Source organism: Candidatus Bathyarchaeia archaeon (assembly GCA_041447175.1).
In the GTDB taxonomy this organism is placed as follows: Archaea; Thermoproteota; Bathyarchaeia; order Bathyarchaeales; family Bathycorpusculaceae; genus JADGNF01.
Map to the genome: position 1 here is coordinate 554,324 of CP166960.1, position 115,033 is coordinate 669,356.

The window sequence follows — 115,033 nt, forward strand, 5'->3', positions numbered from 1 at the left end:
AGCAGCAGTCTGCGTTTCATGCCTTTGCTGTAGGTTTTGGCTTTGTCGTTTAAGCGGTCGCCTAAGCCGCTGATTTGTTTGGCTTCCTGTAGGGCTTCTTTAGTGTCTGAGCCGCTGAATTTAGCCATAAACTCAAGATATTCATAGCCGCTTAGATTGCGGTAGGCGCCTGATTCTTCAGGCAGGTAACTGAGGATGCGGCGGACTTTGTCAGGTTGACTGACAACATCAAACCCAAAAACCGTCACCGAACCACCCGTTGGAACAATAAGCGTGCTGATTATACGCAGTGTGGTGGTTTTGCCCGCGCCGTTGGGTCCAATGAGCCCAAAAACTTCCCTTCCTTTATGCTAAAGGAGACATCATTTAAGGCTTGGATGACGCCGAATTTTTTGCTGAGTCCTTGAACTTTAACTGCTATGCTCAAACTTTGCCCCTCTCTGCTGCTTTGTTTTCTCTTAAACGCTATAACGCCTTACTGGTGCAAGCCTTTACCGATGCCTGACGCCTGAAGTGGATTTCTTATTTGCTGTTTGCATCTGTAGGAGCGTTGGTATGTGTCTTTTCTGATTCCTGTATGAACCCTTGATTTTTCTTGTTACGCAAGCTCAACGGAATCTCTACAAGTCGTAGCGGAATTTCTAAAATCTTAGAGAATAAGCCTAAACCCGAAAACATGCCTCGCAGGTTATCCACATCTCCTTGGTTTATGGCTCCAATGAGCGGGGCGCTTCCCAGGTATAACAAGAAGAACAAAAAGAAACCCGCCACAAGCCCCACTATGGGAGATAGGTTGGAGACACCCAGAAAAAGGTATGTAACGACCGCTGCAAAGATTGACGCAGCAAAAATTTTCGCGGAAGACCCAAAATCGGCTTTTGCTCCGTAGCGTTTCCAAATCCAACTTAACCCCCAAATCATTCCCGGCAAGTTGGAAAACAGAATTCCCCCGATGCCAATTAACGCTCCCGTCAGTGGGTTTATTGTCTCCGAGAAAATCAGCAAATACGCAACTATTGGCAAGCTCAAGGCCAAAGACAGCAAACTCTGAATCATTAACCACCGTGTCTCACCTAACCCAATCATCAAAGTTCCTAAACTGATTTGTCCCGCCGCCGCATACAGGTTCAGTATGACGGAAAGCGACAAAAACAACGGGGCAAACGGAAACTTTCCGGGCCAAAGCGTGTTGACTAGGGGGTTTGCCAGTGTCATCAGAATCATGGTTGCGGGAACAATGATTATGGCAGTGTATTTTACGGAGGAGGCAAAAACCGTTTTGAGTAGTTGGGGCTCCTTTTGGGGGTCAACCTTGGCGAAGGTGGGAAACAACGCCGTTGAAATTGGCACGGTGATGAAGGTTAAAACTACGCTAAAGTATGTTGCTGCGTAATAGTCACCCATTAACGCTGCCCCCGCGATGGGTGCCATCAGAAACGCAAAAACCAGCGGCAGAAGACCCACCACCATGTTGGAAACCATTAAGGGCGTGCCGTAAGATAACATGCCTTTGAGGGTCTTTTTAATTTCGGTTTTGCCCACTTTGAATTTTTGGATGGGTCTGAATAATATGAAGTACACGAGTGCCATGCTGATGGCTGCCCCTGCGGCATAAGATATAACGGTGCCCATTATGGCGCCAAACACGCTGAACCCCAAAATCACAAGGACAGGACCCAAAGCTGTCTTGACCACTGCTTGGAGTATAGTTGATAGACTGTTTAGGTTCATTCTTTCGAACCCAACAAATATTGAGCCCGTTGCGGCGATGACTGCGCTGGCAAAAATCGACAAGGACATAACCGCAATTAATGGTCCGGTTTCAGGCATCTTTAGGAAGGCTGCTAAGAAGTTGGCAAGCCCAAAACAAATCAGGGATAACACGGTGCCGCTGATTAACTCAAAAAGCACGCCCGAGACAAGGACATCGTGTATTTCGGCTTCTCTTCCTGCGGCTCGGAGGCTGGCTATTTGTTTGGTCATGGCGGAGTTGACGCCCCAGTCGCGGAAGTAATTAATCATGGAGACGGGAATTAAGGCGACGCTGTATATGCCTAGCTCGTCACGGGTCAAAAGCGTGTTTAAAATGAGGGTTCCTAAAGCCAAAATAACGGTGGAGCCGACCACTCCGATGAGCAGCTGAAAACTTCCAGTAGCGGAAGATTTGCCCATGTCCCGAGCTTTATCCATGCCTACTTCAAATGATGGCTGGTTATTTAACTATTTAATAAATCGCTGTTTCATATGTCAGCTTTTTTAGGCTACAGTTCAGCAGCCAAACAAGTCCGCCCTGAAAATGGTGCACCCTCAAACCTACCTACTGCTTGCTTGGCGCTTACGGTATTGTCAACATCAAGTTCACTGAACGCTTGTGATTTTCAAAGTCGCCCAAGGTTGTGTTGTAGAGCCAAAGTTCAAAAACCAAATAGCTTACATTGCTGACTTTTTCGGGTTCCCACGCAAACGGGTTGGTTTCCAACTTGCTTGAGAAACCGTTGAAGCTGACTTGGCTAAGGTTCACTTGGGAGAGGGTTTGGTTATAACTGTAATCGATGCTGAAGGTGAGGGGGATGTCGGTGGTTTGTTGATTAGCGACAAACACCGTGGTGTTATACAGGGAATCAGTTGGCGTGTTGGTGTCAAACTGGGTTTTATTTTGAAGCTTGACTTGAATCATGTAGTACGCTGCGTATCCCAATTGGTTTCCCACTTCCAAAAACACCGAGTAGTCCTGGTTTGCTGTGACGGCTGAAGGATAGTCAGCGGCGATATGTTGCGGACCCAAAAGCCCAAGTTCACTAAACGAATCCCTCGAAGGGAAAACAGTCAACTGCTCAATTGCAGGAGACGCAACAAACAACGCCACCACAAACGTGGCGACACAAAGAACCGTTTTATACTGAACTACGTTCATGATTCTGCTCCTCTAACCCTCTGTTTTTTCTGTCAATGTACATCCATCCCGCCGCTCCAAGACCTAAAACAGTCAAGGAACCAATCAGAGATATCAAAAAAAGCTGAAAGCTTTGGCTTTTTTCTGAATTAGACGCCTCTACGGCAGAGTTCACTTGAGCTTTAAAGCCACTCAAAAGCGTTTGGCTTTCGATAACCAAATCGTAAGCGGCATCGGTGTTGTTTCGGGACTGCGCCAACTCCGCTTCTTCCAACAACTCGCTGGCTCCATTGAGTGTGGTTAGAAGCGAAGTAACGTTGGCGCCTGCCTGCTCTGCGTTCTGTGTTTGAATAAAGCATTCGTTAAGGCTTTTTTTCACTTCGGCAATAGCTGTGCTGGATATGGTTGAATTTGCCCAAGCAACTGGAAAAGTTGCGAATGCCACAAAAAAAATCGCAATCTCTGCGCAGGTGACTACCTTTAAAATGTTCATTTTTAGTTCCTCTTGCAGTTATCTGAAACCTAATTTGAACCCACAGGGGTCTTGCATAGCTCTTCCAGCTCGTCTTTCTTTTTTCGGACTTCTTCAAGGCGTTTTTCGGCGTATTTGCTGCTTTTAGCGTAGTTTTTGTAGGCTGTTAAGAATTCTTTGCCTTTCTCGGTGAGCACGTAGTGTTGTTGGTCTTGGTTAAACGAAATCAGCGAAGACGCCACAACTTCATCTAAGTATTTTATCAAAACGCGATAACTCAGGTTAGCTTGATACATAATTTGGGTTCGTTTGGCGTTTTTGCTGGCTGCGGTTAGAATATCCGCGATGATGTCCAGCTTATCCCTATAATTCACTTTGGTCAACACCTCCTGAAAAAGGAAAAACTGCTGGTTAAGCTAAAAACGTTATTTGTGGAGCCAGCCCCGTCCGCCTTTTTTGGGTTGCTGAATTTCTTTCTTTTCGGGGCGGTACGATTCAGCACGTTTTATTTTCTTAGGTTTCTGATTTATGATTTCTTTTTTGATAAATTTGTTCCATCCACCAACCTGAGGGTCAGGCTGAACGTAACGTTCAGCGTTTTCGATTTGGTGGCGTTCTAAAATCTCTTTAAAGTTTAAAACCTTGAAATCTCTGGTCGCGTGGATTATTGTGCCTTGGTCAACAAACAATGATGAATAGTCAGCGACGGCTATGCCTTCGGCGCGTACGCGGTCGTCAAAGCGTTCTTTCCAGAGTTTTTTCCATTCGGTTTTTAACTCTTCAACTGCCTCTTTAGGAGCGTCCGCCATGTCACATGAACTCCTTTTGTTGGGCAGAAGTTTTGTTTCCGTGATTTGGCATTTTTTTGTTTTTTCTCCCTTTAACCTTAATACTATGGTTTGCTGACGCCCTTACAATCCACGCGGGACCTAAGTGAGGTGTTCTGGAACAAAGATATGTTTTTCTGTATTCCGAATCAGCGTATTATAGAAGCAAGAGTGTAGCTTATAGGTGATTTTCCTTTTCAGGAATATAATGCTTTATTGTTACATCCTGAAACAACAAGTTCCCCAGTAACAGAAAAGCTTGGAATGTTTAAATTCTACTTTTTCCAAATACGGAGATGGAGCATTAAGTTATGATGAGTCCAGTTTCTGTGGAAGACGTCTATTCAACAACGTTTTACACCGTTAATGAAAACGAAACGTTGTCGACTTGTTTGGAGATGTTTAAAAAGAAAACTCCACCCGTTTTAGCCGTACTTGACGACAAAGACAAATATGTTGGTGTTATCTCACGGAGATGGATTGTCCGCGCAAGACTTGACCCTGCCACAACCAAAGTTAAGTCCCTGATGCGTCCTGCACCTAAAGTGGAGCTTAATCAATCCTTGAGTAAGGTAGCTCGGCTTATGATACAAAGCGGCGTGCGGCAGCTTCCTGTTTTTGAAAAGGACAGGCTTTTGGGTTTTGTCACTGACGAAGATATTATTCATGGAGCCGTAACTCAAGAGTGGGGCACCACGCCTGTTGAGCAGATTATGACCAAAGCGCCCTTTTCTATTGATACTGTCCGCTCGGTGGGGGCAGTTCTGAGCCTATTTCGGGAGCATGACATCAGTCACGTGCCTGTAGTAGAAGAGGGCAAAGTTGTTGGTTTAATCAGCACTCAGGACATCATTGAAAATGTCTTCCAGCCTAATCAACGCCAAACTTTGGGGGATATTAAAGGTGAAAAGATTCAGGTTCTTAGTATTCCTGCGAAAGGTGTCATGACAAGCCCCGTTGTAACCGTGACCCCTGAAACGTCGCTGAAAGATGCGGAAAGTAAAATGCATAACTTTAACGTTCATTGCCTTGTTACTTTAGCTAAAGAGCGGCTGGTAGGTATAGTGACTAAACTGGACTTTTTGGAGCCCATCAGCCAGATGGAAGACCTTGACCGACGCCTCACCATACAGTTCGCATCCAAAGGCGCCATAATTGGCGAAAACGCGCAGGGTTTCATGATGGGCGAATTTGACAGTTTTGCCCGCAAATACAAGGAACTTTTGGAGTCAGGCACCTTGTTTGTTTACATGAAACTGCACGGAACCAACCACAAAGGACAGCCGTTAATCCACTGCCGCCTACAACTGCGTACCGTGAAGGGCATCCGCGGCTTCTTCACCGCTTCCGCTGAAGGCTTTGGCGTGGAGCCCACCTTCCGTGTTGCGTTGGATCGGCTGGATAAGCGGATTCTGAGAAGCAAGGAACTCTCCTTTGACCCCACCTACGCAAGGGAGTACCTTAGAGGTTACGGGTTCCCCTCCGAGGAATTCTAACCTTCCATCCCCCTTTCTTATCCTCTTAAGATACAGCACGTGTGGCTTGCTGTCCGTCTGGCATTTTAGACTTCGATGCGGCTGCCATCAAACCCCAATCTTGATATGCCCAGCTCGTTTTTCATCTCTCTCAGCTGTGCCAGCGTGAAAACGGGTCCGTCGCGGCAGACGCGGTATTTGCCAATCATGCAGCTTCCACACAATCCGATGCCGCACCGCATAACCCTCTCTAAGCTGGCTTCCAGGGCAACCTTGCGTTTTTCGGCTATGTCCACAATTTTACGCATCATTTTTTCGGGTCCACAGGTGTAAATCATGCTGAATTTTTGGCTGTCCACCAGCTTCTCGATGGGGTCGGTGGCGAGGCATTGAAGCCCGTAGCTGCCGTCTTCGGTGGTGGAGATAGCGCTTTCATCGGTGCATAACGCGTCCAGTTCGTTGAGGAATACGAGTTCGTTTTTGGTTTTAGCGCCCACAATAAAGCTTAGCCGCTCCGCTTTTGCTGCTAAGCGTTTTGCCAAAAACAGCAAGGGCGCGGTGCCTGTGCCTCCTCCGACTAAGAGGGCTCTGCCGCGGGTTTCGGTAAAGCAGGTGCCAAAGGGTCCCCGCACGCCTAGTCGATCGCCAGTTTTCATGGTGTGCAGGTGTCGTGTGGCGTCGCCCACTGCACGGACGCTAACCTGCACTTCTCCGTTGCCTGCGTTAAGAATGCTGAGGGGGATTTCGTCGATGCCCGGTATCCAGAGCATCAGGAACTGGCCTGGTTTGGCTTTGGCGCACAGTTCGTCTTGTAAGGTGTAGGTTTTGACGGTTTCGGTTTCGTCTTTAACGTTTATGATGGGGGTGGTTCTTACGGTGTTAAGCTTGGTGGCATAAGCCGACAATTTCTTTCACACTCCGATATCCTTTACGTTTAAGGTAACTGGTTACTCCACGGTTAATGGCTTGAAACACGCTTGGCTCCTCTGAGGCTACGGCGGTGCCGACCTGCACAGCTGAGGCGCCTGCAAGGAAAAACTCCACTGCATCCTTCCAGTTGGTGATGCCGCCGCATCCGAAAATGGGCAATTTTACGGCTTCGAACACGTCGTAGACGCACCGCAGGGCGATGGGTTTGACGGCTGGTCCTGACATGCCGCCCCGCACGTTGCTTAGAATGGGGGTTTGGGTTTCTATGTCTATGACTACGGCGCGGACGGTGTTGACCACGGTTAGGGCGTCGGCTCCTGCTTTTTCGGCGGCTTTTGCCAGTTCAGTGATGTCGGTAACGTTAGGGGAGAGCTTCACGATGACGGGTTTTTGTGTAGCGGCTTTGACTTTGCAGATGACTTCAGTGAGCAGTTTGGGGTTTTGTCCGATTTCGGAGCCTGTGTATTTGACGTGGGGGCAGGAAACGTTGAGTTCCACGGCGTCGGCTCCGGCGTCGGCTGCTTTTTGGGAAACCAGTGCGTATTCTTCGGCGGTGTAGCCGAAAACGCTTACGATAAGGGGGACTTTGAGGAGGGTTTTGGAGTAGGTGATTTCTTCGGTGTATTGGTTTATGCCGGGGTTTGGGAGTCCGACGGCGTTTATGAGGGCGTTTTTGGCTTGGACGACGGTGGGGTTGGGGTAGCCTGGGCGGGGGTTGACGCCGACGGATTTGGTGACGACGGTTCCTGCGCCGCCTTTTGCGGCTAGCTGGAGGGATTCGGCGGTGTATCCCAGTATGCCTGAGGCTAGGGCGGTTGGGGTTTTGAGCTGTAACTGGGCTATGTTTGTGGATAATAAGTTGCTCAAGGGTGTTTTGCACCTGAAACGTTCTTGTGTATGTGTGTATGTGAACAGAGATAAACCTTATTTATTGGCTTTCTAAGTTAAGGCTATGGAAGTAGTCACTTGTTCATTTGTTTTATGTTGGGATTGCGTTGTACGTTCAACCATAATTATTAATAAGCCCGTGCGACAACCAAGGTAATTCACTCGAAGATGTGAAACATGGATGGCGAACAATACACTAGGAACAAAAATAGTGTTAACTGCGTCCGCCACAGAGATGAGTGAATACGGCAACAGCCAATTCACTGCTTTTGTAGGTGGATTCGCAAGCGGGCCCGTCCCCCGATGGGTATGCCAAAAGTTTTTGTATCCTCCAATTGAACGCAACGGCGACGGCAAGGCAAAAGTTGCCCCCTACGGGTTGCGTAAGGTGGAGGCGCTGCTTTTAGCAAACGGCTTTTCTCCATCCGAAGTTGCAGTGGTGCACCCAAACGATTTATCCCAATTCATTGGATCTAAAACCAAAGCCGTGGGCATATCGTCCATGGACCCGTTAGGCATGGGGTATGTCAGCAAAACTTACTCGTCGCTTATCGGCGGCGGAGAACCCATGAACGCCGTTGAGTTCAAAAATCTTGCCAAACACCCCGCCATACTGCGTTACAAACCCAAAGTTATCGTGGGCGGTTTTGGTAGCTGGCAGTTGGAGCGGAAACATTTGACGCGCGATTATGGCGTGGACTGCCTTGTGATGGGTCCCGGGCAGGAGGGCGTTTTGGAGGCTTTTCAAAAAGCGGTTGCGGGCGAGGCTTTGCCGCAGCGGATTCGTTCACCCAGCAAGGTTGACGAGGAGTACCCTGAGATTAGGCATGCGGCGATTCATGGGGCGGTGGAAATCAGCAAAGGCTGTGGCAGAAACTGTCAATTTTGCACGCCTACAGTGCTAAAAAAGGTGGATACGCCGCTGGAGAAGATAGTTTCAGAAGTAGAGGTTACGGCGCGCGAACAAGGAGAGAAGGGCGCCCACATAACGTTGGTGACTGAGGATTTGTTCCTTTACGGCGCCAAAGACAAAACGTTTGTGCCCAACGAGGAAGCCGTTATCAAACTCGTGCGCAGTGTTGCAGCGGTTCCCAACGTGCACGCGATTCAGCCCAGCCACATGTCTCTTGCGCCTGTGGTTTGCAAGCCAGACATGATACGGCAAATCGCTGAAGTCCTAATCGAGCACAGCTGGTATAACCATACCGGCAACCCCATCGTGACTGGCGAGCCGGGCAGCGAAACGGGTAGCGGGCGGCTTATGAAGAAATACATGGGCGGCAAAATGTTGCCCTACAAGCCTGACCAATGGCAAGAAATCGTCACGCAGGCTTTCGGCATCCTTAACGATAATGACTGGTATCCGTTGGCGACTTTGATTGTGGGGTTGCCTGACGAAACCGAAGCCGACGTAGCCGACACCATGGATTTGATGGATGATTTGCGGGGATTCAATGCGTTCTATGTGCCGTTGTTTTTTGTTCCGTTAGAGGACTGTTTGCTGATGAACCGGCAGGGCACCGAAGTGGACTCGCTGACCAAAATGCGCTGGGAGTTTCTCACCCGCTGCTGGGAGTACAACGTGCGGATTTGGCGCAAAACCTTCTTAGGCAACAGGATAACTAATCCGACACTTTTGAGCGTCTTTGACCACGGCGCCATCATGGTTGCCGCCAAAGTTGCCCAAAAATACTACAAATGGAGTGGCGACCAAGAGTTTGCTGACGCCCTCTGGAAACTTGCAAACTGCAACTGACCAGTTTTTTCTTTTTTGCTTTATTTTTGCCTTTTAATTCGCAACCAATACGCATGAAATGAATTCCGTTTTGTTTCATAAACGCTTAAGTAACATGCGGCTCGCTTCAGGGGGCATGCTTCGGGAAGCCAAGGGCTTTGCCCAGTTCATCAGCGTCGAGCGCGGCTTGATGCTTTTCATGATATCCGTCGGCACCGTGTTCCTCACCGCCGGAACCCTTGACTGGAGCGCAGCATTATACCTTGGCGTGACGGTTTTTTGCATTTGGAGTGCGGTTGATGCTATAAACAATGTCTGTGACGTGGATTTGGATGTGCTCTCCGATCCCCACCGTGCACAATTCACCAAGCGACTGGGCAAAATGGGCTTGCTCATCGTGGGCGCCTTCACCGCAATCTCCCTCGCACTGGGCGCAGTAACCATGATTCCCTACGTGGTACTCTTTGTCGCGTTAGGGCTGCTCTTTGGCGTACTCTACTCGGTTCCGCCTTTCCGCCTCCGCAAAACCGCCTACAAACCCCTCGTCAACTTCACCGTTGGCGCCGTCCCCGTCCTCATTGTGGCGTCGTTTTTTGAAGTGTTTTCGGCGCGCGTGGTTTCGCTGGCTATGCTTATCGGCGCAACAACAGCCATAAACAGCCTCTGGGAAGACCTTGCCGACTTCGCCTCCGACTTCAACAGCGGCTCGCGAACGGTGCCGATTATCTTTGGCTTCCGCAAAGGGCTCCTCATAACCATCGTTATGGGGTACGCGATGCTTCCGATGATGGTTTTCGTGGGCATCCTCTTCCAGCTCGCCTGGGTCTACTACGCCTCACTGCTGGGGCTGGCAATGTTCATCACGCTACGACTGGTACAAAAACGCGTCACACTGTTCCAAGACCAAAAAACCGACACCAAAAAACTTCACAAACTTGGCGAAGTACTGGCAAAAGACTTTGTAATAATCGCTATAGTGTTTACGCTGAGTTTAATGATAAGCAGCCTAATAAAAATCAACCCAACATTTTTCTAAAGACGTTCTTAGTTGAAAAAGATGGATACACAATACACTTTAAGTGAAAGGGTTGAAGTGTTAGAAATAAACTTCTGCTTAACTTTGCTTGTTTACGTATACCCAAGTTTGCAATTTTCTTCTTATTCTTCTGCAAAGTAGTCTAAATCAATTTTTTTAACTTCATAACTTGTTACTTCTGAGACACCGATATTAAACTCAATCATTAATTCTGCCAGTTTTTGTCCGTCTATTAAGACTATTTTTGGTGAGTCTATTTTTTCTGTATAAGTAATTGCTTCTTTCGAATAATTGGATGTGGTTATAAAAATGCCTTTGTTTGCACCTTGCCCTTTTAATGCTCCGACAAATCTGTGTATTTCTGGGCTTCCCACGGTTGCAGTCCATCTTTTGGCTTGAAGGAAGATTTTGTCAAGTCCTAACCGGTCTTCCTTTATTATTCCATCGATGCCTTGATCGCCGCTTTGACCTATTGCCCTTCCCGCATCTTTTCTTGAACCGCCATACCCCATTTTTAATAAAAGTTCAACAATTATATTTTCAAAAAAACGCGGAGACACTTTAACGATTTCTTTAAGCAGTTCTTCAATTAACTCAGTTTTTATTCTCTGATGGGCTTCTTCAAGTTTTTCAATTGGGTTCAATGGTTCGTTTTTATCTTTTCGTTTGTTCTCCTTTTGTGTCTCCTCTTTTGTTTCTTTTGGTTTTACGAACTTCACGAATTCAGGAAATCGTTTAAGATAATTAACGTTTATTCTGGAGGGTTTGGTTCTTAATGCTTTGTTTCCCCTTTCTGTTATTTTATAAAACCCTCTTCTGGTTGTTTCTATAAGTTCTGCTTTTTCTAAGTATAATCTTGCCCATCTTATCCTATTGTTTATGATCGGCTCAAACTCGCTTGGCAAAAGTTCTTTTTGCTCCTTTTCAGTCAAGTTAAAAGCACTGTAAATTTGTTCTCTGACTTCATTCAACGAGTGCTCTTTGTTATCCTTCAGAGACTTTAAAAATGGGAGCATGACAGTTTCGTAGTCAGGGATGGGCATACAATTGTGTAAGTATGTTTTGTATAAAGATTTTTCGTGATTAACTACAAGCTGGTTTATGAATCAATCCTTGTTTTTCTATGGGTGCCACGAAGCGGAAGGTTAATTTGGGTGTTTGTTACATTAGGCTAACTGTTTGCCGGCCATTGGGCGCGGGTTCCACCTGATCCCGTTCCGAACTCAGAAGTTAAGCCGTGTTCCGTTCCCTGCTGTATTGCGGTCTTCGGCCGCGAGAACCCGGGAAAGCTGGCAACACTTCTACCCTTTTAATTTTCAGCTTTCACCTCAGCCTTTTTCGTTGGGGCCGTCTCAGGTCATTAGTCTGCATACTTTTGTGAACCCCAAAGCTGCTGTCCCACACCGCGTCTGCCGCCATGGACCTATTTGGATGCTAATAACATATCTATGCAGAACCTATAGAGGGGTCTATCGGGAAATTTTGAGCCATACACTTGAAAGCAGAAAGACGTAGAATATAGGGGTGGGCTTGAACGGTGTGGTGCCCTGCTGGCAGAGACTTTAGCACACGCAACCGCGGGCGTTAGCAAAAAAGGCGCAAATTCGCATCTGATTACGCTAATTGGTGCCCTTTCAAACTTCTCTCTTGACGCCAATGTACTTAAAGTATGCAACTGTGCGCTTGTGAATCAGCGAAAAACTACACAAAACAGCAAAAGAAACAACTCACAATCCACAACCCGCGATTAAGCAACATTTATTTCTTCGCCTAACAAAATGTTTATATGTGCTGAATGTGCATCATGGTAAAGTCAGCTAAATCAGCTGCCCCGCAATATCAACATATGGCGGCGGCTCAACCCCAACCGAACCGGCGAATACGCCTTGCAGGGATGCGGGAGTTGGCCTCCAATTGCGGGGACACACATGTAGACCTGACTAATTGCTCAGTTAGGTCTGAATTGGGCTTTGACGTTTGTGGAGTAGATCTCCCTCCAAATCCAGTAAAAAGTTAAAGGCAATTAGCGAAAAACGTACACATAATAAACCATAGCAACCGACAGTTCAGCGGAGTCGCATTGAGGTGCGTAACTCCGGTTGATCCTGCCGGACCCCACTGCTATCGGGATGAGACTAAGACATGCTAGTCGAGCGCCTCCCAGCCATGTGGGAGGAGCGGCGTACAGCTCAGTAACACGTGGCTAACCTGCCCTTGGGATAGGAACACCCCCGGGAAACTGGGGCTAATTCCCAATAGGTGGAAAACTCTGGAATGAGTTTCCACCCGAAAAGACATCTGGAGCATGCTTCTAGGTGCCGCCCAAGGATGGGGCCGCGTCCGATCAGGTTGTTGGTGAGGTAATGGCCCACCAAGCCTATTACCGGTGCGGGCCGTGAGAGCGGGAGCCCGGAGATGGGTACTGAGACAAGGGCCCAGGTCCTACGGGGCGCAGCAGTCGCGAAACCTTTGCAATACACGCAAGTGTGACAGGGTCATCCCGAGTGCCGACCGCTGAGGTTGGCTTTTACCCAGTCTAGACAGCTGGGGGAATAAGGAGAGGGCAAGTCTGGTGTCAGCCGCCGCGGTAATACCAGCTCTCCGAGTGGTGTGGACGTTTATTGGGCCTAAAGCATCCGTAGCTGGCTGAACAAGTCCCCTGTTAAATCCACCGATTTAATCGTTGGCGTGCGGGGGATACTGTTCGGCTAGGGGACGAGAGAGGCAGACGGTATTCTCGGGGTAGGGGTGAAATCCTATAATCCCGGGAAGACCACCAGTGGCGAAGGCTGTCTGCTAGAACGCGCCCGACGGTGAGGGATGAAAGCTGGGGGAGCGAACCGGATTAGATACCCGGGTAGTCCCAGCTGTAAACGATGCAGACTAGGTGTTTGGACGGCCACGTGCCGTTCTAGTGCCGCAGGGAAGCTGTTAAGTCTGCCGCCTGGGGAGTACGATCGCAAGATTGAAACTTAAAGGAATTGGCGGGGGAGCACCACAAGGGGTGAAGCTTGCGGTTTAATTGGAGTCAACGCCGGAAATCTCACCGGGAGCGACAGCAGAGTGAAGGCCAGATTAAAGGTCTTGCTAGACGAGCTGAGAGGAGGTGCATGGCCGTCGCCAGTTCGTGCCGTGAGGTGTCCTGTTAAGTCAGGCAACGATCGAGACCCGCGTCCTCTGTTGCTACCAGTTTTGCGCTGGGCACACTGAGGAGACCGCCACTGATAAAGTGGAGGAGGGAGCGGGCCACGGCAGGTCAGTATGCCCCGAATCTCCCGGGCCACACGCGAGCTGCAATGGCAGGTACAATGGGTTCCAACCTCGAAAGGGGGAGGCAATCTCGAAAACCTGCCGTAGTTGGGATCGAGGGCTGTAACTCGCCCTCGTGAACATGGAATCCCTAGTAATCGCGTGTCATCAGCGCGCGGTGAATACGTCCCTGCTCCTTGCACACACCGCCCGTCGTTCCACCCGAGCGACTTTTGGGTGAGGCGTCGTCTTCTTGGCGGCGTCGAATCTGAGTTTCGTGAGGGGGGAAAAGTCGTAACAAGGTGGCCGTAGGGGAACCTGCGGCCGGATCACCTCCTAAGAAAGCACTTTGCTTTTTACTGGAGGAGCAAGGAGAACGCCACAATCCTGAAATTCAGGGAAACGTCAAAGCCCATTCATTCACATGTGAAAAAAGAGCAAAACTTTTGTCTGTCAATACCCTAACATAACAGTTTGTTCCAATTTTTTACAAGGCTTTACTGATTTCAACTTAGAATTAAACTTTTAAAACATTAAGCTTCCTTTTAAACTGCGTGTTTCAACAAAAATATGGGGCGTTACCTTCAGTTTAAAGGCCTAACACGCCCTTTGCTTAGTTTTCTTTGCTTTCTTGTTCTGTGCTTGCTTCTTCCTGTCTGTCTTCTTCTCCTGGAAGTACCTCGTCTGTTTCGGTTGCCCGCGTATTTAGATTCTCCCTTTCATTCTTCACAAAACTAACTTTACCCCTAATAGCTTTGAGCCGCTCCACCTCTTTTTGCGATTATGCTCATTCTTCTGAGTGCGCTTTGAATTGAGAATTCAGGGTAACTCAACAGCACCTGTAAGGTTAACTCGTGGGGTGTATCTGTTACGATTTCTGTGCTGACGAGCATGCGGCGGGCGAAAACTTTTGATGTTTTGCCGTTGTTTGGTGGATAAGGTGTGTTACCCACTTTTTTGGGAGCGAAATAGTGTAGGTGGAGTTACCTGTGAACTGCACTTTCCTTGTCTCCTCATCCTGCCTTCGTAACACCTTGGAAAAGCCCCTGCTGTGTACTGTGAAAAATAGTGTTGGAATAAATTGGTTTTCTATATAATCTGTGGATCACTAATTAGTCTATAACAACTATTGTCGAAACCGATATAGCGATTACTGCTTGCAAAACGACAACAAAACATGTGTGTGACCGAAAAAGCCCTACACAGCCAAATCAAGTTGCTGGCAAGGCCTTATTTGGAAGTTCATGTTGAAGGGAGGAATACCTGTGGGAAAGGTCCAAACCAAAGGATTCAACTTATGGTTTAGCAACAATCATGTGCTTAAAGACATCAACATCGAAATCACTGAAAACGCTGTAACCGCCGTTATGGGTCCTTCAGGATGCGGTAAATCAACGCTTATTCGGTCAATCAACCGCATGAACGACCTCATAAACGGATGTAAAACATCAGGCGATATATTTGTTGACGGACAAAACATCTACGGCGCCAACAGCGGAAACGTTTACGACCTCCGCCGCAGGATTGGCATGGTATTCCAAAAACCCAACCCCTTCCCAAAATCCATCTTTGAAAACGTAGCGTTTGGGCCAAAAATTCACAAAACCGCCAAAGGCGAAAAACTACGAGAAATCGTCGAGCAAAGCCTTCGCGGATCTGCCCTTTGGGATGAAGTTAAAGACCGCCTAAACGACAGCGCTTTAAGCCTTTCTGGAGGGCAACAGCAGCGACTTTGCATCGCTCGCGCGTTGGCGGCTGAACCTGAATTGATTCTTTGGATGAACCTTGCAGTGCCCTTGACCCCGCCGCGACTGCTCGCATTGAATCGCTTGTGGTTGAGCTAAAAAGAAATATACTGTCATAATTGTCACTCACAATTTGCAGCAAGCAACTCGCGTTTCTGGCTTCACAGCATTCATGTATGTTGGTAAGCTTGTGGAGTTTGGGGAAACAAAACAGGTTTTTGAGCATCCTCAGACTGTGTTGACAGAAAGATACATCGGAGGAAAATTCGGATAGCACCTTTGCTTTTTTGTGTTCCACGAAATGGGCAGCAATGTCTAAAACCTTTCTTTCTTTGGGTTGTGGTTATATGTTAGTGTGTGATGGTTGTATGGACAGAGGTTTGATGAGTCATTAGTCCCAAGAAACGCTCGCCCAGAAACGCCAAAAACAAGCGTTCCCTAAGCATAAGCGATTTGCCCGTGCAGGTAGATCAGGAATACGAGTTTGACATAATTCAAATGAGCCCCAATGGAGAAGGAATAGCCAAAGTCAAAGGTTACTCAGTTTTCATTAACGGCGCCAAAACCGGTGAGCATGTACGTGCACGAGTCAAACGTGTGGACCTCCTTTGTGCAGACGCTGAACTCACCCGATAGAAGCGATTAGTATGCCGCTTTTTCAGTGTTTCAAGTGTAACCGAAAAGTGCGCACCCAATACGAGTTAAGCTGCACTGGTGATGTCAAACGGAACGTGGAGAAGGCACCTTGGTGCTGTGGTGAACCCATGACTGAAATCATGGATGACTAACCTAAAAGTAAGCCCACAAGAAAACTTAGCAGAGGCGCGGCAACCCACCCCAACAGTATAATCAAAAAGGGCTTAAGTGAAACAAACCTTGTTTTGTAGGCAAATCCCGTTCCAAAAACTGCTGCGGTGGTTGTTTGTGTATTGGATAGGGGAATATTGAAAATTGTAGCTGCCTCCACTAAAATGGTGGATGCTATCAAGGTTGCTTCTGCGTTTGCGTACCGCATTGAAAAGAATTCCTCCGAGATTCTACTTATCGCGCCTTCGCCCAAAAGAAACGAACCTGCAAATATCCCTCCAACCGCCGCCAAAACCGTGAATGCATCAAAGCCTCCTGTGGCAACAATTAATCCAAGTGTGTTGGCGCCCAAGACGTAAGCCGAAGTAAACGACAGCACAATTAGCAGTACTTTGTATGCTTGTAGTCGACGCCAGAAATTTCTTGGCCAGCTGCGGGTCAGGCTTCGGATCAAGAAGTAGGCAAAAACGAATGCGGCTACTGGGGCAAAAACCCAAGTGAAAGACACCAGAAGCATATAGTTGCCGCTTAAGCCTGCATTGCCCGCGACTGAGAATCCAGCAAGCAGACCAACCAATGACATATTCAACGACATCGGCACGCGCATTACTGATGCTACAACAAAAACTAAAATCGAAACAAGCAAAGCCTCCAGCCGCAAGACTGCCGAAGCTTCAGGAAACAACACCCCCACTGATTGCGCCATAGCTGAACCTTGCGCCAAAAGCCCAACTGCAAACCCTGCTGCCCCCAGAAACATACCAAAGCGTTTGGTTATGATTCGGGAACCTACTGCTGGTCCTACGCATGCCGACAGGTTATTGCCTGAAACCAGCATAACCGCCAGAAAGGTTAATGCCACAAGGGCAATTGAGAGCAACATTTGAGTTCTCACTTAAAGATTGAAGTAACAACTGAAATGATAAGGTCCGAGAGGTCTTCGCAGCAATCCAAGATATCATCTGTTTTATGCAGCAGTCCGCTGTAGTGGTAAAACTGCAGAAAATGCATCTTCGGAGCCGCCGCGTACAGTTCGTCAAAACTTGCGTCTTTGATGTCGTCGCCTTCCTCTTCTATTGCTTCAACTTCTTTACCCAGACGCAAAATTTCTTCAATGTTATCCGTGGAGAGTGCCTGTTTGAGTTTGTTTAGCGATTGGTCGGCAAGTTCAAACAGTTTTTGGTAAACTGACGCCCACTCTGCTTGTGGCGACGTTTTATTGTCTTCCATTTTTGCTTTGGACATTCGTCCTAATTCTCGGCTTAGATAATAGTATAGGTCTACTATGTCGTCGGCTACGTGGACGCTGCGTAGGAGGTTATCAATGAGGTTTGGGCTGATGGCTCCGCCTGTGATTTGCTCGCTTAGTTGAAAGGCGATTTCGTCAGCTTGCCTCTCCAAGTTCCGTACCGCCTGCATGTCAGCGTTAAGTTCTGGGTTGTTGTAGCCGGACTTGAACATTTTTTTGACAATGATGTTGGCTTTAGCTGCTGTGTCAACGATTTGGAAAAGTTTGTCAAAAATGCTTCTTTCGCCGATAACCAAGATTCTTTTAAGGTTTTTCAAAAGCAGAGTTCCCCTACAATAGGTATTGCAAAGTTGTCTATTAAACTTCGAGGTTACCTACCTTCTTTGGGTGAGGGCGAAAACTAATTGCCCCCTTCTTGTTTTCTCCATGTTTATTATGAAAAAGGGGTTGGGTTGTTTTGTACTTGGTCGAGAGGTGATTTTGACTTAATTTTTAGCAAGAAAAAGTGTAGATTTGTGTTTATCTGGTTAGCCATTTGTTCTTTTTGAGGCTCAATACGGCTGGAAACAGTACCCATGGGAGTATAAGCGCGGAAATGAGGTTCATGACTGGCTTATATACCCAATGTTTTGCGGTGGGGTCTCTGAATTTGTAGTCCACTCCGTTGAATAAGCCGATAAGTAGTTGTGAGGCAACGAAGATGAAGGGGTACCAGTAAGAATGCAGAACCAACGGGCCGTAAATGAAGATTGATACGATAATCGCTGGGGCAATGAACGTGGACATAAATTCCAAGTAGAACAACATTGCCATTATAGGATTTTTACGCCAGAAGAATGCGCTAACAAAGAATGTTGAACGTAAGTAACCCTTCTTCCATCTTATCTGCTGCCTAATGTATTGACGAGGTTTTTCGGGTACATCCGTATGCACTACAGCGGTGGGAACATACGCGGTTCTCCATGTCATCATCGCATGTGACGTTAATCCGCGGTCTTCAGCGTCATCATAACTAGCCATTGATATGAGCAGCTTCTTTCTAACGGGTGCCAACTGCCCTTTTGCCCACGGCGGTGCAATAGCATAGGTTGTTAAGTTTCTGTCATCACCGTATTGGGCTGAGTCGTTAGCCCAGAACGTTATGAATTGACTGATCGCTTCTCGTCTGTACGCAGCCAAACATCCGGAAAGGCAGAGAACAGTGCCAAAAACGCTTTCGCATGTTTTGCCGATATTGAATGAGTAGTCATACCATACGTCTTGGCATTTGGTAAGCAGGTTTTTGCTGGCATTTAAGACTTTGCCGTTGCCGACTAATCCTCCGACTTTGGGGTTTGCCTGGAAGGTTTTCATGAATTCTTCGATTGCATACTTGTCCACTATGCTGTCTGAATCGATGAGAACTATGAAGTCTGCTTTAGACGCGTGAAATCCTGCTGCCACAGCGGTTCGTTTGCCCCCGTTCGGTTTATGGATAACTCTTAGGGAAGGGTTTTTTGCTGCCAGATTATCTAAGACTTCTGCGGTGTTGTCTTTGCTGCCATCGTTGACTGCTATTACCTCTAAATTTGTGTACGTGGAACCGTATATTGCGTTGATTACCTTCTCGATTAGGTTTTCTTGATTATAGATTGGAATTATTACCGAAACTAAATCATCGGGCGGTTCTTTTGATGGTTTATGCTTGTAAAACACCCAACCTATTACGAGCAGCAGTATCGCATGTATCGGCATAAGCGTCGAATACACAATGAGGGGGTCACCAATCGACAAAGCTATGTCCACATTGTAAATCATGAAGCCAACAAGACCCACAAGCATCAAACTGCGGATAACCCATGCTCGGTTGCTAACCTGTATTCGCCCTGTTTTTGAGATACGTTGCTTGCTGTGACTAAACAAATCATCTTGCTCAACGTTTAACTCAAGTTCTACCTGAGGCACTTCTTCGGTACATGTCATGCCTAAATGCCTCGTACAGTAAGAGCCAGTCCCGTCAGTTCAGAAGCATTCACAAATTCAAAATCGCCCGTAACCAACGATTCGATATAGACAGCTATGTAGGTGGATGGGCAAGTGTCATCAAACTGGATTATTAGCGGCTGATTTGTTGAGGCTCGATTCAGAATTGTTTCTGGCTGAGAAGATTGGGCTTGAACGGTTGTGGCTTCAAATTTTATGAATTGGTCGTTTTGGTAGACGTTGTACTGGCTGTTATAGGAAAAGTCAGCGAGTATGCCACTGCGGCTAAGCAGCGAGTAGATGTCTTCGTCGGTTGCTTGAGCTGGAGCTTGGAATGACTTCGAGTCAAGGTTGCCTGCTTGGTCAACTGCCTCTTTGCCCTTGGCAACTTCTTGCAGTTTAAGGGAGTAGTCATAGATGTTGGTTAGGTTGACGTTGCTGTATGTGAGGCTGCCAATGTCGACTTTGTCACCAAAGACTGCGACAGTCTGTGGGTTCTCTTCAGCTACCTGGCCAACAATGAACACTGTTGCCGACAGATTGTATTGGTCTAATATGGATGAGAGGTTTTTGCACCATTCCACACTGTTATCTGGGTGGGTTACGCTGAAGCTGAGCATAATCTCCTGTTTCCCATTGAAGCCTGCGGGGTGAAAATAGAGTGGGCTTATTAGTACAAAGCCCACCGCGATGACTATGGTTGTAACTAAAGTAGCTGCAAGTTTAATGTTCAAAAGATTCCCCTTCTAAACAATCAAGCGGTTGTGCGAGCCTCTATCCCAAGTGGCTCGTCGACTGCTACTGTAACCTGTTGGGTTTTTTTGCAGTGCTGTTCGTATGTTGAGTTTGATTGAATGGCGGCGTTGACTATGGAAGCGGGAAAAACCTGCCGTGAAAGCTCATAATACATGCGGGTGTCCTTCGGTAGGCAGTGTCCACCAATTCCTTGTTTTGCTTCCAAAATGTTTTCGTTCCACTTCGAGTTTACCGCAGCTCGGAGCTCCTCAAAAGCCAGTCCCTGCGAGTCACAGAACATTTTTAGCTCTTCCGCGAAGGCTATCTCGACAAATCGGTGGGTGTTTTCAATGACTTTTGTGAGCTCTGCAATTTCTGTAGACGATACCGTGTGGGTGGGTATGCCTAAGAATTCGTTGTAAAAAATTTGTGCTTCTCTGGTGCAGCAAAGGTTACATCCCGCCAAAACACGCAGCTGATTTACGCCATGCTCATCTTTTTCAGGACCATAATAACGGTGAGGAACATGAGCAACGTGAAGTCTATGACTTAGGATACTGCAAATTTTCTGGCTTATGCCCTTGGGTATGGTGCTCTCAATTGTCACTAACGCACCCTCTTTACCTTCTTGGGCTAACCTCTGAGCAGTCCCCAAAATCCCATCAAAAAACGGCACAAACATGTTCCGAGGGTTATGAGTAGAAACACAAACCATATAGTAGTCATACCCCTCAAACGTGCCCGCTTTCTGGTCAATTATTCCATTATCAATTGCCCTTTGAGCAGTCGCCTGATTTATGTCATAACCATCAGCAAGTATGCCCTTCTGCGCCAAATACTCCGCATTACTGTAACCGATTTCACCAAGTCCAATTATTAGTACTCTTAAGTCTTTTTTCATGAGAATCATCACAATTGGGGAGTGGTTCCGCTTGAACAACCTATAAACTTTGTCGTATGCATGTTGGTCACAAATACACCTGGCAGCGTCTAATCTGGCAAAAGGTCTTTGGGTGCGAGAAAAATGTGGGTTACATGAATAAGCTTAGAACCCTGAATGCTAATCCGCCTACCAGCAGCGCTAGTGCAATGTCGATGGCTGCAATACCTAACGCTTTTTGCCATCCGAACTCTCTTTTGCAGGCTGCAATTGTTGCTAAGCATGGAATGTATATCATAACTACTAAGGCAAAGACAATCATTTGAACAGCACTAAGTGATGTGATTGCGAGTCCTACTGAAGCTAATGTTGTTGATAGCAGAACCAGTGTGAGTTCTTTGCGCAGTATGCCAAACAGTAGTGGAATTGCTACGATTGCCGGAAGTCCCAGCCAGACGGTCATGATGGGGTCTGCGCCTGCCACAAAGTATGGCATCAACCCCGACAATGCAAAGGCTTCCACGATAAGGCTTCCAACTATGATTATCGGGAAGGCTACGTAGACGAAGTCTTTGGTTCGGCTCCACGTTTTAAGAATTACCGTTTTAGCGGAGGGTTTCTTGTAGTTGGGCATTTCCATAATTAACCCGACGGGTTCTCCTGGTAGGACTTTGAAGGCGATTCGACCCATCCCAAACACCAGAATCAAATCAAACAGGTATATTCCAATAACTGCAGGTAACCCAACATATCTGCCAACTAACCCCAAAATGACAACTGTGCGTGCAGCGCAGGGAATCAGCATGACTACAAATGCCGTGAGGAACCGTTCACGTTTGGTTTCCATAATTCGGCATCCGATGCATGCGGGAACCGTACATCCATAACCCAGTATCAAAGGTATGAACGCTTTGCCGTGCAAGCCAATTTTGTGCATGACATTATCCATTAAGAAGGCTGCACGAGGCAAGTAACCGCTATCTTCCAGCAGAGCCAAAATGATGTAGAACGGAACGATGTAGGGCAACGCGATGGTTATGCCTGCAGCGATGCCGCCTATGACACCGTTAACAATTAAGTCTACCGCTTGCGGTGGCAAAACTGTGCTCAGCAGGTTGGAGGTGTTTTCGGATAACCAGCTAAGCCCAGTGTCAAGTACGCCTGAAAGCAGGTTTCCCCCCTCAAAGATGACTGCGAAGATCGCCACAACAACACCCACCAAAATTAAGTATCCAAAAACTTTGTGGGTTGTTATAGTGGCGAGCTTTTGCTCTAAGCTGATGCGGGGCGAAGTCACAATGGTAACGATATCCTTGGCAATTTTGCTTGACAACGCGTATCTTTCAGCAGCCATAATTACGGGTGGCGTTTCTCCATGCACAGTTTCCAATTCGGCGGTTATTTCATCAACCAACTTCAGCTGTTCTTGCCCTTCAGGGAGAGCAGCTACTTTCGCGATTATGTCGGCGTCTTTCTCAAGCAACTTAATGGCGAGCCATCGGGATGGGTAAATGGAACTTAATTGGGGAAGTTTAGAAACAACAAGGTTTTCGACGGCTTGGATATGTTCCTCAATTTCTTTGCCGTAGCTGACTTCGTTTGGTACTGTTTTCTTTTCTTTGGTGGCTTGCTTTACCACGGTGTCCAGCAGTTCGCTGATGCCCGAACCAGTAACCGCAACGGTTGGCACGACTTCAATGCCCAATGTTTCAGACAATTTTTTTGTATCAATATTTAATCCTTTTTTAGCTGCAAAATCCACTTGATTGAGCGCCATCACCATGGGCAGATGGAGTTCGATAAGTTGAAGGGTTAGATACAAGTTCCGCTCTAACGCCGATGCATCAACAACGTTTACTATAATGTCAGGTTTTTCCACCGCTAAATAATCTCGTGAAACTATTTCTTCCATGGAGTACGCTGACAGTGAGTATGTGCCCGGTAAATCAATTACGCGAATGCTGTAACCTTCAAAAAAAAGGGTGCCTTCAGCGCGTTCCACGGTTTTGCCCGGCCAGTTTCCAGTGACTTGGTTCAAACCTGTGAGTTGGTTAAATATCGCGCTTTTGCCGACGTTCGCGTTTCCCGCTAGGGCTATTCGAAGTTCTTTGGCTGTTTTTTTTGGATTAGCTTGTATATTGACGTCTCTGTTGGGGTGACGCGAAGGCGTCTTTTTTGCGTAGCTTGGAGTCAATTAGGTTTGCCTTCTAAAGGCTGCACGAGAATCTGTGCGGACAAGCCATAGCCTAAGGCTAAAGCTACGCCTCTGACTTCGATTTCTATTGGTCCGCGGAAGCTGCATTTGCGTTTCAGAGTGATTTCGCATCCGGGGGTCAGTCCCATTTCGGAGAGTCTGCGCACCACTCCTAAACCTCCTGAAGTGTGAGTGACGACTGCTTTTGTACCTTCAGGTAAGCAAGTTAAAGGGACATATCCGTTATCGTTTCCCAAAGGCGTGTTACTTTTTCGTCTTAACCACATCGGTAGTCCTCCTTATTTTTAATTAGCAAGACATTGGCTGCAAGTCTTCGGCTTAGGACACTTTTTTCTCCTTCCACGCTTAGGACAATCTGTTCCGTGTTTTGTTCCATGACTTGCACTTGTGTTTTTGGCTTAATTTTCGCCTTAGCTAACTGCTGAAGATTCTTGTGTTCTTCATCAATTATGCTGCAAACATAGTAACTCTCGCCCACATTTGCTTCTGTTAAAGCGACGCATGGGTGCTCTTTGACCTCGCCGTTTTCTGTTGGGATGGGGTTTCCGTGAGGGCAACATTTAGGGTAGCCTAGTTTCTTATCTACCAGGTTAGCTACGTTTTTGGTTAGGGCATGTTCAAGTTTACAGGCTTCTTCGTGGACGTTGGTCCATTCCGCTTTCAAGACGTCGGTAAGCAAGCATTCAGCCAGTCTATGTCTCCGTATTACGTCCAAGGCAATTTTTTCGCCTTCACGAGTTAACTTGACGCCTCGGTAAGGTTCATGCATTACTAATCCGTGGCTTTCCAAGTGTTCGATGGTGTTTGTTATGGAGCCTGGCACGACATGCATTGTTTGGGCTAACTCTTTGGTTTTTGCTACTCCGTTTCTTTTTTGAAGTTTGTAGATTGTTTCGATGTAGTCTTCGGCTTCGGGGGAGAGTGCGGTTTCCATTTGTTGCACCGTTGATGGTTGCGATTGCTCGTAACTTTTACGAGCACTCGTAAATTATGTGTTTTTGTGCTTATAAGCATTATTCCAAAAAAGCTCCCAAATAATCAAAACTTCCGCCCGAACCCTATATTGAGTTCTACGTCTAACTCTATAGAATATGGCGCATACACCTAAGTTCGGCCCAAGTTGAATATCCTTAGGTGAACTAAATGTTGTCCCAAACCTGTGAATGCAAACAAAAACGGTGCTGCAAACATCCACCTCAAACAGCAAGAACTGAGACCAACTGTCCCCCTTACGAAACTGCCTTGGTTAATGGCAATTATTCGGTAACAGCCATAGACTTCTGCTTTCTACGCAGCTAATTTCTCACGATCTAACATATTTTTACCTTACAACCTCTGTTCCGCTTAAAACACGTTTTCTTTAGGAAATTAACGTTGATTTACGTCTACCCCAATGGAAAAAACTGTTTTTTAGGTAAAAGATATCGATACTATATAGTGTACTGAGTTCTCAATATATTATCAGGAAACTGCACATAAGCATCTCTAACATAACCCTTTTATGGCGATTGTCATGGAACGAGAGTTAACAGAGGACGCCTCCACACATGCAGGATCCAAGCGACAGAATGTGGATGACCTACTGAGTTTCGTTCGAACACAAGCAAATCTAAAAACTGAAAAGAGACGATTGATATGCAAGCATTAGCGATAAAAAGGAACCGACTACAAGTTTTAACCGAAATCCTTCAGACCTGTAAATCCCCCCAGACAAAAAGCCGCATAATGCACAAAGCGAACTTGTCGCATGGTACTCTCCAAGACTGTCTAATGCAACTTCTTGACTTGAGCTTTGTTGAGCATCTGCCTGATTTGAACCGTTACGTGACGACCGAGAAAGGTAGGATTTTCCTAGGTAAGTGGGGGCAACTTCAAGAGCTTCTAAATCCGCGCGAGCAAGTGATGATTAAGCGGGAACAGAAGCTGGGACCGGTTTATACTCCATTCTCAGCTAAACGCTGAAAATTCGTTCAATATTTTTCGTTAACCAATTTTTGTTTTATTTTCTTCGTATGTGTTAACCTTTTTTGTTTGTTCTTCGGAACTATATAGTTAACAGAAACTACGGGGGCATTTCTTAATTGGTACCACCTTCTATATGGTTGTGAGAAAGAAGGAAGTGAAGAAATGGAAGCAACTATAGCTTTCAAATGTCCCGCATGTAAAAGCGACTTTGAGTTCGACCCCATAGGGGAAAACGAACTTGTCTCTTGCCCGATTTGTGGAAACGATTTCAAAACCGTCAAAAAAGGAAAACATCTTAGCCTTGAATACTTGAATTTTGAAACTGCCTCCAAAGGCAATTTGAAAATTCCATTTTTCCTCTTAAAATCGAACTGCTAAGGAGAAGTCGAAGTGAACAACGCATGATTGTTGAATGCGTCGGATGTAAATGCAAATTCAACGTTCACCCTGAAAACTTTGAAAACTATGAAGTGGTTTTCTGTCCACGATGCGAGTTAAGCCACCAAATAACCAAAAAAGGCTACCTCGTGACGGTCAAAGCTCTCGTGAAAGCTTAATCTCCGTTTTCTTTGTAAATACCAAACCCATTTAGCTGGCAGGGCGATAACTTCTTTAAATCGGCTACCGTGAAGTGGTTATGGACGAGATAGAAGCAAAAATTCTTGAAGTCGATCAAAACCAAGTACGTTCAACTTTGGCTATGCTTGGAGCCAAAAAAGTTTTTGACGATGAAATGGAAACTCTTTTCTTCGACTTTGAAACAAACTCCATTGCTAACGCAAAAAATGTGCTTCGTCTGCGCCGAGAGGGGCATCAAGTTGTCCTCACCTTCAAAAATGTCTTAAGTAATCAGGCCGCCAAAATTGCTCATGAATATTCTGTTGAGGTTTCCAGTTTAGATGATGCTCGTAAAATTCTTGAATGCCTTGGTTTACATGTGGTTGAGAGTATGCAGAAGCACCGTGTGAGTTACCAGCTGGGTGAGGTGCATTTTGATTTGGACTGCTACAAGGGTGATTATTCGTTTATTCCTGAATTTTTAGAAATTGAAGCCCCTAACATCGAGCTAATTCACAAGTATGCTCAGACGTTAGGCTTTTCCCCAAAAGACTGCTTGCCCTGGTCAACTTTAGATTTGATCAATCACTATTCTAAAGGGAAATAGCTCCAGGCGGCGCAGGGATTTATTTTGTGGCTTTTTTGACTGTGTGGGTTGTGCGGCGTTTGGTTGGTTTTGTTTTTGATGGCGTTGAGGCGGGTTTCTTTGTTGGTTCTTCCTCTGTTGCTTTTTTTGATACGTTCCATTCAGGGTATTTGCCGTGTTCTTTTTTGAAGTTTTCAAGGAGTTCTTGTTGTGTTGCTTTGGGTGTGTCGCTTGCTATCCATCCTACTGCAACCTTTTCTAGGTAGCCCTCGTTTAGTAGTTTTGTGTTGATTTTTGTGATGGTTTTTCCGCCGTATCCGGCTAAGTAGCCTCCGAAGATTCTTTTGGACAGTTTTTTTGTGCGTCCTATGTATAGAATGTCTGAGGCGTTTTTTTCCGAGGGTGTGTTTTCAATGATTGCTAGTACGTTCCCTTTATTGTTGGGGAGTTTGGACATTGAGAGTTCTTTTAGAAATAGGAATTCGGTGAAGCCTTTTTCTTTCAAAGTCGAAGAATTCATGAAGTTTAATAATTTGGTTTAAAATTTAAACCTTACTATATAGATTATAATCCACTATTTATTCTATTTTGGGAGGTTTTAAAACTCTCCCTAAAGCAGTCATTAAGGTAGCGACAAGTATGAACAAGAAAGTCCCCCTTTTCGAATTCGAAACGTATTGTGTTCATAGACCAAAATCAGTTGAAGGCTCCGAGTTACCGAGGAAGCGAGACCGCTGAAAAATTCCTTCGCGAACATCGCCGCATGTTTTATAGATTTCTTAATAAACCTCACTAACCTATTTTATACACAATTCAACTCATCCCTCTCACAACGAAGGCTAAACGTAGCCAAACGCCTCCTAGGGGAAAAAACAATTGTTAAACCGCAGTAAAATTGATTCTCAAGCCACAAACAATGTTCCGAACCAGAAAAAGAACCTTGATGACCCAACTTACTTCATTAACCGTGAACTCAGCTGGGTACGCTTCAATGTCCGTGTGTTAGAAGAAGCACACGACATCTGGCATCCTCTGCTGGAGAGAGTCAAATTCCTCGCCATCTGCGGAAGCAATCTCGACGAATTCTTCATGACCCGCATCCCGCGGCTACTTAAAAAAATTAACAGAGGCTCCCGCGAGAAATCCATTGACGGCATGAACCCAATGGAGCAAGTGGAGGCTACCCGACGAGAAATTCTGCCCCTCATCGTCAACCACGCCAATTGTTGGAGCGACGAAATAATACCAGCGCTCGCAAAAGAAGACATCTGCATAAAAAACTTCAACACACTACCCGATAAGCAAAAGGGTCTGCTGCGAAAATGGTTCACCAAAGTCGTTTTGCCTTCTATGAAAAAACCCATGGAAGGATTTGACGGCAACTCCATTGAAAATCTCCACATAAACCTTTTCATACCCAACGGTTTTCCAGAAAAAGACTCCTGCTACGTTATTGATGTTCCCACAGAAAAGTACGGACGCCTAATTACAATTCCAAAAAACGAACATGAACTTGATGACTCCGCCCCCGTGGACCGGGTCGTTTATGAGTACGTTTTCTTGGAAGATTTAGTTGCAAACAACTTGGATTTGCTGTTTCCAAACGAACAAAACTTGACTTCTTACCCTTTTAGATTAACCCGTAACGGCGAAATAGCGCTTTTAATGGATGAATCCGCGGATTTCCTCAACATCGTCAAAAAAAGCCTAAAGAAACGAAAAGCTGGTTTTCCCAGCAGACTTGAATTTGACAAGCGAACCCCCATGTTTCTGCGGGAAGCCATGGCCACTGCTTTAGGTTTACCTGACTACCTGATTTACGAGTTTGATGGTCCGTTGGGGCTTGTGGACCTTTGGCAACTGAACAAAATAAACCGTCCTGACCTTAAGGATAAAGCATTTTTGCCTTCCATTTCTCCATTGCTAACTATGGATAAAAATATTTTTGAAACCATATCCAAACGGGATTTTGTTCTATATCACCCCTATGATGGCTTTGAAGTAATTGTTGACCTTCTCAAAGAAGCTGCTCAAGACGAAAACGTCACGGAAATCTGCATAACCATGTACCGTATGGACCACAAATCGCCCGTCGTTGATGCGTTAATGGCGGCTGCAAAGAACGGCAAAAAAGTCGTCGCCGTTATCGAGTTAAAAGCCAAATTTGACGAAGAAAACAACATCCTTCTGGTAGCAAAGCTAAGAGAGGCAGGCGTAAACACAGTTTACAATTTTCCCCAATTCAAAGTCCACGCAAAACTCTGCCTGATTCTTAGGAAAGAAAAAAATGGCTTGGTTCGCTACAGTCATCTGGGTTCTGGTAACTACAATTCGGTGACCGCAAAAATTTATGGCGACATCGGCTACCTTACGGCTAAGCCTGAGGTCGGCAGGGAACTTGGGGAACTTTTTAATGTGCTCATAAATGGGCTGCCCGAGCAGGAAAAAGCCTTCAAGCATCTGCTTGTGGCTCCCAAGACTTTGAAAAACGAAATCCTCAAGCGGATCGATAAAGAAATCGCGTTTCATCAACAAACCGGAAAAGGATACTTAGCCTTTAAACTTAACAATCTTGAAGAAAAAGACGTTATCCAAGCTTTATACCGTGCCTCCATGGCGGGAATTAAAATTGACCTCAATGTAAGAGGGCTCTGCTGCTTAAAACCCCAAATACCCGGCGTTAGCGAAAACATAACCGTCATATCCATTGTTGGGCGTTTTCTAGAGCATGCCCGAATTTACTACTTCCAGGATGGGGATGGAGGAGAAATGTTGTTGGGCAGTTCAGATTTGATGTTTAGGAACCTAAACGAACGTGTCGAGGTACTTTTCTCTGTGCCCGACGCGAAAATTCGGCGGTCAATTCTAGATAACATGCTGAAAATTCATCTTCGTGATAACGTCAAAGCTAGAAAACTTCTCAGCGACGGGACTTACCAACGGGTTACTCCTAAAGAGAACGAAGAAATCATCAATTCTCAATCCTGGCTTATTCAACATCGAGGCATTTGGCATGAATGCATCCGCTGAGCCCCAGCCGAAAAACCCCAGTTTCTGCAAATTTGGCGCTCAAACTGTGCTTAGTCTTATGCAAACTCTTGAAGCTCAAATCGGCGGCGTGGTTGAAAGCCAGGACATTGAATATATTCATAAAATGAGGGTTACCTCTCGTCGAATCCGCGCGGCTATGCCTCTTTTCAAGACTTGTTTTCCTAAGAAAAAATTCAAAAAGTGGCTTGGTGAAGTAAAAAAAGTAACTTCTCTGCTTGGTGACGCCAGAGACCTTGATGTTCAAATTGAATTCATAAAGCAGTACATAGAGAAGCTGGGTGCTTCTTCTCGGGACCGAACGGGTATGTTGCTTTTGCTAAAAAATCATCAAGTTCACCGCGGTGACGTTCAGGCTCCGGTGGTGGCTGGGCTTGAAGAATTGAAGCAGGCCTCTGTTTTGCCTGACTTGACCCGTTTTTGTAATCAAATCATTGAAGAGTTGCCTCAAACCCCTTTTGATGCTTCTTTGGTTTTGGAAAAAGCTTTCTGGGATATATCAACGGGAATAGACGCTTTTTTGGCTCTGGAAGAGTATGTTCACCAAGAAAACGAAGTTCTGGCTCATCATAAGCTGAGAATTCAAGCTAAACATCTGCGATACACGATGGAAGCTTTCGCGCCGCTCTACCCAACCCAACTATCAGACGAAATAAAAACCATGAAAGCTATCCAAGATACTCTGGGCGAAATGCATGATTGCGATGTTTGGATCGAAAAAATCCCCGATTTTATCGCTAAAACAAAAACTGTTCACTCAACCAAAAGCAGGGCAACCTCCAAAAATGAGGCGTCATTGCTGAACTTTCTTGATTACATAAAGAATCAACGGAAAAGCCACTACAACAATTTCGTTCAACTTTGGGATAGCAGTAGAGCGGAAAACTTTTTTGAGAACCTCAGAAAAACTGCAAACGCAGATTTAGTTTTCGACCAAACAAAAGTCAATGGGGTTCTTGTAGGTGGGGCAAAAATTGCCGTTTTTGCTGATGTTCATGCTAACCTGCACGCTTTAAAGGCGGTTATGCAAGATGCCCAAGCCCGGGGGGCAGTTGCATTTCTGAATGCGGGGGACTCAGTGGGTTTTGGTGCTTTTCCTAATGAGGCTCTTAGACTTTTGCATTCTCACAAGGTAGCCAGCATCTTGGGTAACTACGACTTGGAAGTCGTTGAGAAACGTGTCAAAGGAAATGGCGCAAAGAAAACTGCCTTGCTTTTTGCACAGAAAGAATTGGAGCCGTCTTGCGTGTCGTATTTGCTTTCTTTTCCTAAGGAACTCCGTTTAGAGTTAGGCGGCAAACGGATTCTTGTGGTGCATGGAAGTCCCGACTCCATTGAAGAACACCTTTACCCTAAAACTCCTGCGAAACGGCTTAGGTCACTAGCCAAAAAGGCAAACGCCGACTTGGTGATTGTGGGGCACTCTCATGAACAGTTTCAAACGCAGGTTAACCAAACCTTGTTTGTTAACCCGGGTAGTGTTGGGCGACCTGGTGACGGTAACTCTCAAGCAGCATACGCTCTTTTGAGTTTTGACCCCTTTAAAGTTGAGTTGATTCGGTTAGACTATAACGTTGCCGCCGCCGCCAATGCTTTACGGAGAAAGGGTCTTCCTGAAAGCTTGGCTCAAATGCTCATTAGAGGCGTATCCTTGGATGCGGTTCTTCAAAAAGACCAACGCCAAAAGGAGGCGTTACTTGAGCATCCAGAAAAAGTGGCGCAACACTCTAAACGCGTCGCCAAGACGTACCTGAGGAACAATAAGCATGGAGAGCAGGTTAAAAACCTCGCTTTAAGCTTCTTTGACGGCTTAAGTAGTTTGCATAAGCTTGGTCCGCGAGAACGGTGCTGGCTTGAATGCGCTGCCCTTTTGCATGATGTCGGCTTGGCACGTGGCGCAACAGCACACAACAAAACCTCGCTAAAGCTGATTCTTAACGATTCAAGTTTACCGTTTTCCTCTGAAGACCGCATGATAATCGCAAGTATAGCTCGTTATCACCGTAGAGGCTTTCCTAAACAAAAACACTACAATCTGGCATCTTTAAGCCAAGTGAATGTGCGAAAAGTGGCTGTTTTATCAAGCTTCTTGCGGGTGGCGGACGGGTTAGACTACACCCATGAGTCCAACGTTAAAAGCCTGAGCTTCAATGTTGGCTCCAAACGAGTTACTGTTGAATGTTTAGCTTCCTCAAATCTCGCTTTAGAGGAGCAGGCTTTTAATAAAAAGAAGGACTTGTTTGAAGAGGTCTTTAAGAAAAAACTGGTGTTACTATGGAAGCAACCATGAAAACAGACGAACATGTTGTTGCATTCGTAGATATAGGAACCAACTCTGTGCGTCTTTTAGTGGTTAGGATAAACCCCAACTTTTCCTACACCACCATATGCCAAGAAAAAGAAGTGGTTCGTCTGGGTGAACAAGAATTCAAAGACCATCTTCTCAAGCCAGACGCAATGGACCGAACCGTGTTGGTATGCCAAAGATTTGCTGAGTTGGCTAAAACTTACGGCGCCACCAAAATCATCTCGATGGGTACATCGGCAATTCGTGAAGCACAAAACCAAGCCGAATTTCTCCAACGATTATATAGAGAAACGGGGCTTGAAGTTCGCGTCATTTCTGGAATCGAAGAAGCGCGGCTTATCTGCTTAGGCGTTTCCGACGGCGCTGACTTAGGAGACGAGCGTGCCATCTTCATCGACTTGGGTGGGGGCAGTACGGAAATCTCTATTGGAAACCAGCAAGGTTGCTTTTACGCTCACAGCTTGCGGCTGGGGGCGATTCGTCTGACCACGCGGTTTATAGGCGAAGGCTGGACGGGACACATTCCCACGAGCGTTTACAAACAGATGAAAAAGTACGTCAGCAGCCAAATTGGCATCGTTAAATCCGAAATCAAGGAGTGCGGCGCAAGGAAAGCGTGGGGTTCCTCAGGTACCGTCATAAATTTGGCGGAAATCACGAATCGCCTGTTTAAAAAGAACGGTGACCGAAGCAGCATGGTTTTAACGCGTAAGAGCCTCAAAAAGCTGGAGCCGATCCTTTGCTCCTCGACGCTTGAGGAACGTCGAAAAATTCCCGGCATCAACCCTCCCCGCGCCGACATAATTGTTGCAGGAGCCGCCATAATTGAATCCATAATGGATGAGTTTGGTTTAGAAGAACTGAACGTAAGCCGAAAAGAACTCCGAGATGGCATGTTGGTTGATTACCTTTCCAATTTTGCTGGTTTTCGAGAGCTTAAGAGAACTCCTTTGCGGAATAGAAGTGTGCTTAATTTGTGTCGTTCCTGTAATTTTGATGAAAGCCATTCTCAAACCGTAATTTTCTTAGCTCTGCAGCTTTTTGACAGCGCTAAACAGGTTGGGCTGCACAATTTAGGTGACCAAGAACGGGAACTGCTACGGTATGCTGCGACTTTACATGATGTGGGCGATTTCTTGTCGTTTAATGACCATCATCTTCATTCGCATTACATTATTAGTAACGCGGGGCTGCTTGGTTTTGAGAAAAATGAAATCACCATAATGGCCACCGTTGCGCGTTTTCACCGCAAAAAGCTGCCTTCAAAAAAAGCCTTAAAAGCCACCGGTTTGGATGAGCAGTCGAAAAACGTTGTTGCTGTTCTTTCAACGTTTTTGCGTTTTGCCGAAAAGCTTGACCGGAGTCATAGTGGACTGATTAGGAACGCTGAGTTCAGTCGTTTGGGGAAAGACCAGGTTTTGCTTACCTTCTATTCTGACTCAGACTGTAGTTTAGAGCAGTGGAGCATTCTTCAAAATCGAAAAGCTTTCTTCGATGTGTTTGCTATGCAGCTAACGGTGAAGTGCATCGTTACGCCTGCATCTTAATTGAAGCGTAGTAACACTTTTTGTGGTTATATGTGGCTAAAATATACGATTTCTTCTTTGTTTCCGCTGTTATCCTTCAAAGAGCCCTCTTTAAGCTCTATCGTTATGGCTTCCTTTAGTTCCATCCTTATCACCTGTAGTGAGACACGTGAATCTATTAATTTACGATTCCCCAATAATATATAGAGTCAAACTTAGAGTATTGAGCTAAAAAAGTGCTCCAATTTCCTAAATTAGGCGTTTTCTTGTTGTTATTCTTCTTTAAGCTCTGTTTCCGCCTTTTCTAAGGCTTCCTGCTGGTCTTTGCTGAGTTTCGGGTATTCTAAGCCTAACTTCTTCATCTGTGCCACCATAATCCCTGAAATAGATGCATGTGTAACCCATTTCTTGTCGGCTGGAATAACATACCACGGCGCCCATTCAGTGCTGGTTGCGTTAAGCATGTCTTCATACACTTCCATGTACTCTTTCCACTTTGACCTCTCAGAAAGATCTGTCAACGAAAATTTCCAATGCTTATCTGCGTCTTCAAGCCGTTCAAGCAGCCGTTTTTTCTGCTCCTCCTTGGATACATTCAAGAAAAACTTCAATACTACTGTGCCACTTCGGACCAAATGCTGCTCAAAAGAGTTTATGTCTTCGTACCTTAAGCTCCAAAAGTCTTTCTTGATGGCTTCAGGCGGCAGTTTTTGTTTTGCGAGAATTTCTGGGTGCACCCGGACAACGAGCACATCCTCATAGTATGAACGGTTAAAGATACCGATGCGTCCTCTTTCAGGAAGCGCCTTTGAATGCCGCCACAAAAAATCGTGGTCTAACTCTTCTGCTGAAGGCGTTTTAAAACTGGTGACTTGGCATCCCTGTGGGTTAACTCCCGACATAACGTGCCTAATTAAACTGTCTTTGCCGGCTGCATCCATTCCCTGCAGAATAATCAGCATCGAATAGGTGTCGCTTGCCCAGAATAACTCCTGCATGTCAACAAGTTTCTTTCTGTTTTCCTGCAGAATCAAAAGCGCTTTCTCTTTTACTGCTTTTTTTCCTTTTTTGTTTTCTTCTTTTTGTGCCCACTTAGGAATCCAGCATGGGTCATAATTTTTTAATTCAATTTTTTTGTTAGGCGGCACTTTGAAGTCGTCTGTTTCCCCCATTTGCAAAATGTAGCAACCTCATCAGGTAAATTGTGTGCTGCCTAATAACCCCTCTCACTTCCTTCTCACTTAAGGTGTCCTAAAGACACGTTTTGGGAGAGATTTGAGTTTGCTGGTTATGGTTATCCTATGACGGATTCCACGTTCATGTTTAACACAACTTCAGAGATGTCGCTTGCGTATTCAGCTGTTCTTCGCACGCTTTCGATGGCAAGGCGTAGGTTAGCAACTTCTTCAATGTTGGCGCCCTTAGACAAAAGTATAACTTCTCTTTCCAGCTTGTATACCTGCGTGATTTTTTCAATTATGCTTTCAGCCAAATTGTAATCGCGTTTAAACAGTGCCTCAACCGAGCTTTCAAACATTGAAATCGCTAAATTGCTTAATTCTTCGATTTTCTCAAGGGGTTCTTCACTTACAGGTGTTTTGAGCAAAATCACTTTTTCGGCGATTTTTGTGGCGTGGTCGGCGCTTCTCTCGACGGCTTTGGCGATTAGTCTGTAGCCGATGCATGTTCTTGGGTTGTCTAAACCGATTTCTCTTACCATCCGTGAGTTGAGCACTGCCATCTTCAGTAGCCGCACGATGTAGAGCCCAAACCGGTTCACTTCGCGGTCGGTTTCTATGACGCTTTTTGCCATTGAGTAATCCAGTTTTCGAAGTGCGTTCATGGCTTCCCTGTGCATGGAGGCTGCGATAATGGCCATTCTGCTTAGGGCGCTTTGTACTGTGAGTTCAGGGTAATTTAGCAGAACTTGGAGGGTTAGCTCGTTTGGTGTATCGATCACAATTTCTGTGCCGACTAAGTAGTTTCGGGCAAAATCTTTAAGATGATTTCGTGTTTTTGACGATAATGGATGTTTGTTTTGGGATTTTATGTGGAGGATGTTGTAGCCTATTAAGTATGCGGAGATGGCTTTTCGCATTACTGCGTAGGGATTATCGTTTGGTGTGACTTTGATGAATGCGTCGTCTTTTTTTTCGGTTTTTTCCATCTTTGGCGGTAGTACGGATAGTGAGCCGTCTTCTTCTTCGCGGATCATCATTGCGCTTCCTTTTTTGAGTTGGTTTTTTGTGACCCAATCTTTTGGCAGTGAAAGTATGTATGTTGATCCGCCTGTAATTTGGAGTTTTCTTTGTTCTTCGTTTTCGGTTTTTGTTATGTTAGTCAATTTCGGCACCGTTTTCTGTTTTTCTATATTCACTAGCTATATACAAATTATGTCTATATAGACTATAAAGTCTATGTGGGGCACTCATATAACAAGGAGCCTGATATGTAGATTTTTCAGAGGAAACAAAAATGAAAACAATGTACCTTGTAGCAGCAATCGTTGCAATTGTAATCATCATAGGCGGCGTTGTCGCTTACACCTACACATCAAGCCCTGCTGCTTCCCCCAGCCCCTCAGCAACTCCAACAGAAACACCAACAAATAATCCCTCCCCCACGTCACCCTCATCAGGAGCCATGCTAACTGGTTCAGGCGCAACTTTCCCTCAGCCGTTCCTTAACGCTACTATCGTCCAATACACCTCAATGAACCCCAACGTTCAAATTAACTATCAAGGTGGCGGTAGTGGTAAAGGTGTGACTGACTTTACTGGTAAACTTGTTGATTTTGCCTGTACTGATGCGCCCTTGTCTGCTTCTGAAAGAGAAGCCGCACCAAATGCACTCCACATTCCCGAGACCATTGGCGCAATCACAATTGCCTATAACCTTCCTGGAATTACTTCTGGTCTAAAACTTGACGGAACAACTCTTGCAAATATTTACTTGGGCACTATCACCAACTGGAATGACCCTGCCATTGTTGCTCTCAATCCTGATTTAACTCTCCCCAACCATGTTATTTCTACCGTTCACCGTTCTGACAGTTCTGGCACTACAAACTGGTTCACCAAGTATCTGGCGTTGGTTAGTCCGACTTGGGAGGAAACTGTTGGCAGTGGCAAATCCGTTCAATGGCCCGGAACAAATACTCTAGGCGCTAGCGGAAACTCCAATGTTGCAGCAACCGTTACGCAAACTGAGTACTCAATTGGTTACATTGAGTTGGCTTACGCTCTTGAAAACGATGTTCCAGTCGTTGCACTCAAAAATCCTGCAGGCAACTTCATTTCACCTTCACTTGAAACTACAACCGCAGCCGCAGAATCTCTACCATCAAGCGGTTTGCCCTCTGGAAGCGAGAGTTGGGAAAACGTAATCATTCTTAACGCTCCTGGAGCGCAGGCATACCCGATTGTTACCCCAACATACATGCTGGTTTACCAAGAACTCAACGTTATACCCAGCATGACTCTACAAAAAGCAACAGTCGTTATGGAGTACATCTGGTACGTAGTCCATGATGGTCAATCACTTGCACCCGCCCTTGAATACGCGTCACTCCCCTCAAACATTGTGCAAATTGACGAAATGAGCATCTACTCCGTCACATACAACGGTCAACACTTGATTTCTGCCCCAGCCGCAGCAGCAACACCCGGTCCAGCACAACTAACTGGTTCAGGCGCAACCTTCCCACAACCATTCCTTAACGCCACCATAGTCGAATACACCACAAACATCCGCCCCAACCTCCAAATTAACTATCAAGGCGGAGGCAGCGGCAAAGGTGTAACTGACTTCACGGGCAAACTAGTTAGTTTCGCATGCACCGATGCGCCCTTGTCTGCTTCTGAAAGAGAAGCCGCACCAAATGCACTCCACATTCCCGAGACCATTGGCGCAATCACCGTAGCCTATAACCTTCCTGGAATTACTTCTGGTCTAAAACTTGACGGTGAAACCATAGCTAACATTTACTTGGGCACTATTACCAACTGGAATGACCCTGCAATAACCGCTTTGAACCCTGACCTCACTCTCCCCGACCACGCCATCTCCACTGTTCACCGCTCCGATAGTTCTGGCACTACAAACTGGTTTACAAAATACCTTGCTATAGTCAGCCCGACTTGGGAGGAAACTGTTGGCAGTGGCAAATCTGTTCAATGGCCCGGAACAAATACTCTAGGCGCTTCGGGTAACTCTAACGTCGCTGCAACAGTCACACAAACCGAGTACTCAATTGGTTACATTGAGTTGGCTTACGCTCTTGAAAACGATGTTCCAGTCGTCGCCATCAAGAACCCCGCAGGTAACTTCATATCCCCAACCCTCGAGTCAACCACCGCCGCAGCTGAATCTTTGCCCTCAAGCGGTTTGCCTTCAGGCAGTGAAAGCTGGGAAAACGTAGTCATCCTCAACGCCCCAGGCGAGCAAGCCTACCCAATAGTAACGCCAACCTACATGCTGCTGTACAAAGACCTCGGTGTCATCTCTGGCATGGACATGAACAAAGCAACACAACTGGTACAATACATCTGGTTTGTGGTCCACGACGGTCAATCTCTTGCCCCACCTTTAGAGTATGCAGCACTGCCCTCGAACATCGTGCAAATCAACGAAGCTTCGCTGAACTCAATAACTTTCAACGGGCAATCAATTCCAACCCACTGAGAGTGCTGTAAAATAGCACTTTCCTACCACAACTTTTTTTTGTTGATATACCTTAAAATGCGAGCAGATCTGCATGACTAAGAAACTGACGGGCGACAACATATTCAAGGTCTTAGCTGCAGTTATTGCGGCTTCCGCCGCCGTGATTTTGCTTCTAAACGCTTATATTCTCATCACAGGCTCCACAACTGTCCTAAGCGTATTCAAATTAGATTTTGTAACGGGCATGAATTGGAATCCCGTCGTAGGTCGAGAATCATTTGGAGTGCTCCCCTACATATTGGGCACACTCATCACCTCTAGCATTGCACTCTTAATCGGCGTTCCCCTCAGTTTGGGCATCGCCATTTTCCTTGTTGAGATGGCTCCTAAAGCCGTCAAAGTCGCCATATCCTATCTGGTGGAGTTACTAGCCGCGGTGCCCAGCGTAATTTTCGGGCTCTGGGGCTTGTTTGTTCTCCGCTTCTGGGTTTTAGAATACATCGAAAAACCCCTAAACACCTACCTAGGGTGGATTCCAATCTTCAGCGGAACACCCTTCGGCCTTGACTTTCTGACAGCAGGCATTATTTTGGCAATCATGATTATCCCAACTGTGGCTTCAGTCTCCAAAGAAGTCATAAGTGCCGTGCCCGACTCGATCCGAGAGGGCGCTTATGGCATTGGAGCGACCAAATGGGAAGTCATCCGCCACTGGGTCCTCAGCTATGGGCGTTCAGGCATTTTCGGTGCAGTCATACTGGGTTTAGGACGTGCTGTCGGCGAAACCATGGCCGTCACTATGGTCATTGGTAACGCAACTGGGCCAACTGCCATGCCTCGCACTCTTTTCCAGCCCGGTCAAACCTTGCCCTCTCTTATTGCTAACGGCTTCTTGGAGGCACCAACACCGCTGGAGAAATCCGCCTATGTCGGGGCAGGGTTAGTTCTGCTTGCGATAAGTCTCATCATTAATATTGTGGCGCATGTGATGGTGACGCGTGTTCTGAAAGTTAAAGGAGGCGCCGTCGAGTAATGCTCAGGAATAAGTGGCACAGTTACAAGTTTAGGCGCTTTAAGAACCGGTTCTTCTACGTGTTGTGCCTAATATGTGCCGTTATAGCTGTTGTGCCCCTAGCCAGCATACTCTTTGAAGTCGTCGTTCGAGGCGCCCCCGTGATAAATCTTGAATTCTTAACCTCTAACGGGCTAAAAGGAGGTATCGGACCAGCAATACAAGGAACGGTTATCTTGATTGCGCTGACCAGCGCCATAGGTATCCCTCTTGGCGTGTTGTCCGGAGTCTACCTCTCAGAATTTGGCAACAACAAATACGCAACTTGGATGCGCTCTATAAACGACATACTAACAGAAGTCCCCTCAATAGTTATTGGCATCACCGCCTACACACTAATCGTCATCGGCTTAATTGGCACCTTTTCGCCAGTCGCTGGCGCCGTAGCCCTAACATTCATGCTAGTTCCAATCGTAGCACGAACCACCGAAGAGTCCCTAAAGCTTGTGCCCAACAGCGTACGAGAAGCTTCTTTAGCCTTAGGCGCACACAGATGGCGCACCATTCTAAGCGTGGTTGTGCCCACAGCGAAAAGCGGCTTAATCACGGGTGTCCTTCTTGCAGTAGCCCGAATCGCAGGTGAAACAGCCCCAATTCTGCTAACAATTCTGGGCAACAGCTACTTCTTCCAAGGCTTAGATGCCCCGATGGACGCGTTACCTTTGAGGATATTTCTTAACTCCAGAATGCCCCAACCTGAATTGCAGGCTCAAGCTTGGGGAGCTGCTTTGGTGCTGATTTTGATGGTTTTAGCCCTCAACATCGGCGTCAGACTTGCAAGTAGAGGAAAATTACGTAGGTGAACAAGCAAAGATGAGCACAAATGAGAAAATGAAAACCGTCAGCTTAAATGCGTGGTTCGGAGCAAAACATGCTCTGAAAGAAATAAACGCCTCCTTCAAAACCAACGCAGTAACAGCCATAATTGGACCCTCTGGATGCGGAAAATCCACCCTTCTGCGGACCCTCAACAGGATGCATGAGCTGGTTCCCGGCGCCAAAATAACCGGGGATATTCTTCTTGACGGCGAAAACATATACGCAGCCGAAACCGACCCCGTCATGATTCGGCGACGCGTTGGCATGGTTTTCCAAAAACCAAACCCTTTCCCAACGATGAGCATATATGATAATGTGGCTGCTGGACTGCGTTTGACGGGAACCAAAAAGGGCAAAAACCTTGATCAGGTCGTTGAGAAAAGTCTTAGACAGGCGTCGTTGTGGGATGAAGTCAAGGATGACCTTAAAAAGCCTGGGACAAGCATTTCTGGAGGGCAACAGCAGCGGCTTTGCATTGCCCGTGCGATTGCGTTGGCGCCTGAAGTTATCTTGATGGATGAGCCTTGCTCCGCCTTGGATCCCATTGCTACAGCGAAGGTTGAAGAGTTGATTGTTGAGCTTAAACACCAATACACTGTGGTTATTGTGACGCACAACATGCAGCAGGCGGCTCGGGTTTCGGATTTCACGATTTTCATGTATCTGGGTCAACTCATCGAGTATGGGGACACAACATCAGTGTTTGAGAACCCCCGTAGTGAGTTAACCGAAAAATACATAACAGGAAAGTTTGGATAGGTGAACTTATGCAAAGACTGTTAGACAAGGGCTTAGAACAATTAACCACAGTAGTTTTTCGTATGGGTGAAATCGCCCAAAAAGCATTATCCCTTTCAGTCAGCGGGTATATTCAGGGTAAAGATGTTTCTGAACATGTCCATGAGCTTTCCGAAATTTTAGTCATGATGACTGCTGAGGTGGAAGAGAAGTCCTTCAGCTTAATCGCAAAGTACCAGCCCGTGGCTTCAGATTTGCGGATAATCAACAGCTACATGAAGATTGCGTACGATTTTGAGCGGTACGGCAGGTATGCTTGGGACATCGCTTTTCTTAACCCCAATATGGGCTTATTAGGTGGCTGTGAGGGGTGGATGCAGCAGTTTATCCAAGACATGAGTGAAAAAGTCCTCTTGATGGTAAAGATAAGCGTTGACTCGCTAAAGTGCCTCGACACCGAGCTTGCTAAGACTGTGACTAAAAGTGAGCAGGAAGTTGACGAGATGTATATGCAGTGTTTGAGTAGGCTTGTGAAGGAGGCTGGGGTGATGAACAACTGCACAATTTCCAGTGTGCTTGCCGTAAGGTATCTTGAGCGTATAGCTGACCACGCTACATACGTTGCTGAATCAGTGGTTTACGTGTCGACGGGAGAAAAAGTTTCCCTTCGATAAGCCTCTACGACCGTACCATGATAAGCATCATTTTGAACCGTGTCAGCGCCTTAAGAGCGTGCGGTTCGCCTACAGGTAACATTGTTACCTCCCCTGCTTTCAGCTTTATTGGTTTGCCTGACACTGTTGCTTCTGCTTCTCCGTCAACTGCATAAATTAATGCGTCAAATGGTGCCGTATGCTCGCTTAAGCCTTGGGCAGCGTCAAACGCAAATAATGTGACTGTGCCCGCCGTTTTATCGATGAGTGTTCGGCTCACTACGGCACCTTCCTGATAATCTATTAACTCCGCCAAGGTTTTGGCTTGTGCAGTAAGCTTGGAGTTTTCAAGTTTTCTGTTTTGGTCCAAATTTCTTCGCCTCCACCCAAATATCAATACAATCAATAAATAAGCCTATTGCAAACATGCCTAAACTTGCTTAATTTGCGTTTTTGGAACTTTCTTGTTCTCTATTAGTAGGGTTCTTTTATGTTTTTAGATAATTCTTTTATTTGATACATAACATCTTTGTTGTTAATGGAGAGAGATTACTTTTGGATGCGGCGGCTTCAAGTTCTTTCCGAAAGTTCGGACTTGACTTAGTTGGCGACGTTCCGTGGGGAACCCATCTCTGCCAACTCTATCAAAACAAACACGACATTTTGGATGTACTATGCCCCTACTTCATGGCTGGTTTACGCGATAATGAATACTGCTTGTGGCTGGTCTCATCCCCCTTCACAGTAAAAGCCGCAGCGAGGCATCTAAAAAAGACCCTCCCCGACTTCACACGTTACTCCAAGCAGGGACAACTAACTGTTTATCCTTCCACAGAATGGTATTGTTCTGAAGATAAAATCGGCAAAGAAGCAATTATGCAAAAATGGGTTGAAAAAGAAGAGAAAGTGCTTTCTGAAGGATTTGTCGGGCTGCGTATCTTTTGTAATTTACCCTCAGAAAGCCGTTTTTTGCCAAGCCACTGGGTACACATGATTGATTACGAAAACTACGTCACCTCCGTTTTTAGCCAACACAAGATACTGGCTATTTGTGCCTACCCTTTGAAGAACTGCACCGGCGCAAATGTATTGGATATTGCGCATAGTCATGTTGGAACGCTAACTAAACGCGGCAAAGAGTGGGTTTTAGTTGAGGATGCTGGTAAACGCAAAGAAAACGAGTTCAAATACCAAAGCATCGTGCAGACCTCTCTTGATGCTTTTTGGATTGTTGATTTAAACGGCAATTTTTTGGAGGTCAATGGTACGTTCTGTGACTTGACAGGTTATTCTCGAAGCGATTTGCTTTGCATGAACCTACACGACTTGGAAGGAGCTGAAGCCACCAGAGGTGTTATGCAGCGTATAGAAAAAGTGGTCTTGCGTGGTCACGACCGTTATGAAACCCGTTTGTTACGGAAAGACAACTCTCTTATTGATGTTGAGGTTAGCGCCCAGTACATTGCTACACAAAATGGTGGACAAATTTTTGTTTTTGCGCATAACGTGACTATGCGTAAACGAAACGAACAAGCCATCAAACATAACGAAACGCTGTACCGAGAGTTAGCGGACAGTATCACTGACTGTTTTGTTGCTCTGGACAAAGACCTTAGGTATGTTTATTGGAATAAAAAGAGCGAAAAAATAACCGGGCTTAAAGCTAAAGATGCCATCGGTAAACCTTTCTTTGAGGTTTTCCAAAAGGATGAAGGAACTGTACGCGTAGCAGAAGCGTACCAAAAAGTGCTAGACACTAGAAAACCGCTGGTTTTTGTTGACGAATTGACAATGAACAATCGAAGGGTTGTTGTGGAAAATCGCATTTATCCCTCGAAAATAGGTGTCTCCATATTTACCAAAGACATAACGCAGCATAGAGAACTGCAGAATAAACTCTCCGAATACACCCAACGGCTAGAAGATTTAGTCAGAAAACGGACTGAGAAATTAAAAGCCGCTGAACGTCTGGCTGCTATAGGGGAAACTGCAGGCATGGTGGGACACGACATCCGCAATCCTCTGCAGACCATAAGTGGCGAGCTGTATTTAGCCAAAGGCGATTTGATGTCGTTGCCCGACACTGCCGCCAAGAAAAGCCTCTCTGACAGTATCCAAATAATTGGGGAACAAATGTCCTACATTGGTAAAATTGTTGCTGACCTGCAGGATTATGCTCGGACATCCCTGCCCTGTTTGGAGGATGTTGACCTTAAAAAAATGGTTAACGACATTCTTTCCACTATGATTGTTCCTCCAGATGTGGTTTTTGTGGTCTCGGTGAAAAAGAGTTTTCCAAAACTGCGGTCAGACGCGGGCTACTTGAAGCGGATTCTGATTAACCTCATAATTAACGCTGTGCAGGCTATGCCCCGTGGTGGAAAACTTGTTTTGAAGGCAACCTGCAACGAAAATACTGTGTTTATTCAAATAAAAGATACTGGCGAAGGTATTTCGGACGAGGTTAAAGCTAAAATCTTTAAGCCCTTGTTCACTACTAAACCTAAAGGTCAGGGGTTAGGGCTGGCTGTTGTAAAAAAGTTGACAACTGCGTTAGGCGGCAACATCTACTTTGAAAGTAAACTGGGAAAAGGCACCTGTTTCACTGTTGAACTTCCTTTGAGCCTAACAACCGAGACTTCGCTGTTGAACACCGAATCCGTTGATTCGGCGGCTAGTTCCTTTTAAATTTTTGTGACTGTGACTGGGTAACAACAAATCTATAAACCCTTTTTCGGTGGATAGCTAAAAAAGCTGCTACTACAGCTGCCTCTATATTCCGACTGGTGGTGTTTGAGTGTGTGTGTCCCCCAAAAATCAATCCTAATCGTTGATGACGACAAAGCGATTCTTAGAGTTTTAACAAAACTTTTGGCGAAACGAGGTTTCACGGTTACGGCTGTGGAGACGGGTTTTGCAGCTTTAATTCAGATTGAGAAGACCTGTTTTGATGTTGCTTTGCTTGATGTTCGTTTGCCTGATATGCTGGGGACGGACCTTTTGCCTGTGTTAAGAAAAGTTTCTCCCAAAACGGTGCGAATTATTTTCACGGGGTCACCTAGTATTGAAAAAGGTGACCGTGACCATGAAGATATGGATGTTTTCCTAGTTAAACCTGTTAGCCCCGAAGTCCTTTTGAATGTTTTAAACGAAAAACTTTCCCTCAATAACTCCTCATCAAAAACGGGACAACACCTGCCTGAACCATTAGTGTAAATGCTTCAAAACGTTCCTACCATTGCCCCGCGTGTGTAGGCAAAAATGTGTGTCATACTCAGCAAAACCAAACTCGTGTTACCCAAAAGAAACCGTTTTCTGTTTTTTGTAGTTGTATTCTTTGCGGGAGATAAGAAATGCTTAACTGTCGAGACAGCATAATAACATACGTTATCAAGAAAAAATTTGCTTAATCTTGAAGTAGCTTTCAAGCCTGGAAAAGAGGAGGAACAATAAACGCAAGACCAAGAAAACCCTGAGAACAACCAAGCCCAAACTGAGCAAGCAGGCTCAACCCAAACGGAAACTGAAAGCGCTGAACCCCAAGGCTCACCAGCACACCCAAAACTGACCTCTACAACCTACCTCAAAGCTATGCCCCTGCGTGACTTAGCTGACCTTGAAAACGTCAAAACTGAAGTCAGCAACGGCAATATCCTCATCCTCAAAATTACTCCCTTGGCAAACAAGAACATTCTTGATGTTTCTCGGGCTGTGAATGAACTTTACACTTTTACAGAAGAGATTGGCGGCGACATTGCACGTCTCGGTGAAGAACGCATTGTTATTTGTCCCCCAAAAATAAGGATTTGGCGGGAGAAAAAACCCGCGCAGAACCAGAAACCGCTGCCTACAGCAGCCTAAACGTTTCCATCACTGCAGGCACAATTGTGTTTATGCCTGACTTGTTACCCACGTAGTTAGCCAAGTTCAATATTTTTGACCGTTCTCCGTGGCAAAGGAAAATCCGTTCTGGTTTTGGAGACAAATTCGTCAGGTAACCCACCAGTTGTCTGCGGTCGCTGTGACCCGAAAAGCCTTCAATTGATTCTACTTGCAGTTTGCATTGAACAACCGCCATTTTGCCTTCGTTGTCCATCATGGTGACTTCGTTGATGCCTTTTTGTACGCGTCGCCCCATGGTGCCTTCAATTTGGTATGATACGAAGATTATGGTGTTGCGGTCATCGTCAGCCCAGTTCTTGAAGTATTCAATGACTGGTCCGCCTTCAAGCATACCTGAAGTAGCCAGCACAATGCAGGGTTCGCCGTCGATTATGCTTTGGCGTACGCTGGGGTGTTCTACGATGGTGAAGTAGTCGCTTTGGAACGGGTTAACTTCCTCGTGTAGGATGCTGTGACGCACTTCCCTGCCCAAATATTCAGGGTATGCGGTGTGGATGGCTGTAGCTTCGCTAATCATGCCTTCGATGAAGACGGGTGCTTCTTTCATCATGCCGCGTTTCATGTAGCCGTCGATGATGAGCATGATTTCTTGGGCTCTTCCCACAGCAGGAACTGGAATCAGCACCTTGCCTTTACGCTCCAACGTTGAGTTAATCACTTGCGTTAGGCGTTCTTCAGCTTCGACGCGTGTAGGCATCACATCGTCAACTCCGCCGTAAGTGCTTTCACTTATGATGGTTTCTACACGGGGAAACTCGTTTGCGGCTGCCTCAAGCAGCATGGTCCGTGCGAACTTGTAGTCGCCTGTGTAAACGATGTTATGTAAGCCTTCACCGATGTGCAGGTGCGCCATTGAAGAACCCAATATGTGGCCGCTGTTGTGCAAGGTTAACCGAATGTCTGGGGCGATATCGGTGACGACACCGTACCGCAGTGGGATGGTGTGCAAAACGCATTCACGCACGTCTTTTTGGTCATAGTATGGCGTGATGCCCTGTTTCCCAGCTACATCCAAATAGTCCAACTGCAGCATAGTCATCAAATTTGATGTGGGTGCAGAGCAGTAGACTGGTCCATCGTAGCCGTACTTGTACAGAAACGGTACCAGTCCACAGTGGTCCAAGTGTGCATGAGTTATTACCACCGCGTCAAGTGAGTCAATTTGAAATTCTGGCGAGTCAAACCGTGGAAAAGACTCAAACGGCCTTTGAGAACCAGGGTTAATGCCGCAGTCTAACAGTACACTGCTTTCGCGGGTTTTAAGCAAAAAGGCGCTGCGTCCTACTTCTTGAGCTCCACCCAGCACAGTTAGACGCACGTCGCCTACGTCGTAGGTTTTGGGGCGGAATATTCGTTCGCCTATCGTGCGCAGGATACGTTCACGTTCTTGGCTTTCAGAATGCAGGTAATGCCGCATGTTGGTTACGATTTTGGATTTTAGTGGTGGACTGCGTAGAACGTGGGGTCGCCATTTGGTTTTTTTGATGATTTCTTGAAGGACAATGCCGTTTCTGCCGATGACTAAGCCTGGTTTTTTGGTTTCTATGATGATTTCGCCAAGGCTGGGGTCAAAGTTTATGTCGGTGATTTCGGCTTCTTTGGCGATGAGTTCGCGGGTGATTTTTTCTGCTTCAACCTCTTGTAGCCGCACTGAAGGGTCTGGACGAACGACAATGCGTTTGCGGATGACGCCGACGATTTCTGCAATGACACTGCTTTGTTCGACTAGAATTTCGGGTTTTTTGGTGTATATGCTGAGCATGGGGCCTTCATATTCGATGCGGGTTACTTCCGCTTCTTTGGGCACATGCTTGAGAATGTATTGGGTTATTTCGACTTTATCTTTGTCTTGTTGAGTTCGAGCCACAGTTTTAACTTCCCTTTTTGAGGAGCTCCTGTTTTTCGGAGTCAGTGAGCTCTCGGTATCCTTGTCCGTTTATGACGATGATGTTGTAGTTGTTGCCGCTTGCTACGTCACGTTTCATTGCCGCGTTGACTGCGCGTGCGATGACTGGCAGGGCTTCTTCTACAGTCATGTCCGTTTTGAATTTGTCCTCTAAAACTCCGATTGCCAGCGGGGAGCCTGAACCTGTGCTGGTGACTGTTTCTTCGGTTACGCTGCCGTAAGGGTCTAAATTGTACAGGTGTGGTCCGGTGCTGTCCACGCCGCCAACTAGAATTTGCGCCATCAAGCCTCTTGCGGAGAAGAGCAGGTTGCTTGTCATGCGGGCTGCGGCGTTAATGGGCATGGGTCGGTTGAGGTTTATGCGGTAGAGTTGGGCGTTGGCAGTTATTATGTCAATGACTTTTTGGGCGTCGGCGACGCTGCCAGCGATGGTCATGCCGATGTGGTCGTCGATTTTGTAGACTTTTTTGCCCTGTTTATGTGCAACGTAGTAGCCCATTGTTACTCTTGTGTCGGAGGCTAAGATTACGCCGTCTTTGCAGACGACTCCAGTGGTTGTTGTCCCCTTAACTATTAACTGGTTAACTGCATTATTGCTTGCCATTTTAGTTTTGTCTCCCTAAAACTGAACTTGGGAATTCGCGTTGCGGAACGGAATTCCATCTGTAGGAAGTAGCATCATGTTATCTCTCCATGGGATTTATTAACATTACGGTAAGATGCATTGAATGAATAGACGCTTTTTTTGAGGTTTCAGTTGCGATTTTTTCGCCATAATCCCTTCATTTTTCGAAAAATGTCTGTTCTCCAGTGCTCTTTAGGCTGTGCCTTTAGATGTTTAGCCTTAAACTATGTATTTGCCAGTTGATTGCTCGAAATTGCGGACAATTTGCATAACCCGTTTAGGCGCTGCTGCTGCTTCCAGAGGCAAGTTTTTAAGCAGAATCCACGGCGATTTGCGCGCTAAAACCGTTGCTGCATGCTCCTCGCCAAAACACTTAGCTGCAACAACCACGACTTGGCGGCGCACTTCAACCTCCGACAACTCGCCTAACGCATGCAGGTACTCGTGAAGCAGCAGGTTGTAGGCTAAGGCGTTCATGGTTTGCTTGTCGCTCAGGGTGGCTTCCACAATTTCCACCAGGCGCCTATTCAAGACGATGTTGTTGGTGCCAACGGGGTAGTAAGCGCCCAGCTGTAATGGCAGATCATCCAAGAAGAGCATCATGCCGCCGCGGCGTTTCCTAAACGTGAAGTCCACGGTGTCTTTGACGGTTTGCCAGACTTCAGCGTAGCTAACTGCGTTTTCCAGCTGCTTAGCAAAGTTGGGTTCAGCGTTGGGTTGACTCAAAAACGTTCCACAAAGAAATCTGCACGGGGTAACCTTAAAACGTTCAGGTTTAAAAAAAGGAAACTGCCACACTTGGAGCGGAGTAGTCATATTTTATTAGTTGGAACGCTCTTCTGTTGCTTGAGGCGTGCCAGATGAAAACTGAATCAGAACTCTTGGAGCGGATTGTTGTGGACCCTAAAGTTATGAGTGGAAGACCCGTGGTGAAGGGTACGCGAATCACCGTGGAGCAGGTGTTAAAGCTGCTTGCCCAGAGTCTGTCGCCTAAAGAAATCCTCAAAGACTATCCTCACTTAACAAAAGATGACATATCTGCAGTGCTGCTTTACGCTGCTAAAGTTGCTGCCGAAGAAGAAGTCTTCCCAGTAACCATCCCGTGAGCTGGCTTTTTTGAAGTTTTTGGTTGACGAATGTACGGGCGTTTGGGTGTCTAAGAAGCTTGAACAGATGGGGTTTGATTCAGTATCCGTCCTTGAATGTATGAAAGGCGCTTCAGATGAAGACATAATTCAAAGAGCCATTAAAGAAAATCGAGTGCTAATCACTAACGATAAGTACTTTGGTCGGCTCGCAGAATTTCACAAACTACCTGGCATTATATTGTTAAGGTTGAAAGATGAAAGCATAGAAAACAAAGTCAAACTGGTTTCTTTCGCGGTTGCCGTTCATGGAAAAGCAGTTTTAGGAAATGTTATGGTTGTATCGGAGGAGAAGATAAGGGTACGGCGGATAAAGAAAAGCAAAAAAGCATAATCCAGCAAAAATCGCCGTTCGCCGTCACCTCGATTTGGATGTAAAATATCCTGTTCTTTTCAGAGAACAGACTGTTCCGCGGGGAGAGCTAACAGCGCCTTTTCTCTTTACTTTCACGGGGTCCTGCATGAATAAGCACATCGCAGTTATCTTCATCCTCGCCAACCTCATTACCTCATTAACGTTCACAGTTTATCCCGCAAAAGCAAGTCCCCAAACCATAATTGTACCCGACGATTATCCAAGCATTGCGGATGCAGTTGGCAACGCCACAGACGGCGCCACAATTTTCGTTAGGAAAGGAACCTATCAAGAACACTCAATTGAGATAAACAAAACGTTATCGCTTATAGGCGAAGCCCCCAATACCACCATAATAGAGGACATAGACCCTCAAGTGCTCGTACTTCCCACCCAACTTCTACCAGAAAACAGCGCACCAATCAAAATTGCCGCCGATAACATCAAAATCTCAGGCTTCACCCTCACCAACGGCGGCAACGGCATCTCAGGAACAGGCAGCCAGACACAAATAACCGACAACCTCATAACAGCACCATATGGCTGCATAAACCTCAAAGGCTCAAACATAACCATCACACAAAACATCATAGAAAATAACGCTAACGGTGGCCTCAGTGGTTATGGCATCAAATGCAATGGATACTACAACACAATTGCTTCAAACAGAATTACTGGACCAAACAACTATGCAATTACCATAGAACACGAAAGCTCCTTAAACGTAGTATGTAACAACACCATAGTAGATGCGGGCAGTATACACGTATACGGCAACAGAAACGTAGTTGCCAAAAATAGCCTAACTCATGGCGGCATCTCAATAGACGGAACATCTAACACTGTCTATTCAAACAGAATCGAAGGGTCTGGTTTTGGTCTTGTTGGCTATAACAATACTTTCTATGCGAACTACTTGACATACGCTGTAAACGTTGGAAGCAACGTAGAAGATGCAGCAAATAATATTTTTTACGATAATAACTTTGTCGGCAGTACACAAGTTGGGGGCTGGATCGGCGTACGTGGACCTAACTTTTGGGATAATGGTGTTGAGGGTAACTTTTGGAGCGATTATAACGGTACAGACAGCAACAACGACGGGATAGGCGATTTTCCATACACAATTGACGCTAACAATCAAGACAACTACCCACTTATGGCACCATATAACATAGACAGTGTAATCGCAGAACTGCCCGAATGGGCAAACACCTCGCCGCCAACACCGCCTTTTCCGACACCCACACCAAATTCGCCTCCAAACACCTCAACCTCAACAGCAACACCAAACCCAACCCAAATCACCCCAACTCTATCCACAATCGCAACACCCACGACTACACCAGCATTAACGAATTCAACTGAAGCATCTTCTTCGCCGTCCGTAACGCAGCAACCTTCCCCATCTACCTCCACACCGGCGGCAAGCGGCGGCGTAGGTTCGCCGGTGGATGGGTTGTGGATTGGGGTAGCAGTTGCCGTTGTTGTAGGCGTGGTGGTTGGGGTTTTGTTTAGACGAAAACGTTTGGGTGCCTAGTTTTTTTGGCGCCAGACTGCGCCGTTTCCCGCCTTTCTGTGCCTTTCCAAGCCGTTTCTTACCGCAACAAGAACCCAAATCGCGTGCTGAACTGAAAAAGCAGCCCAAAATGGGCTCCACAGAAAACATAGGGGAGGGGTAGTTGTTGAGCTACCGAAAGTCTCGGGAATCGTGTGCCTCCCTCTCGCGGGGTTCTTTGTTTAAAGGTGTGTTTAGCCAAACGGTTCTTCATCAAGTTCTAGTGTAGCCATGGCTGAAACGTGGAGAAGCAACAATAAAACCGCTAAAACGCTGACAACGCAAAATAGATAAATGACACCCGCGTCTGTCATAGACAAAAGGAGTAATCTGAATTGGCAAGCAATGTCGTAGTAAAAGACATTATGACAAAGAATGTTCCCGTAGTCCACAACGAAAACTCAATGCAGGAAGTTATCGACATGATGGTCAAAGACGACTTAAGCTACATGATGGTTGAAATGCAGGGCAAACCAACCGGCATCATGACTGAACATGACATCCTTGTCCGCCTTGTAAGCCAAGGGCTATCACCTAAATCAGTCATAGCCCGCATGGTCTACACCAACCCCATCTTCACCATCGACGAAGACGCCTCAATCGACGAAGCAGTTCAAATGATGAACCACTGGGGAGTCAAACACCTACCAGTCACTGGAAAACAAGGCGAACTCGTGGGCGTACTCACCGCAGACAACGTCATCCTCGAAGTTCCCTCAAAAATTCCTGAACTAACCGAACTCTGCCGCCCCGGCTACAAACGCGTAAGATAAACACTTCATCCTAACTGACCGACGTGAAAGCTTAGGCTCACAATTAAGAAAAAGTGGGCTTTGCCTCACCATTTTTTTTGCTCAAACACGCTGTGATAAACCCGTAGTATTCGGGTGAGGGTCGACCTGGGCGACTTTTGAATTCGCCATGAAACTGCGAAGCAAAGTAGAAGTATCGGTCAGGTAACTCAAGGGTTTCCATGCGTCTGCCGTCGGCGCTTTTGCCGGAGTAAACCATGCCGTTCTTGCTTAACACTTCCAAATAGTCCAAGTTCACTTCGAATCGGTGGCGGTGACGCTCATATGCCTCATCAGTCTTGTACAGGTTATATGCCATGGTGCCTTTCTCCAACTTTATTTTGTGTGCTCCCAAACGCATGGTGGCGCCTTTAGCTTCGATGCCGCGCTGTTCAGGCATCAAATCAATCACGGGGTGCGGTGTGTCGGGGTCAATTTCGGTGCTGTTGGCGCCTTTTAAGCCGCACACGTTGCGGGCAAACTCAATTGTGGCAATTTGGAAGCCGTAACAAATGCCCAAGAAGGGGATGTCGTTTTCTCGGGCAAATTTTGCCGCTGCCATTTTCCCTTCCGTTCCTCTGGGGCCAAACCCGTAGGGCACAAATATGCCGTCGAAGTTTTTGAGTTCGTTAACGCAGCCGGGGTTCTGCTCAAATTTTTCGGCTTCCATGTACGTTATGCAGACTTTGGCTTTGTTCGCAGCTCCACCGTGCCGCAGAGCCTCACTCATGCTCACGTAGCTGTCGGTTAACCCTGCATACTTGCCAATCAAGGCAATGTTTACTTCGTGTTCAGGCTTCACTGCGGCGTCAACAAACTTTTTCCAGGGCGCGAAGTCTGGTTTAGCACAGGTGTAGTTGAAGCGTTGGCAGATGAAGTCACCCATGCCTTGCCGGTCCAAGATAAGAGGCACTTGATAGACCGATTCTGCGTTGTAGCTGCAGAACACCGCGTTTTCGGGGATGGTGCCAAACAAGGCGATTTTGCGCAGGGCTTCTGCGTCAATCATCTTTTGGCTGCGGGCAACAATAATGTCAGGTTGAATACCGATGCGGCGCAACTCGTTAACGCTGTGCTGCAACGGCTTGGTCTTCATTTCCTGAGTCACATCTAAAATGGGAACCAACGCCACATGCACATAAAGCGTGTTTTCTGGGCCTTCTTCCAGACGCATTTGGCGGATAGCTTCCAGAAACGGTAGCCCCTCGATGTCGCCGACGGTTCCGCCTACTTCGGTGAGGACAACTTCAGCGTTGGATGTTTTGGCGATTTTGCGGAAGTGGTTTTTGATTTCGTTGGTTACGTGGGGGATGATTTGGACGCATCTGCCCAGAAAGTCGCCTTTGCGTTCTTTTTCTATGACTGCTTTGTAGATTGACCCTGTGGTTATGTTGTTTTCTTGTTTTAGACTCAAGTCCAAAAACCGCTCATACCATCCTAAGTCGAGGTCGGTTTCGCCGCCGTCGTCAGTGACAAAAACTTCCCCATGCATGTAGGGGTTCATGGTTCCTGCGTCAACGTTGACGTAGGGGTCAATTTTTATAACTGTGACTTTTACGCCGCGGCTTTGGAGCATTTTGCCAATTGAGCTGGTTAAGATTCCTTTGCCAACTGAGCTCAACACTCCTCCAGTAACAAAAAGGTACTTCACCATCCAGATTTCCCCGTTAATAGAGTACTCCTTTCGAGGAGAGTTAATTTAACTTTTTTGTGTGAACAGCTGAACAATTGTGCAGAAAACCCTCCCACTCAAAAACTGGGGCTTCCTGCAACAAACGCTTGTTCTTGGTTAAAGCCGTTGATGTCTGCGCCTTATACGGAATGCAACAATTATCAGCCACAATCCCAGCAACATAATAATTCCAGCCCACAAAGCGCCCCAGTTCACTGCCGCCTCGTAGTATATTGAGAAAAACAACGTCAAGCCGACAATGACAATCAGGATGCCCGCAAAAATGGTGCCCAAACCGCTTCGCTTCACGTAGTGTTCATGGTCGTAGTATTTTCTGTGCCAATTTGCGCCCCACTCTTCTTGCACAACGGCGGTATGCTGAAGGGGTGCAGCGCATTTGATGCAGACAACGGCGTCGTCAGGGTTTAGAGTTCCGCATTTTGTGCAGTAAACCATCTTTTCCGCGTCCTCTGTTATTCACGTAGAAGCAATCTGTTCATAAGATTTGTGGTGAACCTGAAGCATGCACGGGGCAATGTGGCTTGAATTTGGATAAAGCATATAATTGTTGTATACCATCCCATCAGCATTTATACAGTTGAGGTACGAAAATTGGGCGCTGCTAAACCTAAGATAACACGCAAAACAGTTCTGTTGCCCATCGTAGGTTTAGCCGCGTTTTTCCTCTACATCCTGATTTTCAATGTGGACTTCCTTGAAATTATAAACACTGCAAAAACCGCCAACCCCATTATTTACATCGCCGCCATAGCCGTTAGCCTTGTTGAAGTGTTCTTTTACGCCGTCTCTTGGCAACGCATACTCAAATACTTAAAAGTCAAGCTTTCCATTCTCAAGAGCTACCTGTTTGTGTGGTATGGCAACTTCATCGACATAATTATCCCCGCTGAATCCATAAGCGGCGAAGTCTGCCGAGTTTACCTCGTGAACCGCGAACAAGAAGGAACAAGCGGCAAAGTGGTCGCCTCTGTTGTCATCCAACGCTTGTTAGGCATGGGAATGAACGTTGTTTTCCTCATAGCCGGTATAGTTCTGCTGTACTTGGAGGCACAGGTAAAACCCCTGATTTTTAACCTCATCTTGTTCTTCGCAGCCGCAATCGTTGCAATTATGGTGTTGCTGCTGCTGATAAGCGTCAAGGAATCTTGGAGCAAAAAAATCATCAATGCACTAGTTCGCGTCGGCGAATTCATTACCCGTGGAAGATGGAAAAAACTGCGCCAAATCGAAGAGGAAGCGCTTAGAAACACTGCACTTTTCCATGACTCGGTTAAAGAATTCATACGCAAACCCCAAGCTCTTATCCTTCCAACATTGGCCATGGCGGTTAACTGGCTTTGCAGTCTTAGCGTGTCTTATCTTGTGTTTTTGTCGTTAGGCTTTGAGATTCCGTGGAGTGTAATCTTCATCACTGGATCCATTGTTGTAGCCGTAAAATCAATACCCATAGGCATACCCTTTGAAGTTGGGCTTCCCGAGATAACCATGACCACCCTCTACACCTCCATGCTGGGCATGCAGTACGCTCCGATATGTGCAACCGCCACAATTCTTAGCCGAATAATAACCCTCTGGCTCCGCTTTGCAATAGGGTTTGCTTCGCAGCAGTGGATAGAACTTCGCTCAACGTGGAACCACCAGAAAAATCCCCCGTTAGAAAAAACCTAAATTTTTCCTCAGTCTATTTGTGCCTGCTGCAAAATGACTTTACAAATAGAAACCGCGTCTGTTGCGCTTCTGGATGCCCTCTATGAGGTAGAAAAACAGTGTTTTAAAGCGGAAGCCTTCTCTAAACAGCAAATACGCTACCTTCTTTTGGACTACAACGCCTTCAGTCTTGTCGCAAAAGTTGATGGTCAAGTTGCAGGGTTTGTTATTGGGCGGCTTGATTGGGTTCAAAATCAACCTGTAGGGCACATAATGACTCTTGATGTCTTGCCTTGTTACCGGCGGGCAGGGGTCGCTGAGCGGTTGATGGTTAAGCTTGAAGAACTTTTTCGATTAGGTGGCGCATTGGAATGCCGCTTGGAAGTGCGTGTCGATAATGTTGCTGCGTTGAATCTTTACTTTAAGTTGGGGTACCGCATGATTGGGGTTCTTGAAAACTATTATGAGTCAGCGCATGGGTTTTACCTTAAAAAGAACCTGAAGAGAGTAGATTCTGAAAATTCAACTGAAAAGTGAACGGAAAAGTATTAAATACAAACCCTTAAAAAATAGTTAAACATTTACATACTGGGGGCAAATGGAGATTTGTCCAAGCGACAGACCAACGAGCAAGCACTTGTGAGGACGATAGTAGTTTTAATTCGGAATACAACGTGGCGTTGCGGCAAACTCGAACGCTCCATCGTCAAACACCTCCACAAGCGTCATGAGAACTTTGGAAACTCCGAAATGTCAGTCAATGATATGATGTGTAACTTGAATCTGGCAGGAGAGAAAAGAAACGAGTTTCTGGATGCTCTTAGACGTTTAGAAAAACGCAACATAGTAAAGCTGCTATAAAAACAGAAACAGAAAAAAGCTTGTCCTCAACAAGCCCCTTTTTATTTTACCTGCTTCTTAGCACATCCAATCCACATTTTTACTATTTTAGGAGAAACCCCAAGTTTTTCCGACAAAACCTCCGCATCTGCAGCAGCCAACTCTTGCAAGTTATTTATGCCGTTAGCTTTGAGTTGTTCAGCCCTTTTTGCGCTGATGCCTCGTATCTGACCAAACCCTGTGTCTTCTGCTGGTGAAGCTGCATTTTGAGCAGACGCGGCATCCGCTGGAACTGGGGTGGGACACACATCTTCTTGTTCCTGTTCGGTTTCAGGAGCCTGAATAGTAGCTGCTGTAACCAGTGTCTCAGGCTCTACTTTTGGTTCCTCAATGATGACCTTTGGTTCTTCAACTTGGGTCTTTTCATCTTCGGGGGTGCTTTGTGGGTCTGAAGCTTCCACCGTCGGAGTGGTCATTGGCGGTTCTTCAATTGGGGTTTCGACTGCGGGGGCAGGTGTTTGTTGAGTGACTGGTGTGGGTGGTTCAGGGTTGACGACTGGAGTCTGCATCACTTGGGCAACATCGTTTCTTGGTTTTAACGCATAGCCTCCGACAAGGGCGATTGCTCCAACAATTGCCGTCACTGCACCGTACAGTAAATCTTCTGGAGTAATCACGAAGGTGATTGCCGTTAACGCAAATAATACTATTGCTAAACCGTATAAAGCGTAATCTAAGCGCATAGTCATTTTCCCCAGCCCATGTATCTTATGAATTACTTAAATAATTTTCTCCTAAACCTCGCCGACCCCTTTGTTTACTCCTTAAGGAGTTGCTCCTCGCTTGGCGGCTGCTTAATCAAGCCCTGCTTCATCAGCAACTGGGTGGATTCTCGGGCGTTGCGAATAATGGCGCTTGCACGCTCGTACAGTTCCTGTCTGCTGGGTTTAACCCTTGCAACACCCTGCTCAATAGACTTCAACGCGCAAGCAACGGCTTCCCGCGGAAACACTTCCCACTCCTCCATACGCGGCAAAATATCCTTTTCCGTTATGCCTCGCTCCTCAGCAAAATTCGCCAACTCCTGCGCCGCAGCAATACACATGTCATCCGTGATGGTTTTGGCTTTAACATCAAGCACTCCACGAAAGATGGCGGGGAACCCAAGGCTGTTGTTGACTTGGTTGGGGAAGTCGTTTCTGCCCGTGGCAACAATGCGGGCGCCCGCTTCTTCTGCTTCCCAAGGCCAAATTTCAGGAATCGGGTTAGCGCACGCGAAAACAACTGCGTTGTCTGCCATGGTTTTTATCCATTCAGGTTTGATGGTGCCTGGTCCAGGTTTGGAAGCAGCAACCACCGCATCTGCCCCTTTGAAGGCTTCGGCGATGTCGCCGGTTCTGCCTTCTGCGTTGGTTTTCTGGGTTAGTTCAAACTTCCATGGGTCGTCTTCTTTGGTTATGTCGGTTCTGCCTCGGTGAACGATGCCTTTGGTGTCGACAAGCATAATGTTGCCTGCCTTTACGCCCCACCTTATCAACACGTATGCAGTGCGGATGTTGGCTGCCCCTGAACCAACCAACGTAATTAGTGCGTCCTGCGGTTTTTTGCCGACAAGCTTGAAGCTGTTCATCAAGCCCGCCAAAATCACCGTTGCCGTTCCCTGCTGGTCATCATGCCAAACAGGAATCTGTAGCCTGTCGCGAGCTTTTTCTAAGGCGTAGAAACATTTGGGTTTCTCAATGTCCTCCAAGTTTATGCCGCCAAAAGACGGCTCCAGCAACTCGCAGGTTCGGATAATCTCGTCGGGGTCTTTAGTTTTTAGGCATATGGCAACAGCGTCTACTCCGCCTAAAAACTTGAACAGCATCGCTTTGCCCTCCATGACAGGCATCGCTGCTTCAGGCCCAATGTTGCCCAGTCCCAGCACTCGGGTTCCGTCTGAGACGATGGCGACGCTATTCCAGCGGTTGGTTAACTCAAACGATTTCTCAGGGTCCGCCTGAATTATCCTGCAAGGCGCTGCGACGCCCGGAGTGTACCAGATGGCGAAGTCGTCAGGGCTGGTTATGGCGCATCGAGGCATGACCTGCATTTTGCCTTCGTAGAAACGGTGCATTGCAGGGGCAAGCTGCGCGGGTTTTTTGGCTTTCGCCAGTAATTCTTCAACAGTCGGTTTAGGTGTTTCTTGGTTAACCATGAAATAACGCCTTGTTCACGGAATGAAAACCTGCGTGCAGTTAAAAGTTTTCCTACAATGCCCTGAAAAAGGCAAGCTGCATTTTATTTTGTCTCTTGTTTCTCGGCTTCAAGCAAACTGCCCGAACGATACCCCTCTAAATCCGCTGTAACATACCTAAAGCCCAACTGCTTCAGCTTGCAGACGATTTGGTCAAAAGCCTCAACATCACAGAGCATGGCTCTTTCGTCTTTACCTACCTCTATGCGTGCAAGTCCGTTGTGGTCTCGGACACGAAGCTGCTCAACATGCACGATTTGCTTGATTGCCTGCTCCGCCGCTGCGATTCGGTCCAGTTTCTCTTTAGTTATCCTTTCATGGTATGGGATTCTGGAGGCTAAGCAGGGCTGCGGACGTTTGTCATGAACCGAAAGCCCCATCGCCTTCGCTAAAGCCCGTATTTCGCTCTTAACATATCCGCTTTCAACCCATGGACTGTACACTTTTTCCAGTTCTTGTACCGCTTGGAACCCGGGTCGGTGGTCTGTGAGGTCGCTGAAGTTTGTGCCCTCAAAAACCACATCTAAACCAAGTTTTTCAGCCGTGCAAAGTAGTTTTTTAAGGAGTTCTTTTTTGCAGAAGTAACATCGGTTCTCGGGGTTTAGGCAGAACTCCTCATTTGTCAATTCGTCTGTTTCAACAGTGACTTGTTTGATGCCTATTTCCCGTGCTACCTCTTGCGCTTCCGCCAGTTCCTTGGCGGTGTATGTGGAGGATTTCGCCGTGACCGCAACCGCCCTATCACCCAGCAACCTGTGGCACACCGCCGCCAACGTTGCGCTGTCCACTCCACCAGAAAAGGCAATAACCGCGCCGTTTTCTCCTTTGTCCTTAATGAAACGTTCTATCGCCTCATACTTTGCTTCTGCATCTTTCATTGGGGTCACTTTGTTTGGAAGGTTTCTCGAGCTTTTGCCATGACTATTTCTGAAATTTCCCTTAAGGGCGTGTTGGTGGCGTTTGCTATCCGCTTGATGTCCTCGTACTCGGGTTTAACATGAAATGCTCTGCCCTGGCTGTCTTTTGTGACTTTCACGTTCACTCGCTCCTGCATCCCCTTCAGAAACATATCCATCTGATGCACTTCACGATTTAGGATGTGCCGCTCACAAAACGTAACCCTCACCCCCAAGGTGCCCGTTTCCGCCATCAACACGCGTGATAGGCGTCCGCTGTCTTTTTTGTCGGCAATCACTTTGAGGATTTGCCCGGGACGGTTCTTTTTGGTGAACATGGGTGTTATGCTTACGTCTTTGGCGCCTTCCCCCAGAAGCTTCTCCAACGTGTAGCCTAAGGTTTCTCCTGTCACGTCGTCAACATTGGTTTCTAAAACGGCGATTTCGTCTTTCAAAAGGTCTTCCTCAAACGCTTCGCCAACCGTTATCCGTAGAACATTAGCCATTTCGGGGAACTCTTTGGTTCCTGCGCCGTAACCTACCTTTAAAGGAGTCATGGCGGGGTAGAAGCGGCTAACCTCATCCACCACGTTCACTAAGATTGCGGCTCCTGTGGGCGTAGCCAATTCTGACTCTATGGGTCCGCCTTTGAGGGGAAATCCGTTTGACTGGAGGATAGCTAACGCGGCTGGGGCAGGGGAAGGGACGATGCCGTGAGAGAACCTGTTTGTGCCGCCTCCAACGGCTACGGGTGTGCAGTAAATTTTTGCGTCAAACAATCCAAGGTCATCCATTGCAACTGCCGAACCGACAATTTCTGCGGGCGTGTCCACCAAGCCGATTTCGTGCAGGTGTGTTTCCGCCGCGAAAGTGAGCCCGTGGATGCTTGCTTCGGTGTTGACCAATGTGCGGATTGTTTTGGAGGCGAATTGGTTTGCTTTCTTCGACAAGCAAAGGTTTGCCGCGCTTTTTTCCACGATGTCGATGAGGTTTTGCCCGTTTGATTTTGGGGTGACTTTAGCGGTGGTGTCGATTTGTGTGGCTTTGAATCCCCGACGCATAACCTTTTTTGCTTCCACTTGGATGCCTTCATAGCCGTAAGCGGGGTTTTCGAGGGTTTTTATGGCGGAAACAACTTTGCCTGTGTCTGCTCCAAGGTCAACTAAGGTTCCTAAAAACATGTCCCCTGCGACGCCTGCCGTTTGGCAGTCAATAACAACCACTTTGTTAGAGTTGACTTTTTGGTTGACACACATGGAGTTTCCTCTTCAGAAGGTAACCATATAAATAATATATGACTTGTGTGTCTGAAAAAGTGTCCGTTGCGTATGCTTATGTTGACTCTAAAAGAAGTGCTTGAGAAGGTCGAGAAAAATGAACTCTCCGTTGATGAAGCGGAGCGGTTGCTGCGTTTTCTTGCCATCCACGAAGTTGGGACATTGGCAAAAATTGATGCCAACAGGGAATTGCGTAACGGGATGCCTGAAATCATCCTCGGAGAAGGAAAAACCACCATCGACATCCAAAAAATCGCTTTAAAAATGCTCAATCAATCGGGCAGGGCAATCGTTAGTCGTTGTTCCCCCGAGCAAATACAGGCATTACGCCAAGCTGCCCCCCAAGAGGCGAACTTGCAGGTCTGTGAAAAACCCCGAATGGTCATCCTTAAAGCGAAAGATTTCGCGGTCAAAAAAACTGGCGGAAAAATCGGCATCATAACGGCAGGAACCTCCGACATAGCCGTAGCGGAAGAAGCCAAAATCATCGCTGAAGAAATGGGAGGCGAAGTCTTCACCATTTACGATGTGGGTGTGGCTGGTATCCACAGGTTGCTTGAGCCGCTTAGGGATTTGATGCTTAAAGATGTGGATTGTATTGTGGTCGTTGCAGGTAGAGAGGGTGCTTTAGCTTCGGTGGTTGCAGGTTTGGTCGATGTGCCTGTGATTGCAGTTCCAACCTCCAACAGCTATGGGTTTGGCGAGAAAGGCGTCAGCACCTTGATGGCTATGCTTCAGTCTTGCTCTCTGGGCTTAGCTGTCGTTAACATTGATGCGGGTGTGTCTGCGGGTGCTGTGGCTATGTTAATTGCTAATCGGGCAGCTAAATTCCGAAAATCCTCTGAACCCTGATTTTGGAAAGATAAAAGGTAAAAACAGGTTGAATTGAAGAAAGAAAGCATAAAAAATTATGCTTTATTGGTTTTAGTATCTGCGGTCTCTGTAGCCGCCGCCACCACCACGTCGGTCACGTCCACCGTAACCTCCGCCGCCGCGTCGGTCGCCTCCATAGCCGCCACCGCCGCCGAAACCTCTACCTCCGCCGCTTCTGCCTCGGTAAGGTCTACGTTCTTGTTCGTATGTTTTGCTGGACACGTTGTTTTCCGTGTTCACTTCTGCGGTGATGGGTTCGGGTGCGTTTTCGAGTTGACCATATTTGCCTATGTTTAGGCGCATGTTGCCCTTGAAGAGTGTAACGTAACCGTTTTCAACGCGGATGGTTTCTTCCTCGTTGACTTTGGTGATGTTGTCGTCCCATAGGGTAAGGTAAATTACGCCTGTTTCGTCTCCAACTAATGCATCGCAGACTCTGTGAGCAGAGCCATCTCTGCCTATTGGAATGTCACGTATTTCACTTTTGGAAACAACTTTGGCTGTGACGTTTACCGCCTTTGATTGTGGGGTCAGTTCGCCGACTTTGGCTTCAACTGGTTGTGGTCGCTTGTTTTCGAAAAATCCTTCTACTGCCAATCTGATTCAACACCTTGTAGTTTGTAGGACAGACAAAAGTAGCTTGGCGGCTATTCTTAAGGTTTGCGGTAAAACGGTGCCTACAACGAAAAAACTCTTCTGAATAGCGGACAAATATGTATAATGTGACGTTCACCACGTGTAATCTTTGAATCAGCATTGCATTGAACGGGTAGAATTAAGAACGGTGCCAAGCCGTTTTGCCTATTAATGAGGACTGCCTAAAAGAGTTATGGCAAAAAAACCCTTCGCTACTTCCCTTTTGCTTGTCGCCCTGATTCTCCTACTTTGCATAAGCCTCATCATGGTTTCCCTAAACCAAGGCAACCCAAACGACACTTCAGCATCGAAAACTTTGGACTACTCCATCCTCAACACTTATCCCCATGACCACAACGCCTTTACCGAAGGACTAATCTACAGCGATGGGTTTTTGTATGAAAGCACGGGTTTAAACGGCTTCTCCACGCTGCGACAAGTTGACCTACAGTCGGGGGAGATTCAGCGAAACATTTCGCTCCCTGACCAGTTTTTCGGCGAAGGGCTTACAATCGTGGATGAAAACCTAATCCAACTTACCTACCGCTCGCACATGGGTTTTGTTTACGATAAGACCTCTTTTGCTTTGCTGCGAAATTTCACTTATCCAACGCAGGGTTGGGGGCTCACCTATGACGGTACATTTTTAATAATGAGCGACGGGTCCAGCACCCTCCATTTTCTTAACTCAACAACGTTTGAAGAAGTCGCGCAGGTTCATGTCCAAGACGGGAACACCGCCATTTCCAAACTTAATGAGCTTGAATACGTTAATGGCGAAGTGTATGCAAACATTTTTGAGCAGTCCACAATCGCCGTAATCAACCCCGAAACGGGTCAAGTTAAAGCTTGGATAGATTTGACGGAGCTACAGAAAGCTAACCGCTCAAAAGGGGAAGACGTATTAAACGGCATCGCCTACGACGCGGCAAATGACCGGTTGTTTGTTACTGGCAAATTTTGGTCGCGACTTTACGAAGTTAAGCTGGTTTGGGAAAATAACTGATTTTCCTGTTTCGCTGGCGATTTGGTGATTGCGGTTTAGGCTGGTTCTGATTCAAACACCTACCTGTACATTTGAGGTGCTTTCCTGCCACAAAATCTGTGGACAAACATCTTAAGAAACCCACTAAGAATTGGCTGGTTTAGCTTTGGAAATCTGCATGGAACACAACGGTATCGCCTGCAGCATCAAAGTCAATTGAAAAATTCGTTTTGGTTCTTGGCGATTAATTTCAATGTGTGTTTGCCTTTTTGGGCTGCTTTGTGTGTTCCTCATTTGTTTTCTTTTTTGTTCTTGATTTCAATTTTTCAGAATCGATGACGCGATAACCAAAAACGCTATTACCAATAGATGTGTAATATTATGCAGCGTCACCTTCTAGGAGAGGTGGAAACTGTACAAGTTCGGCTGCCTAGCTGGCTTACATTTTGTTTCTCGAAAACTTATCATGCAGAGCAAGGAGACTCTGCAGAAGAGAGGTAAATCTGTTTCCCGTAAAAGAAGGTCTTCTGCCGTTTTTCCCTACCGAACCCTAAATAGTCCTGATACTTTGCTTGATGTTTTGGAGGGAACCAAAGATAGCGTAATGGCTCTGGACCATAAATGGGCAATCATCTATGTTAACACTCATCAAGCAAAAGCTATGGGTTACAAGCCCTCTGACATGATTGGCAAAAACCTTTGGCGGCTTTTACCTGTTCTTCTCGGAACTGAAGTTGAGAAATGCTTTCGTGAAGTGATGGTGAAACGTGAACCTGTCCACTTTGAATTGGAGGGCTTCTATAAAACGGGGTTTTTTGAACTCAACATATCCCCAATAAACCGTGGAATAGTGGTCTACACTCGTGACATGACTGAAAGCAAAAAAATTGAAGCGGCTATGCGTCAAAGTGAGGAGCGGTTTGCTAAGACTTTTCATTTTAGTCCTGCGGCGTTGTTTATTTCTCGGCTTGTGGATGGTTTTTTGATTGATGTTAACGATAGTTTTCTTAAAATTATGGGTTTCAAATATGATGAAGTTGTCGGACACTCCGCTTTTGACCTTAATGTTTACCCTGACTCAGAGACCCGTAGGGAAGCAGTTCGTATTTTACACTCAAAGCAAAGTCTACACGACTTTGAGATAACGGTGCGAACGAAAACTGGGCAGCCAATCACGGTTCTTGCTTCAATTGACAAAATTGACCTTGATGGGCAAGAATACGTCTTGGGCGCCTTCATCGACATAACTACTCGTCAAAAAGCTGAAGAAGCCCTGCGTCAAAGTGAGGAGCGGTTAAGGATGGCGCAACGTATGGCGCGGATGGGCAGTTGGGAATTTCTTGCAAAAGAGAACAAGGCGTTTTGGTCGGCTGAATTGTTTCGAATTTTCAATTTACCCATTTCAACTTATGGCCCAACAATTGAAGAATATCGAAAATTTATCTACCCCGAAGACCGCGAATCCATGACAAAAATCATTCGCGCTTTCTACTCACAAAACCGCCACGTTAATGACACTATCAATTTTGATTATCGTGTTGTTTTGGGTAACGGTTTAGTGCGTGTTTTGCATACGGAGCGCCTGATTAAAGAGGTTGACGAAAATGGGACGCCGACCCTAATATTGGGTATTGAACAGGATATAACTTCGCGGAAAAGAATTGAGCTTCAACTTGAGCAGTACAGTAAACATTTGGAGCAGCTTGTTGAGGAACGCACAAAACAGCTTAAGGATGCCGAGCGTCTGGCGACTATAGGCGCAACAGCTGGTATGGTTGGGCATGATATTCGGAATCCGTTACAGGCAATAATTAACGAGTTATATCTCACAAGAGCTGCCATCGCGAGTTCCGTGGATGTGCCAAGTAAACCCGCGGCGTTAGAGAGTGTAGGTTTTATTCAAGAACAGGTTGATTACATAAACAAAATTGTTTCTGACCTTCAGGATTACGCTCGACCCATTAAGCCCGTGATAAGTGAAGTTGCAGTGGAGGCTTTGCTTGCGGATTCATTGTCAACCCTTGCTGTGCCCGACGATGTTGAAGTGGTGATGTGTATCGGAAAATCTTCCTTGAAAATTGAAACGGACCCCATGCTTTTAAAACGTATTATTGTGAACTTGGCTACAAATGCGGTTCAGGCGATGCCTAACGGGGGAAAGTTGACGGTGAGTGCGAACATTGATGAGCGGAGGCAAAAAGTCGTTTTAAGTGTTGAGGATACCGGTGTGGGTATTCCGCTGGAGGCGCAGGGGAAGCTTTTCACGCCGCTTTTCACCACCAAATCTAAGGGTCAAGGCTTTGGTTTAGCGGTCGTGAAGCGTTTGACCGATGCTCTTTGTGGAGAAATTCGTTTTGAAACCCTTGAAGGAAAAGGTACAAAGTTTACTGTCGAGTTTCCTGCAACGCAGTCTCTATTTTTCGAAAATTGATGACCGTTTGCTGCATGTGGCGCGTTCTATCTTCTTTTTTGTTTTGTTGTGAAACATATTTGCAGTATTGAAGTTGAAATCATAACTTATATTAGATGTTACCTGATGAGTGTGGATGTATGTGCAGTGTTCACGGTAAATATTGCGCAAACAACTAATTCGGCGTGATAGGCAATGGTGGGAGTTCCTGTTGACTTAAACGACAAAATTCGTGTCTTACATGTGGATGACGACCCCTTCATCCTGGAGGTTTCAAAACAAATCCTTGAATACGAAGGCAATTTTCAAGTTGAAACTGCTTCCTCAGTTGACCAAGCCTTAAAAAAACTGAACTCTCAATCTTTTGACGCAATAGTTTCCGACTACGAAATGCCCCAAAAAACTGGGCTTCAATTTCTCGAGCAAATTCGCGCCCAAAAAAACGAAATAGCTTTTGTGATGTTCACGGGACGCGGGCGTGAAGAGGTTGCTGTGAAGGCGTTAAATTTAGGGGCTGACCGTTACATCAACAAAAACGGCGACCCGGAGGCGGTTTACTGTGAACTACGTTACGCGATAACTAAAATTGTGGAGCGTAAAAAAGCAAGGCGCATGCTAATCAATGACGCCAAGAAAATCAATGAGCTTAACGAAAAACTGCGTGTTGTGGGGAGCTTATCCCGGCATGATGTCCGCAATAAACTTGCTTTCTTAAATGGGCATGTGTTTCTGCTAAAGAACAAACTCAAACAAGACCCTGAAGCCAATAAGCATCTGTGTGCCATTGAACTTGCTTCAAAACAGATTGTAGAGTTACTCGAGTTTGCGCATCTTTACGAACGGCTAGGCGTTGAAGAGTTAACGTATTTGGATGCCGAGAAATGTGCCGACGCTGCTTGGGTCCTTTTTTCGGACCTGAAAGGGGTGTATTTAAAAAATGAGTTGCAGGGGTTAGTTGTTTTGGCGGATTCTTTGCTTAGGCAACTGTTTTACAATTTGATTGACAACACCATTAAGCATGGGGGTAAAGCCACACAGATACGCCTTCGATATGAGGATGATGGTTCAGTGGTGCGGTTGTTTTACGAGGATGACGGCGTAGGGATTTCAGAGGATTTGAAGGGGCGTTTGTTTGAAGAGAAAAGTATCCGAGAGCTTAATCATGGGTTGTATATGGTGCGTAGGCTTTGTGACGCGTACGGTTGGACAGTTAATGAAACAGGTGTTTCTGGTCGGGGCGTGCAGTTTGTGGTTTGCCTACCGCGGGGTTTAGTGAAGTGTGTTTGTAGTTCGCCTGAGGTGCTGCCTGTTTCTTCATGTTCTCCTGATGCGGTTATGTTTTAACGTGGGGAAACGTCGTGTGTTTTGTACGAGGCGTGTTTTGTTGGTGTTTTTGGCAAAAGTTGCTGTGTTCATGTAAAATTGCGTGGTTTATGTAAAAACTGTGTTCTGCTTCATTTTATCCTCGGAGCCAGTTACCTCACGCGGCAGCCATTTATGTAAAAAACAGACCATAACACAAAAAAACACCCCTTTGATTGACGAATTTTTGTTCAATACAAGTTAAATCCAAGTATGACCATATGTATATTTGCAGGTCAAGGAGCACGCTTTAACTGCGATGCATTGAAGCAAAGAGCGCATCGGTTCAAACAGCGAAAAACCGATACGCGACCAAGACTGTGCTTCAATGGGCTGGACAAGCTATGTTGCATTGAGACAATGAGCGTCATGACCAAAACGGTGAAAGGTCATGTTGCGACAAAAACAATGCCTCAGTGGACCGCGAACATAACTAAGGCTTAGGCTTGGCCTGCACTACTTCTTCAAGCATCATTTGGCTCTGTATTTTTGATTTTTTTCCTTTCTGTTGCTGAGGCTTCTTTGGGCGTCAGAAGTGTTGTTTGCTGGAGAAGAGTATATCTCTAAGCTGTCGCCAACTAATACACTGCAAATGTGCATGTAGTTGTATAGGTTACCAGTATGTGCCCAGTGAACAAGTCTTACCGAACTCCCCACAACCGCATTAAAATCCTCGTTAAAGAAGCCAAGCAAATGGTTAACGGACCATATTACTGTCCCCAATGCAAAAAAGAACTCCTGCAAATCTTAGCTGACCCAAACAAAAAAGAAGTTTTCGCCGTTTGTAAATGTGGCATCGAAGAAAAAATGACGTACGCCCCAGTTTTCCAACCCATAGATTACTACAGCAAATTCATGGACCTCTACAAGAAACGTCTCTTCATGCTAAGACAGCAACAGTACAAGGACCAACAAGCTCAACAAGCCAACAAGACCAAAACGCCCTAGTTTTTCTTTTCCCGTTTGTCTCCTTTTGGCATAATAATCGCATCATCAATTGGTCCATAAGGCACACTTTTGCCCTCTAAAAACTGTTTTCCAACGTATGCACAAGTCACCGCGTCCAATTCGTGGTCGCTCAAGCCTCGCTTTAAGCCGCCAATCCCAAGTGCCTCAAGCCCAACCTGTAACTTGTCCAATCCCTGCTTTTTTCTGGGAATCCCCAACACGTCCTGCGCCCCTCCTGGATAAGCTTCAATGACTTTGAAACCGCTGCTTTCCAAAATGTTCCTCAACGCGATGCCTCGGGCGGTTAGTTTCCGCATGGGTCCAAGGGTTAAGGGAAAGAATCGTATGCCCCGTCTCTGGAGTTCTTTGTCGCTCTCCCGCAGGTGGGGTCCTGTTCTTTCTTCCAAGGTTTTGCGTCCAGGCGGCAAACTGAGCGGTGCATCGATGGCTACCACTTGGGGGTTTGCTTGGATTATTTTTGCCAGGGTCTCTTGGTCTTTGTAAGTATGTGTTGTTTCTGCATAAAGCCCCGTGAGTATGCAAAAGCCTGTAGGTCGGGTTTCTGCCCCCGCTAAATCCAAGCCGACAACAGTCAATGGCTTCATCGATGCAAAAACGTGTTGCACATATATTTTAGTTGCCTCCAACTAAACTGCACGTCGGGTTCTCAAGGTTTTTTAGAGCCGCCGCAGACTCTTGCAGCCATGCATGAAAGTCTGGTCTGGCAAAGGCGCCTGCTCCAAAACGGCGTTCGACTGCTTCTTTACCCCAAGCCCTCTGCTTTGACAGCGCAGTTTTCCGTTGCCGTGCAGTACGGCTCAAACGACGACACCGACGAGCAGGCAGGGGCGGCGCATTTTTTGGAGCACATGCTGGCGGGTGGTTCTCCCCGAAGGATTGATTTATCTCGCGAAGTTGAGCGCCTTGGTGGTTCAGCGGATTTCTCCACTAACCATGAATACACTTTATGTTCAGCCGATGTCATGCCCAGCAAACTATCCGCGGCTACACGCGTTTCCTCTGAGTTGTTTTCTGACCTTTGCTTTTGTGAGGAACAGTTCAATTCAGAGCGGGAAATAATTCTGCATGAACTTGCGGAATTGGAAGATGACCCCCGCGAAAAGGTCAGCGAAATGCTTGTAGAATGCCTGTTCAAAACGCATCCTGTAAGGCGTCCTGTTGGTGGCTACACAAAAACAGTTCGGCAGCTTTCTTTAGATGCTCTGTCGGATGTTTTTCGGCAACGTTATGTTCCGCAGAATTTAATTCTAATTTTAACTGGAAACTTTTCCGAAAAAGATGTTGCCGTTGCCGAGGAGGATTTTTGCTGCCTGCCACAGTTTCCGGCATCCGCAAAATTAACGCAGGACTCCGAATGGGGTGCCCCAGAAAAGTTAGCGGCTAAAACCAAAGCGGGACTTTCCCAAACTTACCTTAGCATTGGTGCCCGAACAACTTGTATGGCGCATCCGGATGTTCCCGCGTTGGATTTGCTTAATGTGGTGCTTGGGGCGGGTGCAAGTTCACGTTTGTTCATTGAGCTGCGGGAAAAACGGGGGCTCACCTACGATGTGGGAACCTCGCAGGTTGAAGGCTCCGATTTTGGCTACCTATGCATCAACTGTGCCGTCAAGCAGAGCCGCGTTGACGATGCCCAACGGCTTATTCGAGTTGAACTCTCGCGGCTAAGAAACGAAAACGTGCCTGAAGAGGAGTTGAATAAGGCGAAAGACATGATTTTAGGCGACATATTTCGCGGGGTGGACAACGCGCAAAGCTGTCCCGAAATTTTGACACTTATGGAGATTCAGTTTGGCGACGAACACGCGTTGTTGGATTATGTTAATCAAGTTAGAGTAGTTACCGCCATTGAAGTGCGGGATGTGGCTAACAAGTACCTGCAAGAAGACCAGCTTGCAACAGCTGTTTTGACGTCCAAAAACTAAACACAAAAAATACAGCTACTTTCTCTTCTTCAAACTCAAATGGGAAACGGTAGAGGAGAAGGGGTCTATCGGAAACGTAGCTTTTCTACCCTTAGAAAAAAGCTAAAACAACAAACTTTTCCTGCACGAAAAACAAAAGAAGAAAAAAGGGTTTATGCGTTTTGCTCAGCTTTTTTGAGCAGTATTGTCCAGCGTTCATCTGTCCAGCGCTGAATTTCATCCAGCACATATTTGTTCTTTGGGTTGAACAGGTGACGATATCTGCCTTGCCCTTTGAGGTAGTCAGTGACGGGACGCTTTTTCTGTGGCGCCAAAGAAATCAGTTTGCTCGGTGTGGACAGCGTGTATTGACCGTTCACGACCTCGTAGAGAGGGAAGACACAGGATTCAACTGCCAATTTTTCGTATTCGATGGATTTTGCGGATTCGCTTCTCCAGCCTCTGGGGCACGGAGCAAACACGTGTAGGAATGCTGGGCCTTCAACTTCGAGGCCTTTGCGGACTTTTTGCAGCATATCCTTCCAGTAGTATGGCGTAGCGGATGCAACGTATTCCATGTTGTGTGCGACCATGATGTCGGCGATGGGTTTTTTGTGTTGAAGCTTGCCAGGCATTACTGAACCTGCGGGGGTGGTTGTGGTTGCTGCCCCCATGGGGGTTCCTCCGCTGCGTTGAATGCCTGTGTTCATGTAGCCTTCGTTGTCGTAGAGTACGAAAAGGAAGTCGTGTCCGCGTTCTACGGCGCCTGAAAGTGCCTGTAATCCAATGTCAAAGGTTCCGCCGTCTCCTGCAATGGCGATGACATCAACGTGTTCTTGCAGTTTGCCCTTCTGTTTGAGTATCCGAAGGGCTGCATCGATGCCTGAGGCGTTTGCTGCGGAAGTTTCAAAGGCGGTGTGTAGCCATGGAACTGCCCAAGACGTGTATGGGTAAATTGAGCTTACAACTTCCATGCAGCCTGTTGCTTCAGTAACGATGGTTGGTCCCCTTGTCGCCTTCATGATCATGCGAAGTGCGTTTGCTGGTCCGCAGCCGGCACATGCGCGATGTCCAGGAAGGAAAAGGTCTGGTTTTTCGGCGATTTCTTTTGCGGTGAATTTCCATTCTTGAGTTGTTGCCATTTTCTTTTCCTCCATTACTCCCTTAATCCTATGTAACTAACCAGTTTCTCCACACGTTTGCTGCGGGCTATCTGGTGTAGTTCATGGAAGATTTTCTTGAACTCTTTGGGGTTAGTGTCTCTGCCGCCTAAACCGTAGACGTAATCCACAATCAGCGGGTGTGCTGCGTTGTCATAAAGTGCGTGGCGAACTTCGTGGAAGACTGCGCCGCCGTTTCCGCCAAAGCTCATACTTTTGTCAAACACGGCAACTAAGCTAACTTCGGCTAACGCTTTTTGGATTTCTTGCACTGGGAAGGGTCTAAATGTTCGCAGTTTTAGCAGACCAACTTTTATGCCTTCAGCGCGTATTTCATCCACGACGGTTTTTAGGGTTCCAGCAGTGGAGCCAACACAGACAACTGCAAATTCGGCATCGTCAAGCTGGTACTTCTCGATGAGGCCATTGCCGTAGCTTCGACCTGTTAATTCAGCGTATTCAGCGTGCACTTTTTCGATGACTGAAAGCGCGTTTTTCATGCCTTCCTCTTGTTGGCGTTTGAATTCAAAATAGTAATTCTGCAACGCGATTGGACCCATAGTCATGGGGTTTTTGGGGTCAAGTTTGAATGGTGCGCTTTTGCCTTCGTGTGTCTGGACCAGAGGTAATTCGCGTTCACCCACGAATTCTTTGGCTACATCGTCGACAAGGGTTGTTACGTTTTCTAAGGTGTGGCTTAAGGTGAAGCCGTCTAAGCCCACAAGAATTGGCAGCGAAACATTTTTACTTTCAGCAATACGAAACGCCTGAATTATCGAGTCATAGGCTTCTTGCGCGTTTTCAACAAAAATCTGAATCCATCCGCTGTCTCGTTCTGCCATGGCGTCGGAATGGTCGCCGTGGATGTTTAGCGGTGCTGACAAGGCACGGTTTGCAACAGCCATAACGACGGGTACGCGGCAGCCTGACGCCACGAAAAGCATTTCATGCATCAAAGCCAGCCCTGCTGAGGCAGTTGCCGTGAATGCGCGGACACCGGTTGCAGACGCCGCAATTGACGCTGCCATGGCGCTGTGTTCAGATTCAGTGCAGACAAACTGGGTGGGGACTTCGCCGTTGGCGACGTATTCGCTGAATTTCTCCACGATGATGGTTTGGGGGGTGATGGGGTAAGCAGCCACAACGTCTACATTTGACTGCTTTACGGCGTACGCAACGGCTTCGTCGCCGTTCATAGCCATGATTTGTTGTTTAGCGTCGGTTTTCATTTTTACTCCTCCTTCTCCGGTAGCTTCATGGTTATTGCTTTGGTGGGGCACTCGTTGGCGCATATGCCGCAGCCTTTGCAGAAGCTTAGGTCAATCTCGATTTTACCCATCTCTGGACGCCAACGAATACATCCTTCGGGACAGTAAAGCACGCACATCATGCAGGTGGTGCATTTTTCTAAGTCCCGAACAGGCATGTATGTTTTCCAGTCACCAGTCATGAAGCCGACGCTGGATTTTGGGGTGACGCCTGCGGGTGCTATTTCTTTCCAGCCTTTGTCTTTGCTGCTCATTCAGATTTTGCCTCCTCATATGCTTGTTTAATGACTGCAAAATTTTTCTCTGCAATTTCTGGCTTAAAACGCCCTTTGACGGTTTTCTCAATGCCCTCCAAAGTGACCACTTGAGTGGATTTAGCAACCACACCCAACAGAGCAGTGTTGGTTATGGGTGCCCCCAGAAACTTGAGCGCAATTTCGGTCGCGGGGACAGTCCAAACAGTGCCTTTGCTCACTTTGAGGTTTTGGCGAACTTTTGCGGGGTCCTCCGCGGAGTTGATGATGATTATGTCTTCGTCTCGGTTGATTCCAGAGGTCACAGGCACCGTCTTAAGAAGTGTGTTGTCCAAAACCACTACGACGTCGGGGTCATAAATTGAGCAGTGAAGCCGAATGGGTTCGGTACTTATGCGAGTGAACGCAGTCACAGGTGCACCCATCCTTTCCGGACCAAATTCTGGAAAAGACTGGATGTACTTGCCTTCATTTAGTGCGGTTCTTGCGAGGAGTTCGCTGGCGGTCCAAGCGCCCTGCCCTCCTCTGCCGTGCCATCTAAATTCTAACATTTTTTTCAAGGTTTACCCTTAACTCCCCATTTGTTTTGCTTTCTAATATCAAAATCCCTTGATATACATTGTTCCGAAAAGCCAGAACACGCCCATTACGATTGGCAAGATGTGGCTTTCCAAGGGATATATTCACGTTGGCTTTCTTGTAAAAAAGCCGTCCGATAAATATAAGTTTTACACAGGCTACCAAACGAACCATCGTTTTTACTACTGTAAACGTTGTTTTACAATAAAGTTATATTAGACAGAAGTTTTCACTTAAAAGCATCATCGGGGAGAGAACCTGTGACGAAGATAGTTTTAACAAGCGACAGAACCTTGATGAGTAACTACCACAACAACGAATTCTTAGGGTTCGGCACCTGTGCACCCCCAAACTTTGTTCCCGAATGGCTCTACAGCAGCCTGTTTTTCCCCCATATAAAAGCCAAACAGGGCTTCCCCGAATCCGCACCCTACGGTCTACGCAAAGTCGAAGCTCAACTACTCAAAGACGGCTTTGACGTAGCAACAGTCAGCCCCCAGCACATCAACGGGTTCCTAAGCGACGCGCAAGCGTTAGGCATCTACGTAATGGACCCCTTCGGGCTGGGACCCGCGTCAACCACCCTCGCGTTTCTCTTCAAAAAAGAACCCTACCTCGCAAAACACTTCAAAGCCCTGCTTCAACAACCTGAAATATTGGAAGCAAAAAAACGAGGCGTAAAAATCATCGTTGGCGGACCCGGAGTGTGGCAATTCCAGTACCGACCTGAATTTGCCCAGCAAAACGGTATCGACTGCCTCGTGGAAGGTGAAGCGGAGAATGCTCTAAGCAAAATCTTCACCTCAGTCTTGAACGGGGAGCAACTACCTAAGCATTACGAGGTGTCCGTCAAAGACGCCCCTAAACTTGAGGAAATCCCAGACATCGTTGCGCCTTCTGTGAACGGCTTAGTAGAGATTGGTAGAGGCTGCTGTAGGGGATGTGAATTCTGTAACGTCACCTTGCGGCCTTTACGTTGGTATCCGCTGGAGAAAATCGCGCATGAAATCGACGTGAACAACTCAACAGGTAAAAACCCTGGTTGTTGCCTTCACGGTGAGGACGTGATGCTTTACGGCAGCAACAACGTTACGCCTAACGAGGAAAAGCTGCTTAGTCTCCACAAGATGGTTATGGATAAAGTTGAAGGGATTGCGTGGAGTCATTGTTCGCTGGCGGCAGTTGCCTCTAAACCGAAACTGTTTAAGGAAATTAGCGAAATTATCCTTGCCAAGCAGGCATGGTGGGGCGCAGAAATCGGCATCGAAACAGGCTCCCCCGAGTTAGCAAAGAAAATCATGCCCTCCAAAGCGTTGCCTTTTAAGCCTGAGCAGTGGACCGAAGTGGTAACGCAGGGCATGGGAATTATGCACGATAACCTGCTGGTTCCTGCGGGCACGCTTATTGTGGGGCTTCCAGAAGAGCGGGAGGAAGACCTGCTTAAGACGATGGAGATGATGGATGACCTTAAAGACTGCCGCAGCCTCATTGTGCCCCTCTTCTTTGTCCCGCTAGGACGCTTGGCTAGTGAGGACTGGTTCAAAGAAACCGCCCTTACCGAGCTGCACAAGCAACTTCTCATCAAATGCGCGGAACACGACTTCTACTGGGTGGATGACCTCATGAATATGTCGTTTGGCGGCAAATGGTACAGTCCCTTCTTGAAGGGCGGCTACAAGATGTTTGCGTGGGTAGCGAAACGTAAAACAAAACAGCATGTCAAGGGCTTCCACGAAATAACTAAACTTAAATAGTCTATTTTGGACTGAGTGTTGATAAGTGCATGATGTGCCGCCGTGGCTCAGCCCGGTAGAGCGGCTGGCTGTTAACCAGTCGGTCAAAGGTCCGAATCCTTTCGGCGGCGCCACTTCCACTACCCTTTTCACCAAGCACGTTAAAAGGCGCCGTCTGTTATGAGGGTCTTCTCGCCGTGTTCAAAAAGAAAAACTGCCCCCATAAACTGCAGTTCGCCTTCCTCGTAAACGACTGCTGCCCTCTGGGGAATCGCATAAACTTTCTCCTCCATCGAAAGCTGCCTCAGTAAATGGTCCTTAAACGACTTGTAGTGGACTTTTACGCTAAAATCCACCAGCCCCAACCCCTCCACCACTTTGGGTGAGCCGCTGCATCGGTTTGTGACCAAGCATTTTCTGCCTAAAACCAACGCGCCCGCGCTTCTACCCACAATCACGCCCTCGAAGCGGCGTAGAAGCTGGTCTGCTCCTGCCTTTTGCAGTCGGCTAAGCAGCGTGCTCACTTGCCCGCCTGTGAGGTAAATCAGGTCTGCGTGTTCGGTTTTGGCGGCTAACTCAGTGGGCGTTTCGGAGAAGTCTGCGTAACTGACGTCTTTTGCTCCCATGCTTCGGAAATAGTTGGTGAGTCTTTGGCGTCGTTTGTATTGCTGGTCAAATGAGGGGCGTGCCCACGGAAAAACCAGAACCTGCGGCATTCCGCCCGCGTCCTCAAACGCGGCGACATTGATGTTTTTTGCGTCCTGTTTGGCGACGTTTTCTCCGCCCAGAAAATACAGTTTCACCATGAAAAAACACATGTTTTGTGCTTTAAAGGTGTGCGGTTATTCTTTTTGGGTTACGTTTTTTTCTTCAATGAGGTCTTCGAGGGCTTCTTTTATGGGCAGGTTGAAGACTTCGCGTAGGTGGTTGAGTAGTTTTTCTCCATTTTTTGTTATCTGATAATGTTTGATGCGGAGGCGTCCTTTTTGTTTCCATTCGCCTTGAACAGCGCCGTTTTTTTCCAACTCATAAAGCAGAGGATAAATGTTTCCTTGGTGAAATTTCTGACCGGTGAGGCGCTCCATTTCCTTGATGACTCGGTAGCCTGACATAGGTTCAGTGCTGATTAACCACAGGATGATGGCACGGTTGACTCCTCGTAAGGTGGCTTTTACGATGTCTCTTTCTGCTTCCACCCGAACAAGCCTTCACGGGAATGGTGTAGCGGGCTTTTATTAACGCTTCTAAGTTTGACGGAATAGAAAAGTTGATATATCAAAATCTAAACTATTTCTTGGTGAGCTTTATGGTCGACGTGGTTACCTCTTTCCTTCAAGGCTTGGACAGGCCCCTTATTCTGTGGCTCCTTGAGCAGAAACCCAAACACGGCTATGAACTTATGACTGAAATAAAGCGGCTAACGGGGCGAAAGCTTAAACCCAGCACGCTTTATCCGTTGCTGTACTGGCTGGAGGGCGAAGGGTTTGTTGTTGGCGAATGGATCAAGAAGGGCAAACGCAATCTGCGTTGCTATACCCTAACAAACAAGGGCAGACTGCTTCTTGAAAAACTTTCCCACCTGCTTAACAAGTCCATCAGGAGGGTGCTTGATGACTTGCTTAGTGAAAAAACTAAAGAAAGACTGGCGGGCCTTGACGACCTAAGTTCTTAAAAATCTTTAACAGTGGGGAGAAAAACTATGGAGACAAAACAGGGTGGATACAAAGTTGTTTTAACCGCTGACCGCACATTAATGAGTGAATACGCAGGGGGTATCTTTTTGGGTTTCAGTGCTTGCATCCCGCGGGGGCTGCTGCCTGACAAGTTCTATTTTTCGCTGTTTTGCCCTTCTGTCCCCGTGAACGAGGATGGAGCATCAAAGTATGCTCCTTGCGGCATAAGAAAAACCGAAGCGAAACTACTAACCGATGGCTTTAGACGAGAGGATGTTATTGTTGCCCACCCTGACTACCTTGACAAAGTGGTGGGCGAAAACACAAAGGTCTTGGGCATTAACGAAACTGACCCATTAGGCATTGGACCAGCAACCAGCACGTTCACTCAACTATTCGGCTTACCCGAAGCCTACATGTCCAACAAATTCAAGGAAATCCTAAACAACCCCGCCGTCCAACGCTACAAACCCACAATAATTGTAGGCGGACCAGGCGCGTGGCAGCTGGAAGACGACAACGCACGCCGAAGTCTAGGCGTGAACTGTGTTGTGGTTGGGGAAGGCGAAAAAGTCGTAAACACCCTCTTTGGCAACGCTTCCAGAGGCGTTGCAATTCCAGAGGTGGTTCATGGACCCGTTGTTGAAGAACCCGAAATCCCCATAATCCAAGGCGGCACCATAGATGGCATCATTGAAATTGCACGTGGCTGCGGGAGGGGCTGCGCCTTTTGTGTGCCCACACTTCAGCGGTATAGGTGCCTCTCCATTGAACATATCCTCAAAGAGGTTGAGGTTAATCTTCAGGTGGGCAGGCGTCCTTTGCTGCACGCGGAAGATGTGTTGCGTTACAAGGCAAACGGTTTTGAAATCAACGAGGATGCCGTGAAGGAGCTCTTCAACGCTGTCTACCATTACCCTGGCGTGACGTCGGTTGGGATAAGCCATTTTGCGCTTTCCAGCGTGGTTAGCGCTCCAAAGTTGATTCCTGATTTGTCAGAAATTCTTGATGTGAAAAAGGACGGCGACTGGTTTAGTGGACAGTGTGGCATAGAAACGGGCAGTCCCCGGTTGATTGGGGAGCTCATGGCGGGGAAAGCTAAACCGTTTACGCCCCAGCAGTGGCCACAGGTGGTTGAGGATGCGTTCAAGATTCTTAACGACTGCAACTGGGTGCCCTGTGCTACCCTAATCATTGGGCTTCCAGGCGAGAACGAGGAGGATATCCAGCTTACCCTCGATTTGGTGGCGCGTCTGCGCGGGTTTAAGAGTTTGCTGGTTCCGTTGTTTATGGTCAGCGAAGGCGGCTTAAAAGACCGTGTGGAATCCTTCAAAATCGAAAACATCACACATAAGCAGTCCGAGCTTTTCCTCAACTGTTGGCAGCATAACTTGGACTGGGCAGAGACTTTCCTCAACGAGTACTTCGTGACAAAGGCGCATTTTGGCAAAGGCTTTGTTATGAAACGTGTCCTCTCCTACGGCGTAAAACAAGCCTGCAGCTTGCTTGAAACGTGCGAACAGAAATACGACTACAACCTGCCCGCCATGATAAAAGACGCGCGAGAAGGCAAATATCCCATGTCAAAACCCATCCGTGCCATCACAAAAATACTGTCTGTAAGAGGAATAAAAGCCTTGAGCGCATAGTCCCTTTCCTTTTTTTGTTTTTCTTTCCTTTTTGATGTGGAACTGCGTTGACTAAGATTCTGCATGGACTTGCTAAATGCCTTTTGCTCCATTAACCAAGCATACCCTCCAACATATTCTCAGCAGACCTGTCAACTCCCAAGCGCCATGCGGCTAAGCCCTTGCTTTTGCTCTCACTTTAAGGGCTGCATCTGGTAGAAGACTTCACGCTGCTTGGTTCTAAAAGAACAACTTTTTCTTTGCTACCCCCAAGAGGGGTTGACCGCCTCTGCTAAAAACGGGCGTTGCTGTTTTGTTTTTCGGTGAGGGTATGGTTGGTTATTTGATGCGTCTTCTTTTTGAGAAGATGTACTCGATGAAGGCTATGCCAATGGAGCCTGCACCCAACGAAACCCACATCATAGTTGAAGCTATGTCAAACATTTAGGTCACCTTGATTTTGCTGGTGATGTAAACGGCGTGATTTAAGTTTTTAGCTTCAACAAGGGGGTTTTGCATGTTTGATGCTTATTCGGTGTCGGTTTTTTTGTCCAAATCTAAACTCATTACGCAGGCAAATGTTTGCTTTTGTTTCTGAGTTTTGGCTGGTTGTTTATGTGTTCCCATTTCTCTGTCTCCTTCAGCAGAGTATGTGTGGAGGAAGCGGTTGGCTTTATGTGTGTAGCTTTTTGTTTTGACAAACCCAAAGCGGCTTGTCGCAAGCGAAACCTCTATATTGTTAAATGGAAATTCTTTTCGAACAAACATTTGTGGGCCCGTGGCTCAGTCAGGCTAGAGCGGAGGACTCTTAATCCTTAGGTCGCGGGTTCAACTCCCGTCGGGCCCGCCACACACGCCAAACTTATCCCGTTTCTGCCTATTTTTCCAGCCAGCGTAGCCCAGTCAGATTAAGCTCCGACTGAGTGAATCCCGAACTTTCAGGTCAGGTTTTCTAAGTCGAAGTTGAAGAGGCTGCCTGCCCAGATGAGTTGAAAGGGCTACTATTCTTTAACTGTTATTTGATGCGGTTGCTCTTGGGATGTTACCTAAAGACGTGGCTGTAAAATTGACTGAATTCCATGTTTCCAAGCATAAGGTTAGCCCGGTTGTTGAGCGGCGTGGGTGGTGCTGGGCCATGACAGGCTTCGGTGTAGACGCTTACAACGCATCAGAGAAAGATTTTCTCGTTCTAAGAGTGCCATTTTTTGAATTTCCAACTTATCAGAATAACCACTGCAATAATTGCCAGTAGTATCAGAACGGGCAAGTTGTATCCTGCAATTAATTCTCCAATGTAAGCGTAGAGCAGGCACCTTGGCACCGCACCGATAAATGTAATCACAGCGAACTTGGCAACTTTAGTCTTAGCCAAACCGGACAGATACGAGACTGCATCAAAGGGCACTAAGGGAATAATTCTGCCAAACAATATTGCCCAAGAACCCCACTTGTTAAACCATTGGTTCATAGATGTTAAAGTGCTCTCTTTAACAAAGCGCTTCACTAAAGGCTGTCCACCCAATCGTGCGATATAGAAGCAGATTACTGCACCCACCGTTGACCCTAACGACCCAAAGAAAGCTACACTAAGCGGGCTCATAGTCATTCCAGCGAACGCTAAGAAAACCTCATTTGGAATTGGCGACAGCACTGAAGAAATAATCATTGCAGTAACTAATCCGATTGGTCCATAAACTGCCATCCAACCCTTACAAGTAACTATTATAAAATTTACAAACCCTTGAAAACTATCAACGAATGAGGAAAAAATCGGCGAAATACCTGGTGAGCCACTAATCCCTAAATGAAGTTGGAGCAGCTGTAAACTAAGTAAGCCTATTGCAACGATTATGCCTATGCAAAAAAGGATGCTCGATATTTTGTTGAACTTTTCTGACGCGGTTTTTACTTCGGCGGTTAGAAGTTTAAAGATTAGGATAGAAAAGGTAAGCCAGCAAATACCAAGCAAACACCCGCCTAAAACATCGCTAAACCAGTGAACGTTAAGATATATCCTATCAAAACCAACCACTAAAACCATTGAAACTGCCAAAGCAACTGCTGCCTTGGCTCGAGGGGTTTTCCAATGTTGCCAAGCAATGTAGGCAAGCAAACCAAAGAAGACTATGCCTCCAACAGTATGGTAGCTTGGAAAAGAATAACCCGAATCAACAACTACCATGTTTACAGGTCGGGGCGATTGAACCAATGATTTGAAGCCGGCAACCAGGATAGCTTCCCCGCCCATGGCGCCAAGCAGTAAGAGACTTTGTAGCCTGTAGTTCTTGTAGAAAAGATAACTCGCAGTAACTAAACTTGCAACGAGTAAACTGTAAGTGTTAAAGGCATATGAGATTCCAATGGCTGCGGTCGTTGCCCACCCGGACTGTATTGTAGGCACCCAACTGTTGACTGCAAGGTCAAATCCCCTCAAATGACCTCTAAGAAGTAAGACAAAGAGGAAAGCAACAAGAAAGGCTAGGCAAAGGGCTAAATATTTTTTGTTGTCGCTAATTACTTCGAGTGTGCGAGAACTCTTCACTTTGGGAACGCCTGTAATTTCCATCTATGCATGAAATAAAAGGCACGCTCACTCAGAAGGAGTCTAAAAAACGAATCCTTGAATGCTTATGTTCTTGGTCCAAGCCTGCTGAATCTGAGCTGTCCTATGTATTTTAGTATCCAACGAACAAGCTCATCGTAAGCTTGGATGCCCTCAGGGGTCAAATAGACGATGCCTTCGTCGTCTAACTTGACAAAGCCTTTGCCAGACATCCAAGTGAGATATTTAACTAAGCGGTCATACGACAGCCCTGTAACTGTAGCCAGCGCGGTTCTGTTGAGGTTCTTTTTCTCTTTCAGCGCCTCAATTATTCGGGCGATGACGTAGAGGTCAAGCTTGGAACTCTGCTCTCTCGAACTCAACGCTAAACCACCGCAACTCCCAAACTAACATGTCTAAAGCGCGTAATTCTCTATAGCGCTTCAAAAGGTCGTTACCGAGCGCAAAGGCTACAACTAAGACCGCGATTAAGCCCCAAAATAGGGCGCCTACCCACACCAACTGATTGAGAAATATTAGGGTTAAGCCATTCCATGCAAGTTCAAATGCGGCAAATGTGACAACTAAGTAAGTCCCGGCTTTAAACATGCCATAGATCATGTAGCCAAGTCTTCCGATAGTAATGTCTTCTAGAGTTTTTTCCCAGTCCATATCTCCCAAAAGTTTGAGTGTGGCTGAAAAGCCCTTGGTAATTTCAGGTCTCCATTCACCTTCTTTTACGGCGTTGATTTGTTTGCGCATGTAGAATCCGCCGCATGCAAGTCCCGCTATGGGAATAAGCAGTGACAAAAAGGCGACAACAACGAACATGGTGCTGTTAAGAACAAGCTCTAACTCGTAGATTTGAAATACCGTAAGAACTGCCAAGAAAACAGCTATAGAACTACCGACGATAACTACAAATTTTTTTAGAGATTTCGCTAAGGCATTATACTTTTTTATGTGGTCGAGTGTTTCCATTAATTCAGCTACTTTTGATGCGACCCGCTCCTCTGTCACCATACGACCTCACAATTCAATGGGTGTATCGTTAAGCTAACTTTTATGAATCTTAAGCCTTAACGTATACAGAATAGTTTACTTTTGGGATATAAGGGAGACTCCTTCCGAGTGAGTAATTAATACATATAGCATTTCCAAAGAAATACTGTCCAGGAAAGACGCATTTAATCAACTGTGGGTTGACAATTTGAAGTCGTCTCTTAAAGTACTCTTACAAGTAGTCGTAATGGCAATTATGATTGCTGCTCTGCTTTGGTACGTGGGCACGCAGGTCCCAGCAGATTTCAAACCCCAAGAAGCCACAATTATAAGAGGCGTTGATTTCATCTACAGCAAAATATTAACCGTTGACATAACGTTCTTGTTGCTTGCTTTTTTGATGTATTTTGGGATAAACGTTCTTTTCGCTGTTAGGCTTAGAAGAGTGCTTAGCAAGAATGGAGTTAGAACCTCGTTTGGCAAAACACTGCTTGCTCAATATGCAGGTATGCTTACTAGTGACGTGACGCCTGGTCGCTCAGGATACATTCTGACGCCCGTCTACTTGCGAGACCAAGACGTACCTACCTCCAAAAGTCTCTCCAGTATTCTTGGGATTCAAACATTTGAGTTTCTCATAAAAGTCGCAGGTGGGGTTGGCGCGGTAATTTTGTTAGCTACAACAGTTCCCATAAGCACATGGAATACGATTTTTCCCACTCAGATAGGCGGAGTAAACATTGGTTTGCTTGTTGCCATTTTAGGTATAAGTTTAATGTTAGTCGGTGCAAGTGTTCTCGCGGCTTTTACTTGGTCTAAGAGAGCTATCTCTATTTTTGATCGCATTGCTAACTGGAGGTTTCTTAAACGATTCACTGGTGGTTTAATTGGTAAACTGGAAGAATACAAAGAAAGCTCAGGTGCAACAAGCAAAGCAATCCCTGAAATAGTGTTCTTGACCATAGCTTGTTGGGTCCTTAAGGGTTTTGAATGGTGGTTCTTAGGATATGCACTTGGGATTTCACAGTTAACTGGTGCGTGGTGGCTAGCCTTTTTCCTAATTCATCCACTGGTTACCGCGCTTGCCTTTATACCTATAACCCCCGCAGGTATAGGCGTACAGGAATTCGGAATCGTTGGAATTCTTGGTCTTCTCGGCGTTGCAGCACCGATAGCAACGGTATTTGCGTTACTTGCAAGAGGTCTATTAATCTTTGAGGACATAGCAGGTGTACCACAAATCGTGAAGTCAACAAGCTTACTCTTTAATAAGAAAAAACCAGAAACGGAACTAACAAGGCAAGTTGGGTAAGCATCCAAAAAAGGCAAAAACTGCTTTTTTGACTAAAGTATGCCTACATCCATAGATCGTACTTTGATATTATCGTATTTAGGCTCTCAAGCCATTAATTTATAGTTACGGCTTTTTTTGATTTATTTTTGGCTTGTTTGTAGGAATTGTAAGCGTGTTGTTGAGTGGCATATCTGGTGATAAGCTATAGCAAGCTTTGGCGTCGACTCTGCAAAACATCAAAGAACTGACTCTATTTTTATGGTCTGCTAAAATCATCATCACTCTTTTCGTCAGACGATGTCGGCAACATCATTCCCCTGCCTCAAATGTTGAAGTTAAAAAAAATTATAAAAAATTGTAAGAAAAAAAATTAATTCAACTCGAAATTGTACTATCGAAACTTTTAAACCGATATTAATTCAAGGCTATTATGGCTGGTCAACTGGAGAGAAAAACAGGTTATGGAAGATACTGCCCATACACTAAGTGAATTGGGGCTAAATAAAATACAGATTAAGCTACTTCTGACGCTATGCAGGTTTGATTACATATCAGTAAAAGACCTATCAAAAGAGACAAGCATTCATAGAGCCCAAATCTACACGGCTCTAGAGGAACTGAAAGCATATGGACTAATCGAGAAAGAAATCGGAAAACCAATACAATATAGAGCTATTCAAATGTCCAAAATACTTGATATTTTACTTAGACGCAAAGTTGTTTGGATGTCGGATTTGCAAGAGGAAACTAAAGACCTGATAAAGAAAGTTAGTGATATAGAAGCTCAAAGAATGGAAAAGGAACAAGAGGACTACACCTTCACATTGATTAATGGGGTAGAAAATGCAGCCAGTATGTTTCGCCGTTGGATTGAGAATTCAAGGACAGTTGATTTTGTGGTAAATTTTAAGCGGTATAGTCCTACTTGTTGCATACCTGGCTATATCGAAGAGATCTTTAGGGGTGCCCTATGCCAATTCAGAGAGGACGTAAAAGTAAGACTTGTAACCAGTTCACGTCCTGAAATTTTCAGGAACTGGTACTGGGAGGGCGCTAAGAATCTGGAAAATCGGTTTGTATCTTTTAACGTTCCCATGGATATTGGGGTCTTTAATAAAGAGAGAGCCAGTTTGACAATTTATACTAAAAAACCAGATATGTTGAGAACCGATATGTCGGTCCTAACTTCAAATCACCCCTCTTTCGTACAAATGGTTCAAAACCATTTTGACCTTCTATGGAACAATTCAACAGCTACTCAAGAAGCAAACGACGCTTCTCCTAAATAACTATGAAATACACGTTTAGGCTCAAGACCAACAAGTTAAATTCGCCTGTAGTCCTTTAGTTCCCGTCAGGCCCGCAAATTGCAACCCTGCTTCTCTACCTTTTTTGTTTGTTTTTTTCCTTGAGGCTTTTAAGGTTGCGCGACTATTGATGTTGTTACCTACATAGGGGTGTTTGAATTGCAGGGTATCACGGTTATCGTTGGGGGATTTATGAGTGTGGACGGAAAGATAGCGCCTGCAAACAGGAACGGTCGAGAATTTACTCATTTCATGACTCCTGAGCATACAAAAATTCTTCATGAAATCCGCTCCTCCGTTGATGCAGTTATCGTTGGAGTAGACACTGTTATAGCGGATGACCCTTCGCTAACGGTACGAGCAGTTCAGGGAAAAAATCCCCTCAGAATTGTGTTGGACAGCAATGCCCGAACACCCTTAAACTCAAAAATCCTAAACATTAACGAAGCACCAACATTGATTGTGGTTTCAAAAAATGCGCCCCAAGAAAGGATTGCGGCTCTGAAAAGTAAAAACGTGGAAGTACTGGCGTCAAGTGCAGAGCGGTCAAAGGCACTGCAGGAGTTGATGGACGCGCTGAAACCCCGTGGTGTGAAAAGGGTTCTTGTCGAAGGGGGCGCTGAAGTTCGGTGGAGCTTTTTTGAGAGAAAACTGGTGGATGAACTGTTTGTTTGGGTAATGCCTTACATTTGGGGCGGCAGAGATGCACCAACTTTGGTGGGTGGTTCGGGCTTTCTTAAAGCTGAATGCGCTGTCCCCTTGAAAGTCAAAAGTATGGAACAGGTTGAAGGCATATTGATTCTTTGGTTTTCAGTTGGAGCCTAACTTTGGTTGTTTTTGAGTTTTTGTAATAAAGTGCTTTCAGTTGCGCCTCGTGCGTTTCGGTAGGACAGAAACGTTTCAACAAGCATATCCACGAAGTCCTCTAATTCGATGTTTTTCTCAGTATCACCTTCAAAAAGCGCTTTTGCTTCCTTGAGCCGCTTCAAGTTTTCCAGTGAAAACTCAACCGTTACTTTTCTGTTATGTTCGTTTGACATTTTTTCCCTCAATTGCATGGCTTTTTCATAGTGAGTTAAGGATTAAGTCAAGTCGTTCTGGTTGACCATTGCTCAACTTAACCAACTGCTTCAGTTTTTCTATGGCGCGACCTTCGTCAACGGCCTGCGCTGCAAGTTCATACCCATCCTTAAGGTCTTTGGCTTCATCGGCTACGTAAAGTATCGAGGCAGCATTTAGCAAAAATAGGTCTCTGCGGGTGCTTTTGTCTTTACCTAACAAAACGTTCGTCACAAGCTGCGCATTTTTTGAATAGCTTCCCGGGTAACTTATCTCTCGTATTTTGCCTCTCTTAATGCCAATGTCTTCGGGGTAGAACTCGAAGGTTTCAACCGAACCGTTGGGCTTTACCTCTGAAACCACATTTTTGCCTAAAACAGAGAATTCATCAATTCTGTTTGCCTCGTTTTCTCCATAACCCAAAACAACCAATGCTTTCTCGTAGCCGCTTTTTAGCAGAACATTGGCGATTGTTTCAGTGAAGGGTTTGCTTACTCCCCGTACCTGCCGTTTAAGTGAGAACGGGTTCAGAGCGGTGGCAATTCCCAGTCTTAACGAATACAGCATGGGCATAACCTCCGGGGCTGATTCCTCAGACGATATCTTGATTAGCGGCTTCATCCACGGGTAGATGCCTTCGGAAGCCCAAATGGCGGTTCCCAGTTTTTTAATGCAGTCTTGTACAACCTTTCTGTCTGCATGCGCATTTATTCCCCATGTTTCAGCCAAATCGATGCAGCCGGTTTTTGATGAAAACGATTTGGTGCCACTTTTTATCACACAAGCTCCAGCTGCAGCCGCAATTATGGTTGCAGGGGTCGTTACGTTTATGGTTGGAGTGGTGTCGCCTCCGGTGCCTCCTGCGGTAACAATGGGCTTGTTAATGTTGAAGCGAAATTCGAATGTTTTTGTTGTGTCCATAGCCTTGTTGATTCCGCATAGTTCATCAATGGATGGTTTTTTGATGGTTAAGCCACCAAAAAAAGCAGCTAAAAGGGCGAGTGTGTTTGGTTTATTGTTTTTGAGTTTTTCGAAAATCTCGCTGGCGCCAAGTTGGGCTTCTTGGAGGTTCAAGTTTTCACAGGCGGAGAGTTTGCCGATTATCTTTTCCAAGCTTTCGTTGTTTTGGTTTTGTCTGATTGCCATTTGGTCACCCTTTTAGTGTGTTTAGAGTATGTTGTGGCGCGATATTGCCTTAACCACTATGTATGACAGGAACGTTGAAGGAACTAGTTGCAACACTATGTATACTGGTAGAGCGGCAAGGTAGGCTACGAAGGGCAAACCGAGCGCTACAACTATCACGGTATAAACCATGGGGATATCTAAAACTGCACATACACTACTCATTGCCACGAGTTTTGTGCTGAGTTTTGTTTGAGGGCGAAAACGTGAAAATCCTAAAGCAACCAGACCCACCGCTAAAGCGAAAAATAGGTTAATGAAGGGCCAGAGCCAAGAGAGTGGGTTTGCTATAGTAATTAGTCCAATGATTGCTTGGATTTCGGTTGTTATGATGGCGCCTGAGAGACCAAACAAGGCAGCTGAGACTAAAATCCAAGTGTACGTGTTTATGTATCCTAGTGGTGTGGCGTTGCCTCCTGTGGCTAATGCGTCGGCTCTTTCTGCAAAGGCGGCTAATACTCCTGCAATAACGCCTAAGAGTAGGGCAGCCATGGCGTTTCGGCGTTGTATGGCTATTAGGCTGTTTAAGGACATACTTCTCTTCACCAATTTTGAGTGACAACTCAAAAATAAGTCAACAATATAAAGTTTTATAACTAAAAATGAGTAGCTTACCCGCTGATAACAAGCAAACCACGTTCATTCACGTCAGTTCTCCTACAACAAGCACGACGATAAATGCCGTCACGGGCGATTTATCAACCCTTTTTGCTGCTTTTTGCCCCGGACTCATTTTATAGGAGTTTACTTTATATTCACTTAACCTCAATTTCAATGAGTTAATTCAGCGGTCTTAACAGGAGTCCACGACCATAGCATGTCCAAAAAAAATGTTGAAACTCCCCCAGCATTAACAGAATCCGATGTAGTTGCAAAAGTCGCTGAATTAATGGAAACTCTTGACCAAGTTAAAAAATACAATGCACTCTCAAGCTCTTTAAAACATTTTGCCCTGATTATAGTCAGCTCCGTCGCCGTTTTCCTTGCAGTTGGCGGCTTACTTGGCTTCTTAAACTTGCTTGTGACCTTTAATAGAGTGCAAGTTTTTTTTGCATATATCCTGTTATTGCTTATTCCTGTTTCAGGGGTTGTGACAGGCGTTTTTTTTATTAGAAAAAGAGTAAATTCAACCCGAACGGGAGAATGGAAAGAGGAGCTTTCGCAGGGTTTTCCTTCTGCCTTAAAAATTCTGATGGAGTTGGATTGGGATGATACGTTTGATAGGATTTCAAGAGGGCGGTTTAGTTATGCGCTGTATGGTGTGTTGAAAGCAATTGCCTACTGGATCATAACCTTTTTTGCGTTGCGTCTAGTTGGAAACCTTATTACCTTTATAGTGCTACGTCAAGAGTTATTCTCCGGTCCTGTTTTAATTCTTATTTCGCTTGTGATAGTTTACTTGCTAGTCCGGAATGACTTTTCAAAGCGTTTTGCTCAGATTATGGCATTAGATAAGCTCCTTTGGGAGTTGCGGTGGTTTAGCGTTGAGCTTAGGCGAGCAGAATTCTAAACCTGACCTCTACGTCATCGCTCGTATTATCAAGGCGTTGAAAGAGAAAAACAGGATGAATAAAACTGCCCTTGCTACTTCCACGGGGTTAGCCTATGATAAACTGATTAAATATTTGGCTTGGATGTCTGAAAAGGGCTTCATTGCAGTTGACGAAAATGGCTTGGTGGCTTTGACTGACGAAGGCTCTGAAGCATACGATGATTTGGTGCAGTGGATACTGAAGTATGTAGGTCAACTGAAGTTTCCAAGGCTGCGCTTAAGAACTTAGATGCCTTTTCGGTTTATTTGTTACTCCCTCGGAATGAGTTCCCTTTTTAAGTGGTTATCCTGTTGAAGGTTTTCGGATATAGCGATAGTAATGCCCTTGAATGAACCTGTGTACCTAATTCCCAACCTTCCATCTAAAAATGAAGAGTTATACTCACTTGTTACGCAAGGATTAAGACCCTGTCAGACAAGCCTTACTGAGCAGCATTTTTTCAAGTCAGTGCAAAACAAAAAAGATACATCGTTTACTGGTGAAACCTGGTCTAACTGGGCGTTTTTTCTATCGACAAAAAGGGTTTTCCAGTTGCAAATAAGGTCCCAAGCAGAAGCTGGATCCCCAAAGAACTTGGGGCAGTTGAGGTGAGAGCGTCGTGACCGACAATTACGGGAATGTTAAAGGTGGCGTTTCGCCTCTTTCAGCGTTTGTTCCGTTTGCCCCTTTCACTGTGAACGCTTTTCACAATTTAATGCCTCTGAAATGGGGCTTTCTCTTTGCAGGTCTGCAAGTAATCACTTTGCTTTCCTTCTACCTGAATTTTATAGCTGTCGATTTTTTCTGGTGTTTTCTCTCCATTTTTGCCTACATTCTGATAGCTTCTCCCCTCTACATGAACAGTGCAAAAAACGGTGCACCGATGGGAGCTGGACAACCTCAAGAACTGACTTTCAATAACCTTTTCAAAATATGCGCTAAGTCAACTTTCACCGATTATAGAATTGCTCTGCTGTCAAGAATACCTTTATCACTTCAAGTTCTCACTGGGGGGTCTTTACTTTATGAAGTGTTCGGAGCCGATTGGGTAATGCATGCTCTGTCGGGTTTTGGAATTGGCGCTTTGGCCTTGAAGGCTTATCTAACAGGTGTTGGGCATTTTGGGTATGGTCGTTTAGCCTCTTATTTTCACCTTAGCGGGTTTCGTACATTCAAAGTTGAACGTAAACACGCCACCGCGGAGTTTACGCTGTTTAGCTGTGTAGTTGTTGCTCTTATCTGGGAAGTGTTTGAAAGAACTGTTCATTTTATTTCGCCCGTGAATGTGTTTAGAATCGGCGGGGAATCCTTGTTTAACATAACTGGTGATGTGCTTTCTGGAGTTCTTGGTGGCATGGTTGCATGGTACCTACTTAGGCATAAAGCCAACTGGAAATAACTGGCGGGGTCTGGATAAGGCAATGTTAAAAGATTAAGGGGGCGTTGTCTTTCGAGTGTGGTTTAAGGTTTGTAATTGTGTGTACCGAAACAATTTTAAAGGAAATCTTTACTTTATTTTGGTAAACTAATTTGGTGGTGCGAATGGACACGCTCTCCAACGACGAATCCATAGTCTGGCAAGAATTCCAAAAAGGCAAAACCACCAGCGCAATCGCCCAAGAACACCAAACCCAACAATGGAGCCCCGCATACGTCTCCCGTGTCCTCAACCGGGCAAGAGAAAAAATAACTAAAACCCTAAAAGAACACGCCACCAGCCACCGCCTAGACATAGAAACTCTCCTCGACTACAAGGGGCTCTTAATCGGCTTTGACTATCAAACAAGTAGCCAAGTCTACATAATCTACACCCAAAGACTTGGAGTCATTGTTTGGTATAACCACGATTCCTATGCAGGAAAGCTCTGCCCTCAATGCCCAAAAGAAGCCGACTGCAGAGAAACCTTGGACACAATAATCCAAGAATACAATATCTCACTGCGACCCGACGAAGAAGAGTTGTGCATGACCAAACAAGCGGTTGCAGTCTTTAACAAACTTGCTGCAAAAGAAACGCCGCGATACAAACGGAAAGGAGGTGACTAAGTGGCGAAAAAAACCGACGAGAAAGTTATCCGACCCCCCGTGAAATCAATCACAAGCGGAACTATATTTCGACCTTCACGCGCCTTGGTTTACAAGCTGCTGTTGAAAAATGCTATTGTCTTCGTGTTGATTTGGCTAACTGTAATTCTCTCTTTCGTGTTTGTTGCTGCAATGACGGCATTAGACCCTGTTAACCCAAGTGCAATGCAGATAATCAACGATTATTTTGGAGAGGTTAACCTTTGGACAATAATCTTGAACCTATGCTGGTTCACCCCCGCCGTCATTATCATACCGCGTTACGTCCAAAGCATTGAGTATTCCGTGAAAGCAGACACCGGAGACACCATGCCCGAAATCTACTCACGCCGAGGCATCTTCACCATCACCCGCCGCCATGTACCCTTCAGAACCATAACCAACATCTCCAGCCAAGCAGGCCCCTTTGACAGGCTGTTCAAAATAGGTTCCGTTCACATTGAAACTGCGGGGTACTCTGGAGCAAACCAGAAAGGTCCTGAAGAAAACCTAAGCGGAATCGTGTTCTATGAAGAGGTGCGCGATTTCGTTCTTAAAGAGCTTCGAAAGTTCAAGGAACCTTATGTGACGGGTACTGAGGTAATCCATCCAACTGAAAAACCTGTTCAAAAAATGGCGGGTGCTCGGGACGATGAGGTGCTTGCTACTCTGCGGGAAATCCGGGATATTCTTAGGGATAAGACTGAGTAGTTTTCTCTTTTTTGCTTTTTTTCTTTTTGGGGTTGGTTTTGTACTTGACAGCACAAAATTTTTAAGTAAATTTTTACTATATATTGGTAAATATTTGGGGTATGTTTGAGTGATAGATACCCAAAACCTAACAAGAACATTCGGCGACACAACCGCAGTAGACAGCCTCACCCTACACATAGACGAAGGCGAGGTTTTCGGTTTTTTAGGCCCCAACGGCGCAGGCAAAACCACCACCGTTCGCATGCTCTGCTGCCTCATAAGCAAAACACACGGCACCGCAAAAGTAGGCGACTACGAAATCGCAAACCCCTCCGACATCCCCAAAATCAGAAAAATCATCGGGCTACTACCCGAGAACGTCGGCATATACGAGGACCTGAGCACCTACAAAAACCTGGACTTCTACGGAAAAATCTACAAACTCCCCCAAACTCAACGCCAAGCCCGCATCGAACACTTTCTCAAAATGCTTGGCTTATGGGAAAAAAGAGACCGTCCAGCCGGCAGCCTCAGCAAAGGCATGAAGCAGAAACTTGCCATCGCTCGTGCCCTTATCCACGACCCTCAGGTGCTGTTTCTTGATGAACCCACCGCGAACTTGGACCCTGAAGCCTCAAAAACTGTCCGCGACTTCATTCTTGAACTCAAAAAAGAGAAACGTACCATCTTTCTTAACACCCATTTGCTTGACGAGGCAGAACGAGTCTGTGACCGTGTTGGCATCCTCAAAACTAAGCTCTTAACTGTTGGCACTCCTGAAAGCCTGCGGAAGTCGCTTTTGGATACAAAAACGGTGATTGGACTGGAAAATGTTAGCGATGCGATTGTGGAGGCAGTGAAACGGCTTGGTTCGTGGCAAATTGAGGTTGTAGGCAATAAGCTCATCATAACCGTTAGCGACCCCGAACAGGACAACCCCAATATTGTGGACGCTATTGGCAAGGCTGGTGGGCGAATTCAATTCATTACTCAAACTACTCCCTCCTTAGAGGATGTATACCTAAAACTGGTAAGGAGCTAAAACCATGGACCTACAGAATGTTTGGACAGTCGCAAGCAAGGATTTGGATATTTTCGTGAAGAAAAAGAGTATCCTGTATTCAACTATCCTGTTTCCTCTCATAGCCGCCATTGCTCTTCCCATAGTTATTGAATTCGTTGGGCAAAGTGTAGGCGGGATTCCACCTGATGTGCTTCCAGGAGTGATTAACTCTTTCCTGTTCTTTTTCATCATAGGCGCCGCTTCTCTTCCCGTCGGTATAGCTGCTTACAGTTTAGTCGGAGAAAAAGTGGAAAAAAGCCTTGAACCGCTTTTGGCAACGCCCCTAACAGATGGCGAAATACTGTTAGGAAAAAGCCTAGCCGCGTTTCTTCCCCCTCTGCTTGCAACCTACGTGGGAGCCACGATATTTACTGTATTCATAAATGCCTTAACCAGCAATCGGCTAGGTTACTTGTACTTTCCAAACATAAGCATGGCAGTCATTCTCTTTGTTCTGGTGCCTCTTGTGTGTCTTTTAAGTGTCGAAACAATCATCTTGGTCTCTGCCAAAGCTAATGACGTACGCGCCGCTCAACAGTTCGGGGGAATCTTGGTGTTTCCGTTTGTGGCAATCTATGTGGCAGGCGAAATTGGCATGTTATCGCTTAACACAACCAACCTTCTGTTAATCTCAGCGACAATCTTAGTAATTGACCTGCTCCTCTTCTTCACCAGTAGAGGCACGTTCAAGAGAGAAGAAATTCTGACAAAATGGAAGTAGCCAGCAAAAGTGAAAAGAACCCAAATTTACTTCCTTCTTGATGTTTTCATTTTATTTTAACTGCGGTTTGTTGCATTCACGGACTTTGTTGGTGATAAGGTTTAAGAATGAATAAATAACTTATATTACTGGGGGATATGTTTGAAAAGGAAACTGTTCTCCGCTCCATTTTTAGTTAACATACTTATTGCTGGTCTGTTCTTGGCTAGTGCCGTAAATATTAATGTCGCTCAAAGAAATCCGAATTTGTTCGCTATCTCAGGTTACGTGTTTGATTCTTGTGGCAACCCCGCGTCAGGTACGTATGCTTATCTAATCAACAGTGCGGGTTCAAGCTTTGGCTCAGATGTTTGGGTGTCTCCTAATGGACTTTACTGTTTAGTTGCCCCCGCTGGAACTTACACTTTTGTCGCTCGCGGACCCAATGATTCAGGTACAAGTTTCTCTGAAACACAAATTGTGGTTGACCGCGACCTCAATAAGAACATCACTTTGGTGCCTGGGTTTAAGGTTTCGGGGTACGTTGTTGATTCTGCAGGTAAAGGTCTTGCGGGTTCTGCCACTTTCATCTTTAATTCCACTTGGACGGTTCCATCCGTCACAACAGGCAATTCTGGCTTCTATGCTGTGTACCTGCCTGCTGGAACCTACACCTTCGTCATTTGGCCACCCTATAATTCAAGTCTGGTGAATTTTCAAAACCGCAACTTCACTGTTTGCTCTGATATGACCTACAATGTAGTTTTGGATTCAGGGTTTAAGCTTTCAGGTTACTTGCATTACCCTTCAGGTGAGCCAGTTGTTGGTTTGTCTACTTTGTTAATTAACAGTGCGGGTTTCACTTTTTCAGCGGGACGGTGGTCCGATTCTTCAGGCTACTACTACGGCGTTGTTCCAGCTGGAACCTACTCCTTGTATATCCATGGCTCATCCAGTTCTGGCAAAAGCTTCTCTGAAACCAGCCTCGCCATAAACAGTGACATCACAAAAAACATAACCATAATCTCTGGTAAACCCGCAACAGGCTGATAAATGTAGTTGCTGAACATTCAAAACATCCGCCTTCTACGTTGCCGACAAGTGTGAAAACGCCGTTAGAGAAATTACAGTATCCGTATCCGCCTCGTCTGAGATTTCCCAGCCTTGAATGGTGGCGGCTTGAGCTACGCTAATTGGGACAACCGAGATGCAGAAGTAGGGGCCCGCAGGCAACACTTAATGAAGATTTACCTGTTAAATTGAGCTTACGTAATTTGGAACTGATAACTGATAATATCTCCCATAATCGCATAATCCTACCAATTCCTTGAATTAAATACCGCAAGGTAACTTTTAATTCTTACTCTCAAACAAAAATATATCTAAATAGTTGCCCACAGAAAGAAAAGCATTCTTTTCGTTATTTTTGTTGTGTTTTTTTAGAGTTGCAGGGTGTATTTTGTTTCTCTGATTTCTTTGAGCATGTCTGTGAAGTTTTTCTGGGTGTCTTCCAGGAACATGGTGCGGCTTTGAATTCCCCTTTGCACGGCTCCAGCCGCTATGAGGCCTGCTCCTATAATCACGCTAATTTGGGTCGGTTCAGGAATCGCTACTGAAGTCATTCCGATTTCGAAAAGCTTGGACTTGTTTCCCTGACGCCAAAGCTTCTCGGTGGACTCGCCGACAATGCATGTGTTTTTTAGTGCCTTGGATGCATCTTGTTTTGCCTCGCTTAGCTCGTATAGCGCTTTGACTGCAGTTTTTGCTTTCTCAACTTCTTTGTTGATGCTCAAGGCTATTCCCTCAGGTTATTATATGGTTTGGAGGTGAAAAACCTTCTGCCAAAAAACCATGGCAATAAACAGCGCGCTTCCAAAGATTTGCTCTCTTTTTTGCCTAAAATAAAGCAATCCGCCTGTAGAAACCGCTACAGTTTTTTAATTAAACAGCCCAAAACCTGATAGGATAACCTGTATGCGTACCATAAACGCTTCCTTTTGTTGTTTTTCTTTTCAGAAGCCCCTCACGCAAACCTGGTGGATACTGTTGCCTTATCCTAGACGGGCTTAGAAACTGCTTAAAATGAAAGTTAACGACTGAATTATCATACAAACTTGCATTGGGCATTAATTTTTTCTTAAAACTTTAAGGGGGCAAAATAAACGTGTTTCATGAATTTTGTAGCGAAAAATTAAAAAGCAATGACCCCCGTAAAGCTTGCTGGTCGGCATTTGTCAGAAGGCTTGTTAGTGGTCGCCGAGGAACAAAAACATAATTCTGCGGATGAAACACCGTTTTCGGTTTACGCTAAAACCGGTTTATCCTCTCAAGAGGCATCCCAAAAGCTACAACAGTACGGATTGAACGAAATTCCTGAGAAAAAGGTTAGTCCGTTACGCAAATTCGTGAGTTACTTCTGGGGTCCTATCCCGTGGATGATTGAAATCGCCGCGGTTTTATCCATCCTTATCCAGCACTATGAAGATTTTGCCATAATCTCCACCTTGCTACTAGCTAATGCTGTGGTGGGTTTTTGGCAGGAACGCAAAGCTGACAACGCCATCGAAATGCTCAAAAAACGCTTAGCCCCCAAGGCGCGGGTGCTACGCGACGGTAACTGGCAGGAAATTCCCTCCAAGCAACTGGTGCCTGGCGATGTGGTACGCGTTCGGTTAGGTGACATTGTGCCCGCTGACGTGAAGCTCATGAAAGGCGATTTCTTGCTGGCGGATGAGTCCGCTTTGACTGGGGAGTCGCTTCCTGTGGAGAAGCATGTTTCTGACCTTGCCTATTCTGGGGCGGTTGTGCGGCAGGGTGAAATGGACGCCTACGTCGTGGCAACAGGCATCAGCAGCTTCTTTGGCAAAACCACCAAACTGGTTGCGGAAGCCAAAACGGGCAGCCACTTCCAAAAAGCCGTCATACGCATCGGCAACTACCTCATCATCCTTGCCGCCGTGATGGTTTCGGCGGTGTTTGTGGCAGCGCTTATCCGGCAGGCTAATCCGTTGGAGCTTTTGCAGTTTGCGTTGGTTTTGGTTGTTGCCGCAATTCCAGTTGCGTTGCCTGCGGTTTTGACTGTTACCATGGCTATTGGCGCGGTCGCGTTAGCCAAAAAAGAAGCCATAGTGAGCAAGCTGGTTTCAATTGAGGAAATGGCTGGCGTGGACGTTTTGTGTTCAGACAAGACGGGTACGATAACTAAGAATGAGCTTACGGTGGCGGAGCTACGGGTTTTTGGGCAGTTCCCAGAGCAGGATGCGATGTTGTATGGGACTTTGGCGTCGCGGGAAGAGAATCATGACCCCATCGACGATGCTGTTATTGCTAAGGCTAAAACGATGAAAGCCGTCACGGACGTCTTGGGCAAGTATGAGGTGGAGGCTTTTAAGCCGTTTGACCCCGTCTCAAAGCGGACTGAAGCCACAGTTAAAGCCTCCGACGGGTCAACTTTCAAAGTTTCCAAGGGTGCGCCTCAGGTTGTTTTGGCGTTGTCTAAGAACAAAGATGAGCTTGAAGCCACCATAAACCAAACCGTAGACGCTTTTGCCAGTAAGGGGCAGCGGGCGTTGGGCATAAGCAGAGGCGACGCGCAAGGCAACTGGCAATTTGTTGGGCTTTTGGCTATTTATGACCCGCCGCGTGAGGATTCCGCTCAAACCATAAAGACAGCCCAAAACATGGGTATAGACGTCAAAATGGTTACTGGCGACCACATCGCTATCGCCAAAGAGATTTCCAAGGAAGTGAACTTGGGCACAGACATCCTTTCCTCTTCTGAGCTCATCAATAAACCTGAAAGTGAATCCATGAGCCTTGTGGAGAAGGCGGATGGTTTTGCGCAGGTGTTTCCTGAGCACAAGTACCGTATTGTTGAGTTGCTTCAGCGTGCGGGTCACATTGTGGGCATGACTGGTGACGGTGTTAACGATGCGCCTGCTTTGAAGAAAGCTGATGCTGGGGTGGCTGTTGCGGGGGCTACGGACGCGGCGAAGTCGGCTGCAGATGTGGTTCTCACCAAGAGCGGGCTTTCGGTTATCATTGATACGATTCGGGAAAGTCGCAAGATTTTTGCCCGCATGAACAACTACGCCATCTACCGCATCGCTGAAACCATGCGTGTCCTGTTCTTCTTGTCTTTGGCGATTATCATATTCAACTTCTATCCCCTTACGCCCGTCATGATTGTCATCTTAGCCTTGCTTAACGATTTGCCCATCATGATGATTGCTTACGACAACGTGAAAATTCACGGCAAACCTGTCCGATGGAACATGCGTGAAGTCATAGTTGTTGCCACGTTGCTTGGGGTGACGGGTTTGGTGGCGAGCTTTGGTCTGTTTCTTATAGGCATTAACGTGCTCCACCTAAACGACGCCACCATACAGACCCTGATGTTCCTGAAGATGACGGTGGCGGGACACATGACGCTGTACCTTGCACGCACACACACCAACCACTTCTGGGCGCGTCCCCTACCCGCGGGAATTTTGGTTCTTGCAGCAGAAAGCACGCAGGTGTTTGCTACAGTGATTGCTGCGGTGGGCATCCTGATGGCGCCTTTGGGCTGGGGTTTAGCTGGGCTGGTTTGGGGTTACGCTCTGTTGGAGTTCATAATAACAGACTTCTTGAAGGTCCACTACTTCCGTCTCTTCGAGAACGGGAAACGAAAAATCGCGGCAAACCTAACCCCTCCGCCTTCCACTCTACCCAACCAAAACTAAAGACTCCATCCCAGTTTCCTTTTCTTGCCTACGGAACTCTGCACTAACTGTGCTTGTTTTGGCTCTTGAAAGAAACATCTTATAAGCGCACACCGCCAAGTATTGCTTGTTGGATGGTTGCTTGTGGGCACTCGAACAGAAACGGATTCCTTGGGCGAAAGACAGGTTCCTAAAGACGCCTACTACGGGGTTCAAACGGTTCGGGCGGTGGAGAATTTTCCTGTCAGCGGCTTAAAAGCGCCTCCAGTTTTTGTTTACGCTTACGTGATGGTGAAGAGAGCGGCGGCTACTGCGAACATGCAAGTGGGCTGGCTAGACCAAAAGGTCGGGACTGCAATAATCCAAGCCTGCGACGAAGTTCTGGAAGGCAAACTGTTAGACCAGTTTGTGGTTGATGTGTTTCAGGCAGGAGCAGGCACGTCCTTTAACATGAACGTAAACGAGGTTCTTTGTAACCGTGCGTTGGAGCTTTTAGGTAAACAGAAAGGCGACTACACAACGCTCAGCCCAAACGACCATGTCAACATGGCGCAATCCACCAACGACACCTTCCCCACTGCATTGCATGTTGCCGCGTTGCTGGCTTTGGAGCCTTTGGGAGTAGCGTTGGAGGATTTGTCTACGGCGTTTGAGCAGCTCAGCTGCAACTACGCCGACGCAGTCAAATCTGGGCGGACTCACTTGCAGGATGCGTTACCCTTGACTGTGGGGCAGGAGTTAGGCGCCTACGCTTCAGCAATAAACAAGGCGCAACTACGGCTTCAGGGGCGCAGTCGGCTTCTGTTGGAGGTAGCGTTAGGCGGAACAGCCGTCGGCACAGGCGCAAGTGCCCACGTGGATTTTGCTGAACTTGCAGTTGCCGAGCTTTCGCGTTTAACAGGATTCCCGTTAAATGTTGCGCCAAATCTGTTTGAGGCGCTTCAAAGCCGCAGCGCAGTAGCCGCCGTCTCAAGTGCCCTCAAAGAGTTGTCCCTCGAACTAATCCGAGTAGCCAATGACCTGCGGTTGCTCTCTTCAGGTCCCACAACGGGGTTAGCCGAGATTTCGTTGCCCGACGTGCAGCCTGGCTCCTCCATCATGCCTGGCAAAGTTAACCCCGTGATGGCGGAGTGCCTTGACATGGTGGCATATCAGGTAGTGGGAAACGACTTGGCGGTTTCCATGGCGGTTCAGGCGGGGCAGCTGGAGTTAAATGTGATGATGCCGCTCATGATGCATAACCTGCTGCAGTCAATTCAGCTTTTAAGCAGTTACCTGCCCGTGTTCACCAAAAAATGCGTCGAAGGCATCACCGTTGACACTAAACGTTGTGCTGGCTATGTGGCTTTGAATCCTTCGCTGGCAGTTTACCTTTCCCCTTGCATCGGTTACTTAGACGCCGCAAAAATTGCCACGCAAGCTCTCCAAGAAAAACGCAGCGTCAAAGAAATCGCGCTGGAAAAGAAGTTGTTGACGCGAAAGCAGGCGGAAGAGGTTTTTAAGAAAGATTCTCTGTTGGGTAAGAAAAACCGCAGGGATAACCCCTGCTGAGCCGGGTCACGTTTGTAGGGGCAAAGGGGGCTGGTTATTGGGTTACGCTGTGGTACCAGCTGATTATGTACTCAGGCAACTTCAAGCCTCTTTCACCCAGCCTTTCAACCAGCCTAACGGGCAGAGGGCTGAGCACGAAGGCGGCTCTTGTGTAGAACCGTCGGGGCGCGCCTGGTTTAACCTCTTCTTCAAGAATTATCTGCATATCTGAACGTTTCGCCAGCGTAGAATCTTTTTTGCCCGTTATCGCCAGTACCGTTCCGTTAAACTGTTTAAGCACGTCGCACCAGAGGATGACGGGTTTGCTTTCGCCCGAGTAAGACATGAGAATTTCAAGGTCGCCAGCGCGTGGGTGAGGGGTGTTTACGCCGCGAGTCATGAAAACGTTGTCGCCAAGGAATGTTTTCATGTGGAACAGCCGCACACCCGTCATTTTGGCGATTTCGTTTGCGGTGCCTCTGCCGCCTAGAAACACGTTGGTGCGTTTCTCCAGTTGGTCCACGAGTTTGTTGTATGTTTCTGATTGGACGTTGGCGTCGATTAAGGCGCCGATTTTGTCAAATTCTTCTTCGCAGAGTTGGAAAACGTCGTCAACTTCCATGTTGCGGAAGATGGCTTCAATCATCATGCACAAAAGCTCAAGTGTGCCCAACTCAAAGATGTCGCCCATCATGCCCGTTTCGCTGTAGTCCAGCGATGGCTTGAGTTTGCCGCGTCCTTTGATTACCACAGCGTTGCCGTACTTGCTGGTTACTTCGGCCAGTGGTGAATCAGGGGCGCTGGTGAGCAGACCCATGCGGAACTTGCTGGTTTTGGTTTCGTCAATATATCGGGCTAAATCATTAGCCATAACAAGTGGGTCGTCTGAGTAGCCGCTGCCGCTGTTCATGAGCAGCAGAACCTTTTTGTAGCGTCGGTCAAGGTCGGCGGCGGCGTCATACATGTTCTTTCCTGGAAACCCTGGGTCGTCAGGGGTGATTACAACCTTGTTTCTCCAGCCGACTTCGCTAAGTGCGATTTGGCTCATGGCAGCGTTCAACGAATAAAGCGATCTGCCTGAGCCTCCGCAGACGACGCAGTCTGCCGCGCGCAGGTCTTCATAAAGTGGTGCTAAACTTTTTTTGTTTACGCTTAAAATGTTATCTCTGACTCGGTTTACGTAGCCGATGCAGCTTATTTTACATTTATTTGCCAAAGTGACCCCAGTCCATGATGTTGTCTTTGTTTTGCTATATTATTCTTGTGCTCGACAAGTGGAAAATAAACTTTAAATCTGTTCAACATGCATCGCTAAACATAACGGTAGCTGAACAGCCAGCCCCTAAACGGCGTTAAAGCTTGCCAAACGTTTATATCAACAAAACGCGTCAAACCTGAAAAGGTTCGATTTCATTGGCTAATCAAGTTGAACTTGAAAAATTTGATTTCCTCAAAAAACTCGCTTTAGAGTTAGGCGCCAAAGACGCCAAAATCATCCCCGCAAGCAAAGTTGTGGTTGAAGACCGTGTTGTGCTCAAATGCAAAGTTGGCTGCAACAACTACGGCAAAACCCTCGCCTGCCCCCCCTACACGCCCTCGGCAGAGCAGTTCCGCAAAATCGTCTCCGAATACAGCTACGCCTTGTTCATGAAGTTTGCCTCCAAAGCCGAAGCTGACGCTGACCTGCAAAAAGCCCTCTCCAAAACCTCCGGTGCATCCCCCACAGAAGACGAAAAAGCCAAAATTGACCGGTTCTGGGCTTCTTGGAAAGCGGACAAAAAAGAAATGCTTGCTTCTGTGGTGAAGCTGGAAAAAGCTGCGATGCGTAGTGGTTACTCGTTGGCGGTGGGTTTTGTTTCGGGGTCCTGTCAGCTCTGTGACAAATGTAACACCGAGACGGGTATTTGTGCGCATCCGGAGATGGCGCGGATGAGTGAGGACGCGCTGGGTGTGAACGTGAAGAAAACCGCGCAGAACGCTGGCATCGAATTTCTCTTTCCGTTTCCTAAGAATCCTGAATCGTTTGCGTTGTTGCTTATTGATTAACCCAAAGCTTATCTTCTCAAAGCGAATATTATGGTTACACGGTGTGGTCTGATGGATGTCTTTGAAGCGGTGCAGAAACGCAAATCGCAACGCAGCTACAAATCGACGCCTGTGCCGCCTGAAATTTTAGAGAAGCTTTTGGAGGCGGGAAGGCTTTCGCCCTCGGCGAAAAACATTCAGCCTTGGCACTTTATTGTGGTGACTGACCCCAAAAAACGTAAAACCCTCTCCAAAGGCATGTACGCCAAATTCCTCAAAGATGTTCCCGCCGTCATTGTTTTGTGTGGTGACCAGCAAGCTTCGCCTGACTGGTACGTGGTTGATGTGGCTTTGGCGGGTGAAAACATGGTTCTTGCCGCGACGGCTGAAGGTCTGGAGACCTGTTGGGTGGGCAGTTTTGAGGAAAACGATGTGAGGCGGCTTTTGGGGGTTCCGGCGGATATGCGGGTGGTTGCCCTGCTGGCGGTGGGGTACGCAAAAGAGAAGGTTAGCATAACGGCGAAAGTGATTCAGTTTCTGCGTCGACGCAAAACCCTTGGCGAAATTTCCAGTTGGGAGGTTTACGGGGGCAAATTTGACGGCAAAGGCGGCAGCGGAAAGTGAAGTTGCTGCTTGATGAGATGTATGCGGGTTTGAAGGAGTATTTTGAGACGTTGGGTTATGAGGTGGTGACGGCGCAGGAGGCGGGGTTGCAGGGCGCCAAAGACCGCGATGTGGTGAAGTACGCGGGGGAGCGGGGTTTGGTTTTGGTTACTCAGGATTTGAAGCCTTCTGAGTTGGCGGAGTTGACGGGTGTCCGATGCGTTTTGGTCAGCAGCGCGATGATTGCGAAGGTTGCGGATGCGAAGATTAAAGAGAAATATCCGCTTTAACCTGTTTTGTTGTTGGTTTTGTTTGGGTTTGGGGATTAGTTTATTTAAAGTTGCAGTGTAAAGTATGCGAACGGTGAATGCTTGGTGCAGCGTCCTGAGGAAGAGTTGAACGTGACCACCTTTCAGATTTACCTGTACTTGGTTAAGGCGAAGGAGCCTGCTGGGCCACGCGACATTATGCGGGCGATGAACATCAGCAGTCCTGGCGTGGTGCATCGGCATCTGCAAAAACTCGCCGACTGGGGCTGGGTCTGCAAAGACGCCTACGGGCGCTACCTCATCAAAAAGAAGGTGGGCTTTAAAGGCTACGTTTGGCTGGGCAAAACCTTGCTGTCCACCTCCATTCTGTTCGCATGCTCATTTGTGGTGCTCACCGTGGCGTTCATCGCGATTCTGGTGTTTCACCTCACGGCGGGCTCGCCCATCGATGAGTCCTTTGCAATTCTGACGGTGGTTACGGTGGTGGCTTCTTCGCTGCTGCTTGCTGAGTCTCTGCGTCCCCGCCGCCGCCAACCCAAAGGCAACTTCCCTTCCCCAGCCTAAAGTAGCGTCTGTTGTTTTGCGCCTGAAACAAAACTGGAAACCCGCACCCCAATCAACCTAATTTTGCGTTCCCCCTGCAGGTATGGCGTTAGGAGTTCGCGGGAGGTTTTTTTGAGGTCTTGGGGGCGGTTGATCATGAACTGCAGGGTTTTGCTGCGGGTGTGGGTTTCGAAGTTTTGGTAGCGGATTTTGATGGTGACGGTTTTAAAGAACAGCCGCTGCATCTGCGCCTCCTTGCTGACTTCCTCGGCTAAGGCTTCAAGGGCTTCGAGGATTGTGGGGGCGTTGGCGGTATCTTCCTCAAAGGTGGTTTCGTGACTTATGGACTTCACACCCTCCCGCTCCTGTACTTCGCTGCGATCTACCCCGTGCGCCATCAGGTACATTTGCCTGCCTGCCACCCCAAAAAGCTCCACCAACACCGCGGGGTCAAACCGTGCAAGGTCACCAACCGTTTCGATGCCCACTGCCTTGAGTTTGGGTTCAGTTTTTTTGCCCACCCACAGAAGCTTACGCACGGGCAACGGGCGCAAAAATTCCTCCGCCTCTTCTTCCTTGACCACGGTTAAGCCGTCGGGCTTTTGAAAATCGCTGGCGATTTTGGCGAGAAGCTTGTTGGGACCCACCCCAATCGAGCACGTGAGACGCTCCTTATCGACGATTTCCTGCTTAAGCCGCTTAGCCAACGCCTTCGCCTCCCCAAAGTCCTTGACGCGCCCCGAAACATCCAAAAACGCCTCATCAATACCCCACTGCTCAAACCTATCCCCGTAACCCCGTGCAATTGCCATGATCTGGTTGGAGACGCGGATGTATAGGGGAAAATTGGGCGGCAAATAAACGGCGTTGGGGCAAAGCTTCCACGCCCGCGAAATCGGAATCCCCGAACGCACCCCCACCTCACGTGCCTCATAATTGCTTGTGGACACGACGCCTCTGCCCAAGCCACCTTTAGGGTCGGCCCCAACCACCACAGGCTTACCCGCAAGCTCAGGACGCTCACGAGTCTCCACTGCCGTATAAAAATGATCCATATCTAAATGAAAGATTATGCGCTGTTTCTGAGGCATACCGCGTCAACAGGGCTAAGGCAGACTCACGATTTGAATATATCGACCTCTGTGTACTAGCTTATTTTTAAAGATGCTGCAAACGAAACTTATTCCGTCAGACAAACGGCTTCTTTGAAGAAATATGTATGACGATTGAACTATATGCGAAAATCCTAAGCAGGATAGTCGCAAACGTGTTGCCTTTTTTTAACCGCGGGTCATACTCCTACAAAACTATTAAATAACATCTACTATTTACAAATATACGACCGTGCCGCCGCTCACTGGCTTCAACTAACAGATAGAGGTTAACTGGAATTGAGTCAAGGAAAAATAAGCATTCCATACGATGAGTGGAAATTGATCGTTGATTATTACCAGAAGCATGAAACGGAACTTAAGCTTGAACAAATTAGAAGCCCTACCATGTTACTGCGTCGTTGGGTCCTTGAGAAATATCGCGAACGGCTTTCTTGTGAATCAGAACCAGAAACGTAACTTGTTTTCTTCGTTCGAGTTTTCACTTCTGAAAGGGTATTCTGGTTTGGCCTGTTGTTTTTGCCGTATTAATTTGACGCAAACGTGGCAGAGAAACGAAAAATAGCTGCCAAATAAACTTCAAAACCAATCAGTATAAATCGATGCTTGGAAACAATCTCTGTATATTCGTTGCTCTAGGCATAATGTATTTATTTGCGGGTTAAACTTAGTTCGAACCGCAAGCAGAGTGAACCGGTATGGCACTTCAAAAAGGAGACTTCATCCTAATCGACTACACTGCCAAAGTGAAGGAAACTAACGAAGTTTTCGACACCACAGTGGACGAAACCGCAAAGAAAGAACGCCTCCAAAAAGAAGGCGAAATCTACGAGCCCAAACTTATAGTCGTAGGCGAAGGCTGGGTCCTCAAAACACTCGACGAGGGTCTACTCAACATGGACGTAGGCGCCCCCCAAACCGTCGAAATCCCCCCTGAACAAGCCTTCGGACCCCGCGACCCCGAAAAAGTCAAACAAGTCCACCTCAAAAAACTCGCCGAAAAAGGCATCAACCCCGCCGTCGGCATGCGCATCGAATTCGGCGGCAAAAACGCCATCATACGCAGCATCGGCGCAGGACGCGCACTCCTCGACTTTAACCCGCCCCTCGCAGGAAAAACCCTCATCTACGACGTCACCATCAACAAAAAACTCGAAACACTCGAAGAAAAAGTCGGCGCCCTCATCCACCGCAGAATCCCCGTCGTGGAAGAAGGCAAATTCAAATACGCAATCACCGACAAAGCCTTAACCATCGACATGCCCGAAGACACCTTCTACCTTGAAGGCGTCCAAATCGCCAAACGCGGCATCGCCTTTGACATCCAAAAATTCTTCCCCGACCTAGAAGAAACCAAATTCATCGACACCTTCAAAGCACCACCAAAACCCGCCACACCACCAGCAGAAACCACCGAACCTAAACCTGAAGAAACAACCCCAGCAGCACCCGCAGAAACAGCACAGACAACACCCGAAGCATCACAGCCCCAACCCGCCGCCCCCGCAGAATCCTCAACAGAGCAGCCAGCAAAACCCGAAGAAACCCAAAACTAACCCTTTCTTCCTAACTTCTTTCTTAACTCTGCCTATTTTATAACTTCAGTAACTTTAGCCACTTTGCGGCAGCTATCCGCATCCAACTTCAGCTTGTGCAGTATGGTGTACCGGTCGGGGCGTATAGTGACCGCCAACTCCAACGCCTTCACAATGTCCTCATCAGAAACCCCGAGCTCCTCCGCGTTAGTGGGCGCCTCCAAACGCCTCAACGTATCCCGTATCCGCCTCCAATTCGCCCCATACAAATAAGCCATCAAAATCGAGCCCACACCACACTGCTCCCCATGCATCGCCCCCGAAGACTTAACCATAGACAAAGCATGACTAAACAAATGCTCCGAACCACTACACGGGCGACTGCTCCCCGCGATGCTCATGGCAACCCCACAACTGATTAAAGCTTCAAGCAGAAGCGCCGTGCCCTCCTCATTGCCCGGATGCATCAGCTCCGCGTTTTCTTCAACCAACGTGGCACTCATAAGCGCCAAACTCGCAGCGTACTCCCCATAGTACTCGTGACATTCCGTATGGGCAAGCCGCCAATCCTTCACCGCCGTAAACTTGGCTAAAACGTCCCCGCAGCCGCTAACAACAAACCTCCACGGCTCCAACCCAATAATCTGGGTGTCCGCGATTATAGCCAACGGCGCCTGTGACATTGCGGAGTAAGGTTTGTCAAAGCCTTTGATGCTGGCAAGGGGACTGGCAATGCCATCATGACTAAGGGTTGTTGGCACGCTAACGAACGGAATTTCCTGATGCGCAGAACTGAGTTTAGCCGCGTCAATTTTGGTTCCGCCACCCACGCCGAAAAGCACCTGCGGCTTCAACTCTGCAATGCGTTCCTCAATGGTTAACACATCTCTTAAAGTGGCTGTTTGAACCAGAAGCGTATCTACCGTGATGTCTGACTGCACCAGCAAGTCCCGCACGGTGTTTCCTGCAATTTCACAACTTCGTTGCCCTGCAATAATCAGCGCGGGTCCTTGTATGCCCAACCGTTTCACAACTTCAGGAATGCGGTAAAGCGTTCCTTTTCCGACGATGACTTCGCGAGGAAGCTGCATGTAATGATACTTTGAAGGCAAACCGAATCACATTTTGCTCCTTGAAGTATATGTCACCATTGGATGGTTTAAAACTTTTGAAATAAAGCGCAAAAACCGTCGTTTATCCTTCTTTTTTGGGCATTCATTCAAAAATGCCAAGGAAAAACGTCTAAGCCTCCAAAAGGGCTATACGCAGAACAAACAACCCTTCACAGGGGTAAACCTATTTCTGCAACTTCCAAAGCCACAAAGCTACCTGTTTATGCTTTATGCTTCACGCTACAATATTGTTTTAGAGCCAGAGCCAGACCTTTGAGTGCAGTTATTTTTTAAGTACCGCCAGAAACTCATCAATGGACATAGCAGGCATACTCATGATGTGGACGGTTCCCCGTGAACCCAACTCAATCGACACACGTGTGATGGCGTCGTTGTTGGGTGCTTCCACGATGTTGACAAAGTCGTAGCGTCCAATCACGGAGTACTGCTGCAAAACTTTGGCGCCAAAAGCTTCGATTTCCTTGTTGACTTCTTTGATTCTTTCTGGCCTTTCCTTGATGGTTTTCCTGCCTTCCGAAGTAAGAGTGGACAGAAGAATGTAGATGGGCATAAAAGCCTCCAAGAAAAGAAGCCCACGCAAAGCAATAAGCCTTTCCAACCAAAAATGCTGCCATAACTGCCTATAAGGTACAGTGAAGAAACCCATTGGCTCTTTAAGTATTACTGAGCTTTACCGTTAAAGTGCTCCACCCTTTCCTGATGCAAGATTAAATCCTTGTAAACTTGGCAAGTGACACATATGCATGCTTTCCTGTTGTCCAAATCCTTGCATGCGGCAGTGCCTATTGCGCAGTAGGGTCCGGGGAGTTCTTCTGGGTTGGGCATTGAGACTTCAGGCGGACTAGCCTGCATCGCAATGCTTCCCGCGGGCATTCCACTACCACTCATGCTTCCGGTGGCAGATATTTTGCTCATTAACTCCATGGCTTTCTGTATTTTAGGTCGGCTACAAGCGCTTTCTGCTTGCACAGGGCATTTGGCACATTGGCATTTCATGAGCACGTCTTTGGATAATTCAACTTTCGGTTTTTCTTTTCTTCTGAACAAACTCAAGAACTCACCTCCACCTAGCACTCAGTGTTCCTGTTAGATGAGCAGGCTGATAAAATAAGAGAGTGTGTGGGTGCCGCCAACCAACAGCTGGCTCACTGCACGATTTTTTCCCAGTCCGAAACCCGGTCAAGAAGTTCCTTAACTGGCTTTCCACCGTAAGTTCTCAACCGCTCCCGCAGCTCCACCTGCTCAACCACAGCTTTCTGGAACTCCGCCATTTGACTGGTCTTCTCCGTCAGGAAGAGGAATCCGTCGGCGCCTGCCCGCGCAATTCGTGTGCTGACTGTGAGCAATTCTGTTGGTGGGGGCACATCGTTTGGGGTGTCGCCTGGACCGTAAACGTAGAGGCTGACGTAGAAGGGTTTCTGGAGCAATTTTTTGAAGGCGCGTGCAAGCATTTCAAAGTACCATGGGGTCGCGTAGCTTTTGCTGAACATGACCACGTTAAAGGCGTCACAGTACTTTGCAAGTTCCCCAAAGTCTACGCCGTACCGCTCAAGACTCGTCACGGGGTCAGGCTGGATGCACATGACAAGTTCTTTTTTGGTGTGCTCACGGATTTGGGCGATGTAGTCGGTGACTTCTTTTCGGCGCCACTCCAGCCAGCCCAGCCCACTTTTCTGCCAGCGTTCCTTGCATCGGGGGCAGTTGCAGTGTCCATGGTCAGCAAAGTATTGGCTGTTAGGCCAAACCCCCATTGAGTGGCGGTCTACGTCTTCCATGTAGCTGAGTTGTTCGGCGCGGTGCTCAGGTTGCGTGGCGCAAACGATGTTCCAATAGATGTTATAGTTGCTGTTCCCCATCTTTGCAGGACCCAAAGGTGACTGGGACAGCCAGTCAGGATGCTCGCGAATGGCTACGTTGTCGCCGAAAACTGCCACGTTCGCTGCCATGTCGGGCTGCGGAGGAATGCGGATGCCCATTTCGGTTTTAACGCGCAAAACATCAAAGTCAAAGCCCTCAGCTTTTTTAGGTTCTAAAGTGAATGTGCCAAACTTCAAGACGCTACACCTAATGACACGAAAGAAAAAAAGAAGAAATAATAAAGGTTCCCGTCGCGGCAGATTGTAACCGTTTCGGGTTGAGTTTTAGTTTTCGGGTTAGATTTTGAGTCCTAAGCCTTCAGCTACGCGGCGCCCGTATTCGGGGTCGGCTTTGTAGAAGAGTTTGGTTTGCCGTATCTGGATTTCCTTGTTTGCATTGCACAGATGCGTGACGATGTTGCCTATGAGGTTTTCGCGGTCTTGCTCCGTCATGACTTTGCGGAAAAGGTCACCTGGTTGCACGAAGTCATCGTGGGGGTAGGTGTAGGGTTGGCGGGCGGCGTTGCCTTCAACTTTGAATTGTGGCTCAGCGGCTTGAATATCGGGTTCTGGACCCGCAAAGCTGTTCGGGTAGTAGTTGGGTCCTTTGCCGCCGTTTGCGTCAAAACGCATGTAGCCGTCGCGTTGGTAGTTTGCGGCTTCAACTGCTTTGGGGCGGTTTACAGGCAACAGATGGTAGTTGGGTCCGAGGCGGTATCGGTGGGCGTCATAGTAAGCAAACAGTCTGCCCTGCAACATTTTGTCTGGTGAGGCAGCGATGCCCGGTACAAAGTTGCCTGGCGAGAACGCGGCTTGTTCGACTTCGGCGAAGTAGTTGTCGGGGTTGCGGTTTAGCACCATGCGTCCAATGTTTATTGGCGGGTAGTCGCTGTGGGGCCAAACTTTAGTCACGTCAAAGATGTCAAAACGGTATTTGTCAGCGTCTTCAGGGGGCATTATCTGCACTTGTAGCGTCCAAGAGGGGTATTCGCCTCGGGCGATGGCGTTGTGCAAGTCGCGGGTGGCGTGGTCAGGGTCGGTGCCTTTGAGGTGTTCCGCTTCTTGGCGGGTCAGGTTTTGGATGCCTTGATCCGTTTTGAAGTGGTATTTGACCCAGACGTATTCGCCTTTGTCGTTGTACCATTTGTAGGTGTGGCTGCTGTAGCCGTTCATGTTGCGGTATGATTTGGGTGTTCCTCTGTCTGAGAACAGGATGGTCACTTGATGTAGTGATTCTGGCGTGAGGGAGAGGAAGTCCCAGAACATGTTGGCGTCTTTGAGGTTGGTTTCTGGGTTGCGTTTTTGGGTGTGGATGAAGTCAGGGAACTTTATGGGGTCGCGGATGAAGAATACGGGTGTGTTGTTGCCCACTAAGTCGTAGTTGCCTTCTTTGGTGTAGAATTTAACTGCGAATCCGCGGGGGTCACGTTCTGCGTCTGCAGAGCCTTTTTCACCACCGACTGTAGAGAACCTCACAAAGACTTCAGTGCGTTGACCGACTTGCGAGAGAAAATTTGCCTTGGTGTATTTTGTTACGTCGCTTGTGACTTCAAAGTAGCCGCCTGCACCAGCGCCTTTAGCGTGCACGATACGTTCGGGTATGCGTTCACGGTTAAAATGAGCCAGCTTCTCAATTAGGTGGATGTCCTGCAACAGGGCTGGACCGCGTGAGCCTCCAGTAACCGAGTTTTGGTCATCATCAATTTTTCGTCCAAAATTCGTTCTAAGGTTTTTTTTATTGTTGTCACTCATGAAAAACCCCAAAAGTTAAACGTATCTACATTTATTTAAAGCTTGGTTTGTTTTTAGGTTTTTCTCAACAGACAATTGTTCTGCAGAAAACTGTCACAAGTTAGACCGTGATTTTGTTGCGCTGCATCTGTATCCTTACTTCCCTATACAACTGGTCAGCTGTCTGAACAATGCTGGTTCTTGAATGTGTTGCGTCATCCAGTGCCCTTATCACTTTGTTGTTCACGGACTTGCCCACATCCCCCAAGTATGTTTTCTGCAGGTGCACACCGCTTTTTGTGAGTTCAGCCGCAACTTCATAGGGGCTAATCCCCTGATTATACTCGCCATCGTAAACCAGAGCCATGTTGCATTTGGTGTTGCTGCCGGTTTTCTTTGCGGTTTCAAACGCAAGTTTTAACCCCTCACCCATAGGGGAAGCCCCTTTGGCTTTCAGTTCTTCGATGCGGCTGACAAACGGCTTCATAGATGCAGAAAACGGCGGATACAACAGGTACGCCATCATGTTGCTCCACGGGTAAACAACCACTGCGATGCGGTCTTTGGCGTCAAAGCCTTCGCGGCTGGTAAGAAGTTTGGTTAAGGCTTTTTTGGTGGTGTTGATTTTGGGTTCGTCATAAAGTTTGTCGTTCATGGAACGGGAGCAGTCAAGGATTAGGATACTTAACGTTTGGATTAATCTCCTTTAAAAGGGGTTGAGTGGGGTTAGTTAGAGAAATTGTTGATGCCATCGGGTAACATTGACCGTTTTGGATGTGTTCCTTAAGGGTTTCATGCAGTTCCTCAAGTTTGCGCAGGTCCTTTATTTGGGTTGGGGGTATGCCGTCAAATTCGATGGCAAGATAAATGCTTGACCCCAAATTCTGCGCTTGAGCAATGTACCAGCCGATACCGTATTCCCCTGTGCCATGCAGCCCCAGTTCAGCTTGAAACACATTCTGCAGATACGTCAAGTTGTTGGCTTCCCCAGAAACCAAATTTATCATCTGCACCGGATACTTCTTAGGTCCTCCATCACCCACATTGATGAAATCCACGTAGATGGGTGCATCCGCTGCTTTTCGGAAGGCTCCATTGATGATGTTTAGAAACCTGTTTTCGCCGTAAATCTTCATACCTATCTCGGAAAGCGGCAATAAGTTAATTTTACGCTGCCCCGGAATCCAGAAAGTTTCACGGAAACGGTCAAGCTCGTCTTCTTTGAATGGTAACTGAAACCCGGCAAGTCCACTTGGGCTTTGGGTTCGTTCAAGTTCATGTTGAAGCTTGTAGATTTCTTCTTTTAAGGTTGAGAGTTCATTTTTTTGTTGGTCTTGGTCTTTTCCAATTTGGTCACGGAGCTCAATGAATCTGTTTATCAGAAGTTGCAGTTTGTTGAGGTGCTCTTTTTTTTCCAGTACGTCATCCTGCAGTGGTCTGAGAATCGCTTGGTAGTTGTCAATTGCTCGGTGCAGGCGCCGTTTGCCTAAAATGTTCAGCTCGCTTTTAAGTGCTAGTTGCTCTCGTGCTTTCTGAATTTCCTCGTCGTATCGGGCTTTATCTACGTTTACAGCTTCGTGTTCACTTCGGCTCTGGTCCAGTTTAGTTTGAAAACTTGCAATTACGCCCGCAACTGCCTCCTTTAAGGGTGGGATACGATTTTGGGTGTCAAGTTTTAGTGCAGAAAACCATGCGTCGATGTCTTTGGTTTCAAGGTTCATGTAGTCAGCAGAAGCCAACTCAGCAATTCTTTGATTGACCAAATCAGTGGTTTGGGCATCCTGAACAAGAGTGCCCTCCAATTTCTGCTCGCGGTCTTTTAGCTGGTTCCATCTCTCCAAACCCATAGATGGAACAGACAGGTGGCAAACTTGGAAACTTCCAAAGCTGAAACGTTCGCCCCTGCAGTAATTAATTTCCGCTTGCCGTATTGCGTTGTCAAGGTTTTCCAGCGGCAACACGCGGGTTCCTCCGCCTCGGAAAAGCTCTGAGGGCAAAAGAATCTTGGAAAGAATAAAGTCCCTGATGTGCTGGTCTGCCCGTTTGTACTCTTGCGGGCTCATTTCAATTAAAGGGTAAATGTACACTGCGTTGTAGGAAGGTCCCACCATCAGCGTTCTGCCGTTGGGGTCAATTTCTGGCTGGTTATTGTGGTTTGACTGCAAAAACAGGACATCCCGCAACATAAAAAACTCGTTTAGCTGCGAATGCACTAATTCTTTGTCGGCTAAATCGATGTTTCTTGGGGCGCCAACCAAAATCAGCCATTGGCGTACACTTAATTCACGTTCTTGAAGCCCCTTCTTGGTCATCTTGGACAGCTCGTTGATTACGCCGCTTCCAAAGCCGCCGCCCGCGCTGGAAACAAAAACCACATTGACCGTAGGCACCCGTGCGGAATCGCTTAAAGTGTAGTTGAAGTAGTCTCGAAAGAACCTGCAGCCCTCCATTATCCTGCCGTGAAATTGGTCCCAAATCCGTGGGTGCCGCATGTACACCATGGCTTTTCGGCGGTCCCTGCGGGCACCTTCACCGCTAACGGTGTTGCTTAACTCGGAAAAGCCAACGTCGTTATCTGAAAAAATTCCCAGTTCCCGCGCGATTTTGGGGTATTCATCACGGTACCTGTCAATGCCGATGGGTTGAAAAGATTCATTTCGCGCCAGCAAACTATTCCGTAGTGCCTCAGCTATAGAGTCGCCAGACATGTCAAACGCGTCAACCCTCACGTTTTCCCGGTTGTCAGCTAACTCGCGAAGTCTAGCGGAAACCTCAGCTGCTATGGCAACTCCTGCGCCGCCCGCGCCTATAATCCAGTTGCCCTCTTTCATTTCTGATGTTTTCATCTAAACCCTCTTTCCAAAAGGAAGAAACAGCGGGGTCAGTTTTTGGAATGCGGCATGTTGTTTAGAAACCCAACCCACTATAGGTTGCTCGCGGAGATGATTTAAGAATATGTGATTGCACCCTGATAAAACAAACCTGTCCAAGGCAGCTTGATGCCAAAGGATAAACCGACTGCTTTACCTTAACCAAAGCACTCTTAGAAAAGGTAGCTTTTGTGTAACGGGCTCAAAACAGAAGGGTTACGTCGAACAAATGTTTGTTTCGTCTTTTACTGATTCAGCGGCTTTTTTCGCCGAAATATCGCAGCAATTCTCTCCAGCAGCTTACCTATATCCACCTTTAACAAAATCACCGTGATAACCACCGTCAGAGCGATGGAAATTGCTATTGTGACCTCAGGGCTTGCAACCTCAGATAGTCTCTCCCCTGTCCATGCCCCTAGAAATGCTCCCGCCACCGTTATGGCAAGTTTGCCGAAGAAGAACGCGGAAAAGAACTTGACTGGATTATACTTCATCAACCCCAACGGTATAACGATGGGTTCATCGGGAATTGGCGAGGCCGCAGCAACAAATAACAAAAGAAATGCCCACCGCCGAACCTTTTCAGCATCTCTGCCTAAACGCTGTTGGCGTTCTTCGCTGAGGTGTTTGCTAACAAAAAACGTTACCATGTAGTGCACGCTTTTTGCCAGTGAGGCTCCGAGGGCGACAAGAAAACCTACCGCGACAAGCGTTACAGGGTCGGTTGTGCCTAAAATTATTGCCCAGTTGGAGGCAATAAACAGGTTGGAGGGTCCAGCGAAGGGAATCATTCCTAAGCCGAATGAACTTAGCAAAACAATCAGCAACTCAATGATTGATGTCATTCCCGTGGTCCCGCACTTTAGGGTTTAAGCGAAAACCGAATTTATAAGTGTACGTGTACCGCAAAGCCGATATTCCTTTTGCTTTTAGGCAGTTAGGTATGTCCAGATGAGTAAAACGGTGCCCAGCGCCCAAGTGTAGAATGCGAAGTAATAAAATTTTCTTCCTCTGACAAGCCTCGACAGCAGCTTCAGGGCAAAGTAACCCACAATGGCTGCAGCTGCAACTCCCGCCAACACGTTAAACACAGCCAATCCTGAAGCAGAAAGCATACCCCACTCGCTGTAAGCCTCCACAACAAAGTCGCCCACAATAGCGGGAATGGACAGCAGAAAAGAAAACTTGAACGCCTTTGGTCGCTTCAACCCCAATAACAGGGCTGCTGAGATGGTTATACCGCTCCGGCTTAGCCCTGGAAAAATCGCGAATCCCTGCGCCATCCCCATCAAAAGTGCAACCTTGTAGGGAAAGGTTTCCTGAGTTTCTTTGGCGAACTTTGTTGAGTAAACAAAGGTTCCGCCGACAAGAAAAGTGGCGGCGATTATGGGGATGGTTCCAAAACTGTCCTGCAAATACGTGCCATAGGTGAGCGCGATTATGGCTGTTGGTATGGTGGCGACGACGATGCGAGGAATCAGCATGCCGTCTTCAGACTTGAAGTCTCGATGCACCAACGCTACAAGGATCGATTTGATTTCCCGTCTGAAAAAGAAGAGCAAAACCGTAAGGGTGCCCATGTGTAGAATGATGTTAAGGAAGGGAGTTACGGTTAAACCCAGAAATTCGCCTGCAAGCTTGAGGTGCGCGGTGCTGCTGATGGGCAGCCACTCGGATATTCCTTGGATTAATCCCAGAATTAGGGTTTGGAGCAGTTGTTCAAGCAAAGTCGCCTCAGCACCCAGACATGAGTGGTTACACTGGGGCATTCTAATTAATAATGTTTATTTGCGGCTACACCTGACGCTAAAATGCCTGTGCTTTTGTATGAACGCGTTAGGTGGCTAAGTTTATTTTTCGTTGCGTTTTTGCAGGGTTGTATTTGACGTAGATGTGGTCGCGGGTGAGGTGCACTACCAAATCAGTTTTGCAGCTTCGGCAGAAGGCGGTGTTCCACGGAATTTTTTCTTCGATGTCGATTTTGGCGCCGCAGTTGGGACAATGGATTATTATCATAAATGTGGGTTAGGTTATGCGTCTCTTCTAATTGTGTGCGTACCGCACCCAACAAACTTTCCTTCCCTTATTTTCTTTGGCTTTATGCATCGCAACCTAACCCCTTCAGAAACACCTCAAATTTGAAAAGCAACCCAAATCAAACCCAAAACGCAAGGAGAATGTATAAGCTGAAACGGTGACTGCAACGCCCACAAGCCGCCCGCCCCAAAATTTTGTGCGGTCTCGTAATATGACTCCAGACGGTGCTATGACAGACATCAATTAGACAAGGTTTAAATTGGTTAAGTTTAAGTATAGAAGGAAGAATAACATTTACGAAGGGTCTATTATGAGCGAAATGACCACAGAAATCCTTGAGCAGAACATTGGCAAAATAGTCCTCGTTCGGCTAAAAGGGGGCAAAAGCCTTAGAGGTAGACTGAAGGGTTTTGACCAACACCTTAACTTAGTCTTAGAAGAAACCGAAGATACCACAAATATTGAAAGCCAAAGAAGACTCGGCTTGATAATTGTCCGCGGAGACAACGTGGTCCTGATTTCTCCGCCTCCACGATAGGTGACGACTTATGGGTAAAGGCACTCCATCAATGGGTAAACGCCAAGGCAAAGTCGTTCACATAATGTGTCGGCGATGCGGCAGACGTGCATACCACGTACGTCACAAGCGGTGTGCAGCTTGCGGTTATGGCGAATCCAAAACCATACGCAGCTATCACTGGCAAACAAAAACGCTGTTGCGGCAAAGAATCGCCTAAACAGCCACCCACAATTAATTAAACTTAATTTTTCAATCTTTTTAACGCCTAAAGCTAAAAATAGGCTTACGAAAAAAATAAGAAAAAGGAAAACGAGTTTACTCGTTATCCGCGTTAAAGTAGCCCTTGTCGATTTTAACGAAAATTAGCGGTCCACGGCTTTGAGACATTTCACGAGCTTTCCGCAAAGAACTGTTGAGCACAGTAAACGTTTGCTCCTTCTCGTTTAGACTGTGATTCGCTTTTTCGCCAAGTTCCATTTTCAGCAGGTTCTCGGCCAGAATTTCCGTGCCGCAGATTTCGCCGTTCTTAATGAGCGTACCCACCACGATTTCCGTGATTTCTTGTTTGTGCATCATTTTGCGCCACAGGGGTTCCGCAACGGAAAGAGTTTTGGTAACTTTATCCCATTTGTTCTGGTTTTGGTTCCCAATCAGCAGTTTGACGCGTTCCTTCCACTTTTTCAGCCAAATACCCACCCACACTGTAAGGAACTCTTCAAGCTCAGGCGGATTGTCTTTAAATAACCGCTCCATCCTTTCGACGAGCTCAAAGTTGTTTGCCTC

116 protein-coding genes, 2 tRNA genes, 2 rRNA genes and 2 pseudogenes (2 of these 122 cut by a window edge) are annotated in these 115,033 nt (G+C 46.7%); 62 read left to right on the forward strand and 60 right to left on the reverse strand.

The window, feature by feature from the left end; genetic code table 11:
- The 7 genes from ACBZ72_02860 to ACBZ72_02890 form a co-directional block, all read right to left on the reverse strand.
- A protein-coding gene (locus ACBZ72_02860) for an ABC transporter ATP-binding protein (GenBank protein XES78641.1) crosses the window boundary here: on the reverse strand, positions 1–323 show its 5' portion. Its footprint begins 295 nt before the window's first position; the window shows 323 of its 618 coding nt (coding positions 1–323); it begins with the start codon at positions 321–323; its stop codon lies beyond the left edge, outside the window.
- Positions 281–427, reverse strand: coding sequence for a hypothetical protein (locus tag ACBZ72_02865; GenBank protein XES77831.1), 147 nt, complete (start codon positions 425–427; stop codon positions 281–283). Before ACBZ72_02865 ends, ACBZ72_02860 begins: the two co-directional genes overlap by 43 nt.
- 95 nt (positions 428–522) lie before the next feature.
- The gene (locus tag ACBZ72_02870) at positions 523–2,190 is read right to left on the reverse strand and encodes an oligosaccharide flippase family protein (protein ID XES77832.1); all 1,668 of its coding nucleotides are present in this window, start codon (positions 2,188–2,190) and stop codon (positions 523–525) included.
- A 145-nt stretch (positions 2,191–2,335) separates the two neighbouring features.
- A complete protein-coding gene (locus ACBZ72_02875; protein ID XES77833.1) occupies positions 2,336–2,914 on the reverse strand; it encodes a DUF1616 domain-containing protein in 579 nt (192 codons plus the stop codon).
- Positions 2,895–3,386, reverse strand: coding sequence for a hypothetical protein (locus ACBZ72_02880; protein ID XES77834.1), 492 nt, complete (start codon positions 3,384–3,386; stop codon positions 2,895–2,897). The genes ACBZ72_02875 and ACBZ72_02880 overlap by 20 nt, the downstream gene beginning before the upstream one ends.
- Positions 3,387–3,415: 29 nt before the next feature.
- Positions 3,416–3,739, reverse strand: a complete 324-nt coding sequence (locus ACBZ72_02885; protein ID XES77835.1) for a winged helix-turn-helix domain-containing protein — start codon at positions 3,737–3,739, stop codon at positions 3,416–3,418.
- A 51-nt stretch (positions 3,740–3,790) separates the two neighbouring features.
- Positions 3,791–4,174, reverse strand: a complete 384-nt coding sequence (locus ACBZ72_02890; GenBank protein XES77836.1) for a hypothetical protein — start codon at positions 4,172–4,174, stop codon at positions 3,791–3,793.
- Positions 4,175–4,503: 329 nt separating this feature from the next.
- Between ACBZ72_02890 and ACBZ72_02895 the strand changes: the two genes are divergently transcribed.
- Positions 4,504–5,688, forward strand: coding sequence for a CBS domain-containing protein (locus ACBZ72_02895; protein XES77837.1), 1,185 nt, complete (start codon positions 4,504–4,506; stop codon positions 5,686–5,688).
- A 65-nt stretch (positions 5,689–5,753) separates the two neighbouring features.
- Here ACBZ72_02895 and ACBZ72_02900 read toward each other — a convergent pair whose 3' ends face one another.
- Positions 5,754–6,572 (reverse strand): dihydroorotate dehydrogenase electron transfer subunit, encoded by an 819-nt coding sequence (locus ACBZ72_02900; protein XES77838.1) that lies wholly within the window; start codon positions 6,570–6,572, stop codon positions 5,754–5,756.
- On the reverse strand, positions 6,547–7,464 hold the full coding sequence (locus tag ACBZ72_02905; protein XES77839.1) for a dihydroorotate dehydrogenase: 918 nt from the start codon (positions 7,462–7,464) through the stop codon (positions 6,547–6,549). The genes ACBZ72_02900 and ACBZ72_02905 overlap by 26 nt, the downstream gene beginning before the upstream one ends.
- Before the next feature lie 202 nt (positions 7,465–7,666).
- On the opposite strand from ACBZ72_02905, the gene ACBZ72_02910 reads away from it, so the two are divergent.
- Positions 7,667–9,241: a radical SAM protein gene (locus ACBZ72_02910; protein ID XES77840.1), complete on the forward strand. Its 1,575-nt coding sequence runs from the start codon at positions 7,667–7,669 to the stop codon at positions 9,239–9,241.
- Between the two features lie 70 nt (positions 9,242–9,311).
- A complete protein-coding gene (locus tag ACBZ72_02915) occupies positions 9,312–10,256 on the forward strand; it encodes a UbiA family prenyltransferase (GenBank protein ID XES77841.1) in 945 nt (314 codons plus the stop codon).
- A 122-nt stretch (positions 10,257–10,378) separates the two neighbouring features.
- On the opposite strand, the gene ACBZ72_02920 is transcribed toward ACBZ72_02915, so the two are convergent.
- The gene (locus tag ACBZ72_02920) at positions 10,379–11,299 is read right to left on the reverse strand and encodes a restriction endonuclease (GenBank protein XES77842.1); all 921 of its coding nucleotides are present in this window, start codon (positions 11,297–11,299) and stop codon (positions 10,379–10,381) included.
- 135 nt (positions 11,300–11,434) lie between these two features.
- On the opposite strand from ACBZ72_02920, the gene rrf reads away from it, so the two are divergent.
- Together rrf and ACBZ72_02930 are read left to right on the forward strand one after the other, a co-directional pair.
- Positions 11,435–11,554: ribosomal RNA gene (rrf, locus tag ACBZ72_02925) — 5S ribosomal RNA — on the forward strand.
- A gap of 794 nt (positions 11,555–12,348) precedes the next feature.
- Positions 12,349–13,843 (forward strand): 16S ribosomal RNA (locus ACBZ72_02930).
- 408 nt (positions 13,844–14,251) lie between these two features.
- Here the strand turns inward: ACBZ72_02930 and ACBZ72_02935 are convergent.
- Entirely contained in the window at positions 14,252–14,458 is a 207-nt protein-coding gene (locus tag ACBZ72_02935; protein XES77843.1) for a hypothetical protein, read from the reverse strand.
- Positions 14,459–14,872: 414 nt separating this feature from the next.
- On the opposite strand from ACBZ72_02935, the pseudogene ACBZ72_02940 reads away from it, so the two are divergent.
- The 3 genes and pseudogenes from ACBZ72_02940 (at position 14,873) to ACBZ72_02950 (ending at position 15,886) form a co-directional block, all read left to right on the forward strand.
- Positions 14,873–15,223 (forward strand): annotated as a pseudogene (locus ACBZ72_02940) (phosphate ABC transporter ATP-binding protein).
- Positions 15,209–15,310, forward strand: a pseudogene (locus tag ACBZ72_02945) (ATP-binding cassette domain-containing protein). The pseudogenes ACBZ72_02940 and ACBZ72_02945 overlap by 15 nt, the downstream one beginning before the upstream one ends.
- A 399-nt stretch (positions 15,311–15,709) precedes the next feature.
- Complete coding sequence (locus ACBZ72_02950; protein ID XES77844.1) at positions 15,710–15,886, forward strand: TRAM domain-containing protein; 177 nt, start codon at positions 15,710–15,712, stop codon at positions 15,884–15,886.
- Positions 15,887–16,034: 148 nt separating this feature from the next.
- Here ACBZ72_02950 and ACBZ72_02955 read toward each other — a convergent pair whose 3' ends face one another.
- The 8 genes from ACBZ72_02955 to ACBZ72_02990 all read right to left on the reverse strand — a co-directional run bounded on the left by ACBZ72_02955 (position 16,035) and on the right by ACBZ72_02990 (position 24,032).
- Positions 16,035–16,940, reverse strand: a complete 906-nt coding sequence (locus tag ACBZ72_02955; protein ID XES77845.1) for an inorganic phosphate transporter — start codon at positions 16,938–16,940, stop codon at positions 16,035–16,037.
- An 8-nt stretch (positions 16,941–16,948) separates the two neighbouring features.
- On the reverse strand, positions 16,949–17,623 hold the full coding sequence (locus ACBZ72_02960; protein XES77846.1) for a DUF47 domain-containing protein: 675 nt from the start codon (positions 17,621–17,623) through the stop codon (positions 16,949–16,951).
- Between the two features lie 202 nt (positions 17,624–17,825).
- The gene (locus ACBZ72_02965) at positions 17,826–19,268 is read right to left on the reverse strand and encodes a glycosyltransferase (GenBank protein XES77847.1); all 1,443 of its coding nucleotides are present in this window, start codon (positions 19,266–19,268) and stop codon (positions 17,826–17,828) included.
- 2 nt (positions 19,269–19,270) lie between these two features.
- Positions 19,271–20,002, reverse strand: coding sequence for a polysaccharide deacetylase family protein (locus ACBZ72_02970; protein XES77848.1), 732 nt, complete (start codon positions 20,000–20,002; stop codon positions 19,271–19,273).
- Between the two features lie 20 nt (positions 20,003–20,022).
- Positions 20,023–20,904, reverse strand: coding sequence for a potassium transporter TrkA (locus ACBZ72_02975; protein ID XES77849.1), 882 nt, complete (start codon positions 20,902–20,904; stop codon positions 20,023–20,025).
- A gap of 130 nt (positions 20,905–21,034) precedes the next feature.
- Entirely contained in the window at positions 21,035–23,077 is a 2,043-nt protein-coding gene (feoB, locus tag ACBZ72_02980; GenBank protein ID XES77850.1) for a ferrous iron transport protein B, read from the reverse strand.
- Positions 23,074–23,364 (reverse strand): ferrous iron transport protein A, encoded by a 291-nt coding sequence (locus ACBZ72_02985; protein ID XES77851.1) that lies wholly within the window; start codon positions 23,362–23,364, stop codon positions 23,074–23,076. Before ACBZ72_02985 ends, feoB begins: the two co-directional genes overlap by 4 nt.
- Entirely contained in the window at positions 23,355–24,032 is a 678-nt protein-coding gene (locus tag ACBZ72_02990) for a metal-dependent transcriptional regulator (protein XES77852.1), read from the reverse strand. The genes ACBZ72_02985 and ACBZ72_02990 overlap by 10 nt, the downstream gene beginning before the upstream one ends.
- A gap of 701 nt (positions 24,033–24,733) precedes the next feature.
- Here ACBZ72_02990 and ACBZ72_02995 point away from each other — a divergent pair.
- The 3 genes from ACBZ72_02995 to cyaB all read left to right on the forward strand — a co-directional run bounded on the left by ACBZ72_02995 (position 24,734) and on the right by cyaB (position 26,228).
- A complete protein-coding gene (locus tag ACBZ72_02995) occupies positions 24,734–25,060 on the forward strand; it encodes a winged helix-turn-helix domain-containing protein (GenBank protein ID XES77853.1) in 327 nt (108 codons plus the stop codon).
- 404 nt (positions 25,061–25,464) lie between these two features.
- The gene (locus ACBZ72_03000; GenBank protein XES77854.1) at positions 25,465–25,620 is read left to right on the forward strand and encodes a hypothetical protein; all 156 of its coding nucleotides are present in this window, start codon (positions 25,465–25,467) and stop codon (positions 25,618–25,620) included.
- Between the two features lie 80 nt (positions 25,621–25,700).
- Positions 25,701–26,228: a class IV adenylate cyclase gene (gene cyaB / locus ACBZ72_03005; GenBank protein XES77855.1), complete on the forward strand. Its 528-nt coding sequence runs from the start codon at positions 25,701–25,703 to the stop codon at positions 26,226–26,228.
- Positions 26,229–26,247: 19 nt separating this feature from the next.
- On the opposite strand, the gene ACBZ72_03010 is transcribed toward cyaB, so the two are convergent.
- On the reverse strand, positions 26,248–26,664 hold the full coding sequence (locus ACBZ72_03010; protein XES77856.1) for a hypothetical protein: 417 nt from the start codon (positions 26,662–26,664) through the stop codon (positions 26,248–26,250).
- Positions 26,665–27,083: 419 nt separating this feature from the next.
- Between ACBZ72_03010 and ppk1 the strand changes: the two genes are divergently transcribed.
- The 3 genes from ppk1 to ACBZ72_03025 are packed head-to-tail and all read left to right on the forward strand — an operon-like array spanning position 27,084 to position 33,110.
- A complete protein-coding gene (ppk1, locus tag ACBZ72_03015) occupies positions 27,084–29,237 on the forward strand; it encodes a polyphosphate kinase 1 (GenBank protein ID XES77857.1) in 2,154 nt (717 codons plus the stop codon).
- Entirely contained in the window at positions 29,221–31,545 is a 2,325-nt protein-coding gene (locus tag ACBZ72_03020; GenBank protein XES77858.1) for a YfcE family phosphodiesterase, read from the forward strand. The genes ppk1 and ACBZ72_03020 overlap by 17 nt, the downstream gene beginning before the upstream one ends.
- Entirely contained in the window at positions 31,542–33,110 is a 1,569-nt protein-coding gene (locus ACBZ72_03025) for a Ppx/GppA phosphatase family protein (protein XES77859.1), read from the forward strand. The genes ACBZ72_03020 and ACBZ72_03025 overlap by 4 nt, the downstream gene beginning before the upstream one ends.
- Positions 33,111–33,361: 251 nt before the next feature.
- Here ACBZ72_03025 and ACBZ72_03030 read toward each other — a convergent pair whose 3' ends face one another.
- Together ACBZ72_03030 and ACBZ72_03035 are read right to left on the reverse strand one after the other, a co-directional pair.
- The gene (locus ACBZ72_03030; GenBank protein ID XES78642.1) at positions 33,362–34,261 is read right to left on the reverse strand and encodes a polyphosphate kinase 2 family protein; all 900 of its coding nucleotides are present in this window, start codon (positions 34,259–34,261) and stop codon (positions 33,362–33,364) included.
- A 122-nt stretch (positions 34,262–34,383) separates the two neighbouring features.
- Positions 34,384–35,433: a PhoU domain-containing protein gene (locus tag ACBZ72_03035; protein ID XES77860.1), complete on the reverse strand. Its 1,050-nt coding sequence runs from the start codon at positions 35,431–35,433 to the stop codon at positions 34,384–34,386.
- Between the two features lie 131 nt (positions 35,434–35,564).
- On the opposite strand from ACBZ72_03035, the gene pstS reads away from it, so the two are divergent.
- From pstS to phoU, 5 genes are all read left to right on the forward strand, one after another.
- Entirely contained in the window at positions 35,565–37,772 is a 2,208-nt protein-coding gene (gene pstS, locus ACBZ72_03040) for a phosphate ABC transporter substrate-binding protein PstS (protein ID XES77861.1), read from the forward strand.
- 73 nt (positions 37,773–37,845) lie between these two features.
- Positions 37,846–38,787, forward strand: coding sequence for a phosphate ABC transporter permease subunit PstC (gene pstC, locus ACBZ72_03045; protein XES77862.1), 942 nt, complete (start codon positions 37,846–37,848; stop codon positions 38,785–38,787).
- Complete coding sequence (gene pstA / locus ACBZ72_03050) at positions 38,787–39,629, forward strand: phosphate ABC transporter permease PstA (protein XES77863.1); 843 nt, start codon at positions 38,787–38,789, stop codon at positions 39,627–39,629. The genes pstC and pstA overlap by 1 nt, the downstream gene beginning before the upstream one ends.
- A gap of 10 nt (positions 39,630–39,639) precedes the next feature.
- Positions 39,640–40,404 carry a phosphate ABC transporter ATP-binding protein PstB gene (pstB, locus tag ACBZ72_03055; protein XES77864.1) on the forward strand — a complete coding sequence of 255 codons (765 nt, stop codon included), beginning with the start codon at positions 39,640–39,642 and terminating at the stop codon, positions 40,402–40,404.
- An 8-nt stretch (positions 40,405–40,412) separates the two neighbouring features.
- On the forward strand, positions 40,413–41,057 hold the full coding sequence (gene phoU / locus ACBZ72_03060; protein XES77865.1) for a phosphate signaling complex protein PhoU: 645 nt from the start codon (positions 40,413–40,415) through the stop codon (positions 41,055–41,057).
- 4 nt (positions 41,058–41,061) lie between these two features.
- Here phoU and ACBZ72_03065 read toward each other — a convergent pair whose 3' ends face one another.
- Positions 41,062–41,406 carry a cupin domain-containing protein gene (locus ACBZ72_03065; GenBank protein XES77866.1) on the reverse strand — a complete coding sequence of 115 codons (345 nt, stop codon included), beginning with the start codon at positions 41,404–41,406 and terminating at the stop codon, positions 41,062–41,064.
- Positions 41,407–41,591: 185 nt separating this feature from the next.
- Here ACBZ72_03065 and ACBZ72_03070 point away from each other — a divergent pair, with 185 nt between their 5' ends.
- From ACBZ72_03070 to sepF, 3 genes are all read left to right on the forward strand, one after another.
- Positions 41,592–43,724: a PAS domain S-box protein gene (locus ACBZ72_03070; protein XES77867.1), complete on the forward strand. Its 2,133-nt coding sequence runs from the start codon at positions 41,592–41,594 to the stop codon at positions 43,722–43,724.
- Between the two features lie 111 nt (positions 43,725–43,835).
- Positions 43,836–44,252 carry a response regulator gene (locus ACBZ72_03075; protein XES77868.1) on the forward strand — a complete coding sequence of 139 codons (417 nt, stop codon included), beginning with the start codon at positions 43,836–43,838 and terminating at the stop codon, positions 44,250–44,252.
- A gap of 375 nt (positions 44,253–44,627) precedes the next feature.
- The gene (gene sepF / locus ACBZ72_03080; GenBank protein ID XES77869.1) at positions 44,628–44,897 is read left to right on the forward strand and encodes a cell division protein SepF; all 270 of its coding nucleotides are present in this window, start codon (positions 44,628–44,630) and stop codon (positions 44,895–44,897) included.
- On the opposite strand, the gene ACBZ72_03085 is transcribed toward sepF, so the two are convergent.
- The 3 genes from ACBZ72_03085 to ACBZ72_03095 all read right to left on the reverse strand — a co-directional run bounded on the left by ACBZ72_03085 (position 44,884) and on the right by ACBZ72_03095 (position 48,196).
- Complete coding sequence (locus ACBZ72_03085) at positions 44,884–46,770, reverse strand: beta-CASP ribonuclease aCPSF1 (protein XES78643.1); 1,887 nt, start codon at positions 46,768–46,770, stop codon at positions 44,884–44,886. The two genes, sepF and ACBZ72_03085, sit on opposite strands and share 14 nt — an antisense overlap.
- Positions 46,771–46,810: 40 nt before the next feature.
- Complete coding sequence (psmB, locus tag ACBZ72_03090; protein ID XES77870.1) at positions 46,811–47,449, reverse strand: archaeal proteasome endopeptidase complex subunit beta; 639 nt, start codon at positions 47,447–47,449, stop codon at positions 46,811–46,813.
- A 240-nt stretch (positions 47,450–47,689) separates the two neighbouring features.
- Positions 47,690–48,196: a hypothetical protein gene (locus tag ACBZ72_03095; GenBank protein XES77871.1), complete on the reverse strand. Its 507-nt coding sequence runs from the start codon at positions 48,194–48,196 to the stop codon at positions 47,690–47,692.
- A gap of 134 nt (positions 48,197–48,330) precedes the next feature.
- Between ACBZ72_03095 and ACBZ72_03100 the strand changes: the two genes are divergently transcribed.
- The 4 genes from ACBZ72_03100 (at position 48,331) to ACBZ72_03115 (ending at position 51,301) form a co-directional block, all read left to right on the forward strand.
- Complete coding sequence (locus ACBZ72_03100) at positions 48,331–48,576, forward strand: DUF433 domain-containing protein (GenBank protein XES77872.1); 246 nt, start codon at positions 48,331–48,333, stop codon at positions 48,574–48,576.
- 19 nt (positions 48,577–48,595) lie between these two features.
- Complete coding sequence (locus ACBZ72_03105) at positions 48,596–48,949, forward strand: DUF5615 family PIN-like protein (GenBank protein ID XES78644.1); 354 nt, start codon at positions 48,596–48,598, stop codon at positions 48,947–48,949.
- A gap of 127 nt (positions 48,950–49,076) precedes the next feature.
- The gene (locus ACBZ72_03110) at positions 49,077–50,510 is read left to right on the forward strand and encodes a nitrous oxide reductase family maturation protein NosD (GenBank protein ID XES77873.1); all 1,434 of its coding nucleotides are present in this window, start codon (positions 49,077–49,079) and stop codon (positions 50,508–50,510) included.
- A gap of 353 nt (positions 50,511–50,863) precedes the next feature.
- A complete protein-coding gene (locus tag ACBZ72_03115; protein ID XES77874.1) occupies positions 50,864–51,301 on the forward strand; it encodes a cyclic nucleotide-binding/CBS domain-containing protein in 438 nt (145 codons plus the stop codon).
- Between the two features lie 43 nt (positions 51,302–51,344).
- On the opposite strand, the gene ACBZ72_03120 is transcribed toward ACBZ72_03115, so the two are convergent.
- The gene (locus ACBZ72_03120) at positions 51,345–52,973 is read right to left on the reverse strand and encodes a CTP synthase (GenBank protein XES77875.1); all 1,629 of its coding nucleotides are present in this window, start codon (positions 52,971–52,973) and stop codon (positions 51,345–51,347) included.
- A 135-nt stretch (positions 52,974–53,108) separates the two neighbouring features.
- Positions 53,109–53,447 carry a zinc-ribbon domain-containing protein gene (locus ACBZ72_03125; protein XES77876.1) on the reverse strand — a complete coding sequence of 113 codons (339 nt, stop codon included), beginning with the start codon at positions 53,445–53,447 and terminating at the stop codon, positions 53,109–53,111.
- 156 nt (positions 53,448–53,603) lie between these two features.
- Between ACBZ72_03125 and ACBZ72_03130 the strand changes: the two genes are divergently transcribed.
- The 3 genes from ACBZ72_03130 (at position 53,604) to ACBZ72_03140 (ending at position 55,520) form a co-directional block, all read left to right on the forward strand.
- The gene (locus ACBZ72_03130; GenBank protein XES77877.1) at positions 53,604–54,680 is read left to right on the forward strand and encodes a lysylphosphatidylglycerol synthase transmembrane domain-containing protein; all 1,077 of its coding nucleotides are present in this window, start codon (positions 53,604–53,606) and stop codon (positions 54,678–54,680) included.
- A gap of 33 nt (positions 54,681–54,713) precedes the next feature.
- Entirely contained in the window at positions 54,714–55,196 is a 483-nt protein-coding gene (locus tag ACBZ72_03135) for a GNAT family N-acetyltransferase (GenBank protein XES77878.1), read from the forward strand.
- A gap of 69 nt (positions 55,197–55,265) precedes the next feature.
- On the forward strand, positions 55,266–55,520 hold the full coding sequence (locus tag ACBZ72_03140) for a hypothetical protein (GenBank protein ID XES77879.1): 255 nt from the start codon (positions 55,266–55,268) through the stop codon (positions 55,518–55,520).
- Between the two features lie 41 nt (positions 55,521–55,561).
- Here ACBZ72_03140 and ACBZ72_03145 read toward each other — a convergent pair whose 3' ends face one another.
- The 4 genes from ACBZ72_03145 to larC all read right to left on the reverse strand — a co-directional run bounded on the left by ACBZ72_03145 (position 55,562) and on the right by larC (position 59,887).
- Entirely contained in the window at positions 55,562–56,248 is a 687-nt protein-coding gene (locus ACBZ72_03145) for a helix-hairpin-helix domain-containing protein (GenBank protein XES77880.1), read from the reverse strand.
- A gap of 68 nt (positions 56,249–56,316) precedes the next feature.
- Positions 56,317–57,696 (reverse strand): NADP-dependent malic enzyme, encoded by a 1,380-nt coding sequence (locus ACBZ72_03150; protein XES77881.1) that lies wholly within the window; start codon positions 57,694–57,696, stop codon positions 56,317–56,319.
- A gap of 83 nt (positions 57,697–57,779) precedes the next feature.
- Positions 57,780–58,613, reverse strand: a complete 834-nt coding sequence (gene larE, locus ACBZ72_03155; protein ID XES77882.1) for an ATP-dependent sacrificial sulfur transferase LarE — start codon at positions 58,611–58,613, stop codon at positions 57,780–57,782.
- A gap of 5 nt (positions 58,614–58,618) precedes the next feature.
- The gene (larC, locus tag ACBZ72_03160) at positions 58,619–59,887 is read right to left on the reverse strand and encodes a nickel pincer cofactor biosynthesis protein LarC (protein ID XES77883.1); all 1,269 of its coding nucleotides are present in this window, start codon (positions 59,885–59,887) and stop codon (positions 58,619–58,621) included.
- A gap of 78 nt (positions 59,888–59,965) precedes the next feature.
- Here larC and larB point away from each other — a divergent pair, with 78 nt between their 5' ends.
- A complete protein-coding gene (gene larB / locus ACBZ72_03165) occupies positions 59,966–60,760 on the forward strand; it encodes a nickel pincer cofactor biosynthesis protein LarB (GenBank protein XES77884.1) in 795 nt (264 codons plus the stop codon).
- Positions 60,761–60,832: 72 nt separating this feature from the next.
- On the opposite strand, the gene ACBZ72_03170 is transcribed toward larB, so the two are convergent.
- A complete protein-coding gene (locus ACBZ72_03170) occupies positions 60,833–61,378 on the reverse strand; it encodes a single-stranded DNA-binding protein (GenBank protein XES77885.1) in 546 nt (181 codons plus the stop codon).
- Between the two features lie 232 nt (positions 61,379–61,610).
- Between ACBZ72_03170 and ACBZ72_03175 the strand changes: the two genes are divergently transcribed.
- The 4 genes from ACBZ72_03175 (at position 61,611) to ACBZ72_03190 (ending at position 67,122) form a co-directional block, all read left to right on the forward strand.
- Positions 61,611–62,423 (forward strand): glutaminyl-peptide cyclotransferase, encoded by an 813-nt coding sequence (locus ACBZ72_03175; GenBank protein XES77886.1) that lies wholly within the window; start codon positions 61,611–61,613, stop codon positions 62,421–62,423.
- 445 nt (positions 62,424–62,868) lie between these two features.
- The gene (locus tag ACBZ72_03180; GenBank protein ID XES77887.1) at positions 62,869–64,833 is read left to right on the forward strand and encodes a PAS domain S-box protein; all 1,965 of its coding nucleotides are present in this window, start codon (positions 62,869–62,871) and stop codon (positions 64,831–64,833) included.
- A 174-nt stretch (positions 64,834–65,007) separates the two neighbouring features.
- A complete protein-coding gene (locus ACBZ72_03185) occupies positions 65,008–66,156 on the forward strand; it encodes a response regulator (protein ID XES77888.1) in 1,149 nt (382 codons plus the stop codon).
- Between the two features lie 639 nt (positions 66,157–66,795).
- Positions 66,796–67,122, forward strand: coding sequence for a hypothetical protein (locus ACBZ72_03190; protein XES77889.1), 327 nt, complete (start codon positions 66,796–66,798; stop codon positions 67,120–67,122).
- On the opposite strand, the gene ACBZ72_03195 is transcribed toward ACBZ72_03190, so the two are convergent.
- On the reverse strand, positions 67,119–67,769 hold the full coding sequence (locus tag ACBZ72_03195; GenBank protein XES77890.1) for a DUF429 domain-containing protein: 651 nt from the start codon (positions 67,767–67,769) through the stop codon (positions 67,119–67,121). The genes ACBZ72_03190 and ACBZ72_03195 overlap by 4 nt on opposite strands.
- A gap of 57 nt (positions 67,770–67,826) precedes the next feature.
- Between ACBZ72_03195 and ACBZ72_03200 the strand changes: the two genes are divergently transcribed.
- The gene (locus tag ACBZ72_03200) at positions 67,827–69,068 is read left to right on the forward strand and encodes a M16 family metallopeptidase (GenBank protein XES77891.1); all 1,242 of its coding nucleotides are present in this window, start codon (positions 67,827–67,829) and stop codon (positions 69,066–69,068) included.
- Positions 69,069–69,220: 152 nt separating this feature from the next.
- On the opposite strand, the gene ACBZ72_03205 is transcribed toward ACBZ72_03200, so the two are convergent.
- Genes ACBZ72_03205 through ACBZ72_03220 form a run of 4 tightly spaced genes read right to left on the reverse strand, consistent with a single transcriptional unit; the run spans position 69,221 to position 72,280 of the window.
- Positions 69,221–70,189, reverse strand: a complete 969-nt coding sequence (locus ACBZ72_03205; GenBank protein ID XES77892.1) for a thiamine pyrophosphate-dependent enzyme — start codon at positions 70,187–70,189, stop codon at positions 69,221–69,223.
- Positions 70,190–70,203: 14 nt separating this feature from the next.
- Positions 70,204–71,436 (reverse strand): transketolase C-terminal domain-containing protein, encoded by a 1,233-nt coding sequence (locus tag ACBZ72_03210; protein XES77893.1) that lies wholly within the window; start codon positions 71,434–71,436, stop codon positions 70,204–70,206.
- A gap of 2 nt (positions 71,437–71,438) precedes the next feature.
- Positions 71,439–71,729: a 4Fe-4S binding protein gene (locus tag ACBZ72_03215; GenBank protein ID XES77894.1), complete on the reverse strand. Its 291-nt coding sequence runs from the start codon at positions 71,727–71,729 to the stop codon at positions 71,439–71,441.
- On the reverse strand, positions 71,726–72,280 hold the full coding sequence (locus ACBZ72_03220; protein XES78645.1) for a 2-oxoacid:acceptor oxidoreductase family protein: 555 nt from the start codon (positions 72,278–72,280) through the stop codon (positions 71,726–71,728). Before ACBZ72_03220 ends, ACBZ72_03215 begins: the two co-directional genes overlap by 4 nt.
- 288 nt (positions 72,281–72,568) lie before the next feature.
- Between ACBZ72_03220 and ACBZ72_03225 the strand changes: the two genes are divergently transcribed.
- Together ACBZ72_03225 and ACBZ72_03230 are read left to right on the forward strand one after the other, a co-directional pair.
- On the forward strand, positions 72,569–74,062 hold the full coding sequence (locus ACBZ72_03225) for a radical SAM protein (GenBank protein ID XES77895.1): 1,494 nt from the start codon (positions 72,569–72,571) through the stop codon (positions 74,060–74,062).
- A gap of 36 nt (positions 74,063–74,098) precedes the next feature.
- Positions 74,099–74,175 (forward strand) — tRNA-Asn (locus tag ACBZ72_03230).
- Positions 74,176–74,202: 27 nt separating this feature from the next.
- On the opposite strand, the gene ACBZ72_03235 is transcribed toward ACBZ72_03230, so the two are convergent.
- Entirely contained in the window at positions 74,203–74,847 is a 645-nt protein-coding gene (locus ACBZ72_03235; GenBank protein ID XES77896.1) for a Type 1 glutamine amidotransferase-like domain-containing protein, read from the reverse strand.
- Between the two features lie 36 nt (positions 74,848–74,883).
- Complete coding sequence (locus tag ACBZ72_03240) at positions 74,884–75,237, reverse strand: PadR family transcriptional regulator (protein XES77897.1); 354 nt, start codon at positions 75,235–75,237, stop codon at positions 74,884–74,886.
- Positions 75,238–75,347: 110 nt separating this feature from the next.
- On the opposite strand from ACBZ72_03240, the gene ACBZ72_03245 reads away from it, so the two are divergent.
- The 3 genes from ACBZ72_03245 (at position 75,348) to ACBZ72_03255 (ending at position 78,192) form a co-directional block, all read left to right on the forward strand.
- Positions 75,348–75,713 carry a PadR family transcriptional regulator gene (locus ACBZ72_03245; protein ID XES77898.1) on the forward strand — a complete coding sequence of 122 codons (366 nt, stop codon included), beginning with the start codon at positions 75,348–75,350 and terminating at the stop codon, positions 75,711–75,713.
- A gap of 27 nt (positions 75,714–75,740) precedes the next feature.
- Complete coding sequence (locus ACBZ72_03250) at positions 75,741–77,363, forward strand: radical SAM protein (protein ID XES77899.1); 1,623 nt, start codon at positions 75,741–75,743, stop codon at positions 77,361–77,363.
- A 751-nt stretch (positions 77,364–78,114) separates the two neighbouring features.
- Positions 78,115–78,192 (forward strand) — tRNA-Lys (locus ACBZ72_03255).
- A 339-nt stretch (positions 78,193–78,531) separates the two neighbouring features.
- Here ACBZ72_03255 and ACBZ72_03260 read toward each other — a convergent pair.
- The 3 genes from ACBZ72_03260 to ACBZ72_03270 form a co-directional block, all read right to left on the reverse strand.
- Positions 78,532–79,776: a VTT domain-containing protein gene (locus ACBZ72_03260; protein ID XES77900.1), complete on the reverse strand. Its 1,245-nt coding sequence runs from the start codon at positions 79,774–79,776 to the stop codon at positions 78,532–78,534.
- Between the two features lie 194 nt (positions 79,777–79,970).
- A complete protein-coding gene (locus ACBZ72_03265; protein ID XES77901.1) occupies positions 79,971–80,267 on the reverse strand; it encodes a winged helix-turn-helix domain-containing protein in 297 nt (98 codons plus the stop codon).
- Positions 80,236–80,907: a hypothetical protein gene (locus tag ACBZ72_03270; GenBank protein XES77902.1), complete on the reverse strand. Its 672-nt coding sequence runs from the start codon at positions 80,905–80,907 to the stop codon at positions 80,236–80,238. Before ACBZ72_03270 ends, ACBZ72_03265 begins: the two co-directional genes overlap by 32 nt.
- A 226-nt stretch (positions 80,908–81,133) precedes the next feature.
- Here ACBZ72_03270 and ACBZ72_03275 point away from each other — a divergent pair, with 226 nt between their 5' ends.
- The 3 genes from ACBZ72_03275 (at position 81,134) to ACBZ72_03285 (ending at position 84,312) form a co-directional block, all read left to right on the forward strand.
- Positions 81,134–82,198, forward strand: a complete 1,065-nt coding sequence (locus ACBZ72_03275; GenBank protein ID XES77903.1) for a lysylphosphatidylglycerol synthase transmembrane domain-containing protein — start codon at positions 81,134–81,136, stop codon at positions 82,196–82,198.
- A gap of 443 nt (positions 82,199–82,641) precedes the next feature.
- Entirely contained in the window at positions 82,642–83,469 is an 828-nt protein-coding gene (locus ACBZ72_03280; GenBank protein XES77904.1) for a TrmB family transcriptional regulator, read from the forward strand.
- 168 nt (positions 83,470–83,637) lie between these two features.
- Positions 83,638–84,312 (forward strand): 2,5-diamino-6-(ribosylamino)-4(3H)-pyrimidinone 5'-phosphate reductase, encoded by a 675-nt coding sequence (locus ACBZ72_03285; protein ID XES77905.1) that lies wholly within the window; start codon positions 83,638–83,640, stop codon positions 84,310–84,312.
- On the opposite strand, the gene ACBZ72_03290 is transcribed toward ACBZ72_03285, so the two are convergent.
- From ACBZ72_03290 to ACBZ72_03300, 3 genes are read right to left on the reverse strand one after another with little or no spacing between them, the layout of a single operon-like run.
- Positions 84,309–84,527, reverse strand: coding sequence for a hypothetical protein (locus tag ACBZ72_03290; protein ID XES77906.1), 219 nt, complete (start codon positions 84,525–84,527; stop codon positions 84,309–84,311). The genes ACBZ72_03285 and ACBZ72_03290 overlap by 4 nt on opposite strands.
- A 25-nt stretch (positions 84,528–84,552) precedes the next feature.
- A complete protein-coding gene (locus tag ACBZ72_03295) occupies positions 84,553–85,692 on the reverse strand; it encodes a hypothetical protein (protein ID XES77907.1) in 1,140 nt (379 codons plus the stop codon).
- Between the two features lie 21 nt (positions 85,693–85,713).
- Entirely contained in the window at positions 85,714–86,265 is a 552-nt protein-coding gene (locus ACBZ72_03300; protein ID XES77908.1) for a hypothetical protein, read from the reverse strand.
- Positions 86,266–86,548: 283 nt separating this feature from the next.
- Here ACBZ72_03300 and ACBZ72_03305 point away from each other — a divergent pair, with 283 nt between their 5' ends.
- The 8 genes from ACBZ72_03305 (at position 86,549) to ACBZ72_03340 (ending at position 92,833) form a co-directional block, all read left to right on the forward strand.
- The gene (locus tag ACBZ72_03305) at positions 86,549–87,241 is read left to right on the forward strand and encodes a hypothetical protein (GenBank protein ID XES77909.1); all 693 of its coding nucleotides are present in this window, start codon (positions 86,549–86,551) and stop codon (positions 87,239–87,241) included.
- Positions 87,216–87,512, forward strand: a complete 297-nt coding sequence (locus ACBZ72_03310; GenBank protein ID XES77910.1) for a winged helix-turn-helix domain-containing protein — start codon at positions 87,216–87,218, stop codon at positions 87,510–87,512. Before ACBZ72_03305 ends, ACBZ72_03310 begins: the two co-directional genes overlap by 26 nt.
- 370 nt (positions 87,513–87,882) lie before the next feature.
- Positions 87,883–88,662: a hypothetical protein gene (locus ACBZ72_03315; protein XES77911.1), complete on the forward strand. Its 780-nt coding sequence runs from the start codon at positions 87,883–87,885 to the stop codon at positions 88,660–88,662.
- 143 nt (positions 88,663–88,805) lie between these two features.
- Positions 88,806–89,309 carry a hypothetical protein gene (locus tag ACBZ72_03320; GenBank protein XES77912.1) on the forward strand — a complete coding sequence of 168 codons (504 nt, stop codon included), beginning with the start codon at positions 88,806–88,808 and terminating at the stop codon, positions 89,307–89,309.
- Positions 89,310–90,038 (forward strand): PH domain-containing protein, encoded by a 729-nt coding sequence (locus ACBZ72_03325; protein ID XES77913.1) that lies wholly within the window; start codon positions 89,310–89,312, stop codon positions 90,036–90,038. It begins immediately after the preceding gene.
- Between the two features lie 109 nt (positions 90,039–90,147).
- Complete coding sequence (locus ACBZ72_03330; protein ID XES77914.1) at positions 90,148–91,062, forward strand: ATP-binding cassette domain-containing protein; 915 nt, start codon at positions 90,148–90,150, stop codon at positions 91,060–91,062.
- A gap of 4 nt (positions 91,063–91,066) precedes the next feature.
- Positions 91,067–91,804 carry an ABC transporter permease subunit gene (locus ACBZ72_03335; GenBank protein XES77915.1) on the forward strand — a complete coding sequence of 246 codons (738 nt, stop codon included), beginning with the start codon at positions 91,067–91,069 and terminating at the stop codon, positions 91,802–91,804.
- Positions 91,805–91,945: 141 nt separating this feature from the next.
- A complete protein-coding gene (locus ACBZ72_03340; protein ID XES77916.1) occupies positions 91,946–92,833 on the forward strand; it encodes a carboxypeptidase-like regulatory domain-containing protein in 888 nt (295 codons plus the stop codon).
- Between the two features lie 389 nt (positions 92,834–93,222).
- On the opposite strand, the gene ACBZ72_03345 is transcribed toward ACBZ72_03340, so the two are convergent.
- Positions 93,223–93,576, reverse strand: a complete 354-nt coding sequence (locus tag ACBZ72_03345) for a hypothetical protein (protein XES77917.1) — start codon at positions 93,574–93,576, stop codon at positions 93,223–93,225.
- A gap of 408 nt (positions 93,577–93,984) precedes the next feature.
- Here ACBZ72_03345 and ACBZ72_03350 point away from each other — a divergent pair, with 408 nt between their 5' ends.
- Both ACBZ72_03350 and ACBZ72_03355 read left to right on the forward strand, forming a co-directional pair.
- Positions 93,985–96,507 carry a plasma-membrane proton-efflux P-type ATPase gene (locus ACBZ72_03350; GenBank protein XES77918.1) on the forward strand — a complete coding sequence of 841 codons (2,523 nt, stop codon included), beginning with the start codon at positions 93,985–93,987 and terminating at the stop codon, positions 96,505–96,507.
- Positions 96,508–96,630: 123 nt separating this feature from the next.
- Positions 96,631–98,037, forward strand: coding sequence for an aspartate ammonia-lyase (locus ACBZ72_03355; GenBank protein XES77919.1), 1,407 nt, complete (start codon positions 96,631–96,633; stop codon positions 98,035–98,037).
- Positions 98,038–98,071: 34 nt separating this feature from the next.
- Here ACBZ72_03355 and ACBZ72_03360 read toward each other — a convergent pair whose 3' ends face one another.
- Entirely contained in the window at positions 98,072–99,232 is a 1,161-nt protein-coding gene (locus ACBZ72_03360; protein XES77920.1) for an SIS domain-containing protein, read from the reverse strand.
- 197 nt (positions 99,233–99,429) lie between these two features.
- On the opposite strand from ACBZ72_03360, the gene ACBZ72_03365 reads away from it, so the two are divergent.
- The 4 genes from ACBZ72_03365 (at position 99,430) to ACBZ72_03380 (ending at position 101,477) form a co-directional block, all read left to right on the forward strand.
- Positions 99,430–100,062: a DUF2284 domain-containing protein gene (locus ACBZ72_03365; GenBank protein ID XES77921.1), complete on the forward strand. Its 633-nt coding sequence runs from the start codon at positions 99,430–99,432 to the stop codon at positions 100,060–100,062.
- A 51-nt stretch (positions 100,063–100,113) separates the two neighbouring features.
- Positions 100,114–100,665 (forward strand): nitroreductase family protein, encoded by a 552-nt coding sequence (locus ACBZ72_03370; protein ID XES77922.1) that lies wholly within the window; start codon positions 100,114–100,116, stop codon positions 100,663–100,665.
- Complete coding sequence (locus tag ACBZ72_03375) at positions 100,662–100,934, forward strand: DUF5615 family PIN-like protein (protein XES77923.1); 273 nt, start codon at positions 100,662–100,664, stop codon at positions 100,932–100,934. The genes ACBZ72_03370 and ACBZ72_03375 overlap by 4 nt, the downstream gene beginning before the upstream one ends.
- Before the next feature lie 84 nt (positions 100,935–101,018).
- A complete protein-coding gene (locus ACBZ72_03380) occupies positions 101,019–101,477 on the forward strand; it encodes a hypothetical protein (GenBank protein XES77924.1) in 459 nt (152 codons plus the stop codon).
- On the opposite strand, the gene dinB is transcribed toward ACBZ72_03380, so the two are convergent.
- A complete protein-coding gene (gene dinB / locus ACBZ72_03385; protein XES77925.1) occupies positions 101,474–102,547 on the reverse strand; it encodes a DNA polymerase IV in 1,074 nt (357 codons plus the stop codon). The two genes, ACBZ72_03380 and dinB, sit on opposite strands and share 4 nt — an antisense overlap.
- A gap of 300 nt (positions 102,548–102,847) precedes the next feature.
- Here dinB and ACBZ72_03390 point away from each other — a divergent pair, with 300 nt between their 5' ends.
- Together ACBZ72_03390 and ACBZ72_03395 are read left to right on the forward strand one after the other, a co-directional pair.
- Entirely contained in the window at positions 102,848–103,027 is a 180-nt protein-coding gene (locus tag ACBZ72_03390) for a hypothetical protein (protein XES77926.1), read from the forward strand.
- Between the two features lie 239 nt (positions 103,028–103,266).
- Complete coding sequence (locus ACBZ72_03395) at positions 103,267–104,124, forward strand: FKBP-type peptidyl-prolyl cis-trans isomerase (protein ID XES77927.1); 858 nt, start codon at positions 103,267–103,269, stop codon at positions 104,122–104,124.
- Between the two features lie 32 nt (positions 104,125–104,156).
- Here the strand turns inward: ACBZ72_03395 and ACBZ72_03400 are convergent, their stop codons facing one another.
- Entirely contained in the window at positions 104,157–105,194 is a 1,038-nt protein-coding gene (locus ACBZ72_03400) for an NAD(P)-dependent glycerol-1-phosphate dehydrogenase (protein ID XES77928.1), read from the reverse strand.
- A 34-nt stretch (positions 105,195–105,228) separates the two neighbouring features.
- Between ACBZ72_03400 and ACBZ72_03405 the strand changes: the two genes are divergently transcribed.
- Positions 105,229–105,492: a hypothetical protein gene (locus tag ACBZ72_03405; protein ID XES77929.1), complete on the forward strand. Its 264-nt coding sequence runs from the start codon at positions 105,229–105,231 to the stop codon at positions 105,490–105,492.
- Between the two features lie 6 nt (positions 105,493–105,498).
- Here ACBZ72_03405 and ACBZ72_03410 read toward each other — a convergent pair whose 3' ends face one another.
- From ACBZ72_03410 to ACBZ72_03450, 9 genes are all read right to left on the reverse strand, one after another.
- Complete coding sequence (locus tag ACBZ72_03410) at positions 105,499–105,786, reverse strand: GYD domain-containing protein (GenBank protein ID XES77930.1); 288 nt, start codon at positions 105,784–105,786, stop codon at positions 105,499–105,501.
- Between the two features lie 110 nt (positions 105,787–105,896).
- Positions 105,897–106,289: a hypothetical protein gene (locus ACBZ72_03415; GenBank protein ID XES77931.1), complete on the reverse strand. Its 393-nt coding sequence runs from the start codon at positions 106,287–106,289 to the stop codon at positions 105,897–105,899.
- A 92-nt stretch (positions 106,290–106,381) separates the two neighbouring features.
- Entirely contained in the window at positions 106,382–107,290 is a 909-nt protein-coding gene (locus tag ACBZ72_03420) for a hypothetical protein (GenBank protein ID XES77932.1), read from the reverse strand.
- 99 nt (positions 107,291–107,389) lie between these two features.
- Positions 107,390–108,844, reverse strand: a complete 1,455-nt coding sequence (locus ACBZ72_03425) for a catalase (GenBank protein ID XES77933.1) — start codon at positions 108,842–108,844, stop codon at positions 107,390–107,392.
- A gap of 100 nt (positions 108,845–108,944) precedes the next feature.
- A complete protein-coding gene (locus ACBZ72_03430) occupies positions 108,945–109,478 on the reverse strand; it encodes a hypothetical protein (GenBank protein ID XES77934.1) in 534 nt (177 codons plus the stop codon).
- A gap of 13 nt (positions 109,479–109,491) precedes the next feature.
- Positions 109,492–111,669 carry a hypothetical protein gene (locus tag ACBZ72_03435; protein ID XES77935.1) on the reverse strand — a complete coding sequence of 726 codons (2,178 nt, stop codon included), beginning with the start codon at positions 111,667–111,669 and terminating at the stop codon, positions 109,492–109,494.
- Positions 111,670–111,938: 269 nt separating this feature from the next.
- Positions 111,939–112,538: a VTT domain-containing protein gene (locus ACBZ72_03440; protein XES77936.1), complete on the reverse strand. Its 600-nt coding sequence runs from the start codon at positions 112,536–112,538 to the stop codon at positions 111,939–111,941.
- An 84-nt stretch (positions 112,539–112,622) separates the two neighbouring features.
- Positions 112,623–113,420, reverse strand: coding sequence for an undecaprenyl-diphosphate phosphatase (locus ACBZ72_03445; GenBank protein ID XES77937.1), 798 nt, complete (start codon positions 113,418–113,420; stop codon positions 112,623–112,625).
- A gap of 109 nt (positions 113,421–113,529) precedes the next feature.
- On the reverse strand, positions 113,530–113,709 hold the full coding sequence (locus ACBZ72_03450) for a hypothetical protein (GenBank protein ID XES77938.1): 180 nt from the start codon (positions 113,707–113,709) through the stop codon (positions 113,530–113,532).
- 331 nt (positions 113,710–114,040) lie between these two features.
- On the opposite strand from ACBZ72_03450, the gene ACBZ72_03455 reads away from it, so the two are divergent.
- Positions 114,041–114,268, forward strand: coding sequence for an LSM domain-containing protein (locus ACBZ72_03455; GenBank protein XES77939.1), 228 nt, complete (start codon positions 114,041–114,043; stop codon positions 114,266–114,268).
- Positions 114,269–114,278: 10 nt separating this feature from the next.
- Entirely contained in the window at positions 114,279–114,467 is a 189-nt protein-coding gene (locus ACBZ72_03460) for a 50S ribosomal protein L37e (GenBank protein XES77940.1), read from the forward strand.
- Between the two features lie 98 nt (positions 114,468–114,565).
- Here ACBZ72_03460 and ACBZ72_03465 read toward each other — a convergent pair whose 3' ends face one another.
- Positions 114,566–115,033: the 3' portion of a hypothetical protein gene (locus tag ACBZ72_03465; protein XES77941.1), read on the reverse strand. The gene runs 147 nt beyond the window's last position; 468 of the gene's 615 nt are visible here — the last part of the coding sequence; the start codon falls outside the window, past its right edge; its stop codon occupies positions 114,566–114,568.

Bases quoted from the DNA above. Each gene is read 5' to 3' on its own strand.
- ACBZ72_02870 (XES77832.1), bottom strand. From the start codon at position 2,190: ATGGATAAAGCTCGGGACATGGGCAAATCTTCCGCTACTGGAAGTTTT.
- ACBZ72_02875 (XES77833.1), bottom strand. From the start codon at position 2,914: ATGAACGTAGTTCAGTATAAAACGGTTCTTTGTGTCGCCACGTTTGTG.
- ACBZ72_02880 (XES77834.1), bottom strand. From the start codon at position 3,386: ATGAACATTTTAAAGGTAGTCACCTGCGCAGAGATTGCGATTTTTTTT.
- ACBZ72_02890 (XES77836.1), bottom strand. From the start codon at position 4,174: ATGGCGGACGCTCCTAAAGAGGCAGTTGAAGAGTTAAAAACCGAATGG.
- ACBZ72_02895 (XES77837.1), top strand. From the start codon at position 4,504: ATGATGAGTCCAGTTTCTGTGGAAGACGTCTATTCAACAACGTTTTAC.
- ACBZ72_02910 (XES77840.1), top strand. From the start codon at position 7,667: ATGGCGAACAATACACTAGGAACAAAAATAGTGTTAACTGCGTCCGCC.
- ACBZ72_02920 (XES77842.1), bottom strand. From the start codon at position 11,299: ATGCCCATCCCTGACTACGAAACTGTCATGCTCCCATTTTTAAAGTCT.
- ACBZ72_02955 (XES77845.1), bottom strand. From the start codon at position 16,940: ATGTTGCTCTCAATTGCCCTTGTGGCATTAACCTTTCTGGCGGTTATG.
- ACBZ72_02965 (XES77847.1), bottom strand. From the start codon at position 19,268: ATGACATGTACCGAAGAAGTGCCTCAGGTAGAACTTGAGTTAAACGTT.
- ACBZ72_02975 (XES77849.1), bottom strand. From the start codon at position 20,904: ATGAAAAAAGACTTAAGAGTACTAATAATTGGACTTGGTGAAATCGGT.
- ACBZ72_02985 (XES77851.1), bottom strand. From the start codon at position 23,364: ATGTGGTTAAGACGAAAAAGTAACACGCCTTTGGGAAACGATAACGGA.
- ACBZ72_02990 (XES77852.1), bottom strand. From the start codon at position 24,032: ATGGAAACCGCACTCTCCCCCGAAGCCGAAGACTACATCGAAACAATC.
- ACBZ72_02995 (XES77853.1), top strand. From the start codon at position 24,734: ATGCAAGCATTAGCGATAAAAAGGAACCGACTACAAGTTTTAACCGAA.
- ACBZ72_03000 (XES77854.1), top strand. From the start codon at position 25,465: ATGATTGTTGAATGCGTCGGATGTAAATGCAAATTCAACGTTCACCCT.
- cyaB (XES77855.1), top strand. From the start codon at position 25,701: ATGGACGAGATAGAAGCAAAAATTCTTGAAGTCGATCAAAACCAAGTA.
- ACBZ72_03010 (XES77856.1), bottom strand. From the start codon at position 26,664: ATGTCCAAACTCCCCAACAATAAAGGGAACGTACTAGCAATCATTGAA.
- ACBZ72_03020 (XES77858.1), top strand. From the start codon at position 29,221: ATGAATGCATCCGCTGAGCCCCAGCCGAAAAACCCCAGTTTCTGCAAA.
- ACBZ72_03025 (XES77859.1), top strand. From the start codon at position 31,542: ATGAAAACAGACGAACATGTTGTTGCATTCGTAGATATAGGAACCAAC.
- ACBZ72_03030 (XES78642.1), bottom strand. From the start codon at position 34,261: ATGGGGGAAACAGACGACTTCAAAGTGCCGCCTAACAAAAAAATTGAA.
- pstS (XES77861.1), top strand. From the start codon at position 35,565: ATGAAAACAATGTACCTTGTAGCAGCAATCGTTGCAATTGTAATCATC.
- pstC (XES77862.1), top strand. From the start codon at position 37,846: ATGACTAAGAAACTGACGGGCGACAACATATTCAAGGTCTTAGCTGCA.
- pstA (XES77863.1), top strand. From the start codon at position 38,787: ATGCTCAGGAATAAGTGGCACAGTTACAAGTTTAGGCGCTTTAAGAAC.
- pstB (XES77864.1), top strand. From the start codon at position 39,640: ATGAGCACAAATGAGAAAATGAAAACCGTCAGCTTAAATGCGTGGTTC.
- phoU (XES77865.1), top strand. From the start codon at position 40,413: ATGCAAAGACTGTTAGACAAGGGCTTAGAACAATTAACCACAGTAGTT.
- sepF (XES77869.1), top strand. From the start codon at position 44,628: ATGCCCCTGCGTGACTTAGCTGACCTTGAAAACGTCAAAACTGAAGTC.
- psmB (XES77870.1), bottom strand. From the start codon at position 47,449: ATGGCAAGCAATAATGCAGTTAACCAGTTAATAGTTAAGGGGACAACA.
- ACBZ72_03100 (XES77872.1), top strand. From the start codon at position 48,331: ATGAAAACTGAATCAGAACTCTTGGAGCGGATTGTTGTGGACCCTAAA.
- ACBZ72_03110 (XES77873.1), top strand. From the start codon at position 49,077: ATGAATAAGCACATCGCAGTTATCTTCATCCTCGCCAACCTCATTACC.
- ACBZ72_03120 (XES77875.1), bottom strand. From the start codon at position 52,973: ATGGTGAAGTACCTTTTTGTTACTGGAGGAGTGTTGAGCTCAGTTGGC.
- ACBZ72_03125 (XES77876.1), bottom strand. From the start codon at position 53,447: ATGGTTTACTGCACAAAATGCGGAACTCTAAACCCTGACGACGCCGTT.
- ACBZ72_03135 (XES77878.1), top strand. From the start codon at position 54,714: ATGACTTTACAAATAGAAACCGCGTCTGTTGCGCTTCTGGATGCCCTC.
- ACBZ72_03145 (XES77880.1), bottom strand. From the start codon at position 56,248: ATGACTATGCGCTTAGATTACGCTTTATACGGTTTAGCAATAGTATTA.
- ACBZ72_03150 (XES77881.1), bottom strand. From the start codon at position 57,696: ATGGTTAACCAAGAAACACCTAAACCGACTGTTGAAGAATTACTGGCG.
- larE (XES77882.1), bottom strand. From the start codon at position 58,613: ATGAAAGATGCAGAAGCAAAGTATGAGGCGATAGAACGTTTCATTAAG.
- larC (XES77883.1), bottom strand. From the start codon at position 59,887: ATGTGTGTCAACCAAAAAGTCAACTCTAACAAAGTGGTTGTTATTGAC.
- larB (XES77884.1), top strand. From the start codon at position 59,966: ATGTTGACTCTAAAAGAAGTGCTTGAGAAGGTCGAGAAAAATGAACTC.
- ACBZ72_03175 (XES77886.1), top strand. From the start codon at position 61,611: ATGGCAAAAAAACCCTTCGCTACTTCCCTTTTGCTTGTCGCCCTGATT.
- ACBZ72_03180 (XES77887.1), top strand. From the start codon at position 62,869: ATGCAGAGCAAGGAGACTCTGCAGAAGAGAGGTAAATCTGTTTCCCGT.
- ACBZ72_03185 (XES77888.1), top strand. From the start codon at position 65,008: ATGGTGGGAGTTCCTGTTGACTTAAACGACAAAATTCGTGTCTTACAT.
- ACBZ72_03190 (XES77889.1), top strand. From the start codon at position 66,796: ATGTGCCCAGTGAACAAGTCTTACCGAACTCCCCACAACCGCATTAAA.
- ACBZ72_03200 (XES77891.1), top strand. From the start codon at position 67,827: ATGCATGAAAGTCTGGTCTGGCAAAGGCGCCTGCTCCAAAACGGCGTT.
- ACBZ72_03205 (XES77892.1), bottom strand. From the start codon at position 70,189: ATGGCAACAACTCAAGAATGGAAATTCACCGCAAAAGAAATCGCCGAA.
- ACBZ72_03210 (XES77893.1), bottom strand. From the start codon at position 71,436: ATGAAAACCGACGCTAAACAACAAATCATGGCTATGAACGGCGACGAA.
- ACBZ72_03215 (XES77894.1), bottom strand. From the start codon at position 71,729: ATGAGCAGCAAAGACAAAGGCTGGAAAGAAATAGCACCCGCAGGCGTC.
- ACBZ72_03220 (XES78645.1), bottom strand. From the start codon at position 72,280: ATGTTAGAATTTAGATGGCACGGCAGAGGAGGGCAGGGCGCTTGGACC.
- ACBZ72_03235 (XES77896.1), bottom strand. From the start codon at position 74,847: ATGGTGAAACTGTATTTTCTGGGCGGAGAAAACGTCGCCAAACAGGAC.
- ACBZ72_03245 (XES77898.1), top strand. From the start codon at position 75,348: ATGGTCGACGTGGTTACCTCTTTCCTTCAAGGCTTGGACAGGCCCCTT.
- ACBZ72_03250 (XES77899.1), top strand. From the start codon at position 75,741: ATGGAGACAAAACAGGGTGGATACAAAGTTGTTTTAACCGCTGACCGC.
- ACBZ72_03270 (XES77902.1), bottom strand. From the start codon at position 80,907: ATGGTGACAGAGGAGCGGGTCGCATCAAAAGTAGCTGAATTAATGGAA.
- ACBZ72_03275 (XES77903.1), top strand. From the start codon at position 81,134: ATGGCAATTATGATTGCTGCTCTGCTTTGGTACGTGGGCACGCAGGTC.
- ACBZ72_03280 (XES77904.1), top strand. From the start codon at position 82,642: ATGGAAGATACTGCCCATACACTAAGTGAATTGGGGCTAAATAAAATA.
- ACBZ72_03290 (XES77906.1), bottom strand. From the start codon at position 84,527: ATGTCAAACGAACATAACAGAAAAGTAACGGTTGAGTTTTCACTGGAA.
- ACBZ72_03295 (XES77907.1), bottom strand. From the start codon at position 85,692: ATGGCAATCAGACAAAACCAAAACAACGAAAGCTTGGAAAAGATAATC.
- ACBZ72_03300 (XES77908.1), bottom strand. From the start codon at position 86,265: ATGTCCTTAAACAGCCTAATAGCCATACAACGCCGAAACGCCATGGCT.
- ACBZ72_03305 (XES77909.1), top strand. From the start codon at position 86,549: ATGTCCAAAAAAAATGTTGAAACTCCCCCAGCATTAACAGAATCCGAT.
- ACBZ72_03320 (XES77912.1), top strand. From the start codon at position 88,806: ATGGACACGCTCTCCAACGACGAATCCATAGTCTGGCAAGAATTCCAA.
- ACBZ72_03335 (XES77915.1), top strand. From the start codon at position 91,067: ATGGACCTACAGAATGTTTGGACAGTCGCAAGCAAGGATTTGGATATT.
- ACBZ72_03350 (XES77918.1), top strand. From the start codon at position 93,985: ATGACCCCCGTAAAGCTTGCTGGTCGGCATTTGTCAGAAGGCTTGTTA.
- ACBZ72_03370 (XES77922.1), top strand. From the start codon at position 100,114: ATGGATGTCTTTGAAGCGGTGCAGAAACGCAAATCGCAACGCAGCTAC.
- dinB (XES77925.1), bottom strand. From the start codon at position 102,547: ATGCCTCAGAAACAGCGCATAATCTTTCATTTAGATATGGATCATTTT.
- ACBZ72_03395 (XES77927.1), top strand. From the start codon at position 103,267: ATGGCACTTCAAAAAGGAGACTTCATCCTAATCGACTACACTGCCAAA.
- ACBZ72_03400 (XES77928.1), bottom strand. From the start codon at position 105,194: ATGCAGCTTCCTCGCGAAGTCATCGTCGGAAAAGGAACGCTTTACCGC.
- ACBZ72_03410 (XES77930.1), bottom strand. From the start codon at position 105,786: ATGCCCATCTACATTCTTCTGTCCACTCTTACTTCGGAAGGCAGGAAA.
- ACBZ72_03425 (XES77933.1), bottom strand. From the start codon at position 108,844: ATGAGTGACAACAATAAAAAAAACCTTAGAACGAATTTTGGACGAAAA.
- ACBZ72_03430 (XES77934.1), bottom strand. From the start codon at position 109,478: ATGAACGACAAACTTTATGACGAACCCAAAATCAACACCACCAAAAAA.
- ACBZ72_03435 (XES77935.1), bottom strand. From the start codon at position 111,669: ATGAAAACATCAGAAATGAAAGAGGGCAACTGGATTATAGGCGCGGGC.
- ACBZ72_03440 (XES77936.1), bottom strand. From the start codon at position 112,538: ATGACATCAATCATTGAGTTGCTGATTGTTTTGCTAAGTTCATTCGGC.
- ACBZ72_03450 (XES77938.1), bottom strand. From the start codon at position 113,709: ATGATAATAATCCATTGTCCCAACTGCGGCGCCAAAATCGACATCGAA.
- ACBZ72_03455 (XES77939.1), top strand. From the start codon at position 114,041: ATGAGCGAAATGACCACAGAAATCCTTGAGCAGAACATTGGCAAAATA.
- ACBZ72_03460 (XES77940.1), top strand. From the start codon at position 114,279: ATGGGTAAAGGCACTCCATCAATGGGTAAACGCCAAGGCAAAGTCGTT.